Annotated in this window: 103 protein-coding genes, 3 tRNA genes and 1 pseudogene (1 of these 107 running past the window's edge); 49 read left to right on the forward strand and 58 right to left on the reverse strand. The window is 69.8% G+C overall.

Translation table 11 applies throughout. The features are described from left to right. The coding region (locus EDF53_RS06835) for an IS3 family transposase (RefSeq protein ID WP_123292877.1) at positions 1-530 on the forward strand (530 nt) is incomplete at its 5' end. 126 nt (positions 531-656) lie between these two features. Here the strand turns inward: EDF53_RS06835 and EDF53_RS06840 are convergent. The 5 genes from EDF53_RS06840 to EDF53_RS06860 all read right to left on the reverse strand — a co-directional run bounded on the left by EDF53_RS06840 (position 657) and on the right by EDF53_RS06860 (position 6,208). After that, complete coding sequence (locus EDF53_RS06840; protein WP_123292878.1) at positions 657-1,193, reverse strand: MarR family winged helix-turn-helix transcriptional regulator; 537 nt, start codon at positions 1,191-1,193, stop codon at positions 657-659. Between the two features lie 18 nt (positions 1,194-1,211). Beyond that, positions 1,212-1,394, reverse strand: coding sequence for a hypothetical protein (locus EDF53_RS06845; protein WP_123292879.1), 183 nt, complete (start codon positions 1,392-1,394; stop codon positions 1,212-1,214). A gap of 563 nt (positions 1,395-1,957) precedes the next feature. Continuing rightward, positions 1,958-2,593 (reverse strand): hypothetical protein, encoded by a 636-nt coding sequence (locus EDF53_RS18950; RefSeq protein ID WP_148058297.1) that lies wholly within the window; start codon positions 2,591-2,593, stop codon positions 1,958-1,960. Position 2,594: 1 nt separating this feature from the next. Further along, entirely contained in the window at positions 2,595-4,634 is a 2,040-nt protein-coding gene (locus EDF53_RS06855; protein WP_123292881.1) for a primary-amine oxidase, read from the reverse strand. Positions 4,635-4,714: 80 nt separating this feature from the next. Then, positions 4,715-6,208 (reverse strand): APC family permease, encoded by a 1,494-nt coding sequence (locus EDF53_RS06860; RefSeq protein WP_123292882.1) that lies wholly within the window; start codon positions 6,206-6,208, stop codon positions 4,715-4,717. 210 nt (positions 6,209-6,418) lie between these two features. Here EDF53_RS06860 and EDF53_RS06865 point away from each other — a divergent pair, with 210 nt between their 5' ends. Both EDF53_RS06865 and EDF53_RS06870 read left to right on the forward strand, forming a co-directional pair. Further along, a complete protein-coding gene (locus tag EDF53_RS06865) occupies positions 6,419-7,936 on the forward strand; it encodes an APC family permease (RefSeq protein ID WP_123292883.1) in 1,518 nt (505 codons plus the stop codon). Continuing rightward, positions 7,933-8,583 carry a helix-turn-helix domain-containing protein gene (locus tag EDF53_RS06870; protein ID WP_260215234.1) on the forward strand — a complete coding sequence of 217 codons (651 nt, stop codon included), beginning with the start codon at positions 7,933-7,935 and terminating at the stop codon, positions 8,581-8,583. Before EDF53_RS06865 ends, EDF53_RS06870 begins: the two co-directional genes overlap by 4 nt. 13 nt (positions 8,584-8,596) lie before the next feature. Here EDF53_RS06870 and EDF53_RS06875 read toward each other — a convergent pair whose 3' ends face one another. Then, complete coding sequence (locus EDF53_RS06875; protein WP_221181199.1) at positions 8,597-9,439, reverse strand: hypothetical protein; 843 nt, start codon at positions 9,437-9,439, stop codon at positions 8,597-8,599. Further along, positions 9,436-10,188, reverse strand: coding sequence for a helix-turn-helix transcriptional regulator (locus tag EDF53_RS06880; protein ID WP_123292884.1), 753 nt, complete (start codon positions 10,186-10,188; stop codon positions 9,436-9,438). The genes EDF53_RS06875 and EDF53_RS06880 overlap by 4 nt, the downstream gene beginning before the upstream one ends. Positions 10,189-10,296: 108 nt before the next feature. On the opposite strand from EDF53_RS06880, the gene EDF53_RS06885 reads away from it, so the two are divergent. The 3 genes from EDF53_RS06885 to EDF53_RS06895 all read left to right on the forward strand — a co-directional run bounded on the left by EDF53_RS06885 (position 10,297) and on the right by EDF53_RS06895 (position 13,116). Then, positions 10,297-10,983, forward strand: coding sequence for an SDR family NAD(P)-dependent oxidoreductase (locus EDF53_RS06885; RefSeq protein WP_123292885.1), 687 nt, complete (start codon positions 10,297-10,299; stop codon positions 10,981-10,983). 250 nt (positions 10,984-11,233) lie between these two features. Further along, positions 11,234-12,445: a sensor histidine kinase gene (locus tag EDF53_RS06890; RefSeq protein ID WP_123292886.1), complete on the forward strand. Its 1,212-nt coding sequence runs from the start codon at positions 11,234-11,236 to the stop codon at positions 12,443-12,445. Continuing rightward, complete coding sequence (locus EDF53_RS06895; protein WP_123292887.1) at positions 12,442-13,116, forward strand: response regulator transcription factor; 675 nt, start codon at positions 12,442-12,444, stop codon at positions 13,114-13,116. Before EDF53_RS06890 ends, EDF53_RS06895 begins: the two co-directional genes overlap by 4 nt. On the opposite strand, the gene EDF53_RS06900 is transcribed toward EDF53_RS06895, so the two are convergent. From EDF53_RS06900 to EDF53_RS06940, 9 genes and pseudogenes are all read right to left on the reverse strand, one after another. Then, positions 13,113-13,871 (reverse strand): triose-phosphate isomerase family protein, encoded by a 759-nt coding sequence (locus EDF53_RS06900; RefSeq protein WP_123292888.1) that lies wholly within the window; start codon positions 13,869-13,871, stop codon positions 13,113-13,115. The genes EDF53_RS06895 and EDF53_RS06900 overlap by 4 nt on opposite strands. Further along, positions 13,868-15,574, reverse strand: coding sequence for a dihydroxyacetone kinase family protein (locus tag EDF53_RS06905; protein WP_123292889.1), 1,707 nt, complete (start codon positions 15,572-15,574; stop codon positions 13,868-13,870). The genes EDF53_RS06900 and EDF53_RS06905 overlap by 4 nt, the downstream gene beginning before the upstream one ends. Further along, positions 15,571-16,962 carry an MFS transporter gene (locus EDF53_RS06910; protein ID WP_123292890.1) on the reverse strand — a complete coding sequence of 464 codons (1,392 nt, stop codon included), beginning with the start codon at positions 16,960-16,962 and terminating at the stop codon, positions 15,571-15,573. Before EDF53_RS06910 ends, EDF53_RS06905 begins: the two co-directional genes overlap by 4 nt. Before the next feature lie 119 nt (positions 16,963-17,081). After that, a complete protein-coding gene (locus EDF53_RS06915) occupies positions 17,082-17,861 on the reverse strand; it encodes an SDR family NAD(P)-dependent oxidoreductase (RefSeq protein WP_123292891.1) in 780 nt (259 codons plus the stop codon). Between the two features lie 11 nt (positions 17,862-17,872). Next, positions 17,873-18,826 (reverse strand): 3-hydroxyacyl-CoA dehydrogenase family protein, encoded by a 954-nt coding sequence (locus tag EDF53_RS06920; protein ID WP_123292892.1) that lies wholly within the window; start codon positions 18,824-18,826, stop codon positions 17,873-17,875. Continuing rightward, entirely contained in the window at positions 18,823-19,845 is a 1,023-nt protein-coding gene (locus EDF53_RS06925; RefSeq protein WP_123292893.1) for a sugar phosphate isomerase/epimerase, read from the reverse strand. The genes EDF53_RS06920 and EDF53_RS06925 overlap by 4 nt, the downstream gene beginning before the upstream one ends. A 91-nt stretch (positions 19,846-19,936) precedes the next feature. After that, entirely contained in the window at positions 19,937-20,653 is a 717-nt protein-coding gene (locus EDF53_RS06930; protein WP_111083725.1) for a GntR family transcriptional regulator, read from the reverse strand. A 44-nt stretch (positions 20,654-20,697) separates the two neighbouring features. After that, positions 20,698-21,619, reverse strand: a pseudogene (locus EDF53_RS06935) (YhcG family protein). An 84-nt stretch (positions 21,620-21,703) separates the two neighbouring features. Further along, on the reverse strand, positions 21,704-22,681 hold the full coding sequence (locus EDF53_RS06940) for a matrixin family metalloprotease (RefSeq protein ID WP_185020976.1): 978 nt from the start codon (positions 22,679-22,681) through the stop codon (positions 21,704-21,706). A gap of 130 nt (positions 22,682-22,811) precedes the next feature. Here EDF53_RS06940 and EDF53_RS06945 point away from each other — a divergent pair, with 130 nt between their 5' ends. Further along, positions 22,812-23,693: an aminoglycoside phosphotransferase family protein gene (locus EDF53_RS06945; RefSeq protein ID WP_123292895.1), complete on the forward strand. Its 882-nt coding sequence runs from the start codon at positions 22,812-22,814 to the stop codon at positions 23,691-23,693. Positions 23,694-23,713: 20 nt separating this feature from the next. On the opposite strand, the gene EDF53_RS06950 is transcribed toward EDF53_RS06945, so the two are convergent. From EDF53_RS06950 to EDF53_RS06965, 4 genes are all read right to left on the reverse strand, one after another. Further along, positions 23,714-24,631 carry a GNAT family N-acetyltransferase gene (locus tag EDF53_RS06950; protein WP_221181200.1) on the reverse strand — a complete coding sequence of 306 codons (918 nt, stop codon included), beginning with the start codon at positions 24,629-24,631 and terminating at the stop codon, positions 23,714-23,716. A 175-nt stretch (positions 24,632-24,806) separates the two neighbouring features. Then, positions 24,807-26,741 (reverse strand): prolyl oligopeptidase family serine peptidase, encoded by a 1,935-nt coding sequence (locus EDF53_RS06955; protein WP_123292896.1) that lies wholly within the window; start codon positions 26,739-26,741, stop codon positions 24,807-24,809. Continuing rightward, positions 26,741-28,525, reverse strand: coding sequence for an N-acetylglutaminylglutamine amidotransferase (locus EDF53_RS06960; RefSeq protein ID WP_123292897.1), 1,785 nt, complete (start codon positions 28,523-28,525; stop codon positions 26,741-26,743). Before EDF53_RS06960 ends, EDF53_RS06955 begins: the two co-directional genes overlap by 1 nt. Continuing rightward, positions 28,525-31,092: a carboxylate--amine ligase/circularly permuted type 2 ATP-grasp protein gene (locus EDF53_RS06965; protein WP_123292898.1), complete on the reverse strand. Its 2,568-nt coding sequence runs from the start codon at positions 31,090-31,092 to the stop codon at positions 28,525-28,527. Before EDF53_RS06965 ends, EDF53_RS06960 begins: the two co-directional genes overlap by 1 nt. An 86-nt stretch (positions 31,093-31,178) precedes the next feature. On the opposite strand from EDF53_RS06965, the gene EDF53_RS06970 reads away from it, so the two are divergent. Both EDF53_RS06970 and EDF53_RS06975 read left to right on the forward strand, forming a co-directional pair. Beyond that, positions 31,179-31,895, forward strand: coding sequence for an ABC transporter ATP-binding protein (locus EDF53_RS06970; protein WP_123292899.1), 717 nt, complete (start codon positions 31,179-31,181; stop codon positions 31,893-31,895). Continuing rightward, on the forward strand, positions 31,892-33,181 hold the full coding sequence (locus EDF53_RS06975; protein WP_123292900.1) for a hypothetical protein: 1,290 nt from the start codon (positions 31,892-31,894) through the stop codon (positions 33,179-33,181). Before EDF53_RS06970 ends, EDF53_RS06975 begins: the two co-directional genes overlap by 4 nt. Positions 33,182-34,096: 915 nt before the next feature. Here the strand turns inward: EDF53_RS06975 and EDF53_RS06980 are convergent. From EDF53_RS06980 to EDF53_RS07000, 5 genes are read right to left on the reverse strand one after another with little or no spacing between them, the layout of a single operon-like run. Continuing rightward, positions 34,097-34,957 (reverse strand): ABC transporter permease, encoded by an 861-nt coding sequence (locus EDF53_RS06980; protein ID WP_123292901.1) that lies wholly within the window; start codon positions 34,955-34,957, stop codon positions 34,097-34,099. Continuing rightward, on the reverse strand, positions 34,954-35,889 hold the full coding sequence (locus EDF53_RS06985; protein WP_123292902.1) for an ABC transporter permease: 936 nt from the start codon (positions 35,887-35,889) through the stop codon (positions 34,954-34,956). The genes EDF53_RS06980 and EDF53_RS06985 overlap by 4 nt, the downstream gene beginning before the upstream one ends. Then, on the reverse strand, positions 35,886-37,106 hold the full coding sequence (locus EDF53_RS06990; protein WP_165918680.1) for a PotD/PotF family extracellular solute-binding protein: 1,221 nt from the start codon (positions 37,104-37,106) through the stop codon (positions 35,886-35,888). Before EDF53_RS06990 ends, EDF53_RS06985 begins: the two co-directional genes overlap by 4 nt. Further along, positions 37,103-38,290: an ABC transporter ATP-binding protein gene (locus tag EDF53_RS06995; protein WP_123292904.1), complete on the reverse strand. Its 1,188-nt coding sequence runs from the start codon at positions 38,288-38,290 to the stop codon at positions 37,103-37,105. Before EDF53_RS06995 ends, EDF53_RS06990 begins: the two co-directional genes overlap by 4 nt. Positions 38,291-38,321: 31 nt before the next feature. Then, positions 38,322-39,776: a gamma-aminobutyraldehyde dehydrogenase gene (locus EDF53_RS07000; protein WP_123292905.1), complete on the reverse strand. Its 1,455-nt coding sequence runs from the start codon at positions 39,774-39,776 to the stop codon at positions 38,322-38,324. Between the two features lie 133 nt (positions 39,777-39,909). On the opposite strand from EDF53_RS07000, the gene EDF53_RS07005 reads away from it, so the two are divergent. Genes EDF53_RS07005 through EDF53_RS07020 form a run of 4 tightly spaced genes read left to right on the forward strand, consistent with a single transcriptional unit; the run spans position 39,910 to position 44,535 of the window. Beyond that, entirely contained in the window at positions 39,910-40,392 is a 483-nt protein-coding gene (locus EDF53_RS07005) for an Lrp/AsnC family transcriptional regulator (RefSeq protein WP_035809531.1), read from the forward strand. Next, complete coding sequence (locus EDF53_RS07010) at positions 40,389-41,831, forward strand: aspartate aminotransferase family protein (protein ID WP_123292906.1); 1,443 nt, start codon at positions 40,389-40,391, stop codon at positions 41,829-41,831. The genes EDF53_RS07005 and EDF53_RS07010 overlap by 4 nt, the downstream gene beginning before the upstream one ends. Before the next feature lie 2 nt (positions 41,832-41,833). Further along, positions 41,834-43,198 (forward strand): FAD-binding oxidoreductase, encoded by a 1,365-nt coding sequence (locus EDF53_RS07015; protein WP_123292907.1) that lies wholly within the window; start codon positions 41,834-41,836, stop codon positions 43,196-43,198. Then, entirely contained in the window at positions 43,198-44,535 is a 1,338-nt protein-coding gene (locus tag EDF53_RS07020; RefSeq protein ID WP_123292908.1) for an NAD(P)/FAD-dependent oxidoreductase, read from the forward strand. The genes EDF53_RS07015 and EDF53_RS07020 overlap by 1 nt, the downstream gene beginning before the upstream one ends. A 4-nt stretch (positions 44,536-44,539) precedes the next feature. Here the strand turns inward: EDF53_RS07020 and EDF53_RS07025 are convergent, their stop codons facing one another. Both EDF53_RS07025 and EDF53_RS07030 read right to left on the reverse strand, forming a co-directional pair. Then, positions 44,540-46,006, reverse strand: coding sequence for an Abi family protein (locus EDF53_RS07025; protein WP_185020977.1), 1,467 nt, complete (start codon positions 46,004-46,006; stop codon positions 44,540-44,542). 135 nt (positions 46,007-46,141) lie between these two features. Next, positions 46,142-46,594 (reverse strand): hypothetical protein, encoded by a 453-nt coding sequence (locus EDF53_RS07030; RefSeq protein ID WP_123292910.1) that lies wholly within the window; start codon positions 46,592-46,594, stop codon positions 46,142-46,144. A gap of 159 nt (positions 46,595-46,753) precedes the next feature. Between EDF53_RS07030 and EDF53_RS07035 the strand changes: the two genes are divergently transcribed. After that, positions 46,754-47,407 (forward strand): DUF1345 domain-containing protein, encoded by a 654-nt coding sequence (locus EDF53_RS07035; protein ID WP_123293386.1) that lies wholly within the window; start codon positions 46,754-46,756, stop codon positions 47,405-47,407. Here the strand turns inward: EDF53_RS07035 and EDF53_RS07040 are convergent. Next, positions 47,400-48,320: an SDR family oxidoreductase gene (locus EDF53_RS07040; RefSeq protein ID WP_123292911.1), complete on the reverse strand. Its 921-nt coding sequence runs from the start codon at positions 48,318-48,320 to the stop codon at positions 47,400-47,402. The genes EDF53_RS07035 and EDF53_RS07040 overlap by 8 nt on opposite strands. A 124-nt stretch (positions 48,321-48,444) precedes the next feature. Between EDF53_RS07040 and EDF53_RS07045 the strand changes: the two genes are divergently transcribed. Next, entirely contained in the window at positions 48,445-49,287 is an 843-nt protein-coding gene (locus EDF53_RS07045) for a helix-turn-helix transcriptional regulator (protein WP_123292912.1), read from the forward strand. Positions 49,288-49,298: 11 nt separating this feature from the next. Here EDF53_RS07045 and EDF53_RS07050 read toward each other — a convergent pair whose 3' ends face one another. Beyond that, positions 49,299-50,117 (reverse strand): SDR family oxidoreductase, encoded by an 819-nt coding sequence (locus tag EDF53_RS07050; protein WP_123292913.1) that lies wholly within the window; start codon positions 50,115-50,117, stop codon positions 49,299-49,301. Between the two features lie 106 nt (positions 50,118-50,223). Further along, complete coding sequence (locus tag EDF53_RS07055; RefSeq protein ID WP_123292914.1) at positions 50,224-50,664, reverse strand: VOC family protein; 441 nt, start codon at positions 50,662-50,664, stop codon at positions 50,224-50,226. Between the two features lie 251 nt (positions 50,665-50,915). On the opposite strand from EDF53_RS07055, the gene EDF53_RS07060 reads away from it, so the two are divergent. From EDF53_RS07060 to EDF53_RS07075, 4 genes are all read left to right on the forward strand, one after another. Then, complete coding sequence (locus tag EDF53_RS07060) at positions 50,916-51,950, forward strand: nitrilase-related carbon-nitrogen hydrolase (RefSeq protein WP_123292915.1); 1,035 nt, start codon at positions 50,916-50,918, stop codon at positions 51,948-51,950. After that, a complete protein-coding gene (locus tag EDF53_RS07065; protein WP_123292916.1) occupies positions 51,947-53,041 on the forward strand; it encodes an agmatine/peptidylarginine deiminase in 1,095 nt (364 codons plus the stop codon). Before EDF53_RS07060 ends, EDF53_RS07065 begins: the two co-directional genes overlap by 4 nt. Positions 53,042-53,202: 161 nt before the next feature. Next, on the forward strand, positions 53,203-54,624 hold the full coding sequence (locus tag EDF53_RS07070; protein WP_123292917.1) for an APC family permease: 1,422 nt from the start codon (positions 53,203-53,205) through the stop codon (positions 54,622-54,624). Between the two features lie 19 nt (positions 54,625-54,643). After that, positions 54,644-56,008, forward strand: coding sequence for an NAD-dependent succinate-semialdehyde dehydrogenase (locus tag EDF53_RS07075; RefSeq protein WP_123292918.1), 1,365 nt, complete (start codon positions 54,644-54,646; stop codon positions 56,006-56,008). Between the two features lie 85 nt (positions 56,009-56,093). Here EDF53_RS07075 and EDF53_RS07080 read toward each other — a convergent pair whose 3' ends face one another. Beyond that, the gene (locus EDF53_RS07080) at positions 56,094-56,828 is read right to left on the reverse strand and encodes an SDR family NAD(P)-dependent oxidoreductase (RefSeq protein ID WP_123292919.1); all 735 of its coding nucleotides are present in this window, start codon (positions 56,826-56,828) and stop codon (positions 56,094-56,096) included. Positions 56,829-56,905: 77 nt separating this feature from the next. On the opposite strand from EDF53_RS07080, the gene EDF53_RS07085 reads away from it, so the two are divergent. Beyond that, positions 56,906-57,487: a TetR/AcrR family transcriptional regulator gene (locus EDF53_RS07085; protein ID WP_123292920.1), complete on the forward strand. Its 582-nt coding sequence runs from the start codon at positions 56,906-56,908 to the stop codon at positions 57,485-57,487. Between the two features lie 66 nt (positions 57,488-57,553). On the opposite strand, the gene EDF53_RS19280 is transcribed toward EDF53_RS07085, so the two are convergent. The 5 genes from EDF53_RS19280 to gabT all read right to left on the reverse strand — a co-directional run bounded on the left by EDF53_RS19280 (position 57,554) and on the right by gabT (position 63,429). After that, a complete protein-coding gene (locus EDF53_RS19280) occupies positions 57,554-57,715 on the reverse strand; it encodes a hypothetical protein (RefSeq protein WP_159572952.1) in 162 nt (53 codons plus the stop codon). A 17-nt stretch (positions 57,716-57,732) separates the two neighbouring features. Then, on the reverse strand, positions 57,733-59,022 hold the full coding sequence (locus tag EDF53_RS07090) for a PQQ-binding-like beta-propeller repeat protein (RefSeq protein WP_123292921.1): 1,290 nt from the start codon (positions 59,020-59,022) through the stop codon (positions 57,733-57,735). A gap of 152 nt (positions 59,023-59,174) precedes the next feature. Beyond that, entirely contained in the window at positions 59,175-60,542 is a 1,368-nt protein-coding gene (locus EDF53_RS07095; RefSeq protein ID WP_123292922.1) for an NAD(P)/FAD-dependent oxidoreductase, read from the reverse strand. Next, positions 60,539-62,071: an NAD-dependent succinate-semialdehyde dehydrogenase gene (locus tag EDF53_RS07100; RefSeq protein WP_123292923.1), complete on the reverse strand. Its 1,533-nt coding sequence runs from the start codon at positions 62,069-62,071 to the stop codon at positions 60,539-60,541. Before EDF53_RS07100 ends, EDF53_RS07095 begins: the two co-directional genes overlap by 4 nt. After that, the gene (gene gabT, locus EDF53_RS07105; RefSeq protein WP_123292924.1) at positions 62,068-63,429 is read right to left on the reverse strand and encodes a 4-aminobutyrate--2-oxoglutarate transaminase; all 1,362 of its coding nucleotides are present in this window, start codon (positions 63,427-63,429) and stop codon (positions 62,068-62,070) included. The genes EDF53_RS07100 and gabT overlap by 4 nt, the downstream gene beginning before the upstream one ends. A 92-nt stretch (positions 63,430-63,521) precedes the next feature. On the opposite strand from gabT, the gene EDF53_RS07110 reads away from it, so the two are divergent. Both EDF53_RS07110 and EDF53_RS07115 read left to right on the forward strand, forming a co-directional pair. Then, the gene (locus EDF53_RS07110) at positions 63,522-65,057 is read left to right on the forward strand and encodes a PucR family transcriptional regulator (protein ID WP_123292925.1); all 1,536 of its coding nucleotides are present in this window, start codon (positions 63,522-63,524) and stop codon (positions 65,055-65,057) included. 20 nt (positions 65,058-65,077) lie between these two features. Beyond that, on the forward strand, positions 65,078-65,695 hold the full coding sequence (locus EDF53_RS07115; RefSeq protein WP_148058298.1) for a TetR family transcriptional regulator: 618 nt from the start codon (positions 65,078-65,080) through the stop codon (positions 65,693-65,695). On the opposite strand, the gene EDF53_RS07120 is transcribed toward EDF53_RS07115, so the two are convergent. Then, a complete protein-coding gene (locus EDF53_RS07120; protein WP_123292927.1) occupies positions 65,678-66,379 on the reverse strand; it encodes an NUDIX domain-containing protein in 702 nt (233 codons plus the stop codon). The genes EDF53_RS07115 and EDF53_RS07120 overlap by 18 nt on opposite strands. Before the next feature lie 58 nt (positions 66,380-66,437). On the opposite strand from EDF53_RS07120, the gene EDF53_RS07125 reads away from it, so the two are divergent. Continuing rightward, positions 66,438-66,917 (forward strand): hypothetical protein, encoded by a 480-nt coding sequence (locus EDF53_RS07125; RefSeq protein ID WP_148058299.1) that lies wholly within the window; start codon positions 66,438-66,440, stop codon positions 66,915-66,917. An 86-nt stretch (positions 66,918-67,003) separates the two neighbouring features. Here the strand turns inward: EDF53_RS07125 and EDF53_RS07130 are convergent. Further along, positions 67,004-67,090: transfer RNA gene (locus EDF53_RS07130), tRNA-Leu, on the reverse strand. 86 nt (positions 67,091-67,176) lie between these two features. Between EDF53_RS07130 and EDF53_RS07135 the strand changes: the two genes are divergently transcribed. The 7 genes from EDF53_RS07135 to pknB all read left to right on the forward strand — a co-directional run bounded on the left by EDF53_RS07135 (position 67,177) and on the right by pknB (position 76,401). After that, complete coding sequence (locus EDF53_RS07135) at positions 67,177-67,857, forward strand: DUF3662 and FHA domain-containing protein (RefSeq protein ID WP_123292929.1); 681 nt, start codon at positions 67,177-67,179, stop codon at positions 67,855-67,857. Continuing rightward, a complete protein-coding gene (locus tag EDF53_RS07140) occupies positions 67,854-68,405 on the forward strand; it encodes an FHA domain-containing protein (protein WP_123292930.1) in 552 nt (183 codons plus the stop codon). Before EDF53_RS07135 ends, EDF53_RS07140 begins: the two co-directional genes overlap by 4 nt. 6 nt (positions 68,406-68,411) lie before the next feature. After that, entirely contained in the window at positions 68,412-69,770 is a 1,359-nt protein-coding gene (locus EDF53_RS07145; RefSeq protein WP_111083696.1) for a Stp1/IreP family PP2C-type Ser/Thr phosphatase, read from the forward strand. Next, positions 69,767-71,209, forward strand: coding sequence for an FtsW/RodA/SpoVE family cell cycle protein (locus EDF53_RS07150; protein ID WP_123292931.1), 1,443 nt, complete (start codon positions 69,767-69,769; stop codon positions 71,207-71,209). Before EDF53_RS07145 ends, EDF53_RS07150 begins: the two co-directional genes overlap by 4 nt. Further along, complete coding sequence (locus EDF53_RS07155) at positions 71,206-72,660, forward strand: penicillin-binding protein 2 (RefSeq protein WP_111083694.1); 1,455 nt, start codon at positions 71,206-71,208, stop codon at positions 72,658-72,660. Before EDF53_RS07150 ends, EDF53_RS07155 begins: the two co-directional genes overlap by 4 nt. Then, positions 72,657-74,447, forward strand: coding sequence for a serine/threonine-protein kinase (locus EDF53_RS07160; RefSeq protein WP_123292932.1), 1,791 nt, complete (start codon positions 72,657-72,659; stop codon positions 74,445-74,447). The genes EDF53_RS07155 and EDF53_RS07160 overlap by 4 nt, the downstream gene beginning before the upstream one ends. 133 nt (positions 74,448-74,580) lie before the next feature. Further along, on the forward strand, positions 74,581-76,401 hold the full coding sequence (pknB, locus tag EDF53_RS07165; RefSeq protein WP_123292933.1) for a Stk1 family PASTA domain-containing Ser/Thr kinase: 1,821 nt from the start codon (positions 74,581-74,583) through the stop codon (positions 76,399-76,401). 212 nt (positions 76,402-76,613) lie between these two features. Here pknB and EDF53_RS07170 read toward each other — a convergent pair whose 3' ends face one another. Next, a complete protein-coding gene (locus tag EDF53_RS07170; protein WP_123292934.1) occupies positions 76,614-77,258 on the reverse strand; it encodes an aminodeoxychorismate/anthranilate synthase component II in 645 nt (214 codons plus the stop codon). A gap of 81 nt (positions 77,259-77,339) precedes the next feature. On the opposite strand from EDF53_RS07170, the gene EDF53_RS07175 reads away from it, so the two are divergent. Then, entirely contained in the window at positions 77,340-77,594 is a 255-nt protein-coding gene (locus tag EDF53_RS07175; protein ID WP_123292935.1) for a cell division protein CrgA, read from the forward strand. Between the two features lie 513 nt (positions 77,595-78,107). Here EDF53_RS07175 and EDF53_RS07180 read toward each other — a convergent pair. Both EDF53_RS07180 and EDF53_RS07185 read right to left on the reverse strand, forming a co-directional pair. Further along, positions 78,108-78,962, reverse strand: coding sequence for a rhomboid family intramembrane serine protease (locus tag EDF53_RS07180; protein ID WP_123292936.1), 855 nt, complete (start codon positions 78,960-78,962; stop codon positions 78,108-78,110). Positions 78,963-78,969: 7 nt separating this feature from the next. Continuing rightward, the gene (locus tag EDF53_RS07185) at positions 78,970-79,509 is read right to left on the reverse strand and encodes a peptidylprolyl isomerase (protein ID WP_111083688.1); all 540 of its coding nucleotides are present in this window, start codon (positions 79,507-79,509) and stop codon (positions 78,970-78,972) included. Positions 79,510-79,625: 116 nt separating this feature from the next. On the opposite strand from EDF53_RS07185, the gene EDF53_RS07190 reads away from it, so the two are divergent. Then, positions 79,626-80,201 (forward strand): hypothetical protein, encoded by a 576-nt coding sequence (locus EDF53_RS07190; RefSeq protein WP_111083687.1) that lies wholly within the window; start codon positions 79,626-79,628, stop codon positions 80,199-80,201. Between the two features lie 374 nt (positions 80,202-80,575). Here the strand turns inward: EDF53_RS07190 and EDF53_RS07195 are convergent. The 10 genes from EDF53_RS07195 to dnaA form a co-directional block, all read right to left on the reverse strand. Further along, positions 80,576-80,648: transfer RNA gene (locus tag EDF53_RS07195), tRNA-Ala, on the reverse strand. A gap of 55 nt (positions 80,649-80,703) precedes the next feature. Beyond that, positions 80,704-80,780, reverse strand: a tRNA-Ile gene (locus tag EDF53_RS07200). Between the two features lie 75 nt (positions 80,781-80,855). Continuing rightward, positions 80,856-81,263 (reverse strand): DUF3566 domain-containing protein, encoded by a 408-nt coding sequence (locus tag EDF53_RS07205; RefSeq protein WP_027466922.1) that lies wholly within the window; start codon positions 81,261-81,263, stop codon positions 80,856-80,858. Further along, on the reverse strand, positions 81,256-83,913 hold the full coding sequence (gene gyrA / locus EDF53_RS07210) for a DNA gyrase subunit A (RefSeq protein WP_260215236.1): 2,658 nt from the start codon (positions 83,911-83,913) through the stop codon (positions 81,256-81,258). Before gyrA ends, EDF53_RS07205 begins: the two co-directional genes overlap by 8 nt. 134 nt (positions 83,914-84,047) lie before the next feature. Continuing rightward, the gene (gene gyrB / locus EDF53_RS07215) at positions 84,048-86,051 is read right to left on the reverse strand and encodes a DNA topoisomerase (ATP-hydrolyzing) subunit B (RefSeq protein ID WP_123292937.1); all 2,004 of its coding nucleotides are present in this window, start codon (positions 86,049-86,051) and stop codon (positions 84,048-84,050) included. 133 nt (positions 86,052-86,184) lie between these two features. Then, the gene (locus EDF53_RS07220; protein WP_111083686.1) at positions 86,185-86,685 is read right to left on the reverse strand and encodes a DUF721 domain-containing protein; all 501 of its coding nucleotides are present in this window, start codon (positions 86,683-86,685) and stop codon (positions 86,185-86,187) included. After that, a complete protein-coding gene (gene recF / locus EDF53_RS07225) occupies positions 86,685-87,884 on the reverse strand; it encodes a DNA replication/repair protein RecF (RefSeq protein WP_123292938.1) in 1,200 nt (399 codons plus the stop codon). Before recF ends, EDF53_RS07220 begins: the two co-directional genes overlap by 1 nt. Before the next feature lie 31 nt (positions 87,885-87,915). Beyond that, positions 87,916-88,803, reverse strand: a complete 888-nt coding sequence (gene gnd / locus EDF53_RS07230) for a phosphogluconate dehydrogenase (NAD(+)-dependent, decarboxylating) (protein WP_123292939.1) — start codon at positions 88,801-88,803, stop codon at positions 87,916-87,918. A 70-nt stretch (positions 88,804-88,873) separates the two neighbouring features. Further along, positions 88,874-90,019 (reverse strand): DNA polymerase III subunit beta, encoded by a 1,146-nt coding sequence (gene dnaN, locus EDF53_RS07235; RefSeq protein ID WP_111083683.1) that lies wholly within the window; start codon positions 90,017-90,019, stop codon positions 88,874-88,876. Between the two features lie 407 nt (positions 90,020-90,426). Further along, a complete protein-coding gene (dnaA, locus tag EDF53_RS07240) occupies positions 90,427-91,881 on the reverse strand; it encodes a chromosomal replication initiator protein DnaA (protein ID WP_111083682.1) in 1,455 nt (484 codons plus the stop codon). A 517-nt stretch (positions 91,882-92,398) separates the two neighbouring features. Between dnaA and rpmH the strand changes: the two genes are divergently transcribed. The 9 genes from rpmH (at position 92,399) to EDF53_RS07285 (ending at position 97,894) form a co-directional block, all read left to right on the forward strand. Then, positions 92,399-92,536, forward strand: coding sequence for a 50S ribosomal protein L34 (rpmH, locus tag EDF53_RS07245; RefSeq protein WP_022889115.1), 138 nt, complete (start codon positions 92,399-92,401; stop codon positions 92,534-92,536). A 47-nt stretch (positions 92,537-92,583) separates the two neighbouring features. Then, positions 92,584-92,934, forward strand: a complete 351-nt coding sequence (gene rnpA / locus EDF53_RS07250; RefSeq protein WP_123292940.1) for a ribonuclease P protein component — start codon at positions 92,584-92,586, stop codon at positions 92,932-92,934. Further along, positions 92,931-93,311 carry a membrane protein insertion efficiency factor YidD gene (yidD, locus tag EDF53_RS07255; protein WP_185020979.1) on the forward strand — a complete coding sequence of 127 codons (381 nt, stop codon included), beginning with the start codon at positions 92,931-92,933 and terminating at the stop codon, positions 93,309-93,311. The genes rnpA and yidD overlap by 4 nt, the downstream gene beginning before the upstream one ends. Before the next feature lie 8 nt (positions 93,312-93,319). After that, positions 93,320-94,288, forward strand: a complete 969-nt coding sequence (gene yidC / locus EDF53_RS07260) for a membrane protein insertase YidC (RefSeq protein WP_123292941.1) — start codon at positions 93,320-93,322, stop codon at positions 94,286-94,288. After that, positions 94,289-94,789 carry a R3H domain-containing nucleic acid-binding protein gene (locus EDF53_RS07265; protein ID WP_111083678.1) on the forward strand — a complete coding sequence of 167 codons (501 nt, stop codon included), beginning with the start codon at positions 94,289-94,291 and terminating at the stop codon, positions 94,787-94,789. Beyond that, positions 94,786-95,466 (forward strand): 16S rRNA (guanine(527)-N(7))-methyltransferase RsmG, encoded by a 681-nt coding sequence (rsmG, locus tag EDF53_RS07270; RefSeq protein ID WP_123292942.1) that lies wholly within the window; start codon positions 94,786-94,788, stop codon positions 95,464-95,466. Before EDF53_RS07265 ends, rsmG begins: the two co-directional genes overlap by 4 nt. Before the next feature lie 81 nt (positions 95,467-95,547). After that, complete coding sequence (locus EDF53_RS07275; RefSeq protein ID WP_311316834.1) at positions 95,548-96,441, forward strand: ParA family protein; 894 nt, start codon at positions 95,548-95,550, stop codon at positions 96,439-96,441. Next, positions 96,441-97,406, forward strand: a complete 966-nt coding sequence (locus EDF53_RS07280) for a ParB/RepB/Spo0J family partition protein (protein ID WP_123292944.1) — start codon at positions 96,441-96,443, stop codon at positions 97,404-97,406. The genes EDF53_RS07275 and EDF53_RS07280 overlap by 1 nt, the downstream gene beginning before the upstream one ends. Before the next feature lie 179 nt (positions 97,407-97,585). After that, positions 97,586-97,894, forward strand: coding sequence for a helix-turn-helix domain-containing protein (locus tag EDF53_RS07285; RefSeq protein ID WP_123293389.1), 309 nt, complete (start codon positions 97,586-97,588; stop codon positions 97,892-97,894). A 24-nt stretch (positions 97,895-97,918) separates the two neighbouring features. Here EDF53_RS07285 and EDF53_RS07290 read toward each other — a convergent pair whose 3' ends face one another. The 7 genes from EDF53_RS07290 to EDF53_RS19545 form a co-directional block, all read right to left on the reverse strand. Then, positions 97,919-98,506, reverse strand: coding sequence for a ClpP family protease (locus EDF53_RS07290; RefSeq protein ID WP_123292945.1), 588 nt, complete (start codon positions 98,504-98,506; stop codon positions 97,919-97,921). Further along, a complete protein-coding gene (locus tag EDF53_RS07295; protein ID WP_123292946.1) occupies positions 98,503-99,141 on the reverse strand; it encodes a ClpP family protease in 639 nt (212 codons plus the stop codon). The genes EDF53_RS07290 and EDF53_RS07295 overlap by 4 nt, the downstream gene beginning before the upstream one ends. Positions 99,142-99,291: 150 nt before the next feature. Further along, a complete protein-coding gene (locus EDF53_RS07300) occupies positions 99,292-100,254 on the reverse strand; it encodes a D-alanine--D-alanine ligase (RefSeq protein ID WP_123292947.1) in 963 nt (320 codons plus the stop codon). A gap of 60 nt (positions 100,255-100,314) precedes the next feature. Further along, the gene (locus EDF53_RS07305; protein ID WP_123292948.1) at positions 100,315-101,619 is read right to left on the reverse strand and encodes a PLP-dependent aminotransferase family protein; all 1,305 of its coding nucleotides are present in this window, start codon (positions 101,617-101,619) and stop codon (positions 100,315-100,317) included. A gap of 647 nt (positions 101,620-102,266) precedes the next feature. Further along, a complete protein-coding gene (trxA, locus tag EDF53_RS07310; RefSeq protein WP_111124403.1) occupies positions 102,267-102,593 on the reverse strand; it encodes a thioredoxin in 327 nt (108 codons plus the stop codon). Positions 102,594-102,669: 76 nt separating this feature from the next. Next, complete coding sequence (gene trxB, locus EDF53_RS07315) at positions 102,670-103,656, reverse strand: thioredoxin-disulfide reductase (protein ID WP_123292949.1); 987 nt, start codon at positions 103,654-103,656, stop codon at positions 102,670-102,672. 83 nt (positions 103,657-103,739) lie between these two features. Then, entirely contained in the window at positions 103,740-107,864 is a 4,125-nt protein-coding gene (locus EDF53_RS19545; RefSeq protein WP_221181201.1) for a DUF6049 family protein, read from the reverse strand. Positions 107,865-107,974: 110 nt separating this feature from the next. Here EDF53_RS19545 and EDF53_RS07325 point away from each other — a divergent pair, with 110 nt between their 5' ends. The 8 genes from EDF53_RS07325 to EDF53_RS07360 all read left to right on the forward strand — a co-directional run. Continuing rightward, positions 107,975-109,411 (forward strand): CCA tRNA nucleotidyltransferase, encoded by a 1,437-nt coding sequence (locus tag EDF53_RS07325; RefSeq protein WP_123293391.1) that lies wholly within the window; start codon positions 107,975-107,977, stop codon positions 109,409-109,411. A 159-nt stretch (positions 109,412-109,570) separates the two neighbouring features. Then, complete coding sequence (gene rpsF, locus EDF53_RS07330; RefSeq protein ID WP_111083667.1) at positions 109,571-109,954, forward strand: 30S ribosomal protein S6; 384 nt, start codon at positions 109,571-109,573, stop codon at positions 109,952-109,954. A 3-nt stretch (positions 109,955-109,957) separates the two neighbouring features. Beyond that, positions 109,958-110,545 (forward strand): single-stranded DNA-binding protein, encoded by a 588-nt coding sequence (locus EDF53_RS07335; protein ID WP_123292950.1) that lies wholly within the window; start codon positions 109,958-109,960, stop codon positions 110,543-110,545. A 50-nt stretch (positions 110,546-110,595) separates the two neighbouring features. After that, positions 110,596-110,853: a 30S ribosomal protein S18 gene (gene rpsR, locus EDF53_RS07340; protein WP_017887834.1), complete on the forward strand. Its 258-nt coding sequence runs from the start codon at positions 110,596-110,598 to the stop codon at positions 110,851-110,853. Between the two features lie 14 nt (positions 110,854-110,867). Next, positions 110,868-111,320 carry a 50S ribosomal protein L9 gene (gene rplI, locus EDF53_RS07345; RefSeq protein WP_111083665.1) on the forward strand — a complete coding sequence of 151 codons (453 nt, stop codon included), beginning with the start codon at positions 110,868-110,870 and terminating at the stop codon, positions 111,318-111,320. Between the two features lie 642 nt (positions 111,321-111,962). Next, complete coding sequence (gene dnaB, locus EDF53_RS07350) at positions 111,963-113,327, forward strand: replicative DNA helicase (RefSeq protein ID WP_111083664.1); 1,365 nt, start codon at positions 111,963-111,965, stop codon at positions 113,325-113,327. A gap of 58 nt (positions 113,328-113,385) precedes the next feature. After that, on the forward strand, positions 113,386-113,571 hold the full coding sequence (locus tag EDF53_RS07355; protein ID WP_123292951.1) for a hypothetical protein: 186 nt from the start codon (positions 113,386-113,388) through the stop codon (positions 113,569-113,571). Between the two features lie 143 nt (positions 113,572-113,714). After that, positions 113,715-113,897: the 5' portion of a TetR/AcrR family transcriptional regulator gene (locus EDF53_RS07360; RefSeq protein ID WP_123292952.1), read on the forward strand. 432 nt of this gene lie beyond the right edge of the window; the window shows 183 of its 615 coding nt (coding positions 1-183); it begins with the start codon at positions 113,715-113,717; its stop codon lies beyond the right edge, outside the window.

Genomic DNA, 113,897 nt, shown 5'->3' on the forward strand with positions numbered 1-113,897 from the left:
GCAAGGTTGCAGCGAACCTGCTGAACCGGGACTTCACCTCGACAGCGCCGAACCAGAAATGGGTCACGGACGTGACGGAGTTCCGGGTCGGTGAGCACAAGCTCTACCTGTCACCAGTGATGGACCTCTTCGACCGGCAGATCATCGCCTATCGAACCGGAACGTCCCCGACCCTGGAACTCACCCACGGCTCGCTCCGCGACGCACTCCACACCGCACTCGGGGCGGCACCGCTGGTGCACTCGGACCAGGGCATCCACTACCAGCACCGGTCCTGGCGGTCACTGCTGGCAGCTGCCGGCGCGTCCCAGTCGATGTCACGAAAGGGCAACTGCCACGACAACGCGATCATCGAGAACTTCTTCGGCCATCTGAAAGCCGAGATGTTCCACCCAACCCATTTCGACAGCATCACCACGCTCGACACCGCGATCCACGACTACATCACCTGGTGGAACACCGACCGCTCCCAAGCACGACTCGAGGGCATGAGCCCGGTTCAATACCGAGCTCACGCCCTCGCGGCCTAATCTGACTTCACGGTCCAACAAACCGGGACCAGTTCAGATCCGGTACCGCGCCTCCCGTCGACGGGTGCTCGCGTCGCCCGCCTCGGTCGCGTCGCGTCGGCCCGGTTCGCTTCAGCCCCGGGCTCGTCAGTCCTGGTCGTCGACGGTGTACTCGTCGACCGGTGCCGGCTCACCGTCGGCGAGCGCGTCGACGATCCTGGTCAGCGACTCCGCGAGGACGGCGTTGTCGGCGTCGGACAGGTGGTCGAGGACCCCGACCACGGCCTCGTGGAAGCGGGCGTACGAGGCATCGATCTTCTCGGCGGCGAGGTCGGTGGGTTCGAGGACCTGCGCACGACGGTCGGTGGGGTGCGCGGTGCGGACGAGGAGTTCCTTGTCGACGAGCGCGTCCACGAGCTTCGTGACCGAGGCGTTCGACACGGTGAGCATGACGGCGAGGTCCTTGGGGCCCATGGTGCGGCCGTCGCGGTGGGCCTGGAGCATGTACCGGATCGCCAGGGACTCGTTCTTGCTCAGCCCGCTCTCGATGCGTGCGGACTCGATCTGCTGCTCTTCGGCGTGCTGGAGGCGCAGCAGGGCGTCGACGGCGGTCTTCGCTGCCTCGGATCGGGGCTCGTGGGCGTAGAGGTGGACGTGCTCTCGACGGACGACGGTCAACGGCATGTGATCATGCGCTCCTTGCTACGCGGCGGGGACGGTGAAGAAGTCGGCGTACGCCGGCTCGGCGCGACCGGCGAGGAGCGACGGGTCCTCGATGCGGCGCTCGACGTAGGCATCGATGACGGCCGGGTCGGTCAGACCGATGCGGGTGTGGCTGCCGCCGATCCGTGCCGCCCGAGGCATCCCGGAGTACGTGCTGTGCATGTCTGATCCCGCCCTTCTGCGGCCGTTCGTCCCCTGCGGACGCTCGAACTCTTTCACGACGTGAACGTTTTCCGCAACGAACGATTCGCAGACTGTACGTTTCGCGCGCCGAACCGTTCGCTTCGCACATCAGCGCGCGGCGGGGGCCTGCGGTCGAAGACCCTCCGATACGCTGCACATCAGATGCCACTTTCGCCGGGGAGTGCATCCGGGCAAAGTTGAAGCCCACCACCGCAGCAACGGTGGTGGGCTTCGATCAGCTCTCCGAGTGGAAAGCCAGGGAAACAAGTCTTCCCGAGCTGAGCGCTCGGGAGCAAGTGTACGCGGGCACGCTCGCGTACGCATCCCTGGCTCTCCGCTCTTTCGTGTCGGCCGGCTGACACCGAGAGGAGGACTCGATGTCGAAGGACAACGAGTCCGACCGCAGGCGTCAGGTTCCGTGGTTGGGGATCGCGAGCTTGCTCGTGACCGTGGCGCGGTTCTTGTACGACCTGGGGCGGAAGGGCTAGGTGCTCGAGGCATCCCGCGGCGGTTCCATCGTCGCGGGATGCCTTCCGGAGCCGTCAGACCATCGCTGCGGCCATCACCGCCACCGCGATCCCCATGGCGAGCGTCTCGACGACGGGGAGCGCGCGGGTCCGACGCCGGATGCCGTCCCGCACCATGTGGGCGGTGAGCAGCAGGTAGCCGGTGGTCAGGCCGCCGAGGACGACCTGCCACGTGACCGCGACCGCACCGCCGTGTCCGTGCATGCCGACACTCGCCATGCCGGTCATGCCGGGGTCGTGCGCCATGCCGACGCCCAGCGCGCCCATCACCAGCAGACCGAGCGCCGCGTGCAGTCGCCCGAACCGACCGTGCGCCGACGCGACCCGGACCGACGGAGCCGACCCGGGCCTCCCGTCCGAACCGGACGCACCGGACGCACCGGACGCACCGGACGCACCGGACGCACCGGACGCACCGGACGCACTCTGCACCCGGTGCACCGCGGCGACCACGACGGCCAGCAGCGCGAGCACCACGAACCAGAGCACCCCGGGCAGCACGCGCGGACCGAAGGCCCCGTCCACCATCGCGGCCACCATCACCACTGCCGCCACCACGTCGACCGCACGGCCGGGGCGCCACGCCCCGACCGTGCAGCAGGCCCCGGCGGACGCCGGCACGATCGCGGCGAGCCCGAGCAGGTCGGTCACGTCAGTGTCCGTGCCCGTGGTCGTGCTGGTGCTCGGCTGCGTCGTGTGCGGCCCCGACGGCGCCGGAGACGTGGTGCGAGCAGTGCGACCCGGCGGACGCCCCGATGGCCGCCGGCACGTTCAGCGCCGGGTTCCGCGGGAAGAACCCGTACGGCTTGAGCGTGAACTTGGCGTAGTCGACCGGCATGACGGGCCAGTCCTCGGGCCGCGGGAAGTGCGTCGGGCCGAAGGTGTGCCAGAGCACGATGTCCTCGCCGTCGAGCGGTCGGTCCCCCTCGACGTACCGGGCTACCCCGTCGCCGCCGGGGTTCTGGTGCACGAAGTCGCCGGCGGCGAAGCGCTCCGCCGGGTCGTACTGCGTGACGTACAGGTGCTTGCGGGCGAACTCGGCACGGGCGGCGACGGAGGACGAGTCGTCGGCGAGCAGCACCGGGGCGTCCTGCGGGTACAGCACGTAGCCGGTGGGGCGGTCGAGGTGGTTGCGCTCCTCGGTGTTCGAGACGAACCACGTGCGCGCCTTGGACGCGTCGGCGAGACGACCCGACGACGACTCCGACGCGATCCGGGTCACCGACTTCGTGAACGCGTTGCCGTGCTCGTTGCCCGGTCCGACCGGCACCCGCACGGCGTCGACCTCGTCCACGGCGTTCGACAGCCCGTCGACCATCATGTCGAGTCGCGCCGAGAACAGGTGCTGGTGGTACGGGGCACCGAGGCCGGGGGCGACCTCGGAGGCGTAGGGGTAGTCGTCGCCGGACTCCGAGCGCCCCGGGTACGAGCTGGTGAAGAGCACGCCGGTGAGCTTCGCCTCGCACTCGATCGTGCCGTCCAGGTAGAGGTACCAGTAGAAGCCGTAGTCGTAGTTGCCGACGGTGGTGAAGAACGAGATCACCAGGCGGCGGGACCGACGGACCTCCTGCGAGCCGGTGTAGATGTCGCCGTGCTTCCAGAGCGTGCCGAAGTCCTCCTCGTGCATGCAGATGCCGTTGCGGATGGTCTGCGGGTTGCCGAGCTCGTCGGCCAGGACGGCGTCGAAGTACTGGATCTCGCCGACGCAGTCGCAGCCGAGCTCGAGCGAGTTCGCGAACCGACCGAACAGGTACTCGCCGGTGTCGAAGTAGTTCTGCCAGAACCGCACCGGAGACGGGTCGCCGTACGGCACGAGCATCTCGTCGATCGACGCCCGGTACACGATCGGGCGCAGCCGCTCGCCGTCCTGCCACGAGAGCTGGCGGAGCACGAGTCCCTCGCGGGCGTCGAAGCCGACCTGGAACCGCCAGTTCGCCCACTCGACGAACTCGCCGTCGACGCGGAACGACGGCCCCTCGGGCTGGGTGATGACGATCGGCTTGAGGTCGAGCGGTTCGCCCTGCATCGCCGGGTCGTCGAAGTTCCCCGAGGTGGTCGGCACGGGCATGTCCGCCACGTCCACGATCCGCGTGACGGCCCGGTTCGCCGCGTCGACGTACGCCGACAGGCCGTCGACGGGGTGCGCCCACACGTGGTCGGCCGGGTGGTCCTGCTTGAAGGCGAGCACGCGCAGGATGCGCCGACCGACCTCTTCCGGGTAGTCGTAGTACCCGGCGGACAGCGGCACGCACTTGACCTCGTCGGCGGACAGTCCGCGCTTCGCCAGGGCGGCGACCCAGCGCTCGTCCGCGTTCGCGATCTCGCCGACGGCGTCGAACTCCTCGATCAGGACGGGCAGCTGGCCACGGGACCCGTCCAGCACGTCGGTCCGCAGCACCGCGCCGGTGCTGATCGACACGACGCGGTCGGTGGAGCGACCGGTCGCCATGTCGAGCAGCATCACCCGCGCCGTGCGGTCCGGCAGGGGGCCGTCGCCGGCCTGCCACGCCAGGACCTCCTGCTTGTGCGGCTCCTCGAGGCCGACGTAGGCGAAGCGGGTGGTGTCGGTCCAGTCCGGCTGCGCCGTGACGAGGTCGCGGACGGCGGTGAACTCGTCGGGCGTCAGGCTGCCGAGCGGGTGCGCGGTGGTGGTTGCGTCGGTGGTCACGGTGGTCGGGTCGGTGATCGTCATGTGCGTGGTGCTCCTTGCGCGTTGCGTCGTGCGTGGGGTCAGGTCGGTTCGGCCGGGAGGCGCGTGGTGCGCCCGGCGGGTCAGCTCTCGGTGGCGAGACGGTCGAGCATCAGCTCGTAGCGGCTCCGACTGCGGCGTCGCAGCACCACCGCCTGCACCACGCCGATGACGGGGACGACCACGACCAGGCCGGTGAGCACGATGCTCACGACGCCGAAGACGCTCGCGCCCGAGGCGTCGACGTCGCCGACGAGCGTCGGGAAGTTCACCCAGATCAGGACGGCAGCGGCGACGAGCCCGAGGAACCCGAGGACGGGCGCGACGATGGTGTTCCAGACCCGCCGGTCCCCGGGGTTGCGGCGGAAGTACACGATGACGGCGAGGCTCGTCGCGGCCATCAGGATCGCGACGCCCAGGGTGGCGACGCCGGCGAACCAGCTGAACACCTGCAGCACCGGGTCGAGGCCGAGCACCGCGAACAGCACCATCAGCACGGCGGCGGTGACGGTCTGCACCAGGCTCGAGGTGTGCGGCGACGCGTGCTTCCGGTGCACGTCGCCGAGCCGGCCGGGCAGCAGCGACGCGTTCGCCATCGAGTGCTGGTACCGGGTGATCACGTTGTGGAACGACAGGACGCAGGCGAACATGCTCGTCAGCAGCAGCACGTTGAGCACGGCTTCCCCGGCGCTGCCGATGTACTGCGCGGCGGTGGTGAGGATGAGCGACCCCGGGTCCTTCGCGACCTCGGCGAGGATGCCGTCCGGGCCCCACGCCATCACGAGACCCCACGACGCGAGTGTGTAGAAGACACCGATGCCGATCACGGCCGTGTACGTCGCACGGGGGATGGTCCGCTCCGGGTCCTTCGCCTCGTCGCGGAAGATCGCGGTGGCCTCGAACCCGATGAACGCGGCGATGGCGAACATCAGCCCGACGCCGGGCGACCCGGACATGATCTGGGTCGGCTCGAACGGTGCGAGGGACAGGCCGTCGGCCCCGCCGCGGAACACGATCGCGGCGACCAGGACGAGCACGATGCCGACCTCGCCGACGAGCATCACGCCGAGCACCTTGCTCGACAGGTCGATGTGCCGGTAGCCGAGCATCCCGACCAGGGCGACGACGACCAGGGACCAGACGTACCAGGGGATGTCCGGTCCGCCGAGACCCGTGACGGTGACGCCGAGCAGGTACCCGATGTACCCGTGCACGCTGACCTGGATGGTCGTGTACGTCAGGAGCGCCAGCGTGGCGGCTCCCGCGCCGGCCGGACGACCGAGCCCGTGCCCGACGAACGTGAAGAACGCGCCGGGCCGCGGCACGTGCCGGGTCATCGCCGCCAGGCCCACCGAGAAGAGCAGCAGCACGACGGCCGACGCGGCGTACAGCGACGGGAACCCGACGCCGTTGCCGAGCAGCATGCCGAGCGGGGCGGCGCCGCCGACGACGGTGAGCGGTGCGGCGGCCGCGACGACCATGAACACGATCGCGGTGACGCCGAGCGAGCCGCGCATGGTCCGCTGCGGCGCGGGTGCGGCTCCGAGTGACGCGGGGTCCTTCGTGATGCTGGACATCGTGGCCTTCCAGTTCGGGTGGGTGGGGATCGCTGGTGGTGGTGCTGGGTGTGACCACGGTCCCGCGCCGCCGTTGCGGTGCCGTTCCACCGGCGTGAAGCCCTGTCGCCGCCGAATGGGACGTGCTCGTCGGAGGCGTCTCATTTGCGTGAGACGGGGCCGAAACACCACCGAGACACGGGCGCAACGGCGCAGCCCTACGGTTGCCGCATGACCGCGCTCGACCGAGCCATCGCCGACCCGCCACGGGTGCCCGGCGTCGGCACGCGCTCCCCCGTCGACGGGTTGTCGCGGCGGAGCATCGGCCCGGTCGACGTCCTCGCCCAGTCGGTGTCGGCCGTGGCACCGTCCGCCGCCGCGACGACGATCCCGGTCCTCGTCGCGACGGTCGCCGGCCAGGGGGCCACGTGGTCGCTCCTGGCAGCGATGGCGCTGTCGTTCCTGGTCGGGCGGACGGTGAACCAGTTCGTCCGACGCGTCGCCGGCACCGGGTCGCTCTACACCTACGTCTCGCTCGGGCTCGGCCCGGTCGCCGGGGTCGTCGCGGGCGCAGCCCTGCTGCTCGGGTACGGCTTCATCGCGATGTTCTCGCTCACCGGCAGCGGCTACTACCTCGACTACCTGCTGTCCCGCTTCGTGCCGGCCGCCGGCGACGACGCCCTGGTCACGATCGTCGTGGTGCTGGTGATGGGCGCGGCCGTCTTCGCGGTGATCGCGCTCGGGGTCCGGTTGTCGACCCGGCTGACGTTGCTCGTCGAGTCGCTGTCGGTGGCGGTCATCGTGGTCCTGATCGTCGCGCTGGTCGCGCGCCTGCACCCGGCCGACGCCTCCGCCGTCGCCCTCGGGCCGACGCAGCCGGCATCGTTCGCGGTCGGCACCGCCCTCGCCGTGACCGCGTTCGTCGGGTTCGAGAGCGCGTCGGTGCTCGGTGTGGAGGCCCGGCGCCCGTTCCAGGCGATCCCCCGAGCGATCTCGTGGACCGTCCTGGTCGCCGGCGTCCTCTACGTGGTCAGCGCTGCGGCCCAGCAGATGGGGTTCGCCGCCGTGGGCGCCGACCTCGCGTCGAGCGCCTCGCCCGTGAACGAGCTGGCGAACGCCTTCGGCATGCAGTGGATCGGGTGGGCACTCGACCTCGGGATCGCGGCGTCGTTCGCGGCGTGCGCGATCGCCTCGACCACGGCGCTCGTGCGGGTCCTGTTCGCGATGGGCCGCGAGGGGGTCCTGCCCCGGGTGCTCGGTCGGGCGTCGCCGCGCTTCCGGACCCCGTTCGTGGCCGGCGCGGTCGCGTGCGGCGTGCTCACGGTGCTGCCGGTCCTGGGCCTGGCGAGCGGGATCCCGACGTGGACGCTGATGGAGGCCGAGCTCGTCGTCGCCGCCCTCGGGTACATCGCCGCGTACGCCCTGACGTGCTTCGCGGCCCCCGTGTTCCTGCGGCGCATCGGCGAGCTGACGGCGGGGGTCGCGGTGGTCGCCGTCACGACCGGGGTCCTGCTGACCGCCGTACTGCTCACCTACCTCGGGGTCGAGGCCGCGTCGTCCCGTTGGCCGGCCGTCGCCCTCGCCGTCGGGACGGTCGCCGCGGTGGTGGTCGCGTTCCTGGTGGCCACGCGTCGGCGACCCTGGCGGCGGGGTCGGAGCCGCGCCGTGTACGACGTGCCGGTCGAGGCGGACCTGCTGGGGGCCTCCCGTCCGTCCGCCGGAACCGGCCACCAGGCGGAGGTGCGGTGAGCGAACCCGGACTCCGCGCGCGGCAGCCGAAGGCGATCCAGAACGCCCTCGCGGTGCTGGAGGCCGCCGCGCACGCGGGACCGGGTGTCACCGCCCAGCAGATCTCGGACGCCCTCGGGATGCCGCGGGCCACCACCTACCGGCTCATCACGCTGCTCGTCGAGGACGAGTACCTCGTCCGGTTGCCGGACCTGCGCGGTTTCGCCCTCGGCCACAAGGTCGCCGACCTGGCCGGGGTGTCGCCCGCGCCGACGCTCGCTCCGCTGCCCCGGGCCGTGCGGTCGGTGCTCGCCGACGTCCGCTCCGCCGTCCGGGCGGGCGTGCACCTGGCGCGCTACGACGCCGCCGGAGTGCGCGACATCGACGTCGACCCGGACTTCCCGTTGCTCGACGAAGCCGCGCTGCGGGCCACACCCGGGTCGAGTGCGATGGGGCGGTTGCACGCCGAAGGGGGCCTCGGACCGGTCCACCAGGTCGGCGCGTTCACGGCGGGGTTCGGGTGCCTGGCGCTGCCCGTCCGCGGGGAGCGCGGAGAACTCGTGGCGGGGCTGACCCTGTCGGCGCCGGCGGCCCGGGTGTCGTCGCCGGGGGACGCACTGGTGCACCTGCGCCGGGCGGTGACGCGGCTCGAGCCGCTGCTCGGGTGAGGAAGGACCTCGCTCAGGACGCAGCGCAGTCGGCGACGAACGCCATCAGCGGGGTCGCATCGTCCCGCGTGAAGAGGACGTCCAACGCCTGGTTGAACTCGAACTGGCGCACGAACGGGATGCTCACCGCGTCGTACCCCTCCGACATGAGCAGACCCGTCATCATCAGGCGAGCCGTGCGCTTGTTGCCGTCGAAGTAGAACTGCGAGCGCGTCGCCGCCGCGAAGTAGGCGAGCGCACGTTCCCGGGGGTCCTCCAGCGCTCCGACGAACGCACAGATCGATGCGAACCGCTCTTCGAGCTCGTCCTGCGGCACACCGTCGACCACGCCGCCTGACGCCAACCGAACGGCTCCACCGCCACCGACGTCGCCCTCCCCGCGGAAGGCCCCGGACTCGATGGCCTCGTGCACCGCGACGCGGCCGTGCAGGTCGTCCGAGACGACCTTCGACAGCACGAATCCCTGTGACGCGACGAGCGCATCGAGATGCGTGTAGCCGTCGACGAGCGCGAACACCTGGCGCTCGTCCTCGATGGGGTGCCCGCCGACGGTGACACCGTCCAGGAGCGTCCGGACCTCGGGCAGGGTGAAGGTGTTCCCCTCGAGCGCTGCGGCGTTCCACACAAGATCGGGGAGCACGGCGCTGAAGCGGTGGCGCGCACGCGAGGACGACGACCGTCCGATGCGACCGAGGTCGATCCGGGCTGCGTCCCACGACACCCCGGTCGCGGCGAGGGCCTCGTCCGGTGCCGTCCGGACCGATCCGGCGCGCTCCTCGGGTGGGACGGGCGTCGGCCGCGCCGGCCGCTTGACGTACGAGCCAGGGCGGAGGTCCCACGGCTGCTGCGGACTCACCGGCCACCCCGCGCGTACTGCGCCACTGCGCTCCGGGCGGACTCCCCGAGGCCGGCGGCGTCGATGAGGCCCTGGAGTGGGTCGACGAGGTGGACCGCCTCGATCTCGGTCGCGCCGATGAACACGGACGGGTGCGCGGGCACGACGGCGACGTCCACGGCCTCACCTCGTCCGCGGCGGAACGTGTCACCGAGGAGCTGGGCGAACGCGCGGGGATCCTCGGTCCAGACGATCGTCGGCGCGACCATGCCGTCACCGATGCCGAGCGCGTCGAGCGCCGCCCAGCCGGACAGCGCCCACGGCGCGTTCGACGCACGCCCGGCGGACACGAGGCGATCGATGTCCCACGCGTCGGCGGTGAGCAGGACGGTTCCGTCCCGGTTGAGCGGACCGGCCGCAACTCCGGCCTCCGCGATCACGGCAGCAGCGTCCGCGTGCTCCGCAGTCCCGACGAACCGCTCGAGACGTGCGACCCACTCGGACGCGGGGTCGGCCCAGTCGGCCAGGCGGTCATCGCCGAGCCGTGACCGCGCCGCCACCGCTGCGAGGGGATCGCTGAGGACGGAGAGGGTGACGTCGAGGTCGAAGCCCGCCGCGATGGCGAGCTCGCGGAGGTCGTCGACCCGCGGCGACGCGCCACCGAGCATGCGGTAGACCGTCGGCCGGCTCACTCCGGAACGGGCAGCGATCCGGGTCGCACCGAAGCCAGCGGTGCCGCGGAGTTCGGGGATGACCTGGTCGATCTGCACCCCCCGATCGTATCAAGGATGAGACAGTTGCGGTGAGTCGTCTCGAATTCGAGAACACGCGCACTGCGCCCCATGACCTCGGCCCGGTGATCGGCATAGCGTGGGCGCGTGGACCTCGAACTCAAGAACCGTGTCGCACTCGTCGTCGGAGGCAAGGGGTACATCGGTGCCGCCGTCGCCGACCGCCTCCGGGCCGAGGGGGCGACCGTCGTCGTCGCGTCCCGCAGCGCCGACGACTCCGACGACAGCGTGTCGATCGACACCGCCTCGCAGGACTCCGTGGACGCGGGCATCGCCACCGTCCTCGAGCGGCACGGGCGCATCGACGTGCTGGTCGTGACCGCTGCCCCGAGCGCGAGCACCCTCGACCCGGCCCGGAAGTCCGACCCGGAGCAGGTCCTCGACGCGATCGACGGCAAGGCGCTCGGGTTCCTCCGCGTCGCGAACGCCGTGCTCCCCGCCCAGCGCGAGGCCGGGTTCGGCCGCGTGGTCGTCGTGAGCGGGCAGAACGCCTACTTCTCCGGCAACATCACGGCGTCACTCCGGAACACGGCGGTGAGCGTCATCGCGAAGAACCTGGCCGACGACGTGGCGGGCACCGGGGTCACGGTGAACGTCGTCAACCCCGGGACCGTGACGGACACCCCGTCCGCCGAGGTCCGCCCCGGAGGCCCCGGCGACTCGACACCGCAGCAGATCGCCGACCTCATCGCGTTCCTGTCGTCGCCGCTCAACGCGGTGTCCGGCGAGTCCGTCTCGATCGCGCACCGCCAGCGGGGTTCCGTCGTGGTCTGATCCCCGAGTACCGGGTGGTCGCATCTCGCTTCACCCGCAGGGACGAAGCGCTTCGCTCCTGCGCCCGATGCCCCGGCGACTCCGGACCGCGAGTCTGGTGACATGGAGTCCTCGACGAAACACACGATCGCCACGCTGCTGCTCTGCGCCGCGATCGTCGCCACCACCGTCATCGCCCTCGCCGCCATGACCCCGGGCGCGTGACGTCGGTGCACGCCGCCCGGCGCGGGCGGCATGCGATGATCGAGCCGTGACGGACCGGCGCACGTTCATCCGGCCGCTCGCCACCCGTTCGATCGTCGTCGACGTGGCGTGGGCGGTCCTGGCGGCGTTGGTCTTCCTGCTGCCGATCGAGGTCGAGCTCGAGCACGCGAGCTTCTTCGCGGTGCTCGCCGCCGCCGGCGCGATCGCCCTGCGTCGGGTCTCCCCGTCGGCGGCGATGCTGATGGTGGTCGTCCTCGGGATCATCCAGGTGGGCGGCGGCGAGCGCCCGTCGCTCGTCGACCTCGCCATCTTCGTCGTCATCGGCACCGCGGCCGTGGTCGGCACCCGGACCGAGGTCATCCTCTCCGGGGTGCTCGCGCTCGTCGCGGGTGTCGGCGCGACGTTCTACCTCGCCGTCACCGGCTTCCGGTACCTGGTGCTGCTCAACGGCCCCCGCGACCAGGCGTTCCTCGCGATGGCCGCACCGGTCGCCGCGCTCCTCGGGGTGTGGGCGGGCGGGGTCGCCGTCCGGGCCTTCCGGTCGCGCGACCGCGAATCCGTCCGTCGAGCCGACGCCGAAGCTGCCGCGTCGCGCGCCGAGGCCGTCGCCACCGAGGCCGAGGCCACCGCCACCCGCGCCATCGACGTCGCGGAGTCCGAGCGCATCCGCGCGGACATCGCCCGTGACGTGCACGACGTCGTCGGCCACTCGCTCGCGGTGATCATCGCGCAGGCCGACTCGGTGCCGTTCCTGGCCGACGAGGCCCGCATCCGCGAGGTCAGTGCCACCATCGCCAGCACCGCCCGCAGCTCGCTGGTCGAGGTCCGGCAGGTCCTCGGGCACATCGACGGCTCCGGGGAGACGACCGACCCCGGCTCGCTCGAGGAGATCGTGCAGGGCATCCGCGAGGCCGGTGTCGACGTCGACCGTACGGTGCGTGGCGTCCCGGTCCCGCTCCGGCCGGACACCGGTACGGCGGCCCGACGCGTGCTGCAGGAGATGCTGACCAACGCACTCCGGCACGGCGCACCGGGTCTGCCCGTCGTGGTCCGTGAGACCTGGCGGAGCGCCGACGTCGTGCTCGAGGTCGAGAACGTCGTCGGCGACGGCACGACCGGGGGCTCCGGCCGGGGGATCGACGGCATGCACACCCGCCTCACCGCACTCGGCGGGTCGTTCGACGCCGCCGCGCTGGACGACGTGTTCGCCGCACGCGCCCGCATCCCGTTCGACGTCCAAGGGGGACCCGTCCGATGACCGAACCGATCAGGATCCTGCTCACCGACGACCAGGCGCTGTTCCGCGCCGGTCTGCGCGTGGTGCTCGACGCCCAGGACGACATGCACGTGGTGGGCGAGGCCTCCGACGGCGCCGAGGCCCTCGACCGCATCCGGGAGCTCCGGCCCGACGTGATGCTGCTCGACATGCGGATGGCCGGCATGGACGGTGTCGAGACCGTCCGTCAGCTGTTCTCCGGTGCCGTCGAGGGGCCGCTCCCCCGCGTCGTGGTACTCACCACGTTCGGCCTCGACCCCGCCGCCGCGACCGCGATCCGGCTCGGCGCGAGCGGCTTCCTGCTCAAGGACGCCACGCCGACGTTCCTGTTCGCCGCGGTCCGGGCGGTGCACGAGGGCAGCTCCGTCATCGCACCGAACGACCTCGCGCAGTTGTTCGGGGCCGACGTCGCCAGGGCACCGGCTCCGCAGCCGTCCGAGTTCCAGGCGCTGACCGAGCGGGAGCGGGTGGTGTTCGGCTGGGCGTCGCGCGGGCTCTCGAACGCCGAGATCGCGACGAAGGAGTACGTCACCGAGTCGACCGTGAAGACGCAGATCTCGAGCATCCTCGGCAAGCTCTCGCTGCGGGACCGCGTGCAGCTCGTGGTCTACGCGCACGACCACGGGCTGGCGGGCACCCGCGACGGGTCCTAGCCCGCTGCGACCTCGTCGAGGATCGCCTCGACCGCAGCCGGGTCGTGCGCGAACCGACCGAGGAACAACCCGCCGATCCGCCCCTGCCCACGGGTGAGCAGACCGGGCCCGGCGCTGCCCCCGTACAGCACGGTGCTCCCGCGCAGCTCGGGTCGCGTGGCGAGGTGCTGCTCGATCCCCGCGAGCACCGCCACGATGTGGTCGTCCGGCGCCGGTGCGGGCGCACCGATCGCCCACACCGGCTCGTAGGCGACGGTCAGCGCCCCGGCCAGTCCGTCAGCGATGGCCGTCGAGACACCACGGTCGAGCTGCGCGGTCACCTCCGCCACGGCTTCCGCCAACCGGGAGGCCCGGGTCGTCTCCCCGACACAGAGGAGCGGACGCAGGTGGTTGCGGAAGGCCGCGTGCACCTTGGCCGTGACGGTCGCGTCGTCCTCGTGGAACAGGGAGCGTCGTTCGGCGTGCCCGATCTCGACCAGGTCGACCCCGATCTCCCGCAGTTCGGCGCCGGAGACCTCGCCGGTGAACGCTCCTTCGTCGGCCCACGACAGGTCCTGCGCGGCGAGGAGCACCCCCGACCCGGAGAGCACGTCGCGCACGGGTACGAGCGCCGGGAACGTCGGCGCCACGAACAGCGTCGCCGCTCCCGACCGCGTCGCGGGGTGCCGCCGCGCGATCTCCGCGACGGCCGCGGCCCACTCCAGGGTCCGGGCGTGCGAGAAGTACGTCTTCAGCGACACCCCGATGGTGATCACGGTGCGAGGGTCTCCACGATGAGCGCGAACGACACCGCTCCGGGATCCGGTGTGCCGACGGCCTGCTCGGCGTGGGTGCGTGCGCGGCCCATCTTCGGCACGAGCGACGCGGTGGCGTCGGCGGCCTCGCGGGCGGCGCTGACGGCGTCCGTCCAGGCGTCCGCGAGCGACGCTCCCGCGTCGATCCGGGCGCGGAGCACCTCGTCGAACGGCACGAGCGCGTCGACCATGGTCTTGTCGCCGACGGTCGCACCGAACGCGAGGACGGCCTCGGTGGCGGCGTGCACCGCGCTCTGGACCGTGGCGGCCGACGGACGCTCGTCGTCCCCGAGGACGCGACCCAGTGCCTCCAGGGCGGCTCCCCAGATCGCACCGGACGTGCCGCCGGCCTTGTCGGACCAGGCGTCTGCGGCGATCCACAGGACGGAACCGACACCTGCGCCGGCGGTTACGGCTCCCGTGGCTGCGGCGTCTGCGGCGTGCGCGCCGCGCTGCATGCCGATGCCGTGGTCGCCGTCACCCGCGACGGCGTCGATGCGTCCGAGCTCGTCGGCGTGCTCGTCGAGGAGCGCGCGGACGGCGGCGAAGCCGGCCGCAGCCTGCTCGCCGACCGCGCGCGAGCCGTCGCTCGCAGCGCCGATGGCGACTCCTTCGGCATCCGCTTCGACGGTGGAGGGGTCGACGCGTTCCTGCGGGACGGCGCCGCCCTTGCGGTACGCGGGGGTGTCGGCGGGCGCTGCCCAGAGTTCCTCGAGTTCGTCGTCGAGCCAGAACAGGGTGAGCGAGACGCCGGCCATGTCGAAGCTCGTGACGAGTTCGCCGACCTCGGGCTCGACGATGACGACCCCCGCGTCGGCGAGCCGCTGCTGCACCGAGCGGTAGACGACGAAGAGCTCCTCGTACTTGACGCTGCCCAGCCCGTTCAGGATCGGGACGACGCGCGCGCCGTCGGGGGTCACGCTCGCCGGCAGCTCGTCGAGCAGTCGGGTCACCAGCAGCGACGCCAGCTCAGACGCCGTCGGCACGTCGGTCTCGTCGATGCCCCGCTCGCCGTGGATGCCCATGCCGATGGCCATCCGTCCCTCGGGCACCGTGAACAGGGGTTCGTCGGCGCCGGGCAGCGAGCAGCCGGAGAACGCCACGCCGAACGACCGCGTGCGGTCGTTGGCGCGCTCGGCGACGGCCGTGACCTCGTCGAGGCTGCGGCCCTGCTCGGCGGCGGCGCCGGCGACCTTGAAGACGCAGAGGTCGCCCGCGATGCCACGCCGCTCCTGCGGGCGGTCCGCGGGCGCACTCACCACGTCGTCGGTGACGCGAACGGTCCGGACCGGGATGCCGTCGGCCTCGAGCGTGCGGGCCGCGGCGTCGAAGTTCAGGACGTCACCGGCGTAGTTGCCGTAGCTCAGCAGCACGCCACCGCCGTGCTCGGCGGCCCGCGCGACGCCGGCGACCTGCTGGGCGCTGGGACTGGCGAACAGGTTGCCCATCGCGGCACCTGCTGCCAGGCCCGGCCCGACCAGCCCGCCGAACGCGGGGTAGTGGCCCGAGCCGCCACCGATCACGACGGCGACCGTGCCGTCGGGGCTCGTGGTGGCGCGGGCGACGCCGCCGTGCACCTTCCGCACCCATCGTTCGTTCGCGGCGACGAAACCGTCGGTCGCCTCGTCGGCGAAGTCGGCCGGGTCGTTGAACAGTCTGGTCACGCGTTCGTCTCCTTCGACGTCGTGGTGCGGACATGCGAGGTGTCGAGGAGATCATCCGCCTTCGACCCCCGGAAGAACTTCGTGCAGAAGATCATCACGGCCGCGACGAACGCCAGGACCCCGAGCGAGACGATCCCGAACGCACCGCTGTCGGTCGGCACCACCTCGTTGATCGCCGTGCGCATGATCGGGGCGACGAACCCGCCGAGGTTGCCGAGCGAGTTGATCAGGCCGATGCCCGCCGCAGCGGCTGCCCCGGTGAGGAACGCCGTCGGGTACGCCCAGGTGATCGGGCCGACGGCCAGGAAGCTCGCGACCGCCAGCGTGATGAACACGATCCCCAGGATCGGCTGCCCGTTCGCACCGGCCCACGCCGACCCGAGGATCGACAGCCCGGTCGTGATGTAGAACATGGTGCCCCAGCGACGACGGCGACCGACGGAGTCCGCCTTCGAGCCGACCAGGTAGCAGGCGACGAGTCCGACGAGCCACGGGATCGCGGTCACGAGGCCGACCTGCCACCCGACGTCCTGCCCGAGCAGCGAGGAGACCTGCTGCGGCAGGTAGAACGTCGTGCCGTACACGGCGACCTGCAGGCAGAAGTAGATGATCGTGAAGTACCAGACCCGGCCGCTCGCCATGGCCTTCCAGATGCCGGTCGGGCCGTCCGCGCTGCGGGCGGTGTCCTCGCGCGCCATCGCCGCGGTGAGGGACTTCTTCTCGCCCGGTTCGAGCCACTTCGCCTGCTGCGGACTGTTCGTCAGGAACACCAGGGCCGCGATGCCGGCGAGCACCGCGAGGATCCCCTCGCCGAAGAACATGACCTGCCAGCCGTGGAACGGGGTCGCCTGGTCGCCGAAGCTCAGGAGACCGCCGGACAACGGGGCGCCGATCATCTGCGAGAACGGCTGCGCCAGGTAGAAGATCGCGAACATCCGCACGCGCACCTTGTTCGGGAACCACTCCGACAGGTACATGATCACGCCCGGGAACAGCCCCGCCTCGGTCACACCGAGGACGAAGCGCAGGACGATGAACATCGTGTCGTTCGTCGTGAAGGCGAACAGCGCGGCGACGATGCCCCACGTGACCGCGATGCGAGCGAGCCAGAACCGGGCACCGAAGCGCTTGAGCAGCAGGTTCGACGGGATCTCGAAGATCGCGTAGCCGATGAAGAAGATGCCGGCGCCGAGCGCGAAGGCCGCGTCGGAGATGCCGCGGTCGACGCTCAGGGCCTCTTCGGCGAACCCGACGTTGGTGCGGTCGAGGAACGCGACGAAGTACAGGATGACGAGCATCGGCATGAGGTGCTTCGTCGCCTTGCCGATGGCGGACTTGAGGCCGGGGTCGTTCGTCGACCCGAGCGCGGGGGCAGGGGGAAGTGACACGGGTTCGCTCCTTTGCGAGCACGGTGCGGTTTCGGGGCGTCCGGCGGTCGGTTCGGTCGTCCGGACGGGAGGCACGGATCGCGTCGCGCGGACGGCGCGCGATCCGTGGCCGGTCGGCTCTAGTGCATGTACAGGCCGCCGTCGACGTTCAGCGTCTGGCCGGTGACGAACCCAGCGTCCTCGCTGATCAGGTACGCGATCGCCGCGGCGATGTCCCGCGGCGTACCGATGCGCGGCAGCACGCCGTCCGCTGCCATCTCGGTCTTGCGCTCCTCGGTCAGGGTGCCGCCCATGATGTCGGTGTCGATCGGGCCGGGAGCGATCGCGTTGACGGTGACGCCGCGCGGGCCGAGCTCGCGGGCCAGGCCACGGGTCAGGCCGATCACGCCGGCCTTCGCCACCGTGTACGGGGTCTTGCTGAAGGTGCCGCCACCGCGCTGGGCCGAGACCGACGACAGGTTCACGATGCGGCCGTAGCCGTGCTGCACCATCGACTCCGCTGCCCGCAGGCTGGCGAAGTGCACGCCGTCGAGGTTGATCGACAGCACGCGGTGCCACTCCCCCTCGGGCAGGTCGAGGTAGGCGTGCGCGGACGAGACGCCGGCCAGGTTGACGAGGGCGACGACGGGATCGAGTTCGGCCTCGATCGTGTCGAACGCTGCCCGGACCGCGGTCTCGTCGGCGACGTTCGCGCCGACGCCGACCGCACGGACGCCGTGCCGCTCGCGGATCTCGGTGGCGACATGTTCGCTGGCCGTCTGGTCGAGGTCGATGATGCCGATGTCCCAGCCGGCCTCGGCCAGGTGGTGGGCGGTGGCACGACCGATGCCCCGCGGTGATGCCGCTCCGGTGAGGACGGCGGTGCGGGGCTGGTTCTGCGTGTTCGTGTTCGTGTTCATGCTCGTCCCCCTCAGCGGATCGGGGCCGGGCCGAGGTCGTCGAGCAGCTTCTGCATCGCGACGTAGGCCTTGTTGCGGTAGGCGACGAGCTCCGGCGTGCGGTCGGCCGGCACCTCGAGGTACCCGGCGCCGGACTTCGTGCCGAGCTCGCCCGCGTCGACGTGCTGCTGCAGCGACGGCGGGGTGGCGAAGCGCTCGGGCCAGCGGGTCTGCAGCGACTCGAAGCAGAACGCGTAGACGTCGAGGCCGGCCATGTCGGCGATCGCGAACGGGCCGAAGAACGGCAGGCGGAACCCGAACGTGGTCCGCACGATGGTGTCGATGTCGTCGGGGGTGGCGATGCCCTCGTCGGCGATCTTCGTGGCCTCCTCGAACAGCGCGTACTGCAGGCGGTTCAGCACGAACCCGGTCGAGTCCTTCACCCGCGCCGACTGCTTGCCGGTCGCGGCGACGACGGTCTCGCCGACCGCGATCGCGTGCTCGTTCGTGGTCGGGTGCGGGATGAGCTCGACGCCGGGGATGAACGGCGCCGGGTTCGAGAAGTGCACGCCGAGGAACCGCTCCGGGCCGACGACCGCCTCGGCCAGCGACTCGATCAGGATCGTCGAGGTGTTCGAGCCGATGATCGCGTCGGGGCGGGCGGCTTCGCTGATGCGGCGGAGGGTCGCGTGCTTGATCTCGATCTTCTCGGGGACGGCCTCCTCGATGAAGTCGGCCTCCGCGACTGCTTCCTCGATGGAGGCGGCTGCGCTGAGGTGGGCGTCGACGCGTGCCACGGCGTCCGCGGGGAACAGGCCGTCCGCGACGAACTGCTCGGTCTCTGCGATGAGCCGGGCTCGGTTGGACGCGGCGATCTCGGCCGAGACGTCGGCGATCCGGACGGTGTGGCCAGCGAGGGCGAGGACCTGGGCGATCCCGCCGCCCATGTAGCCGGATCCGACGACGGCGATGTCGAGGGTGCTCATCGGGTTGCTCCTTCGGTGCTGGTTGCTGCAGTCGGGGTCGCCGTCGCGTCGAGCTTCGTCGTCGCGAGGACGGATCGGATGTACTGCTGGTTCGTTGCGCAGACGCCGAGGCTGTCCCCGCCGTACTGCTCGGTCATGACGATCCCGCGGAACCCGTCGGCGACAGCGTCGCGCAGGACCTGGCGGTAGTTGATGAGGCCCGTCTCCATGGTGCTCGGCGCGCTCGTCGCCCAGCTGCCGTCGCCGGCCTCGTCACGCGTGTAGTTCTTCACGTGCAGGTAGTTCGTGTGCGGCATGGTCTTCGCGAAGAGCTCCCGCCAGTCCTCGATCGGCCGGTGGAGGCGGATGAGGTTGGCGACGTCCGCGTTCAGGCCGACGTTGTCGAGCCCGATGTCCTCGACCAGTCGCACGGCGCTGTCGGCGGTGCCGAGGTAGGTGTCCTCGTACAGCTCGAGGGCCATCGGCAGTCCGACGGAGGCAGCGTGCTCACCGAGCTCCCGCAGGCGCTTGACCGCCGCGTTCCAGACCTCGGGGTCGTCCGGGTCCTTCGGGCCCTGCGCGGTCCAGAACCACAGCGCGCGCTTCTGGGCCTCGTTGAACGGCTGGTGCAGGCCCGTCGAGAACACCTGCATGCCCCACTCGGCCGCCGCGTCGATGGTGCGGTGGGCGTAGGCGAGGTTGTCCTCCTCGTGCCCGGGCTGGATGACGCTCTTGCGCTGCAGGTGCACCGAGGGGATCCCGATGCCGTGCGCCTTCGCGACGGCGAACAGCTCGTCGCGGCGGGAGCGCTCGAGGTCCGCGGGGCGGATGTGGCTGTCGGCGAGTTCGGCGAGCGAGAACCCGGCGGCTGCGATCTGTGCGAACACGTCGTCCCACACCTCGGCCGGGGCATCGTGGAACGCGGTGCCGTCTCGAGTGACCTGGGCGAAGCCGTGCAGACAGGCGGCGATCGGCCAGGTGTCCGACGTCCAGGTGGTGGGGTCCCAATCCTGTTCGACCCAGTCCTGCGGTGTGCTCACGGAATGCTCCTTCGCATGTCGGGGTTCGGCGGTGAACCTCTTTCCTATAGGAAAGATACTCGCACCTCGACAGAGCGCAACCCCTGCGGGATCAGCTCGTGTGCGAAGCGTCCTCGCGCGACCGGAGCCGGACGGCGTCGATGTGGTGCCGCATCGCCGCGACCGCTTCAGCCGGCCCGACCGCGAGGGCATCGACCACCGCTCGGTGCTCGTGCACGGCGCGGTCGGTGTCGTCCCCGCCACCCTCGACGATCTGCCGCATACGGTGCACCCGCGTCGTGATGATCTCGGACATCTCCTCGAGGAACGGGTTCCGCGTGGCATCGAAGATCAGCTGGTGGAACTGCCAGTCGCTGCGGAAGAAGCGGGCCATGAGTTCCTCCGAAGCCTCAGCCGCACCGACCGCCGCGACCTCGTCGGCCACCGCAGCCTGCTCGTCGAGCGCCGTGCCGAGCCGCTCCCGCAGGGCGTCGACGTCACCGCGCGCAGCGAGCTCGACGGCACCGCTCTCCACGATGAGCCGGGCGTCGAACAGCGCCTCGAGTTGGTCGCCAGCCAGGGGTGGGGAGACCCGGTACCCCTTGTTCGCCTCTCGGGTGACGAGGCCGGTGCGTTCGAGCTGCACGAGGGCTTCGCGCACCGGGGTCGGGGAGACGCCGAGGGTGCGGGCGAGCCCGTCGATCGACAGTCGCATGCCGGGTTCGACGTCGTGGCCCATCAGGACCTCGAGCACCCGGTCGTAGACGCGGTCACGCAGGCCGAGCTGCGTGATGCGCTCCGTCCCGAAGCCGGGCATGGTCGTGGACATGGGTCGATCCTAGAGAATCCACGAATTCGACAGCTCGGCCCTGATCAGTTGACGGCAGAATCGGAGAGCATCCCCGTCAGGTCGTCCTCCGAGGGCAGTGCCGCACGAAGCGTCGATGGAAGGAGGTCGTACCGAGCGACGCCGACCGGGGCTCCGTGCCCGCTGAGGGCGTACCGCACGACCGGGTCGTTCTTGTCAGCCACGAGCAGGAGCCCAACGGTGCCCGAGTGCTGTTGGCGCCGGAGCCGGTCGTCGACCGGGGACACGTAGAACGACAGCTGGCCGAGGTGTTCGGGGTTGAACTTGCCGCCCGACGAACGAAGACCCAGTGCCGAGCTCCCGGAGCGTGTCGATGATGCGGTCGACGAGCCGCTCCTCGAGCTGTCGCTCCGTTGCACCTGCGTCGAGCGCCAAGAAGTCGAGCACGTACGGATCGCGCGTGATCTGCTGCGCCAGATCGGAGTCAGCCTCGTCGAGGACACGGTCGAAGTTGGTCAGTGCTGAGGTGAATCGCTCGTGGGCGTTCGTCGCGACGTGGTGCTCGAGGACGTTCCGGGACCAACCGTGCTCGAGCGCTTGCGCCGCGTACCAGTCACGGCGCTCTCGGCCGTCGAGGCGACCGAGCAACACCGTGATGTGACCCCACGGAAGTTGTGCAACAGGCTGTTGCACGACATCCGGACCAGGCCACGCTGCCGCGAAACTGCGCATGTAGAACACGTTCCGCCGTGAGAAGCCCTTCATCTCAGGAAAGGCGGTCCGGAGATCACGCGCCAACTGGTCCACGAGCCCACTCCCCCACCCTGCGGTTTGCTGGCGGTCGAGAATCATTGCGCCGATCTGCCAGTAGAGGCGGACCAGCTCTGTGTTGACACGGCGCTGCGCCGTGAACCTGGCGGATTGGACGCGCTTCTTCAGCGCATCGAGCGTTGCCGCGTAATTCTCGGGCAGGGCAGGTTGGGTCATCGCGAACGACCGTAGCCAGTGCGCGCGGTCAGCGGGCCCGTCCAGCTGATCCTGTGGACAGATCGACGACGCCGTCGCGTCCGCTCAGTACAGCACCGCGATCCCCCGCAGATCGCCGAGCCCGAGCGTCCGCTGCGCTGTGTCGCACACCGTGGACGACGGCTTCATCACGAGCCCCGACTTCTGCGCCGTGTGCCCGAGCCCGTACGAGTGCCCCCACTCGTGCGTCGCGATGCCGCGCAGGTCGAACCGGTTGCCCGAGCAGGTGCTGGTCGATGCCCACCGGTGGCTCGTCGAGTACCGCTGGTCGGTCTCGAATGCGACCCCGCCCGTGAAGGACCAGATGCACGTCAGCGCCAGGGTCTTCGACGGCAGCTTGCCCCACCCGACGACGCTCGTCCGGTTCGAGGTCCCGCAGCCACCATCGGCGGTGACCGCAGGCTTCTGCGTCGCGGTGCCGAGGTACTCCTGGGCCGCCGTCGACTGGACCGTCTCACCGCACGCCGTGATCGTGCCGGTCCAGGCCTCGGCACCGCGCTGGATCGCTGCGACGTTCGACACCTTCGACCCCGTCGGGTTGTACCGCCACTGGACGGTGGACTCCCAGTGCGCGCCGGTCAGCACGTACGCCTTGCTCCCGCAGCTCGCGGACGTCGTGGCGCCGCTGTGCGAGACGGTGCCACGGATCGTCGCTCCGAGCGTGCGGCGCTGCTGGGCTGCGCGTTCCTGCCGGACGGCGGTGGGCGATCCGGCCCACACCTCGTCGACCTGCACGGCGATGCCCGCGGCACCACGGTTCGCGATCACCACGTCACCGGGGTCGGTGTCCCCTTCGGCGACCGGGGCAGCGGTGAGCGTGACGCCGGCTGCGGGTACCGCGAAGGTCCGGCCGTCCTCGAGTGCGACCGCGCCGGAGCTGACGCGACACCCGGACGCCAGGTCGTGGATCGAGATGCTGCTCCCCTGGCAGCTTGGCGCTCCCGCGATTCCCGGTGCGGCGACGACCGCCGTCAGGGCGAGCCCGAGTGCGACCGCGGCTGCGGCCTTCGACGACGTGCGCACAGCGCCTCCTTGATCACGCCGCACCCGCACCCCGGTGGCGGACGGCTGCATCAGTGTCCGAGGGTGCGGAAGGGTCGACAAGCCCCCAGAACGGCCGCGGTGCGCAGAGCGGACCGGGTAACGTGCCGCCATGCACTGGGGCGACACCGGACTCGACGACCACCAGATGGCGTTCGTGCTCCGCACGCTCCCCGACGCGGTCTTCGTGGCGGACGACTCGTGGGGTCTGCTCGACACGAGGGTCCTGCACGTCGTCGACGGCGACGACAGCTACACCGTGAAGGCCTCGGGCCAGGACAACACCCACTTTCCCCGCGAACTCGACGCGCACCGGACCGTGACCGACGACCTGTGCGCCGCCGGGGACACCGGTGCCCTCGTGGCCGCGGACGAACAGCACCGGGTCCTGGTCCTCGAGCGCGTCCCCGGTCACCTCGCCCTCGGGACCCCGGACGAGCACGCCCCCGACGTCCACCGGCAGGCCGGCGCAGTCCTCCGGCGTCTGCACGACCACGGCACCCGGCACGACCCGACGTTCCTGCTGCACGAACAGGCGAAGGCCCTCCGCGCGCTCGATGCCCCGCACCGGATCTCGGCAGACGTCGTCGCCCGGACCCGCGCGGCACTCGAGATGCTCCCCACCGACCACCCGGACGAGCCCCTGGTCCCGACCCACGGCGACTTCCACCCGCGCAACTGGATCGTCGACGACGAAGGCGACGGCCACGGCCACGGCCACGGCAGGCTCCGCGTCATCGACTTCGGCCGCTTCGGCTGGCGCCCGGCCGCCTTCGACCTCACCCGCCTCGCGGTGCTGCACTGGCAGGACGATCCGGCCCTCGAAGCGGCGTTCTTCGACGGCTACGGCGACGATCCGCGCGAGTCGGACGCTTGGCGCTGGCTGCAACTCCGCGAGGCCGTCGGCACCGCGACCTGGGCCTACGCCGTCGGTGACGAGGGCTTCGAGGCCCAGGGCCACGACATGCTCCGGCGCGCCCTCACCGCCTTCTGACGGTCAGGAACGAGCCCAGCTCACGGCACCCGCACGAACCGCGGCGCCCCGCGATCCCGCAGCCGGAACCCGAGGTGCTGGTACAACCCGATCGCCCCGGTGTTCCCGGCAGCCGCGTGCATCAGGGGTGTCTCCCCACGCTCGCGGATGCCGTGCGCGACGGCGAGCACCAGCCGCCGCCCGAACCCCTGCCCCCGGTACGCCTCGTCCGTGCACACCGCGCTGATCTCGGTCCACCCCGGCGGGTGCAACCGCTCCCCCGCCATCGCGACGAGTCGCCCGTCGCGCCGGATGCCCAGGTACGTGCCGAGCTCGATGGTGCGCGGCAGGAACGGCCCCGGCTTCGTCCGCTCCACCAGGGCGGTCATCTCCGGCACGTCGTCGGCTGTCAGCACGATGGCTTCGTCGTCGGGCGCCCCCTCGATCGCCTCGCCGGTGAGCTGCACGCCCCCGGCGCCCTCGACGAGCTCCCACCCCGACGGCAGGACGGCAGCCGCACCGACGCCGAGCATCCCGCCCGACCCGAGCAGCGCCCGGACGTCCTCCCAGTCCTGCGCAGTGGGTTGCGCGGGGATCCCTGTCCACACCGACACGTCGGTCTGGTACCGGACGATCTCGCCACGCCGCTCGGCGAACCGTGCGTGGTGGCTGTTCAGCGCGGCCATGGCGGGCGCGTCGAGCATCCGCGTCGGGGTGCCGTCGGCGGCGATCGTCAGGTCGAGGGTCCGGAGCGCTTCGCCGCGGGCATCACCAGCACGGAACCCGAGGTCCTCGATCCGCCGACGGTCGCCGTCCGCCCATCCGGCGGTGTCCGCGACGACCCCGGAGGCGTAGTGGTTCGTGGCGCGTTGGACGACCTGCTCGACGTCCGCTGCCGAGGTCACGAGGACCTCTCCCGGTCGGGGCAGCGCGGTCGAGGTCGGCGCAGTCGTCGTCATCCCACCATTCTCTGCCCGCGGCGAGCGCCGCCGGCGCATCGTTGCACCCGGTGACACCGTGGTGCGGCTCGCACGGTGCGAGGGGGCTCACGGGCCGTGCGAGGTTCCGTGCTCGGTGCGAGCGCACGTGCACCGCACGGAGTATGGAACCTCGCACCAGACCGAGCGCCCCGCCTCACCCCAGCCGCGACGCCACGAACTCCACCATCCGCACCACCAGAAGCGCCCGCGACGACGCCCGTCGGTACTCGTGCCCTTCACCCGCGAGCTCCAGGTACTCGACGTCGTGCGCCCGCTCCCGCAGCGCCGCGACCACCTGGTGCGCCTCGCCGATGGGGACGTTCGTGTCGAGCTCACCGTGCACGACGAGCAACGGCGCCGTGACGTCGTCGATCGCCCGCATCGGCGACAGGGCCGCGAGCAGCGCTTCGTCGTCGACGGGGTGCCCGTACTTCGTCGCGGCGGCAGAGGCGATCCACGGTTCGGTGTCCCGGTAGAACGTGGCGAAGTCGCTCATCCCGCACACGGCGACCCCGGCCGCGAACACGTCGGGCGTGAACGCCAACGACGCGAGGGTCGCGTACCCGCCGTAGGAGCGGCCCTCGACGGCCACCCGGGAGCGGTCGGCGTACCCGTTCGACACCAGGAACCGTGCGCAGTCCACGACGTCGGCGAGTGCGTTCCAGCGCAGGGCCAGGTCGTCTGCGTGCACGAACTCGTGTCCGTACCCGGACGAACCGCGGATGTTCGGGGCGAGGACGGTCACGCCCGCTGCGGCGAGCGCCTGGTGCTGCGGTGAGAACGTGGGTCGCTCCTGCGACTCCGGTCCGCCGTGCAGGTGGACGAGCGCTGCGCGCGGGCCGGGAGGAACGTCCCGCGTCACGTCATCGGCATCCGCCACCGCCGCGGCCGGCTCCACCGCCCGGTACAGCCAGGCGGTCAGCTCCAGTCCGTCACGGGCGGTGAACCGCTCGAGCGTCGGCTCGACCAGCTGCAGGTCCGGCAGCGCGGGGACGTCGGAGACCCGGCTCCAGGTGAGCGCGTTCGTGTCGAGCCGCCAGAGTTCTCGCGGTCGGGTCGGTCCCTCGACGGCGAGCAGCACGCTCCGGCCGTCACGGCTGAGCACCGGGTCGGTGACGACGTACCCGGGCAGGTCGGGCACCGCGGTGCGCGAGGCGTCGTGGGTGTTGATGAGGTCGAGTTCGCTGCGCCCGTCGACGTTCCAGACGAGCAGCAGCGTGCGGCCGGCGTCGTCGGCGTCGAGGTACTCGAGTTCGGCGTCGGCGCGCTCGATGATCCGTCGGGGAGTGCCGCGCCAGCCGTGTGGTCCGACCGGCTGCGCGACGAGTCCGCGGCGGGGCAGTCCGGCCTCGGTGGCGACGTAGGCGACGAGGGGGCTGGTCTCGCTTGCGGGCGAGGGCCGCAGGAACGCGATCTCGGCGGACCCGTCGGGGTCGTCGGCGAACAGGGCGTGGCTCTCGTCGGTCAGCCGGTCGACGACGACCACGAACTCCTGCCCACGCTGCCCGTCACTGAGCACGACGAGGCGTTCCTCCACCGACAGGTCGAGGATGTGGATGAGTTCGCCGACGGCCAGGTCGTCGCGGTCGCCGGACACCGGGTCGACCAGGTACGAGCGGGCCGGCTGGTCGGCTTCGGTCGAGGGCAGCGTGATGACGACCCGGTGCCCGCTGCGGCTCCACGGGCCGAGTTCCGCGTGCTGGTACCGCGAACCGGCGATCTGTGCGGCGTCGGTGCCGTCCGGCCGGACCACCCAGACCTGCTGCTTCACGCCACCGTCGGTCGCGATCGCCACGGCGAGCCACTCCCCGTCGGACGACCACGACACCCGGGTCACGGGGTCGTCGGACAGCGCGATCCGGACCGGTTCCGGCAGTTCGCCGTCGACGACGACGTCCTGCACGAACACCTCGGGCGTGCCGTGCCGGTCGGACACGAACGCCACGCGCCGGGCGTTCCGGGTCATCGTGGGGCCCCACGACCCCCAGGCGGCGGCGAGCCGCTCACCCAGGTCGGCCGCGGCCCTGGTGGTGACCGAGGGACGGACGTCGGCCGACGACGCGACGCTCGCCGCGCCTCCCGGCCGCATCACCGCACCCCCTGCTGCTGCAGCCACATCTCGATCAGGCCGAGCTGCCAGAGCGCGTTCGCGCCGATCTCGGTCCGCGTGCTGTTCGGGTCCTGGAGCATCCGCTCGACCGTACCCGGGTCGAACAGGCCGCGCTCACGTGCCTCCGGCGCGTGCAGTGCCGCGCGCACCCGCTCCAGGTACGGGCCCTCGAGCTGCCGGATCGCGGGCACCGGGAACGACCCCTTGCTGCGGTCGATGACACTGTCGGGGACGATGCCGCGCGACGCCCGCTTCATGACGCCCTTGCCGCCGTCCGACAGCTTGAGCGCGGGCGGGATCGCACCGGCGAGCTCGACGAACTCGTGGTCCAGGAACGGCACGCGGGCCTCGAGGCCCCACGCCATCGTCATGTTGTCGACGCGCTTGACCGGGTCGTCGACGAGCATCGTCATCGTGTCGCTGCGGAGCGCAGCATCCACGCTCGTCTCCGCGCCCGGAACCGCGAACGCAGCGTCCACGAACGCCGACGGGGTGTCGTCGTCGCTCTTCCAGCGCCCCCCGAGCAGCCCCTGCAGCGCGGGCCAGCGACGGTCCATGAACACGGAGCGGTAGGCCTCCGCCGCCTGGTCACGGGGGACGTCGGCGAGCGGCGGGTACCAGTCGTAGCCGGCGAGCACCTCGTCGGCACCCTGGCCGGACTGCACGACCTTGACGTGCTGCGAGACCTCCTGCGACAGCAGGTAGAACGCGACGCAGTCGTGGCTGACCATCGGCTCACTCATGGCGGCGACCGCACCGTCGATGCCGTCGAGCAGGCGCGTCGAGGGGATGTGGATGCGGTGGTGGTCGGTGCCGAAGTGCTTCGCGACCTGGTCCGAGTACTCGAACTCGTCGCCGGACTCACCGCCAGCGGCCTCGAAGCCGATGCTGAACGTGGCGAGGTCCTGCTGCCCGGCCTCGGCGAGCAGTCCGACGACCAGGGACGAGTCGATGCCGCCGGACAGCAGCACGCCGACGGGGACGTCGGCCACCATGCGGCGCTCGACCGCGGTGCGGAGCGACCCGATGAACGCCTGCTCCCAGTCCTGGTCGGTCCAGTCGGCCCTGGCGGGGTCGCGTTCGAACCGCGGCTCCCAGTACACGGTGTCGCGGGACGTACCGTCGCGCTCGATCACCCGGACGGTGGCGGGCGGGAGCTTGCCGACACCGGACAGGATCGTGCGGGGTGCCGGCACGATCGAGTGGAAGCTCATGTAGGACGCGAAGGCGACGGGGTCGATGGACGTGTCGATGCCGCCACCGGCCAGCACCGCAGGCAGGGAGCTTGCGAACCGCAGCCCGCCTGGTACCTGTGCCACGTACAACGGCTTGATGCCGAGCCGGTCCCGCGCGAGGACGAGTCGGCCGCTGGCGTGCTCCCAGATCGCGATGGCGAACATGCCGATCAGGTGCTCGACGAAGGCCGTGCCCCACTCGGCGTAGGCGACGGCGATGACCTCGGTGTCCGACGTCGAGAAGAACTCGTGCCCCCTGCCGCGCAGCTCGTCACGCAGCTGCGCGTAGTTGTAGACCATGCCGTTGTACGCGATCGTCAGTCCGGCCCGGGGCAGCACCATCGGCTGCGCGCCGGCGGTGGACAGGTCGACGATCGACAGCCGTCGGTGCCCGAGCGCGATCGGCCCGCGTGCCCACAGCCCGTCACCGTCGGGGCCGCGGTGCACCATGCACCCGGTCATCCGCGCCACCGCCCCGACGTCCGGGGCCGTGCCGTCGAACCGGATCTCGCCCGCGAGTCCACACATCAGCGCTCTCCCTCGACCGCCGCCTTCGCGGCGGATCCCACGATCCACGTGTCCTTGGCCCCGCCGCCGCGCGACGAGTTCACGACCATGCTGCCCTCGGGCGCGACCCGGGTCAGCGCGACGTCGGCGAGGTGCGCGTCGTCCGCGCCGGTGCCGGTCAGGTAGACGAACGCGCGCAGGTCGACGTGCCGTGGGTCGAGGCCCGCGGGTCCGATGGTCGGGTGCGACGACAGCTGCACCACTTCCTGCCCGACCCAACCAGCAGGGTCCGCGGCGATCTCACGCCGTCGCTCGGCGACCTCCGGGGCACTCGCGCTCGGCCCGATCAGGACCCCGCGTCCGCCTTCGCCGTCGACCGGCTTCGTCACGAGTTCGCCGACCCGGTCGAGCACGGACAGCCGCTCGCCCTCGATGCTCGTGCGGTACGTCGGCACCGACTCGAGCAGCGGCTTCTCGTCCAGGTAGTACCAGATCAGGTCCGGCACGTTGACGTACATCGCCTTGTCGTCGACCAAGGCGTTGCCCGGGGCGTTCGACAGGTGGACGTGTCCGGCCTCGGCGACGTCGAGGATGCGGGCGCCCAGCTCCGGCGCGTGGTCCGCGGTCAGGGCCCGCACGTCGCGGTCGATCCGCAGGTACAGCCCGTCGAGCACGTCGCCGGTCGTCGCGTCGACCACGCGTCCGTCACGGACGTCCAGGTCAGACCCGGCCAGGAGGCGCAGCCCGGCTCCGTCGGCCAGCCTGCGGTGCTCGAACCACGCGCCGGCGGCGGGGCCGTCGCTGACGAGTGCGAGCACCGGGTCCGGGTTGCCGGTCACCGCGGTCGCGTTCGCGCGGAGGGTCTCACGCAGGCGGTCGGTCACGCCGTGCGGGTCCCGCAACAGCGCCGGACGGGGCGCGTCGGGCACGACGGCGTCCATGAGCTCGCGGAGTGCGATGCCGTACGCCACCCCGGAGGGCGAGCGCACGTTGTCCTCGAGCACCCGCCAGCCACCGAACTCGTTCCGGACCAGGTCGAAGCCGAGCACGGGCGCGCGCACCGCGTGACCGGGCAGGCGCGAAGCGTCGGGGTCCCAGCCGTTCGCGCCGACGAACTGGTGCTCGTCCATCACCCCGTCGGCCACGATCCGCCGCTCGCCGTACACGTCGCGCAGGAACAGCTCGATCGCCCGTGCGCGCTGCCCGAGGCCGCGCTCCAGCTGCGACCACTCGTACGCGCTGATCGTCCGCGGCACCAGGTCGCACCCGAACGCCTGCACGCCGCCGTCCACGACGAAGCCGACCTCGTGCTCGCGGGCCCAGGCGTCGCGTGCGGCGCAGTGCTCGTTCGTCGTGTCGGCGTCCCAGGCGGTGAAGTACGTCGCCAGGTCGCGGAACGCCGGACGGGGGCGGGCACCGGGGCCGACCGCTTCGTCGCCGGCGCGCACGCGGTACCCGGGGACCGCGACCGCCGGGTCCTCGTCACGTCCGGACGGCGTGCCGGCGGTGTCCTCGACCACCAGGGCGACGACGTCGTCGAGCTCCCCGCGCTCGGCGTACGCGGTGCGCTGTCGATCGGTGGAGTTGCCGCGGGCCAGGGTCGCCTCGAGCAGGTCCGTGACGGTGCCCCAGTCGCCGAGCTCCTCGAGTTCCGGGCGCAGGCGGGACACCAGTTGCCGGACGGCGACCTCGGCGGGCAGGCGGTCCGGGTGCTGCCCGAGGCCGAGCAGTTCGCCGCTCAGCCCCGTGCGCGCCGCCTGCCACATCGCCGCACGGTGCAGGGGTTCGCTGCGTGGGTGCCACTCGGCGCCGGACTCGACGGCGACCTCGGCCTTCCGCACCGCGGCCCGGAACAGGCCGGCGATCAGGACCGCGTCGTCGACGATCGGGGTGGCGTCGCAGACCCGGAGCTCGAGCGTCGGAGCGTGCGACGACGGCCGCACGTCGAAGTACGCCATCTTCTTGTCGGCGATCACCCCCGACGCGATCAGGTCGTCGAGCACCTTGTCGTACTCCGCCGCGTTCGACACCCGCCCGAAGCTGCCGGCCGACGGCCACCGCTGCCAGATGATGCTGCGGAACGACGAGTACCCGGTGTCCTGCCCGTTCCAGAACGGACTCGACGCGCTCAGGGCCAGTAGCACCGGCAGCACCGGCGCGACCCGTTGGGCGATCTGCACCGCCAGGTCGCGGTCGCTCACACCGACGTGCACCTGCAGGCCGCAGATGAGCTGCTCGTCGACGAGCATCCGGTACTGCTCCTGCATCCGGCCGTAGCGCCCGCCGCTGGTCAGTTCGAAGTCGGCGTACTCGGACCGCGGCGCCGTCCCGACCGACGCGATGGTGACCCCCGCCGGTGCGATCGCGGCGCTGAGCTCCCGGCGCAGGTCGACGATCACCCGCCGCAGGTCGTCGAGGGTGCGCACCACGGGGGTGTTCGTCTCGATGGTCGTGCGCTGCAGTTCCGCGCCGAAGCGGTCGGCGGGCAGCTTGGGCAGAAGGCGCGGGGCCTTCGCGGAAAGTCGGCCGGACTCGAGGTCGATGAGGTGCAGCTCTTCCTCGGCGCCGAGCGTCAGCTCTGCACTCATGGCTGGAACCTACGCGCGGCGGCTGTGGCGCGCGCCGCGGCACACCGCCCGACGCATGCTCGTAACATATGTCATATATTGGATCGATGACTGCACTCATCGAGTCCACGGCGCTGACGCGTCGGTTCCCCAGTTCCGCAGGCCGTGACGTGACCGTCCTCGACGACGTCACCTTGACCATAGGCCGCGGCGAACTCGTCACGATCGTCGGGCCCAGCGGCTCCGGCAAGTCGACGCTCCTCCAGTGCCTGTCCGGACTGGACGCCCCGACCGCCGGCACCGTGCGCATCGACGGCACCGACCTCGGCACCCTTCGCGGCGATGCCCTCGCGGCGTTCCGCCGAGACCACCTCGGGTTCGTGTTCCAGTCGTACAACCTCATCCCGGCGCTGACGGCGTTCGAGAACGTGGCGCTGCCTCTCCGGCTGTCGACCGGATCCGTCGATCGCGCCGTCGTCCGGAACGCCCTCGACGCGGTGGGACTGACGGCGGTCGCCCGGCACCGTCCCGGACAGCTCTCCGGTGGACAGCAACAGCGCGTCGCGATCGCCCGCACCATCGTCACGGCACCGGACGTCGTGTTCGCCGACGAGCCGACCGGCGCCCTCGACTCCGAGTCCGGTGCCCGTGTGCTCGAACTCCTGCGGGCAGCTGCCGTCGGGCGACGCTCCGTGGTGATGGTCACGCACGACCTCGAGGCCGCGGCGCTCGGCGACCGAGTGCTCGTGCTGCGCGATGGTCGACTGCACCGCGAGCTCGTGGCGCCGTCCGTGACCGACGTCCTCGCGGCGGTGTCCCGGTGATCACGCGACTCGTCCTGGCCGAGGTCCTCCGGGCCTGGCGACTCTGGACCTCGACGTTCGTCGTCATGGTCCTCGCAGCCGTCGTCGCGCTCGTCTGCGCGGGCGACGTCTCGACCGCTGCGGGGATCGCCGACCGGGCGGACGCCGACGCCCTCCGCAACCACGCGCTGGTGTTCGGCGCCATGAACGCCATCGTCGTCATCGGGGCGCTCAACGTCCTCGTGACGTTCTCGATCCGGATCCAGCGCCGGAACCACGCGCTCTGGCAGTTCGGTGGCATCGGCCCGGCGCTGATCCGACGCGTGGTCTTCGCGCAGGCCGCGACGGTGTCACTGGCCGCGTTCGCCGTGGCCCTCGCGGTGATGCCCCTCACGCTGCAGTCCCTGATGGCCTTCCTCTCCGCCCCGATGCGGAGCACGGGCAGCCCGGCCCTGGAACCCCGACTCGGCGTGCCCGAGGGGCTCATCGCCTTCGCAGCCTTCGAGCTCACGGTGCTGCTGAGTGCGATCGGTGCCGCGCGGGCCGCCTCGAGCACTCCGGCGCTGTTCGCCGTCCGTGAGCCCGAGCTCGAACCACCGCGACCGAGCGTCGGCCGCAAGGTGATCGTGTGGGTGTCCGGCGGGGTCGCCATTGCGCTGTACGCCCTCAACCTCATGGGCGAGCGCGGGATCTCGATGGTCTTCCTCGTGCCGGTCATGGTCTGCGTGATCGCCGTGGCACCGTGGCTCTGCCGAGTGCTGGTCTCCGGGTGGACCGCGGCACTGCCAGGGTCACCCGCCGCGTGGTTCCTCGCGCGCGAGTCACTGCGGTTCCACCTCACGCGCAGCCACTCCGCGATCGCCTTGCTCGCCGTGGCGATGCTGCTCGGGTCGCTCACCGGCTTGGCGGGCGTGTGGGACTCCCCCGCGTACTACCTCGGCGGCCTCGCGATCTTCGGCGGGCCGGTGCTCATCGTCCTCTTCACCGGCGCTGCCACCGTCGTGATGACCACGCTCAGCCGACGACGCGACGTGGCCCTGCTCGTCGTGACCGGCGGCACGTTCCGGACGGCGCTCGTCGCGGCGGTCCTCGAGGCCGTCGCCGTCGTGGTCACGGCTCTCCTCATCGCGCTTCCGTTGGCGTTGGCGAGTGGGCCCGCCGCACTGACGACCTGGACGGACCCGCTCCGGCCACTGCCGTTCGTGGTCGCGATCGGGCTCGTCATCATGGTCGTCGCGACGGTCTCGCCAGTGCTGCAGGCCCGGCGTCGAGCGCTCGGCCCGCAGCTCGTGGACACGGCGGTCTGAGCCACTTCCCGCGACTGAAATACCACATAGGGTGGGAGCGGGTCGCACACCGCCGGGTGTTGGCCCGGGCAAAGTCGAAGCCCACCACCGCTGCAACGGTGATGGGCTTCGAGTTGCTCTCCGAGTGGAAAGCCGGGACGGGCAAGAGCCGTTCCCGAGTCTGATCGCTCGGGTCCAGTGTAATCGAGCTCCGGCCCGACCGCACGCCCGTCCCGGTCTACCGCTCCTCGTGTCCGCCGGCGCTGACACCGGAGGTGGTCTCGATGTCCAACGACACCGATCCCAAGCCCAGGCGTCAGGTGTTCTGGCTGGGGGTCGCGGGCTTGCTCGTGAACCTCACCAGACTCCTGGTCGACCTGGTCCGGAAGGAGTGAGACAAGGACGCCCCGCATCGGTTCCGACCGGTGCGGGGCGTTCTGACGCGTCCGCACCGTGCGCACCTCGTCGCCTCGTGCGAGGTTGCACACTCCGTGCGCCGCTACAAGCACGCACCAAGTGGTCAACCTCGCACCAGCCCGCGAAAGCCGCACCGTGCTGTGGACGCACACCACCCGCCGGACGGGAGGCACGGCGCCAGCCCGCCTCGCGCCTCCCGTCCGCACCTCTTCACTCCGTGCGAGGTTCCACGCACCGTGCCCGGTTACAAGCGCGCACCAAGCGGTCAACCCCGCACCAGTCCGCGGAAGCCGCACCGTGCTGTGGACGCACACCACCCGCCGGACGGGAGGCACCACGCCAGCCCGCCACGCGCCTCCCGCCCGCACCGTGCGCACCTCGCCACCCCGTGCGAGGTTCCGTGCTCGGTGCGAGGCGCGCGGGCTCGCACGGAGTACGGAACCTCGCACCAGCCGACGCACCGCGCACCGTGCGGGCCGTGCGGGCCGTGCGGGCCGTGCGGGCCGTGCGGGCCGGCGCCTACCCGCGCGTCCGGGCCAGGCGCCGGTTCAGCGCACCGTTCAGCAGCGCCACGAGCAGCCCCACGGCGAACACGAGCGTCCCGAAGCACAGCACCTGCGGCGGCATCCCGGCCTTCGCGGCGCCGTACACGAACAGCGGGAACGTCACCGCGGGCCCGGCGACGAACGAGGTGATGACGTAGTCGTCGATCGACATCGCGAGCGCCAGCAGCCCGGCCGCGAGCATGCCCGGCGCGAGCAACGGCAGCGTCACGAGCCGGAAGGCCTGGAACGGCGTCGCACCGAGGTCGCTCGCGGCCTCTTCGAGCACCCGCGACGTGCCGGAGATCCGAGCGCGGAGCACCACCACGACGTACGCGACGTCGAACGCCACGTGGGTGATGAGCACGGTCAGGAACCCGGTGCCGAGGCCCACCGACAAGAAGAACGACAGCGACGCCGAGCCGACAACGATCGAGGGCGCCGCGATGTCCGCGAAGACGACGGCGTTCACGGCACCGCGGCCGGGGAACCGGTACCGCTCGAGCGCCAGGGCCAGCGGCAGCCCGATCGCGACCGAGATGATCGCGGCCAGGAACGCGACGACGACCGAGGTGACGAACGCGGCTCCGAGCCCGGACACGTTGACCAGGTTCGCGTACCAGTACGTCGTGAAGCCGTTCCACGCGAACGACAGCCGGTTCGTCGGGGCGTCGTTGAACGAGTACACGATCATGTAGACGATCGGGACGAGTGTGATCGCGATGGTGACCCAGTAGACGATCGCGAGCCAGGGCCCGCGACGGTTCACGCCGTGGCGGTGGACGACGGGCGACGAGGTGGTCGCGGTGGACGGACGAGACGGTGCGACGGCGGTCATACGAGGTCCTCGAGGTCGTCGGTGCCGGAGACGCGGGCGTAGATGAACAGGATGATGCCGAGCACGACCATGAGCACGGTCGACAGTGCCGCGGCGACGTTGTACTGCTGGTTGCCGGAGTACGCGTCCTGGATCGCCTGGCCGATCGTGTACGTGTTCGTGCCGCCGAGCAGCGCCGAGTTCACCGGGTCGCCGACGCTGTCGATGAACACGAGCAGGACGCCGGCGAAGATGCCCGAGCGGGACAGCGGCAGGGTGGTGTGCCAGAACGCCCGGAACTTGCCGGCGTACAGGTCGTTGGCGGCCTCGCCGAGTCGCGGGTCGATGCGTTCGAGCGCGGCGTAGATCGGCAGCACCATGAACGCCAGGTCGTTGTAGGCGTCGCCGAAGATCACCGCGCCGCCGGTACCGAGGATGTGGAAGTCCTTGCCGGCCAGGCCGATCGCCTGCAGGAAGGTGACGACCGGACCCTGCGACGCGAGCACGAACGCCCACATGTCGGTACGGATGATGAACGACACCAGGAAGCTCACGAACACGAGCATGAGCAGCGGGTTCTTCCACCGCAGTGAGACCCGGAACGCGATGAAGTACGCCACCGGGTACCCGACGATGATGGTCACGACCGTGGCGGCGGCGCCGTACCAGAGGGACCGGAGCAGGAACGTCAGGTAGGGCACCTGCGGGTCGATGAACAGCGAGCCGTAGATCCCCCAGTTCCACGTGAAGGTGTACCCGTCGTCCGGGTTGCCCGACATGAGCGAGACGATGAGCCCCGACACGAGCGGGATGACGAAGAACACGCAGAGGTACGCGGTCCCCACGAGCGCGAGCAGGAAGGGCGTGCTGCGACGGCGCCCCCGACGGACCGGTGCCGGACCAGCACCCGGTGTCGGTGCGGCACCCGGGCCGGCGACCCCGACGGCGGTCACGACTGCACCACCGCGTTGAAGATGCCGTTCCACTCCGAGTACTCGTCGTAGTTCTCGAACACCCGGAACTCGTGCGACCGGTCCAGCACGTCGGAGTCCGGGAACACCAGCGGACTGTCCGCCACCGTCGCGTCGTCGAGCTCGTCACGGACGTAGGCCTCGGCGCTGGGGACCGGGCAGACGTAGTTGACCCAGTCCTCGACGATGCCCGCGATCTTCGGCGTGTAGTAGAAGTCCATCCACTCGAGGGCGGCCACCGGGTTCGCTGCCTGCCGGGGGATCATGAGGTTGTCGTGCCACATCATCTGGCCCTCCTCCGGCGTGACGAACTTCAGGTCCTCGAACCCGGACTGCTGCGCCTGGAAGACGTCGCCGGACCAGGCCTGGGTGATCCAGGTGTCGCCGTTCTCGAGCTTGTTGATGTAGCTCTGGTCGTAGAAGCCGGTCACGCTCGGGCGCAGTTTCCGCAACCACGCCTGCGCTTTCCGCCAGTCCGCCGGGGTCGACGTCTCCGGGGCGATGCCGTTCGCGAGCAGCCCGAGGGAACCGAGCTCGGTGTTGTCGCTCATCAGCCCGACGCGGCCCGCGAACGCCGGGTCGAGCAGGTCCTGGAACGACGTGATCTCGCGGTCGATGTACTTCGGGTTGTAGGCGATCCCGGTGAAGCCGGTCTGCCAGACGACGGAGTGCTTGTTGCCGGGGTCGTACGTCGGGTCCTTCACCGAGTCACCCGCGTTCGCCGCGAAGTTCGGCAGCCGCGAGTGGTCGAGCTCGCACACGAAGCCGTTCTTGATCATCTGGGTCAGCTCGAACCCGTTGGTCATCACGACCAGGTCGTAGCCGGTGGCACCCTGCGCCCGCAGGATCGGCGAGACGGTCGCGTAGAACGTCGCGTTGTCCTGGATCACCGCCTGGTAGTCGACGCTGATGCCGGTGGCCTTCTGGAACAGCGCGAGCGACTCGGACTTGCCGTGGTCGGAGTCGATGTAGAGCGGCCAGTTCGCGAAGTTCAGCTGCTTCGTCGCCTTGGCGTCCTTCCAGAACGCGGTCCAGTCGACGGCGTTCTCGGCGCCGGAGGCGGCTGAGCCCTTGATGCTGCACCCCGTGAGCAGCGCCGCGAGCGCGGCGGCTCCTCCGCCGGCGAGCAGGCCGCGTCGGCTGACGCGCGCGGACGTCAGTCCGCGCAGCAGGTCCGGGCCGGGTCCCCCGCCGGTCACGCGAGCGATCCTGCCGTGGCGGGTGCGGACTGGAGGCCCGTGGCGGCGTGGGTGGTGACGGTCTGGTCGGACGCGGGGTGCGCCTCCAGGCCGAATCCGTGGTCGACGCCCCACGTGAGCCATACCTCGGTGCCGGTCGCGATCCGCGGTCCGCCCTTCGAGTTCTGCGCGAAGACGGAGACGCGGCCGGCGCCGGGGACGTCCACCAGGTACTGCGTGCTGACCCCGGAGAACGAGACGTCGACCACGCGGCCGGGGCCGAGGATGTTGCGGCCGGCTTCGGGGGTGGGCTCCGAGGTGCGGATCTTGAGCTTCTCGGGGCGGACGCCGACGACGACGCTGCCCGAGGTCCGGACGGCGCGGTCGGCCGGGACGGCGATGGTGCCCGCCGGGGTCGCGACCACGAGCAGCGGGCCGTCGGTGCCGCGGACCTCGCCCTCGAGCAGGTTCGACTGGCCGAGGAAGTTCGCGACGAACGCGGTCCGGGGCAGCTCGTACAGGTCCTGGGGGCTGCCCATCTGCTCGATCCGGCCGCCGTTCATGACGGCGACCGTGTCGGCCATCGTCATCGCTTCTTCCTGGTCGTGGGTGACGTGCAGGAAGGTGAGCCCGACCTCGGCCTGGATCGTCTTGAGTTCGAGCTGCATCTGGTGCCGGAGCTTCAGGTCCAGCGCGCCGAGGGGCTCGTCGAGCAGGAGCAGGGCCGGCCGGTTCACGATCGCGCGGGCCAGGGCGACGCGTTGCTGCATGCCGCCGGACAGGGAAGCGGGGCGCTTGTCGGCCGAGGCGTCGAGCTCGACCAGGTGCAGGGCCTCGCGCGCCTTCGTCATCGGGTCCGGGATCCGTCGCCGCTTCAGGCCGAACGCGACGTTGTCGAGCACGCTCATGTGCGGGAACAGCGCGTAGTTCTGGAACACCGTGTTGACGGGCCGCTGGTACGGCTTCGTGTCGGTGACGTCCTCGCCGCCGATCGTGATGGTGCCGCTCGTGGGCTCCTCGAGCCCGGCGACCAGTCGCAGGGTCGTGGTCTTGCCGCAGCCGGAGGGGCCGAGCAGGGCGAAGAACGAGCCGGCCGGCACCGTCAGGTCCAGCGCGTCGACCGCGGTGTGGCCGGGGAACGACTTGGTGATCTGCTCGAGTCGGAGATCGGCTCCGGATTCGGCGAACGTGCCGGTCATTGCCATGGTGCCTCCTGCTGCTTCGGAAGGATCGGGGTCAGCCGATGTAGGACATGACGTGCTTGATGCGGGTGTAGTCGTCGAACCCGTACTGGGACAGGTCCTTGCCGTAGCCGGAGTGCTTGAAGCCGCCGTGCGGCATCTCGGCGACGATCGGGATGTGGGTGTTGATCCACACGCACCCGAAGTCCAGGTCACGGGCGAAGCGCATCGCCCGCGAGTGGTCGGTCGTCCACACCGAGCTCGCGAGCCCGTACTCGACGTCGTTCGCGGCGCGCAGTGCGTCGTCCTCGGTCGTGAAGCGCTGCACGGTCTGCACGGGGCCGAAGACCTCCTGCTGCACGATGCGGTCGGTCTGGCGCAGGCCGGACACGATCGTGGCCTGGTGGAAGTAGCCGACGTCGCCCTGCCGCCCGCCGCCGAGCTCGATCGTGGCGTGGTCGGGGAGGGTGTCGACGAAGGACCGGACCTGGGCGAGCTGGTTCGCGTTGTTCACCGGGCCGAAGTACGGGGTGGCCGTGTCGGCGCCGGTGGTCGCGGTCGCACGTGCTTCCTCGGCGAGGGCCGCCACGAACTCGTCGTGGATGCCGTCCTGCACGAGCACCCGGGTGGCGGCGGTGCAGTCCTGCCCGGCGTTGAAGAACCCCGCGGCGACGATGCCGGCGACGGCGGACGGGATGTCGGCGTCGTCGAACACGATCACCGGGGCCTTGCCGCCGAGCTCGAGGTGGGTGCGCTTCAGGTCCCCGGCGGCGGCGCGGGCGACCTCCGTGCCGGCGCGGACGGACCCGGTGATGGACACGAGCTGTGGAGTGGGGTGGTCGATCATCGCGGCGCCGGTGGTGCGGTCGCCGACGACGACGTTGAGCACGCCGGGCGGCAGGAACTCGGCGGCGACCTCGGCGAGCAGCAGGGTGGAGAGCGGGGTGGTGTCGCTCGGCTTGAGCACGGTGGTGTTCCCCGCGGCGAGCGCCGGGGCGAACTTCCACACCGCCATGTTGAGCGGGTAGTTCCACGGGGTGACCTGGGCGACGACGCCGATGGGCTCGCGCCGGACGAACGAGGTGTGGTCGGCCATGTACTCGCCGGCGCTGCGGCCCTCGAGGTTGCGGGCGGCTCCGGCGAAGAAGCGGATCTGGTCGACGGACAGCAGGATCTCGTCCTCGACCAGGGTGGCCCGGGGCTTGCCGGTGTCGAGGGACTCGAGGTCGGCGAACTCCGATGCCCGCTGCTCCATGGCGTCCGCGATCCGGAACAGCGCGAGCTGCCGTTCGCCGGGGGTCGTGCGGCGCCAGGTCGCGAAGGCGGTGCTCGCGCTGGTGAAGGCCGCGTCGACGTCGGCGGCCGTGGACACGGGGGACGTGCCGTAGACCTGCTCGGTGGTGGGGTCGACCAGGTCGAACCGGGTGTCCGCGCCCGACTCGACGAACGACCCACCGACGAAGTTGCGCACCTCGTGCGTCGTGGTCACCGTTTCCGTCGTGTCCAGCATGGCGGTGATCCTGACACGGATTCCGGCGGCGCGGAAGACGGATTCGGAGGTTGTGGAGAACCGTAACAACGGAAATCGTCGCGAAACACGGTGTTCACAACGGAATCCCTTGCGCGCTCCGAGCCTCGCTGCCATGCTGTCCGGCATGGCGGCAGCACCACGACGTCCGGGACCGATCGACGACACCTCGAAGCGGATCATCGAACAACTCCAGGCGGACGGCCGCCGTCCGTACGGCGAGATCGGCAAGGCCGTCGGTCTCAGCGAGGCGGCGGTCCGGCAACGAGTCCAGAAGCTCACCGAGACCGGCGTCATGCAGATCGTCGCAGTCACCGACCCGATGCAGCTCGGCTTCCACCGGCAGGCGATGATCGGCATCCGGGTCAGCGGCGACACCCGAACAGTCGCCGATGCCCTCGAACAGCTGCCGGCGGTCGACTACCTCGTCATGACCGCCGGCAGCTTCGACCTGATGGTCGAGGTCGTCTGCGAGGACGACGACGACCTGATCGAACTGCTCAACGGCACGATCCGGGCCATCCCGGGCGTCGCCGGCACCGAGACCTTCGTCTACCTGCAACTCCGCAAACAGCTCTACGACTGGGGAACGCGATGACCATCTCAGACCAGACGACCGGACAGCCCACGCGGCTCCACTCCTACGACCCGTTCGCCCCGGTCGACGACGCCGACCTGCAGCGGAAGTCCCGGGACCATCTGTGGATGCACTTCGCCCGGCACGGTGCGAACCAGGCCGGTGCCGACGTGCCGATCATGGTGCGCGGCGAGGGCCACCACGTCTACGACAGCCACGGCAAGGGCTACATCGACGGGCTCTCCGGCCTGTTCGTCGTCGCCGCCGGCCACGGGCGGAAGCGCCTGGCCGAGATGGCCGCGAAGCAGGCGGAGACGCTGAGCTTCTTCCCGATCTGGTCCTACGCGCACCCGGCGGCCATCGAGCTCGCCGACCGCCTGGCCGAGCACGCCCCCGGTGACCTCAACAAGGTCTTCTACTCGACCGGTGGCGGCGAAGCGGTGGAGACCGCCTTCAAGCTCGCGAAGTACTACTGGAAGCTCCAGGGCAAGCCCATGAAGCACAAGGTCATCTCGCGCGCGGTCGCCTACCACGGCACCCCGCAGGGTGCCCTGGCGATCACCGGCATCCCGGCGATGAAGCAGATGTTCGAGCCCCTGACGCCCGGTGGCTTCCGGGTGCCGAACACGAACTACTACCGCGCCGAGGAGATGGGCTTCCCGGGCGGCACCGAGGAGCAGTTCGGCTTCTGGGCGGCCGAACGCATCCGCGAGATGATCGAGTTCGAGGGCCCCGACACCGTCGCGGCGGTGTTCCTCGAGCCGGTGCAGAACTCCGGCGGCTGCTTCACCCCGCCGCCCGGGTACTTCCAGCGGGTGCGCGAGATCTGTGACGAGTACGACGTCCTGCTCGTCTCCGACGAGGTGATCTGCGCCTTCGGCCGGATCGGCACCATGTTCGCCTGCGACACCTACGACTTCGTGCCGGACATGATCACGTGCGCGAAGGCGATGACCTCGGGCTACTCCCCCATCGGCGCGACCATCATCAGCGACAAGCTCTTCGAGCCGTTCTCCAAGGGCGACACGACCTTCTACCACGGGTACACGTTCGGCGGGCACCCGGTGTCGGCCGCCGTCGCGATGGAGAACCTCGACATCTTCGAGGAAGAGGGCCTGCTCGCGAACGTGCGGCAGAACGCCCCGCTGTTCAAGGCCGAGCTCGACACCCTGAAGGACCTGCCGATCGTCGGTGACGTCCGCGGTGACGGCTACTTCTACGGCATCGAGCTCGTCAAGGACAAGGCCACCAAGACGACCTTCGACGACGACGAGTCCGAGCGGCTGCTGCGCGGGTTCCTGTCGAAGGCGCTGTTCGACGCCGGCCTGTACTGCCGGGCCGACGACCGTGGCGACCCGGTCGTGCAGCTCGCTCCGCCGCTGACCATCGGGCAGCCGGAGTTCCGCGAGATCACCTCGATCCTGCGGAGCGTCCTGTCCGAGGCCTCGTCGAAGATCTGACCGTGAGCGGCTACCGGGGCGTCTCGTTCTGGCTCGACCAGCTCGCGTCCACCGGACGCGACGACCTGGCGCCCCGGCCGCCGCTCGACGGCGACACGACCGCGGACGTCGCGATCGTCGGCGGTGGACTGACGGGTCTCTGGACGGCCTGGTACCTGCACCAGGCCGACCCGGGCCTCCAGATCGTCGTCCTGGAACGCGAGATCGCCGGGTTCGGCGCCTCCGGTCGCAACGGGGGCTGGTGCTCGGCGCTGTTCCCGCGATCCGCCGAGTCCGTCGCGCGCGAGCACGGCCGCGACGCCGCACTCGCGCTGCGCGCAGCGATGCGCGACACCGTTGACGAGGTCGGCCGCGCAGCGGCCGAAGCCGGGGTCGACTGCGACTACGTGAAGGGCGGCACCGTCCTCTACGCGCGCTCCGCCGTGCAGGAACGCGCGGCGCACGACGAGGTCGCCTCGTCGGCCGAGTGGGGCGACGCCATGACCTGGCGCGCGGCACGGCCCGGCGACGCCGCCGGATCGGCGGGGGTCGCGTGGACCCCGGACTGCGCGCGGGTGCAGCCCGCAGCACTGGTGCGTGGCCTGGCGGCTGCCCTGGAGGCCCGGGGCGTCCGGATCGCGGAGCACACGCCCGCCTCGTCGTGGGACCACGGGCGTGTGGTCACGTCGCGGGGGACCGTCACGGCCGGCGCGGTCGTCATCGCGGTCGAGGGGTACGGCGCACAGCTCGAACAGACGAAGCGGCGGATCCTGCCGCTCTACTCGCTCATGATCGCGACCGCTCCGCTGCCCGCGGCGGTGTGGGACCGCATCGGCCTGGAGCACGGGCAGACGTTTTCCGACTACCGGCACCTGCTCGTGTACGGGCAGCGCACGGCGGACGACCGACTGGCGTTCGGCGGACGCGGAGCCCGCTACCACTGGGGGTCCGCGATCACCCCCGGCTACGACCGGGTGCCACGCGTCTTCGAGCACCTGCGGAAGTCCCTGGTGGAGTTGTTCCCCGCCGTCACCGACGCCCCGATCACCCACACGTGGGGCGGCCCGCTCGGGGTGCCGCGCGACTGGTGCGCGTCCGTCACCTGGGACGGGCACGTCGGCACCGCCGGCGGCTACGTCGGTGACGGACTCTCCACGACGAACCTGGCCGGGCGGACGCTCGCCGACCTCGTGCGTGGGGTCGCGTCGCCGCTCACCGCACTGCCGTGGGTGAACCACCGCTCGCCCGACTGGGAGCCCGAGCCGCTCCGGTTCCTCGGGGCGAACGCCGGACTCGTGGCGACCGACCTGGCCGACCGCGAAGAAGCCCTGACCGGACGGCCGAGCCTGGCGGCGCGGCTGATGGCACCCCTGACAGGAGGCCACTGATGGCTGCACTCGATGCCGACGTCGTCGTGGTGGGGGCCGGGGTCGCCGGGCTCGCCGCTGCCCGGGCGCTCGCCCTCGACGGCCAGCGGGTCGTCGTGCTCGAGGCCCGCGACCGGGTCGGCGGCCGCACCTGGACCGACACCGCGCTCGGCGTGCCCGTCGACCTCGGCGCCTCGTGGATCCACGGCGTCGACAACAACCCGCTCTGGGCCCTGGCGCCCCGGTTCGGCATCGAGACCGTCGAGTTCACCGTCGGGAGCTTCCAGTTCGACGGCCGGCCGATCGCGTGGCACGGCCCCTCCGGCGCGCCGCTGTCCGAGGCCTCGGCCTCGGCGTTCGTCGCGGACCTGCACACCGTCGACGCCGCCCTGGACACCGTCGTCGCACACGCTCCACCGCCCTCGACGTACGCGGCCGCCGTCGACACCGTGCTGCGGTCCCTGCAGTGGCAGGGCGACCGGGCCGCGCGGGTCCGCGAGTACATGGCGCACCGCTCCGAGGACCTCTGCGGCGCACCCGTGACCGTCCTCGACGCCCGCGGCCTCGAAGAGGAACACGTCCCCGGCGACGAGGTGGTCTTCCCCGGCGGCTACGCGCAGTACGCCGCCGCCCTGGCCGAGGGGCTCGACGTCCGGCTGTCCGCGGTCGTGCGGTCGGTGACGCAGTCCGCGACGGGTGTCGTGGTCGGACTCGCGGACGGTTCGTCGGTCACGGCGGACGACGTCGTCGTGACCGTCCCGCTCGGGGTGCTGCAGGCCGGCGACGTGACCTTCGACCCACCGCTCGCCGAGACGGTCACCGGTGCGATGGGCCGACTCGGGATGGGCGTCTACGACAAGGTGTTCCTGCGGTTCCCGGAGCGGTTCTGGGGCGAGTCGTGGGTGGTCCGCCAGCAGGGGTCGGCCGGTGTCGACTGGCACTCCTGGTACGACATGTCCCGCGTGACCGGAGCGCCCGTGCTGGCCGCCCTGGTCGGCGGGACCGGGGCCCGGCGCCTCGAGACCCTGCCGGACGCCATGATCGTGGAAGAGGGCATCGGCGGCCTGCGGCGGATGTTCGGCCCGTCGGTCCCCGAACCCGAGGCGTTCCGCATCACCCGGTGGGCCGACGACCCGTTCGCACGCGGCTCCTACTCGTACCTGCACGTCGGGGCGTCACCGGACGACCACGACCTGCTCGGCGCGCCGTCCGGCCGGGTGCAGCTCGCCGGCGAGGCCACGTGGGGCGACGACCCGGCGACCGTGCACGGCGCGCTGCTGTCCGGACTGCGGGCGGCCGGGCGGTTGCTCGGCTCCGAGGTCGAGCCGCTCGTGCTCGCGACGCCCGTCAGGGGCTGATCTGTCAGCCGAGGAGGTCAGTCTCCGGCAGCGGGGGCAGCAACGAGTCGAGCAGCGCGTTCGTCAACGACCCGGCTTCCAGCGCACGGCGTGGGGAGTCGGAGCCGAGCACAGCCTGCTGCACGCTCCACCACTGCAGGGCATCCCACCGCTGCTGCTCTGTCCCGTCGCCACCCTGCAACAGGCGGCGGTTGGCGTTGATGACGACGGGGAAGAGGTCACCAGTCTCGTCGTTGAACTGGAATGCGGGGTACCGGTGCGCCTGCGCGCCCGGCACTGCGAGTACGGCACCCTGCTTCCGGTAGTAGCCGAGCCGGCTCCGCTGCTTCGATTGAGACTCCTTGTGCCAGAGCCGAGCTGCCGCATCGACTGGGTACAGCAAGTCGATCCCTCGCAGAGCTTCTGCCCGCTCGAGTAGGACGCGGTCTCTCGCGTAGTCGGGCTGCCACACTCGTTCGGCTTCCCACCCCTGCGGGAATCCCATTCCACGCAACTTCTCGGCGCTGTCACCGGCGAACGACTCGATCAGGTCACGGAGCCCATCGCGTGTCTCGTTCGAGCCGTCGATGCGCACGAGGAAGTACGCGAGGACGACGAGTGTGCCGTAGACACGGCTCGACGGACGCGAGACCGGCGTCGTCCCGCTGATCTCGTCTGCCTGCTCTCGGAGGTGAGCCAGCTCAGGAGCGCCCTCAGGCACGGCGAGGGGAGCGGTCAGGTTCCGGTTCCACAACCGGGCATGGTGCGCCGCGGTGTTGCGGACCTGTCGCAGGTGCTCGAGCCAGTTGCTCAGGGCAGCTGCGTCCCCGTTGCCGTCGGGGAGGTACAGGTCGAAGTCGATTGCGATCTGTTGTCGGTGCCGCTGGCTCATACCGCCGAACAGCCTGTTGAGCGTGCCGAAGGACATGACCTCCGTTGCCGCCCAAACCGGCAACGGTCTCCCGTAGGTAGCCTCGAAGTGCGGCATGAAAGTCTCGTTCGACAGCTCCTCGGCGCGAGCCTGCTTCCGAAGCCACGACTGGTGGTCGCTTTCAATGTGATCGCAGGCGCTCGTACAGTTCGGCCCGCTGCAACTGCGGTTCCTCGATCGAGTCCAATCTGAGCTCAACGCTGAAGGATCGGTATGGGTGAACGGTCCCGTTCGTCCCAGGAGGTGCCCGATCCGAAATCGGAGAGCGACCTCGACCCGTGACAGCGCGAGGAGAACCGCGGCTCGCAGCGCTTCATCGAACCGATAGCTCGCGATGACGTCGGCCAGACTCGAGCCTGCAACGAAGTCGGACGGGCGCGCCTCATCCTCTGCGCTTGCAGGAACGCGAAAGGGATACCAGTACCCGGAGAGTCGGTAGTACCCGATCGACGCCAGGGCGTTGAGCGCGGTCGTCTTGTCTCCGATCTGAAGACCGCGTCGCTCGATGAGCTCCAGCTGGTCCTCGACGGACAGGAACGGCTTCGCGTAGGTGCTCGTCACACCGTCATCGTAAAGAAAACTGGCCGCCTCCCCTTGTCGGGAATGACGGCCAGTCGTGATGCCGCAACGATACCCCGACGGCCCGCCATTGTCACCCCCTCAGGCGACGTCGTGCTGCACCGCGGTGGGAACCCTTCAGTCGAACGCGGGGGTGTCGACCGAGCACGTCACGGGCTCACCCGCGGCCGCGGTCTCCGTGGCGATCTCGCGCTTGCCGTCGAGCAGGATCCGGCAGGTCGCCGTCGCGCCCCGCGCCGGGGTCGCCCGGACCGAGGCGCGCTGCTCGGCGAGGACGATCGACTCGTGCTTCCAGGTACCCGTCTCCTGCGAACCCGTCTTCTGCGTGCCCGTCTCCTGCGTGCCGAGCCGGTGCACCTCCGGGGCGTCGCCGCGCTTCTCGGCACCCTCGACGCGGACGTCGGTCAGTTCCGACCCGGCCGGCCCGTCGACCTGCACCTGGTACGTGACGGCCCAGGCGTCGCCGGTCTGCTGCTGGATGAAGGAGCAGCCGGTCGCGGTGAGGGCCAGGCCCCCGGCGAGGACGGCTGCTGCCACGAGACGGACGGGGCGGTGGATGCGTTCGGTCATGGCTCCAGCCTCGACCGGTGGCGATCCGGTGTCGTCCGCCGCTCGGTGCGCCGTCGTGCACCTCCGGGGCGACCCCGCGTCCGTCGAGCGGTGGACACGACGGACCGACGCGCCGCCGCGGGTCACCTCCGCGCCCGGCCGGTGCGCGACACTCACACCGTGACCCCGACCAGGACCCGCCACCGCCACGAACACCGCGCGCCGGTGGCGATCGCCGTCCTGGTGAACCTCGGGCTCAGCCTGTTCCTGCCGAGCGAGGTGCTGTTCTTCCCGTCGTGGGTGGTCCCGGTCCTCGGCGTCCTGCTGCTGATCCCGCTCGTCGTCTTCAACCCGCGACGACTGACCCGCGAGACGACCTGGTCGCGGTGGGTGTCCTTCTCGTTGGCGATCCTGCTCACCGTCGCGAACCAGCTGACCGTGGTCCGGACGATCGAGGTGCTCCTCGGTGGCCAGGCCGACGGCGGTGCCGTGCTGCTCACCGCCCTGCAGGTGTGGGTGAGCACGATCATCGCGTTCGGGCTCGTGTACTGGGAGCTCGACCGGGGCGGGCCGGTGGCTCGTCGTCGTCCCGAGCTGTGGACGAGTGACGAGGCCGACTTCCAGTTCCCCCAGGAGACCGACCCGAAGACCGCCGCGTGGCGTCCGGTCTACCTCGACTACCTCTACGTCGCGATGACGAACATGGTGGCGTTCAGCCCGACCGACACCATGCCGATGACCGTGCGCGCGAAGATGATCATGGCCTACCAGGCACTCGGCGGGTTCATCCTGCTGGCCCTGGTCATCTCGCGCGCGGTCAACATCATCAGCTGACCAGCGCCTCGGACGCATCCCAGAGCCGTGCGGCGTCCTCGGTCCGTAGCATCGGGGCCCACGGCGCCCGACGTCCGGCCGGGCCCCCGAGCTGCCCGATGCCGCTCGGCCCGGCGAACCCGCCGTCGAGGTCCGGAGCCGTGGCCGCGAGCAGGGCCGGCTCCGCTGCCGTGGCCGGCGTCCCCACGAGCAGCCCACGCGCCGACAGCCACCGGATCACCCGGACCTGCGGGGTGTCGACGCCACGGCCGATCTCGGAGCGGGCGGCGAGCAGGCTCGTCGGGGCGACGCCCGGGTGGCTGACCGCACTCGTAACACCCCACCCGCCGGAGCGACTCCTCCGACCGAGTTCGAGAGCGAAGAGGGCGCACGCGAGCTTCGACTGCGCGTACGCCCGCATGCCGTCGTAGTCCCGCTCGGACTGCAGGTCGTCCCAACGGATCGACGCACGCCGCGCCGCCACGCTCGTCTGCATCACGACCCGGCCCCTCGCTGCGCGGAGCAGGGGCAGCACTCCGCGGACCAGCGCCACGTGGCCGAGGTGGTTCGTGCCGAACTGCAGCTCGAAGCCGTCCTCGGTGGTCCCGCGTTCCGGCGGTGTCATCACGCCGGCGTTCCCCACGAGCACGTCGATCGGCGTGCCGTCGGACCGCAACCGGTCGCCGAGCGCCGCGATCGACGTGAGCGAGGACAGGTCGAGGTCCTCGAGGACGACGGACGCCGCCGGGTGCCGCTCGCTGATCCGAGCCGCCGCCGTCGCCCCCTTGCCGCGGTTCCGCACGGGCATGACGACCTCGGCTCCGGCTCCGGCGAACCGGGCGGCGATCTCCAGACCGATGCCGTCGCTCGCGCCGGTCACCAGGACCCTCCGACCCGTGAGCTCCGGGAGGGGCAGCTGTTCGGTCCGTGCCATGGTTCGCCTCTTTCGTCGTGAACGCCGGGGACGACGCTCAGGACGATGGTCCCCGCCCTCCGCATCCGCAACCACGGCCCGACGATCCGTGGATACGCCGTCGTGTCCGGGAGAGGATGGGGCCGTGATCGACCGAGCATCCCTGGCGGGCTTCCTCCGCGGGCGTCGCGCTGCACTCCAGCCCGAGGACGTCGGCCTCGCGCGCGGGCAACGGCGTCGCACGACCGGACTGCGCCGCGAGGAAGCGGCGCTGCTGAGCAATATGTCCGTCGACTACTACGCGCGATTGGAGCGGGAGCGCGGCCCGCAGCCGTCCGACCAGATGCTCGCGTCCATCGCGCAGCGACTGCGGCTCACGATCGCCGAGCGCGACCACCTCTTCCGCCTCGCCGGACACGAGCCACCAGCGGCCGCCTCCGGAGGGGACCACGTCAGCCCGGGGATGATGCGCATCTTCGACCGGCTGGCCGACAGCCCCGCCGAGATCGTCACCGAGCTGGGCGAGACACTGCAACAGACGCCGCTCGCCGTCGAGCTGACCGGTGATGCGCGCGGCCGCCGGGGCGACGACCGGAGCATCGGCTACCGGTGGTTCGCCGACCCCGGGTCCCGCGACGTGCACCCGATCGAGGACCACGCGTTCCTGTCGCGGATGTACGCCTCGGGGCTCCGGGGCGTCCTCGCACGCCGAGGCCCTGGATCCCGCGCAGCGCGCCTGGCTGAACACCTGCTCGGGACGAGTGCGGAGTTCCGCGACGTCTGGGCACGTCACGAGGTCGGCGTGCGACCCCGTGACGTGAAGCGGTACCGCCACCCGGAGGTCGGCCTGCTCACGCTGCAGTGTCAGGTGCTGAACGACCCCGAGAGTTCCCGGACGCTGTTGGTCCACACCGCGGAGCCCGGCAGCGAGAGCGCGGAGCGGCTCCGGCTGCTGTCCGTGATCGGCGCGACGAGCACGCGGCTCTGAACGCTGGGCCGTCAGGCGCCGTGTGCCTCCTCCGACACCGGCTGCCACTCGCGCCAGGTCGCCAGGCGGGACTCGTAGTCCTGCTCGGCGATGCCGAGCGGCGCCTTGCCGAAGAAGACGCGCAGGGGCGGCTGCTCGGCGTCGACGACCTTCAGGATCGCCGAGCGGGTCGCCTCGGGCTTGCCGGGGTCGGCGGCCGACGGGCGCTTCGACGCGGCCTCGCGGACGTCGGCGTACGCGGCGATCTCGTCGCTCTTCTTCGACGACGGCCCGGACCAGTCGGTCGAGAAGCCGCCCGGCTCGATGAGCGTCACTTGGATGCCGAAGCCGGCGACCTCCTGCGACAGGGACTGCGACAGCCCCTCGAGCGCCCATTTGGACGCGTGGTAGGCGCCGACCGTCGGGAACGCGCTGATCCCGCCGATGCTCGACACCTGGATGACGTGCCCGGAGCCCTGCTCCCGCATGATCGGCAGCGCGGCCTGGGTCACCCAGAGCGCTCCGAACAGGTTCGTCTCGAGCTGGGCGCGGACCTCGTCCTCGGTGAGTTCCTCGACCATGCCGAAGTGGCCGTAGCCGGCGTTGTTCACGACGACGTCGAGCGAGCCGAAGTGCTCCGCCGCGCGCTGCACGGCCGCGAAGTCGGCGGCACGGTCGGTCACGTCGAGCTGCAGTCCGAGGAACGTGTCCGGGTACTGGTCGACGAGTGCTTGCACGTCGTCGGTGTCGCGGGCCGTGCCGGCGACGGAGTCTCCACGTTCGAGGGCGGCTTCCGCCCACTCGCGGCCGAAGCCCTTCGACGCTCCGGTGATGAACCAGGTCTTGCTCATGCTGTCTCCTCCTGAGATCTGACGCGATCAGGCAACGCTCCCCGCTTCCGTGGCACCTGGAGGTCCGGGTGACGGACGCGGCAAGCGGACACCAGCGGACCGCGACTCAGGGTCGAGGTGCCGCGAACTCCAGGTTGACGTCGTCGGGGTCCTGCACGGACAGGATCACCAGGCCGAACGGCGGCAGGTCGGTGACGTCGCCGTGCTCGATGCCGGCGGCGTCCAGCCGCTCGACGGCGGCGTGCAGGTCGTCGACGGACCCGACGCGAAACGACACGTGGTCGAGGCCGACTCGGTCGGGATCGAACCGGTCCTCGGCGGGGGCGACCGGTCGCAGGCCGAGCGTCTGCCCGCAGAACGTGAACGAGCACCCGCCGTAGGTCCGCCACGGGTCGTCGTGGATCGTCGGGTCGTCGATCTGGTCGCTGAAGTCACTGCCGGGCGACATGCCGAACAGCTGCTCGTAGAAGGCCTTGCTCCGGCGGATGTCGGTGACCGTGAGGCGCACGTGCGAGAAGCCGAGCGGCGTGACGATGGGTTCGCTCATCACCCCACCCAACTCTCGAACGTTCCGAGCCCCGGATCCGCCACCGGACGAACAGAAAACCCCCCGGCTGAGCGAGGGGTTCTCGAGGTAAGCACGTCAGTCCAAGCCTGACGCTCGTGACCACAACGGTATGACCTCAGTGCCGCACGGTCAATCCGTCGCCCCCGTCTCGTCAGCCCTGCGCGGCTTGTTCCGGAGTGTGACCGCACACAGCACTTGCGCTCATTGACCATGCGATCAACAATGGCGGGATGGACGTCGTCATCGCTCCCCCGCACCCGTCTCCCCTGCACCAGGACACCGGCACCCCCCGCCGCTCGACCCGCGTCGCCCTCGTGCAGGTGCGTTGGCTCGAAGACCCCGCTGCCCACCGAGCACAACTCGCCGACGGCATCGCCACCGCCGCGGCCAACGGCGCCGCGGCGGTGTTCCTGCCCGAGCTCACCCTGCGCCGCTACCCCGGCGACACTCCGGCCAGTGGTGTCCCGAAGGACCTCGCCGAGTCGCTCGAGGACGGCCCGACGGTCACCTTCACCCGCGCACAGGCGATCGAGCACGGGGTGTTCGTCCACGCCTCGCTGTACGAGCGCCCTGCCGACGACGACCAGCCCGACGACCCCCGCGGCTACAACACCGCCGTCCTCGTCGCCCCCGACGGCACCCTGGTCGGCCGGACCCGCAAGACCCACATCCCGATCAGCGCCGGCTACTACGAGGACACGTACTTCCGCCCGGGCACGGACGACGACGCCTTCCCGGTGTACGAGCCGGCGGGTCTCGGCGCACGCGTCGGACTGCCGACGTGCTGGGACGAGTGGTTCCCCGAGGTGGCCCGGTCCTACGGCCTCGCCGGGTCCGAGGTCCTGGTGTACCCGACGGCGATCGGCTCCGAGCCGACGTTCCCGGACTTCGACACCGCTCCGATCTGGCGGCAGGTCATCGTCGCGAACGGCATCACCGCCGGCCAGTTCATGGTCGTCCCGAACCGCTGGGGCGACGAGGGCGACATCACCTTCTACGGGTCGTCCTTCATCTCGGACCCGTTCGGCCGCGTCCTCGCCGAGGCACCGCGTGACGCCGACGCGGTGCTCGTGGCGGACCTCGACCTCGAAGCCCGGACGGAGTGGCTCCGACTGTTCCCCTTCTACGTGACCCGTCGCCCCGACCTCTACGCGGGGCTCGTCGCCCCGGTCGACGAGGACCGCCACGCGTACGGCGCACGCGATGCGATCGACGCGGCCATCGGGGTGGCGGCGACCGACGCCGGACCGGAGGTGCGCGCATGACGTGGGTGATGCCTCCCGAGACGGCTCCGCAGGAACGCACCTGGATGGCGTTCCCGCGCCCCGGCCTGACGCTCGGTGACGACGCGGCGAGCGCCGAGGCGGCGCGACGGACGTGGGCGACCACCGCCAACACGATCAGCGAGCACCAGCCCGTCACGATCGTCGTGGACCCGGTCGCGCGAGCCGACGCTCGTCGCCTGCTGTCGACCGCGGTCGAGGTGCTCGAAGCGCCCCTCGACGACTTCTGGATGCGCGACATCGGGCCGACGTTCGTCGTCGACGACGTGACCGGCGAGCTCGGCGCCGTGGACTGGGTCTTCAACGGCTGGGGCGCGAACTCCTGGTCGACGTGGACCCGAGACGCCGAGGTCGCCGCCACGGTCGCGGCCTCCGCCGGTGCACGGCGGATCCCGTCGCTGCTCGTGAACGAGGGCGGGGCGATCCACGTCGACGGCACGGGCACGGTCCTGGTGACGGAGACCGTGCAGCTCGATCCGCGACGGAACCCGTACGCCGACCGTGAGCGTGTCGAACTCGAGCTGGCCCGGACGATCGGCGCGACGGACGTGGTCTGGCTGCCCCGCGGCCTGACCCGTGACTACGACGGGTTCGGGACCCGGGGCCACGTCGACATGGTCGCGACGTTCGCGGGCGCGCCGAGCGGCACCAGCGACATCAGCGCCACCACCGCCTCAAGCGCCTCAAGCGCCACCAGCGCGTCCAGCGCCACCACGACGTCCCGCACCGTCCTGCTGCACGCGCAGCCCGACGCCGGCCACCCGGACCACCTGGTGATGCCGCAGATCCGTCGGGCGCTCGAGCAGGCCACGGACGCGACCATCGTCGAACTGCCGGCCCCGTCGACCCTGACCGACGACGACGGCCCGGTCGACTGGAACTACGTCAACCACGTGGTGGTGAACGGCGCCGTGATCGCCTGCGCGTTCGGTGACGCCGTTGCCGACGACCGCGCCCGCGGCATCCTCGCCGACGTGTACCCGGGTCGTCAGGTGCGTTCGATCGACGCTCGTCAGGTCTTCGAGCGCGGCGGCGGGCTGCACTGCATCACGCAGCAACAGCCAGCGGTCTGAGCCATCGCCGCGGTGTACAGCGGCTGCCCGACTCCTGTACACCGCGGCCGGTCCGCCCAGCACTCGCACATCGGTATGTTGCTCCGAACCAGTCCGGGCGACGCTGCCCAGCCCAGCTCCGGCGCTGCCCGTCCCCCGACCCAGCAGGGAAGTCAACGCACATGGCATCACCGACCGCGGTCCCCGCACCGACAGCTCCGGCACCACCTGCGCGCGGCGGTTCCCTGAAGCGGAGCCTCGGACTCTGGGCGATCGTCGGCCTGGGCCTCGGCTACATGACCCCGACGGTGGTGTTCGACACCTTCGGCATCGTCTCCGGGCAGACCGACGGCGCCGTGCCGAGCGCGTACCTGATCGCGCTGGTCATCATGGCCCTGACGGCGATCAGCTACGGGAAGATGGTCCGGGTCTACCCGGCGGCCGGTTCGGCCTACACGTACGTGCGGGAGTCGATGCACCCGAACCTCGGGTTCATGGTCGGCTGGGCGTCCCTGCTCGACTACCTGCTGCTGCCGATGGTGAACGCCCTGATCATCCGGCTCTACCTGGAGCAGGTGTTCCCGGCACTGCCGTCGTGGGTGACGGTCGTCGTCTACACGGTGTTCGTGACGACGGTGATCTGCCTGTCGATGCGTGGCACGTCGAACCTCAACATGGTGCTGCTCATCGGCGCGATCCTGGCGATGATCGCGTTCGTGGTCTTCACCGTCATCGAACTCGTCCACGGTGCCGGCGCCGGCACGATCGCGAGCACCGAGCCGTTCGTGCACGACGGTGTGACGATGTCCGCCCTGCTCACCGGTGCGACGGTGGTCTGCTTCTCGTTCATCGGCTTCGACGCCGTGACGATGTACACGGAAGAGGCGAAGTCGATCCGGATCATGCCGAAGGCGATCATGCTGACGGTGCTGCTCGGCGGCGCGATCTTCCTGGTGTCCGCGTACTTCGCGCAGCTGCGGTTCCCGACGAACACCCCGTTCGGCGAGTTCACCGACGACCCGCTGCCCCAGATCGGCCTGCTCGTCGGTGGCCCGGTGTTCCAGGCGGTCCTGGTGTCGGCCGGGTTCGTCGCCGCGCTGGCGTCGGGGCTCGCGTCGCACGCGAGCGTCGCCCGCATGCTCATGGTGATGGGTCGGAACAACGTCCTGCCGAAGCGGGTGTTCGGCTACGTCAACCCGCGCACGCACACCCCGGTGTTCAACGTGGTCTTCGTCGGCGCGGTCACGCTGCTCGCGATGAGCTTCTCGCTCGACACCATCTCGTCGTACATCAACTTCGGCGCCCTCGTCGCCTTCACCTTCGTCAACGCGAGCGTCATCGTGCACTTCGCCGTCCGGCAGGGCCGCCGCCACACCGCGGGTGACCGGTGGAAGTACATCGTCCTGCCCGGGCTCGCGATGGTCCTGACGGGTGTGCTCTGGTCGCAGCTCCACGCCGACGCACTGATCGCTGGAGGAGTGTGGGCCGCGATCGGCTTCGCCTACCTGCTCGTCATCACGAAGGGCTTCCGGGTGCTGCCGAAGAGCTTCGACGAGAACCAGCCGGTCACCGGCGTCAACAAGCAGCTGACCGACCAGGCCTGACCCACCACGAGAGGACGCCATGTACGCCGTCACCGACCCCACCACGGGCACGACCCTCGAGACGTTCCCGACCATCACCGACGACGAGCTGCGCGCCGCCGTCACCACCGCCCACCAGACCCACGGCGAGTGGGGCCGCACCAGCACCGTCGCCGACCGCGCGGCCCTGCTCCACCGCGTCGCGGACCTGTACCGGGAGCGCCACGCCGACCTCGCCGCCACGATCGTGCGCGAGATGGCGAAGCCGATCGACCAGGCCGAGGGCGAGGTGGACTTCTGCGCCGACATCTACGACTACTACGCCGACCACGCCGAGGAGTTCCTCGCCGACCAGCCGATCACACTGGCCGACGGCTCCGAGGGCAGCGCCTTCATCCGGAAGTCGTCGATCGGCGTCCTGCTCGGCATCATGCCGTGGAACTTCCCCGCCTACCAGATCGCCCGGTTCGCCGGCCCGAACCTGCTCATCGGCAACACGGTCCTGCTCAAGCACGCACCGCAGTGTCCCGAGTCGGCCCTGGCGATCGAGCGGATCTTCCACGACGCCGGGTTCCCCGAGGGCGCGTACACGAACGTCTTCGCGACGAACGACCAGGCCGCAGACGTCATCGCCGACCCGCGCGTGCAGGGCGTCTCGCTGACCGGGTCCGCCCGCGCCGGTGCCGCCGTCGCCGAGATCGCCGGCCGGAACCTCACGAAGGTCGTGCTCGAGCTCGGTGGGTCGGACCCCTTCATCGTGCTGTCCACCGACGACCTCGACTCGGTCGTCGAGTCGGCGGTCACCACTCGCCTCGAGGGCAACGGACAGGTCTGCAACGCCCCGAAGCGCTTCCTGGTCGTGGACGGCCTGTACGACGACTTCCTGGCGAAGTTCACGACGGCCATGTCGGCGGTTTCGCCGACGGACCCGTCCGTGCCCGGTGCCGAGCTCGGCCCGTTGTCGTCCCCGACCGCCGCGGACCGGCTGCAGGAGCAGCTCGCGTCCGCCGTCGCGCAGGGTGCGACCGTCGTCACCGGTGGTGACCGCCAGGGCAACGCCTTCGTGCCGACGATCCTGACCGACGTCACGCCGGACAACGACGCCTACCGCGAGGAGTTCTTCGGCCCCGTCGCCGCCGTGTACCGGGTCGCCGACGAGGACGCCGCCGTCGCACTCGCCAACGACACCCCGTACGGCCTCGGCTCGTACCTGTTCACGACCGACTCCGACCAGGCACTCCGCGTCGCGGATCGGCTCGAGGCCGGCATGGTCTACGTCAACATCGTCGGCGCGGACAGCCCCGAACTGCCGTTCGGCGGCGTCAAGGCGAGCGGCTTCGGCCGCGAGCTCGGCCCCCTGGGGGCCGACGAGTTCGTCAACAAGAAGCTGATCCGCATCGGCTGACGGACGCTCTCGACTCGGCTCCACGACGGACGGGAGGCCCGTGGCGGATCCGCCACGGGCCTCCCGTCCGTCTGGTGGTGCGGTCTCAGACCGCGATCCGCCCGCCGTCGACCGGCAGAACCGCGCCGTGCACGAACGACGCGGCGTCCGACGCCAGGAAGACGATCGCCTCGGCGATCTCGTTCGCGGTCCCCGGTCGTCCAGCGGGGCCACCGGCGGCGAGCGCGTCGAGGCTCTCGCCCATCGCCGCGGTCCCCTCGGTGCGGGTCGGGCCGGGGCTGACCGCGTTCACACGGACCCCGGCCGGCCCGAACTCGGCGGCCCACGACTTGGTCAGCAGGACGAGCGCGGCCTTGCTCGCCCCGTAGAGGCCCATCCCCGCGGTGCCGAACTCCGCGACCATCGTGGTGACGTTCACGATCGCTCCCTCGCCCCGTTCGGCCATGGCGGGTGCGAGTGCGGCGACGAGGAAGTACGGCGCCTTCACGTTGATGTCGAACACCTCGTCGAAACCGTCCGTGCTGGTCTCCGCAGTCGGTCCGAAGGGGAAGACACCGGCGCTGTTCACCAGCACGTCGACGTGGCCGCCGCCGAGTTCGAGCGCTCGGGCGGCCAGGTCCTTCGCGCTCGTCTCGTCGCGGAGCTCCGCCGCGACGAAGTCGGCGGTCCCGCCTGCGCTGCGGATGCCCTGGACGACGGATTCACCGCGATCGGTGCTGCGGCCGGAGACGATGATGTGCATCCCGCGGGCGGCGAGGAGTTCGGCAGTGGCGCGGCCGATGCCGCTGGTGGCGCCGGTGATGAGGGCGGTCTTGGGCATTGTGGAGATCCTATCTGAACAGATCAGTTCGGTTTGATGCTGGTAACTGTACAGATCGGTGCGGTAAAGTCAACGTCATGTCCGAGCAGCCCGCACCGAGGACCCGTCGCCGTCCCGCGTACGAACGTGCCGTCGCGACGGCGGACCGACTGTTCTACGAACGGGGCATCCGTGCGGTGGGCGTCGACCAGGTCGCAGCCGAGGCCGACATCTCGAAGGCCAGCCTCTACACGCACTTCCGGACCAAGGACGACCTGGTCGTCGGGTACCTGCAGGGGCGGAGTCGTGCCTGGCAGGAGCACGTCTCCGCCGAACTCCCAGGGCGCGCGTCATCCGCCAGAGGGCGGATCGCAGCGGTGTTCGACATGCTCGGCGAGTGGTTCGACGAGCCCGGGTACCGCGGCTGCCCGTTCATCAACGCCGAGGCGGAGTACGGGGACGACCGCCCGACGCACGCGATCACCCTCGAACACCGTGACTGGGTGCGCGGCCTCTTCCGAACGCTGCTCACCGAAGCAGGTGTTGCGGACGTGGACTGGTCAGCGCTCCAGCTGTGCGTCCTCTACGACGGTGCCATGGCGAGCGCCCAGGCCGATCCGTCGCGGCCGTGGGCCGTGGCGGCGCGCTCCGCCGCCGAGCGGCTCGTCGCCCTGGACTGACGGGACCACGGACAGGAGGCCCGGGGCGGTCTCGCCACGGGCCTCCTGTCCGATCTCGGGTCGCCGCTACTGCTGCGGGTCGGCGGGCTCGCCGCCGGAGTCCGTGTCACTGTCCTGCGCGGGGTCCTTCGTCGCGTCGCCCGTGGGTGACCCGTCCGGCAGGTCCTCGGTGTACTGCGCTTCGGCCTCGCTGGGGTCGCTGGATCCGTTCGCCGTCGTGTCGCTCATGGCCGGGACGGTACGCGTCACCGGCTGGGGACGTACGACTGGACACCGCACCCTGTCGACACGAACAGACGGTGCTGCGCCACGACGAGGTTGCCGGTGCCACCGCCTGCGGAGCAGGCGTCGACGATCGAGTTGCGCACGGCTCCGGTCCGCTCGTCGACGGCGAGGATCCCTGTGGGGCTGCCCGAGTCCGCCGTGTGGGCGAGCCACACGATCCCGTTCGCGACGACCGGCGCGGCGCTGGCTTCCGAGGGCGCCTGACCTGATCCGCCGACGAGGGGCAGTGCGCGCGTCCAGAGCACCTTCCCGGACGTCAGGTCGAATGCCCGCAGGGTCGCGGGCACTGCCGGGGTGCCGGACGCGCCGCCCGTGGCGGGGACGGCCGCCGTACCGGTCGTGGTCGCGAACCCGACCCTCCCGTCGAAGGCCCACGAGGTCGCCGACGGCGGCAGGGTCCGGACGATCCGGCCTGTCTTCGCTCCGAACACCGTGGTGACCGTGCCCGGTGTGTACAAGAGCCCCTCGTGGAGCGACGGCATCGACCCGTTGACGTTCGCGGAGTACCCGTAGCCACCGGCCGGGTACCTCGTCGCCCACACCTGCTTCCCCCTCGTGTCGAACGCCTGCACGCCTCCATCGCCGGCCAGGTACAGCCGCCCGCCGGAGATCAGCGTCTGGCCGTGTTCACCGAACCGCATCCCGAGGTCGAACGCCGGCTTCCCGGTAGCGGCCGACAGCACGCTCGATGAGCGGGCGACCAGCCCGGAACCGACGCTCTCGCGTTGGTCCGCCGAGATGCCCTGCTGCGCCGACCAGAGCACCCCGCCGGTCCGCGCCGACAGGGCGTCCACCCGCGATCCCCCGGTGTCGGGGAGGTCGTGCAGCACGAACACCTTGCCGTCGGTGACGGTCGCCGAGAAGGCGAGGTGGTAGCGCTTGCGCCACTGCAACGCTCCGGTCGTGGTCAGGTACGCCGAGACGTAGGAACACTGGTACCCGGTCTCGTCCACGATCGTGAAGGTCTTGGTGACGCTGATGGTCGATGCGGTCATCCCGTTGCTCTGCGGGCAGGTCGGAGGAGCGTTGCGCCAGCTGCGGGCGACGGCGGCCGGGAGCGTCTCGGTGAGTTGAGCGTTCTGGTTCGTGCCGTCGATGCCGGTGCCGATGGCTGTGGTTCCGGTGGACGGGTACGGGAGGTGTGTCGGCACGATGGACGTGCCGTCGGCGGACGCCGTGGCGGGCGCGACGAGGAGACTCACGAGCAGCCCGACGGTGGACAGCGCGATCAGGTAGATGCGACGGTGCATGATCCGCAACGTAGGCCCGGCTGGCACGGCCGGTCCGCCCGTGGACCGCGACGTGCGGGGTCACGCAAGCGATGGTGCGGTCTGGACGCGACGGCGGACGGGAGGCACCGTGCTGGCTCGCACCGCGCCTCCCGTCCCTCGTCGGTGTGGGACTACCGAACCGCCGGTTGCGGGACCACGGCCAGGATCTCTGCCGCGACCTCGCGCCCGATCCGCACCGCACCGTCGACGTGCTGGTACCCCTGCCCGGCCAGGTCGCTCGACGCGAACCGGATCGGACCGACGGCTGCACGCTGGTCGGCGCCGTAGCGGACGAGCCCGCCCAGGTCGAAGCTCGCCGCGTAGGCGCCGCGGGTCCACTCCTCGGTGCCCCAGTCGCTCTCGTAGTACACGACCGGGCGCCGGGCCTCGTCACCGTAGTAGTGGGCGAGTGACGCGAGCACGCGGGCCTTCCGTTCCTCGGCCGACAGCGCGAACAGGTCGTCGGCGTGCTGGTCGGAGACGAACCCGACGAGCGTGCCCTGCTCCGAGCCGTGCTCGGTGTTGTCGTACGCCTCGTGCACGACCTCGTACGGGCTGAACGCGGTGCCGGAGAGCCCGGCGCCGCGCCAGAACGGCCGGTCGTAGACGGCGTGCACCTTGATGACGAAGCCCATCGACAGGTGCTGGTGCAGCTGGTGCTGGCGACGGGGCAGCGGGGGTTCGTACGAGATCCGCGAGTACAGGGGCGGCGGCACGGCGACGAGCGCCTGCCGAGCGTGGACCTCGAGGCCGCCGTCGGTGAACGCGACGACCCCGTCGTCGGTCCAGCGCAGGGTGCGCACCGGCGCGTTCAGGTGCACGGCGTCACCGAGGCGCTCCGCGAGGCGTTCGGACACCTGCTGCATGCCGCCGACGACGCGCTTGTCCAGGATGAAGTCGGCGTCGACCAGGTTCGTGAAGCTCCCGGCAGAGGCAGCCATCAGCAGGGCCTGCAGTGCCGAGAACGCGTGTGCCGGCTTCGTGAGCATGGCGCCCGCGATGAACAGTTCGACGTTGTCGGTGGCGACGCGGTCGTCGCTCAGCGTGTGGAGCCAGGCGCGGAAGGAGACCTCGTCGAGTGCCGCCGCGTGCGGGGACTCCCACGGACGCGCGGGGTCGACCGCTGCGACGTACTCGTCGACGACCGTCACGAGTCGCTCGATCTCGTTCGCCGTCGCCTCGGGCAGCGGGAAGATGTCGCCGGTGTACTCGGTGCGGGTGCCCTCGGCGTCGACGTAGACGCTGGAGCCCTCGCGGTACCGGTCGTACGTGTCGAGTCCGAGTTCGTCGAGGGTCTCGAGCAGTGCGGTCTGGTCGGGCGAGACCCACTGGCCACCGATCTCGAGGGTGACCCCCTCGATGTCGTTCGTCCAGGTGCGGCCCCCCACGCGGTCGCGCGCCTCGAGCACCGTGACGGTCAGTCCCGCGGCGCGCAGGCGGTTCGCGGCGGTCAGGCCGGTGACACCGGCTCCGATGACGACGACGTCGCTCTCGATCATCGTGCTGCTCCTTCGGTGGTGGTGCTCCGGAACGGGTCCGGGGTCAGCGTGTACATGGTCTCGAGGTACTCGGCGATGCCCTCGCCGCCGCCCTCGCGGCCGAGGCCGGACTGCTTCACCCCGCCGAACGGGGCCGACGCGTTCGAGACGACCCCGGTGTTGAGTCCGAGCATGCCGGTCTCGAGCCGCTCCATCAGGCGCTGGCCGCGGGCCGGGTCCTCGGTGAACGCGTAGCCGACCAGACCGTACTCGGTGTCGTTGGCGGCGGCCACGGCCTCGTCCTCGGTCCGGAAGGTCCGGATCGCCAGGACGGGTCCGAAGATCTCGTCGCGGAGCAGGTCGCTGCCGGACTGCACGTCGGTCAGGACCGTGGGCGCGTAGAAGGTGCCGGGGCCGTCGACCGGGTGTCCGCCGGTGCGGAGCGTCGCCCCGCGGTCGAGCGCGTCGGTGACCAGGCGGTGCGCCTTGTCGACGGCGCGGTCGTCGATGAGCGGTCCGATGGCGACGCCGTCCTCGGTGCCGCGTCCGACGCGCATGGCCTCGACACGTTCGGTGACCCGGCGCGTGAACTCGTCGACGACGTCCTCGTGCACCAGGAACCGGTTCGCGGCGGTGCAGGCCTGCCCGGTGTTGCGGAACTTGGCGGCGAGCGCGCCCTCCACGGCCAGGTCGAGGTCGGCGTCGGCGAACACCAGGAACGGGGCGTTGCCGCCGAGCTCCATGCTCGTCCGGAGCACGTTCTGCGCCGCCTGGGCGAGCAGCGTGCGTCCGACCGGCGTCGAGCCCGTGAACGACAGCTTCCGGAGCCGGGGGTCGGCGATCACCGGCGCGGAGACGTCGGCCGCCCGCGTGGTCTGCACCACGTTGACCACCCCGGCGGGCAGACCGACCTCGCGCAGCAGGTCGACGAACAGCAGGGTCGTGAGTGGCGTGAGCTCGGCTGGCTTCACGACGACGGTGCACCCGGCGGCGAGCGCCGGTGCGATCTTCCGGGTCGCCATCGCCAGCGGGAAGTTCCACGGCGTGATGAGGAACGCGGGGCCGACGGGCTTGTGCGAGACGGTGGCACGGCCGGTGCCCTCCGGGTTGGTGCCGTACGAGCCGCCGATCCGGACCGCTTCCTCCGAGAACCAGCGCAGGAACTCCCCGCCGTACGCGACCTCGCCGCGGGCCTCGGCGAGCGGCTTGCCCATCTCGAGCGTCATGAGCAGCGCGAACTCCTCGCGCCGTTCCTGCAGCAGGTCGAACGCGCGACGGAGCAGCTCGGCGCGGTGCCGCGGCGGTGTGCTCGCCCAGCCCGACTTGGCTGCTTCCGCGGCGTCGAGGGCTCGGACACCGTCCTCGGGGGTTGCGTCGGCGATGTCGAGCAGCCTCTCGCCGGTGGCGGGGTCGACGACGGCGAAGGTCCGGCCGTCGGCCGACGGCTGCCATGCGCCGTCGACCAGGAGGCCCGTGGGGACGCGAGCGAGCAGCTCGCGTTCGGCGTCGGTGCGGTCGGCCGCAGGGGCGGTGGTGGTGCCGGTGGTCATGCTGTTGCGAGTCCTTCCAGGACGACGTCGAGTCCCTCGTGGAGCAGGGCGTCGTCGATCGACAGTGGGGGCAGGAACCGGACGACGTTGCCGTACGTGCCGGCGGTCAGCGCGATGACGCCGTGCTCGAACGCGGACCGCACCACCTTCCCGGTCAGTGCGGCGTCCGGTTCTCCGGTGGCGGGATCCACGAGTTCCATCGCGACCATCGCGCCGCGTCCGCGGACGTCACCGATCCGCGGGTCGGTCGTCTGCGCGGCACGGAGTCGTCCGAGCAGCACGTCCCCGATCTCGCGGGCTCGGTCGATCAGCCCGTCGTGCTCGAACGCGTCGATCGCGGCGAGGGCGGCGGCACAGGCGATCGGGTTGCCGCCGTAGGTGCCGCCGAGCCCGCCGACGTGCGCGGAGTCCATGATCTCGGCGCGCCCGGTCACGGCGGACAGGGGCAGACCGCCGGCCATGCCCTTCGCGGTCGTGACGACGTCCGGCACGATCCCCTCGTGCTCGCTCGCGAACATCGACCCGGTGCGTGCGAAGCCGGTCTGCACCTCGTCGGCGATGAGCACGACGCCGTTCGCCGTGGTCCACTCGGACAGGGCGGCGAGGAACCCGGGCGCGGGGACGACGAAGCCGCCCTCCCCCTGGATCGGCTCGATGAGCAGCGCCGCGGTGTTCGCCGCGCCGACCTGCTTCTCGATCTGGCTGATCGCGCGCTTCGCCGCCTCGGGCCCGGAGAGCCCGTCGTGGAACGGGTACGACATCGGCACCCGGTAGACCTCGGGCGCGAACGGGCCGAAGCCGTCCTTGTAGGGCTGGTTCTTCGCGGTGAGCGCCATCGTGAGGTTCGTGCGGCCGTGGTACGCGTGGTCGAACACCACGACGGCCTGCCGACCGGTGTGCTTGCGCGCGATCTTCACGGCGTTCTCGACGGCCTCGGCGCCGGAGTTGAACAGCGCCGTGCGCTTCTCGTGGTCACCGGGGGTCAGCCGGTTGAGTGCCTCGGCGACCGCGACGTACCCGTCGTAGGCGGCGATGGTGAAGCACGTGTGGGTGAAGGCAGCGACCTGCTCGGTGACCGCGGCGACGACGGCGGGGTGCGCGTTGCCGACGCTGGTCACGGCGATCCCGGACCCCAGGTCGACGAACGAGTTGTCGTCCGCGTCCACGACGACCCCGCCACCGGCTGCGACGACGGCGATCGGCACGGCGACCCCGACCCCGGCCGCGACGGCTCCGGCCTTCCGCGCCATGAGCTCGCGTGACCGGGGGCCGGGGACGGCCGTGACGAGCCGTCGTTCCTGGGGCAGCGAGGGGCCGCCGGTGGGCGCACTGATCGAGGGTGCTGCGGTGGAGGACATGCGGCGATGGTAGGAGCCTGCGGTGACCACGGTGGCTGTCCACCGTGTACATCGAGCACCGGTCCGATCGCCCCGGTGGATAAGGTGCTCCCATGCCCGCGACGCTGCGTTCCCTGTTGCACCGTGCCGACCTCCGCCTCCGCCCGCTGACCGACGCGGACACGGGCGCCCTCGACACCCCGCTGTCGTGGCTGCACAGCTCCGACCTCGAGGACCCGACGCCGTTCCTGGCCGACGGGCAGGGACTGCTGACCACGGGCACCCAGTTCGGCGCCGAGGCCGAGGTCCCGGAGGACATCGCCGGCCCCTACGTCCGCCGACTCGTCGAGCGGGGCGTCGTCGCACTCGGGTTCGGCACCGAGGTCGTCCGCGCCGGCACCCCGGACGCCCTCGTCGCCGCCTGTTCGCAGTACGGACTCCCCTTGTTCGAGGTGCCCTACGAGACCTCGTTCATCGCGGTCGCGCAGGCGAACGCCGAAGCGGTCGCCCGTGACGCGAACGCCCGGAACGCCTGGGCCCTCGCCGCACAGCGGGCGATCTCGCTCGCAGCGATGCGCCCGGACGGGCTCGGGGCCACGATCGCCGAGCTCTCCGGGCAGCTCGACGGCTGGGTCGGGCTCTTCGACGTGTCGGGACGGCTCGACCGCGGGCACCCGACGGACGGCGTGCCCGCGCAGGACCTCGAGCTGCTCCGGACCGAGGCGCTGCGCCTGCTGCGCGCGGGACAGCGGGCGAGCCTGCCGGTGACGACCGAGCACCACACCGGGTTCACGCTGCAGACCCTCGGCAGCGGAGGCCACCTGAGCGGCGTGCTCGCGATCGCGAACGGCGGTGCGCTCGACCGCGCCGGTCGTGAGGTGGTGACGTCCGTCATCGCCCTCGCCGGACTCGCGCTGCAGCAGAACCGTGAGCTGGCCCGGGCTCGCGGGCTCCTGCGCACCGGCCTGCTCACCATGCTCTCGGTCGGCGATCCGGAGGTGGTCCAGTCGACGTCGCGCGAGGTGTGGGGCCCCCTGCCCGCCGAACCCGTCCGGATCGCGGCCCTCGACGTCGACGACCACGACCTCGACACCGTCGTCGACCTGCTCGAACTGTGGGTGCAGGACCGGCCCGGACAGCTCTTCTTCGCCGTCGACGACGCCCTCTTCCTGTGCGTGAGCGCCGACGGCACCGCGATCGTCGAGGAACTGGTCGGGCGCTTCGACCTGCGGGCCGGCCTGTCGGACGGTGCCGCGTACCGGTCGTTCGGCCGCGCTCGCACCGAGGCCGTGCAGGCCCTGGACCGTCGGCGCGAAGGACGACCGGGCACCACCGAGTTCGGCGACCTCGCCCGGGAGGGCGTCCTCGCACACCTGGCCCACGTGGACGTCGACGCCGGCGCCGTCGCCCGCGCGTTCCTCGCTCCCCTGCTCGAACACGACCGGTCGGCGGGCACCGAGCTCACCCGCACCGTCCGCGCCTGGCTCGAGCAGAACTGCGAGTACGACCGCGCCGCCCAGGTGCTCGGCATCCACCGCCACACCGCACGCTCCCGGGTCGAGCACGCCGGCCGACTCCTGGACCGCGACCTCTCCGTCTTCGCGACCCGTGCCGACCTGTGGGCGGCGTTCGTCGTCGAAGGCGCGTGACCCGCGGATACGGTGGGACGATGCCGTCGACACCGGCCCGCCGGCGCCTCAGCCCGGCCGAACGCGGATCCCAGATCGCGGCGGCCGCCGTCGACCTGGCGCGCGCCGAGGGCCTCGCGGCGGTGACGCTCCGCGGGGTCGCCGCCGTGATCGGGGTCGCGCCGTCGCTCGTCGCCCACTACCGCCCGAGCATGGAGGACCTGGTCGGCGAGACGTTCCGCACAGTCGCGACAGCCGAGGTCGCCGAGGTCCGCGCGATCGTCGGCGCTGCGCCCGACCCCGTCTCCGGCCTCCGCACCCTGCTCGGCTGCATGGCCGATCCCGCGCGCGACGACGTCGCCACCCTGTGGGCCGACGCGTGGAGCATCGGCCGCACGAACGCGGCGCTGGCGACCGCGGCACGAGACGTCATGGACGACTGGCAGCTCCTCGCGACCACGGTCGTCGTCGACGGGGTGCGCGCGGGCGTGCTGCGGACCGACGACCCGGACGGCGTGGGACGCCTGCTCTTCGCGCTCGTCGACGCCACCAACGGGTACGCCCTGGTCGACTACCTCGACCGCCCGACCCGCGAGGGCCTGGTCCGCACGACGATCGCCCGAGCGGTGGGCCTGGACGGCTCAGCCCTGTCGGGGTGACACCCGCCGCGGTGCCACTGACCGCAGTGCCACCCACTGCAGCAGCATGATCGTCTTGCCGTCGGCGATCCGGCCGTCCTCGACCATCGCGAGGGCCTCGTCGAGTGCCAGCTCGAGCACCTCGATGTCCTCGCCCTCGTCCTCGACCCCGCCGCCCGCCTCGACCCGGTCCGCCGGTGTGTACGCACCGACGTAGAAGTGGACACGTTCGGTGACCGAACCGGGGCTCATGAAGACGTCGCCGACGCGCACCAGCTCACCCAGCCGGATGCCGAGCTCCTCGGCGGCCTCGCGGCGGACGGCGGTCTCGGGGTCGTCCTCGTCGAGCAGCCCCGCCGCCGCCTCGATGAGCATGCCGTCCGGGTGCCCGTTCACGTACGCCGGCCACCGGAACTGCCGCGTGAGCAGGACCGTGCGGCGCTCGGCGTCGTACGGCAGCACGGTGGCGCCGTTCCCGCGGTCGTAGGTCTCCCGCTGCTGCCGGTCCCACCGGCCGTCCCGGCGCCGGACGTCGAGCGTGGTGCGACGGAGCACGTGCCAGCCGTCCGACACGACCTCGACGTCCCGCACGACGACGTCGGGGTTGCGGTCGAGGTCACGGCCGACGGCGTCGAGTCCGGTCCGCCCACGGGCATCGGGGACGTCGACACCGGGACGAGGGGCTGCTGCACGATCATCGGTCACCTGGTCACGCTAGCGGGGCGGCTGCTCGTACGACCTGCCCGCCCGGTACCGTGCAGCCATGACCAGGACACCGTTCACCCGTCGCCCGGACCGACCGCAGGTGGTCACCGTGTCGTTCGTGCTCTGGCTCGTCTGGGTCGCGGTCTGCCTGGTGGCGACCGTCCTGCAGTTCGTGGCGGGCACGGGCGGCAACGCCCTCGGCACGGTCCTGACGGTGCTCGTCGCCATCGTGGTCTGGGGACTCGTCGGGTGGGCGGTCGTCCGCACGGCCGCCGGGTCGCGGGTGGCACGCATCGTGCTGGTCGTCGTCGCCGCGGCCCGTGCGGTGCTCAGCCTCACGAGCGGCGAGCTCGGACTCCTGACGATCGCGCTGTCGGTCGTCGCCGCGGTCCTCCTCTTCCTGCCCAGCGCGCGCCCGTTCTTCGCACCGAGCGGTGCGGGAAGAACCGACCACGGGTTCTCCGGACCCGGCGTGTCGGGGTCGAGCCGTGCCTCCTGGCCGGATCCCGACCACGCGACGGACGCCGATCGGACCTGATCCGCCCACCGGCGACGGCCGCCCCGGTAGGACCTGGGGGAACACGAAAGGCCCCGGATTCCTCCGGGGCCTTTCGCTGTTTCGCCTGGTGCGCGAGGGGGGACTTGAACCCCCACGCCGTTTCCAGCACACGGACCTGAACCGTGCGCGTCTACCAATTCCGCCACTCGCGCCAGCCCCAAAACACTACCACGCACAGACTGCCCCCTGCGCCAACCACTACCATGCAGTGGTTGACGACCGACGACTCTGGAGACACATGGGCCTGCTGGACAACTTCGAGCGAGGGCTGGAGCGCGCCGTGAACGGCGCGTTCGCGAAGACCTTCCGCTCCGGTGTGCAGCCGGTCGAGATCTCCAGCGCCCTGCGCCGCGAGCTCGACACGAAGGCCGCCGTGGTGTCGCGAGAGCGCATCCTGGTGCCGAACGAGTTCACCGTGCGCCTCGCACCGCCGGACTTCACGCGCATGAACGACGTCGGTCGTCCGCTCATCGACGAACTCACGCAGATGGCCCACCAGCACGCCGTCGCGCAGAACTACTCGTTCTCCGGACCGGTCACCATCCGGCTGCAGCAGGACGGCACCCTGTCGACCGGCATCCTGCAGATCGACTCCACCACGGTGCAGCGCGACGTGGCCTGGATCGCCGTGCTCGACATCGGCTCGCAGCGCCACCGCCTGCAGCGCGGGCGCACCGTGATCGGCCGCGGCAGCGACGCCGACATCACCATCGCGGACACCGGGACGAGCCGGAAGCACGTCGAGGTCCTGTGGGACGGCAAGCACGCCCAGGCCACGGATCTGGGCTCGACGAACGGCTCGAAGCTGAACGGACAGCACTTCCAACAGGCGATCGTGGAGCCGGACTCCACCATCGAGATCGGTCGTACCCGTATGGTGTTCCGGGTGATCCCGGAGAACGACGGAGGTGCTCGATGACCACAGGCCTGACCCTGCTCGTCCTGCGCTTCGCGTTCCTCGCGGTGCTCTGGCTGTTCGTCTTCGTGATCGTCTTCGCCCTGCGCAGTGATCTCTTCGGCCAGCGCGTGCGCACGATCCCCACGGATTCCAAGTCGGCTCCCTCCGGCCCGACGACCCCGACGATCCCCGCAGCGGCGGCGCCGGCAGCGGCCTCGGGTGGTGCGTTCACCGACCTCATCGGGCAACCCACGGCGGCGACGCAGTCGCCCTCGCCGGCAGCGGTGCGCCTCGTGATCACCGAGGGTGCGCGTGAGGGCATGGAGATGCCGCTCGGCGGCGGGCCGATCACGATCGGCCGCTCCAGCGAGTCCAACGTCGTGATCCGCGACGACTACACCTCGACCAACCACGCCCGGCTCGACCTGCGCGCCGACGGCTGGCTCCTCACCGACCTCGAGTCCACGAACGGCACCTTCGTCAACGGTCAGAAGGTGAGCGCTCCCCTGATCGTCACGGAGCGCACGCCGATCACGATCGGGACGACGACGTTCGAGCTGCGGCGGTAACCCGGCATGACCGCTCGCACGTTGAGCGCCGCTGTGTCCCACGTGGGCCGCATCCGCGCGAACAACCAGGACTCCGGCTACGCCGGGGCGCACCTGTTCGCGGTCGCGGACGGCATGGGTGGGCACGCCGGCGGCGACGTCGCCTCGGCGATCGCGATCCGGCGCATCAGGGAGGTGGACCGCGAGTTCCCCTCGGCCCACGACGCCGAGTTCGCGCTGCAGTCGGCCCTGATCGCCGCGAACCAGCTCATCACCGAGACGGTCTTCGAGCACCAGGAACTCACCGGCATGGGCACCACGGTGTCCGCGATGATCCGGGTCGGCGAGCAGATCGCGATCGCGCACATCGGTGACTCGCGCATCTACCGCCACCGCGACGGCGAGCTGCAGCAGATCACGTCGGACCACACCTTCGTGCAGCGCCTGGTCGACAGCGGCCGGATCACCCCGGAGGAAGCCGCGGTCCACCCCCGTCGCTCGGTGCTCATGCGGGTGCTCGGCGACGTCGATGCCGCACCCGAGGTCGACACCGCGATCATGGACATCCAGCCGGGCGACCGCTGGCTGCTGTGCTCCGATGGCCTGTCGTCGTACCTGGCCGAAGAGCGCATCCGGCACGCCCTGGCGTCGAACATGGACGCCAACCAGGTCACGCAGCGCCTGGTCAAGGAGACCCTCGACCACGGCGCCCCCGACAACGTCACCGTCGTCGTCATGGACGTCACCGCGGACGAGGTCGACGACGACGACGACGCGGCCACCACCGTCGGGTCCGCGGCTGCTCCCCTGACCTTCGAGGCCTCGACCGGTCGCAAGCCGATCCGCCTCCCCACGATCCTGCTGCACCCGCTCAAGGTCACCACCGCCCCCGAGGACTCGCACTTCGAGCCCGAGTCCGACCAGTTCTTCGCGGAGCTCATCGCCGAGGACCGCCGACGCCGCATCCGACGTCGGGTCTCGTGGACGGTCGCGCTCGTGGTGGCGGTCGCTGCCCTGGTCGGGGCCGTGTTCCTCGGCTGGCGGATCACCCAGGACCACTACTACGTCGGCACCGACCGCGGCACGGTCGCCATCTACAAGGGCGTCCAGCAGTCGATCGGACCACTGGCGCTGTCGGACGTCTACGAGGACACCGACATCACCGTGTCGATGCTGCCGGACTACACCCGCGAGAACGTCCGCTCGACGATCAACGCGCAGTCGCTCGACGACGCGCGGGACATCGTCGACCGACTGCGGAAGGCCGCCGAGACCGGGCAGGACCAAGCCGGTACCGGCGGTGACGGCGGATCCACCTCGTCACCCTCGCCGTCACCGACCCGGTCGTCGACGCCCTCCCCGTCCCCGACCCGGGGCTCGCGATGAGCAACGCCACCGCCCAGTCGTTCACGCAGGCGATCACGATCAAGCTCCGTGAACCCGCACGTGCTCGGAACCTCGAGCTCGTGCTGCTCGTCATCGCCTGCGGCATCTGCGCCGGCGCGATGGTGCTCGTGCAGCTCGGCACCAAGGGGCGACTGTTCGACACCTCGGTGCTGTGGGTCGGCGGGGGCATCCTCGGGCTGGGGCTCGTGATGCACGTCGTGCTGCGGGTCGTCGCCAAGAACGCCGACCCGTTCGTCCTGCCGATCGCACTCGTCCTGAACGGCATCGGCATCGCGGAGATCTACCGCATCGACGTCCACAACGGCCTGACCGGCTGGGACGCCATCGGTGTGAAGCAGATCGTCTGGACGATGCTCGCGATGGTCCTGGCGATCATCACGCTGCTGGTCGTCCGGAACCACCGGTTCCTGCAGCGCTACCGCTACATCTTCATGTTCCTGACGATCGCGCTGCTCCTGCTGCCGATGCTCCCCGGCATCGGCTACGCACCCGGCGGAGCACGGGTCTGGATCCGCGTCGGACCGTTCTCGTTCCAGCCGGGCGAACTCGCGAAGATCACCATGGCGCTCTTCTTCGCCGGGTACCTCGTCACCGCGCGCGACTCGCTGTCGATCGTCGGCAAGAGATTCCTCGGCATGACGTTCCCGCGTGCCCGCGACCTCGGCCCGATCCTGGTGATGTGGGGCGCCGCGATGGCGGTCCTCGTCTTCCAGCGCGACCTCGGCACGGCGCTGCTGTACTTCGGCCTGTTCCTCGTGATGATCTACGTCGCGACCGCGCGCATCAGCTGGGTGGCCATCGGCCTCGTGCTGTTCGTCGGCGGCGCCCTCGTCGCGCAGAGCGTCCTCGAGTACGTGCACGGCCGGTTCGAGCAGTGGCTCGACCCGTTCAACCAAGAGGTCTTCAGCCGCGACACCCAGGCGAGCTACCAGCTGGTGCAGGGACTGTTCGGCTTCGCGAACGGCGGCATCACCGGCACCGGCCTCGGCCAGGGGCGCCCATACATCACGCCCGTCGCCAACGCGGACTACATCATCGCCTCGCTCGGCGAGGAGCTCGGCCTGATCGGCGTCTTCGCGATCCTGGCGCTCTTCATCGTGCTGGCCTCGCGCGGCATCCGCGTCGGGTTCATGGCGCAGGACGACTTCGGCAAGCTGCTCGGCGTCGGCTTCGGCTTCGTGATCGCCCTGCAGGTGTTCGTCGTCGTCGGTGGCATCACCCGCGTGATCCCGGTGACCGGCCTGACCACGCCGTTCATGGCTGCGGGTGGTTCCTCGCTCATCGCCAACTGGATCATCGCCGCGATGCTGCTGCGACTCACCGATTCCATCCCAGCCGAACAACGCGTCCAGCAGGGTGCGATCCCCGCCGCGAGCGGGCGGTCCGCGCGCGCGACCAGGAAGGAGCGTCGTCGATGAACCGACAGCTCCGCGGTGTCTCGACCGTCATCGTGCTCATGTTCGTCGCACTCTTCGTGTCGACGACCTCGATCCAGTTCTTCTCGGCGGACACGCTCCGCGCCGACTCCCGCAACTCCCGCACCATCTTGGACAGTTACTCGACCAAGCGCGGTGCGATCCTCGTCGACGGCAGCCCGATCGCCGAGTCGACCCCCGTGGACGACCAGTACGAGTACCAGCGCAAGTACACGAACGGCGACCTGTACTCGGCGGTCACCGGGTACTTCACGATCGGCCAGGGCAACACCGGCATCGAGAGCGCGGAGAACACCGTGCTCTCCGGCAACTCCGACGCCTCGTTCTTCCAGAACCTCAACTCGATCCTCACCGGCCAGGACGTCCAGGGCGACAACGTCAACCTGACGATCGACCCCGCCGTGCAGCAGGCCGCGTACGACGCCCTCGGCACGAACAGCGGCGCCGTCGTGGCCATTCAGCCGAAGACCGGCAAGATCCTCGCGATGGTCTCGAAGCCGAGCTACGACCCGAACACCCTCACCTCGCACGACACCGCGAAGGTCAAGGAGCAGTACGACGCCCTGCTCGGCGCCTCGTCGTCCCCGCTGCAGAACCGCGCGATCGGCGGCGACCTGTACACGCCCGGGTCCGTCTTCAAGCTCGTCGTGGCATCGGCGGCGCTCGAGGGCGGCAAGTACAACCTCGACTCGACGTTCCCGAACCCGTCGCGCCTACAGCTCCCCGGCACGAGCTCGTACATCAACAACGCCGAGGGTGGCACGTGCGGCGGCGGCGACAAGGTCAAGCTCCGCACGGCCATCCAGTACTCGTGCAACATCCCGTTCGCCGAGCTCGGACAGAAGCTCGGGTACGACGCGATCAAGAGCATGGCCGACAAGTACGGCTTCGGTGACGCCATCGAGGTCCCGATGTCCGCGACCGCCAGCCAGTACCCCGAGGTCGACTCCACCGCGCAGCTCATGCTCAGCGCGTTCGGCCAGGCGAGCGTCCGGGTGTCCCCGCTGCAGATGGCCATGGTGTCGGCCGGCATCGCGAACGGCGGCAAGGTCATGCAGCCCTCGCTCGTCGACTCGATCACCACGAGCGACCTGAAGACGGTCGAGTCCTTCTCCCCGAGGCAGTACAGTGATCCGCTGTCCTCCTCCGAGTCCGCTGACCTCACCGAGGCCATGCAGAGCGTCGTGAACGCCGGGACCGGAACGAATGCCAAGATCGACGGTGTCGACGTCGCAGGGAAGACGGGCACGGCCGAGGGCGGAACAGGCGATCCCTACACCCTCTGGTTCACCGGGTTCGCGCCCGCGAAGGACCCGGAGGTCGCCGTGGCGGTCGTCGTCGGAGACGGCGGCGGGCTCGGCCAGTCGGGAGTCGGCAACACAGTCGCGGCCCCGGTCGCGAAGAAAGTCATGGAGGCGGTGCTGAACAAATGAGACCCACCAGCGGACTCACCTTCGGTGGGCGGTACCAGCTCTCGTCCCGGGTCGCCATCGGCGGCATGGGAGAGGTGTGGCAGGCCACCGACCTCGTCATCGGCCGAACCGTCGCACTCAAGATCCTCAAGGACGAGTACCTCGGCGACCCCGGGTTCCTCGAGCGCTTCCGCGCCGAGGCCCGCCACGCTGCGCTCGTCAACCACGAGGGCATCGCCAACGTCTTCGACTACGGCGAAGAGGACGGCAGCGCCTACCTCGTGATGGAGCTCGTCCCCGGCGAAGCGCTCTCGACCATGATCGAGCGCGAGCACACGCTGCCGGTCGACAAGGTCCTGGACATCGTCGCGCAGACCGCGAACGCCCTGCAGGCCGCGCACGCGGTCGGTCTCGTGCACCGCGACATCAAGCCCGGCAACCTGCTCATCACGCCGGACGGCCGCGTCAAGATCACCGACTTCGGCATCGCACGCATCGCCGACCAGGTCCCGCTCACCGCGACCGGCCAGGTCATGGGCACCGTGCAGTACCTCTCGCCCGAGCAGGCGAGCGGGCACCCGGCGTCGCCGTCGACCGACATCTACTCGCTCGGGATCGTCGCGTACGAAGCCCTGGCGGGTCGTCGTCCCTTCACGGGCGAGTCGCAGGTCGCGATCGCGATGGCGCACATCAACGAGCAGCCGCCGGCGTTGCCCGGGGACATCCCCGAGCCCGTCGCCGCCCTCGTGATCTCGTGCATCGCGAAGAAGCCCGCCGATCGTCCCGCCACCGCCGCCAACCTGGCGCGCGCCGCACAGGCACTCCGTCGCGGTGACGTCGCAGCGGCCACCGTCGCTGTCCCCGCCATCGCGCAGGGCGGCACCGTCGCGTTCAACCCGCCGCAGGGTCAGGGCAACGACGCTGCCACCGCGCTGCTCGGCACCCAGTCCGGTGCGGCCGCCGGTGGACCCGTCGGACCGCGCTCCCCGGCGACGGACGAGCCCGAGGAACCGAAGAAGAAGCGCGCCTGGATCTGGTGGGTCGTCGGCATCGTCGTGGTACTCGCGATCGCCGGTGTCGTCGGAGCGTTCGCGCTGAACGGTGCGGCCGACCCGGACCCGACCCCCTCGAACTCCGCGTCGAGGACCCCGCGTCCGACGACGACACCGTCCGAAACCCCGTCCCAGACGCCGGTCGACACCCGCGTGACGGTGTCGGCAGCCGACTACACGGGCCAGAACGCCGAGCAGGTCGCGAACCAGCTCCGCGGTCGGGGCCTGGTCGCCGAGGTCGTCGCCGGTTCGAACGCGACGTCCTCCGACCAGGTCGGCACCGTCGAGTCGCTCAGCCCCGAGGGCAGCCTCGAGCAGGGTACGACGGTGACGATCAAGGCGTTCGGCGACGTGCTGACCGCCGAGGCACCCGAGCGTGCGACCGGTGGATCCGTGAGCGACTCCGGCCGCGTCACGTTCAGCTGGCCGTCCTACGACCAGTGCCCCGCCGGGTACTCCGACGTGAGCTACACGTACACGATCGACAACGGCACGGTTCCGTCGAACGGCAGCAGCTCGGGCTCGACCTCCGGCACGGCGGTCACCGTCGCGGCCGCGCAGTCCGGCACGGTGACCCTGTCGTACAAGGTGACGTGCAAGTCGCCGCAGTCCGGCACCGCGGTCGTCTCCGACTCGTCGCCCGGGGCGCAGGTCACCTGGACCGAGCCCACCGACGAAGAGACCACGCCGGTTGACGGCACTGACCCGAGCGAAGGAACGAACCCGAGCCAGGGCGGCCCGCAGGACAACGGCTGAACGACCCCCGGACGGGGACTGTCGACACCGTTCGGTAACGGTTCGGTCGACCCCTCCCTGACCAGCGTCTCACCAGGTGGTGCTGCCGTACACTAGCCCGGACGGACAGACGGAGGAGTACGTGCCAGAAGGTGTGACCGCGGGGATCACCCTCCTCGCCAACCGTTACGAGATCGGTGATGTCATCGGCCGAGGCGGCATGGCAACCGTGCACCTCGGCAACGACACCCGTCTCGGTCGCAAGGTCGCGGTGAAGCTCCTGAAGCCGAGCCTGGCCAACGACCCGGCGTTCCGCACCCGGTTCCGGCAGGAAGCCCAGGCCGCTGCTCGCATGGCGCACCCCACGGTCGTCCGCGTGTACGACGCCGGCGAAGAGACCGTGACCGAGACCTCGGGCGCCGAGGTGCAGGTCCCCTTCATCGTGATGGAGTACGTCGAGGGCCGCCCGCTCTCCGACATCATCGCCGAGGGCGCCGTCGCTCCGGCCGAGGCCGTCCGCATCACCGAGGGCATCCTCACCGCGCTCGAGTACTCCCACCGCGCCGGCGTCGTGCACCGCGACATCAAGCCCGCCAACGTCATGGTCACGCACAGCGGCCAGGTCAAGGTCATGGACTTCGGCATCGCCCGAGCCATCACCGACACCTCCGCCACGGTCGCGCAGACCACGTCGATCCTCGGCACTGCGTCGTACTTCTCGCCGGAGCAGGCCCGTGGCGAGACCGTCGACGCCCGTACGGACATCTACTCCACCGGTGTCGTGCTGTTCGAGCTGCTCACCGGCCGTGCGCCCTTCCTCGGTGACACCCCGGTGGCGGTGGCCTACCAGCACGTCAGCGAGCAGCCCGTCGCCCCGTCGTCGATCACACCAGAGGTGTCCCCGGCACTCGATGCCGTGACCCTGCACGCCCTGGTCAAGGACCGCACGCGCCGCTTCCAGAACGCCGCCGAGTTCCGCTCAGACCTGCAGCAGGCCGCTGCGGGCCGAGTTCCGGCATCCACCAAGAAGATCCAGCAGAACGCGGCGAACGACGCCTCGACGGTGCTGTTCGGGGTCGACCCGCGCACCACGTCGAACCCCGCCGCGGCGTTCCGCGAGCTCGACGACGACACCGCGGAGCACCGCCCGCAGCGCACGCAGAACCGTCCGCCGGTGGCGTGGATCTGGGTCGGCATCCTGCTGACGGTCGCGGTCATCGTCGGGGTCGTGTTCTTCGTCGCGAACCTGCAGCCGGGCAAACCGCCGGTGTCGTCGTCCGTGAGCGTGCCGAACGTCACCGGGTCGACCTTCAGCGCCGCGTCCACCGCGCTCGAGAAGAAGGACCTGACGGCAGTCAAGGTCGAGGAGAACTCCGACTCGGTCGACAAGGGGACGGTCATCCGCACCGACCCGGGCTCCGGCATCAACGTGGGCCGGAAGTCCAGCGTCAACGTGGTCGTCTCCCTCGGCCCCGAGCGGGTCCCGGTCCCCGAGCTGAACGGGCAGTCCCAGGCAGCGGCACAGCAGGCACTGGACGATGCCGGCTTCCGCGTCGGCGCGATCAGTTCCGACTACTCGTCCGAAGTGCCAGAGGGCACCGTGATGAGTTCCGACCCCGAGTCCGGTTCGCTCCACACCAAGGGCATCGTGATCAACCTCACGGTGTCCAACGGCAAGGTGCAGCTGCCGAACGTCACCAACCAGCAGTTCTCCGAGGCGAAGGCGTCGCTCGAGCAGCTCGGCCTCACCGTCACGCCGTCGCCGTCGTACTCGTGCACGGGTGGCCTCGTGACACAGCAGGACACCCCGCAGGGCGATGTCGCCCAGGGCAGTGCCGTCGCCCTGACCTACTGCGCCGCGTCGAGCCAGCCGACCCACGCCCCGTCGTCCGACAACGGGAACGACAAGGGCGACAACGGGGACACCGGTGGAGACAACGGGGACACCGGCGGCGACAACGGCGACGGTCGCTGACCGTCCCGATCAGGAACGACGCCACCGCGGCCGTCGCGCCGACCACACGCACACTCGTGTGGCCTGACGGACCGGTGACGGGCCTCCCGTCGGCACGCTGACGGCCAGGAGGCCCGGCGCACCCCCGCCACGCGTCCGCGGGCCCGTCAGGTCGTCGCGTCCACTGCTCCATGCGCGTCGAGGCACGACGCCGTCGAGTGCGCTCTGACGAGTCAGCCGCGGTGCGTCGCGATGAGCGGGCCGAGGCCGTCGGCGCGCTCGGCGGCCCCGGAGAGACCGGTGGTCTCGAGCCAGTTGCCGACCATCCGGTAGCCACCCTCGGTCAGGACCGACTCGGGGTGGAACTGCACCCCGTACAGCAGGTGGTCGCGGTGCTGGACACCCATGATGACGCCGCCGCCGGTCCGGGCCGTGACGGTGAGTTCGTCGGGCACCGTGCCGTCGACGATCGCGAGGGAGTGGTACCGCGTCGCCGTGAACGGGTGCGGAACGCCCGCGAAGAGCGTGCTGTCGTCGTGGTCGACCTGCGAGGTCTTGCCGTGCATGAGTTCGTCGGCGTGCGTGACCGTGGCGCCGAGGGCTTCTGCGATCGCCTGGTGACCGAGGCAGACCCCGAGCAGCGGGGTGCCGGACGCGATCGCCGCGTGCACCGTGGGGATCGAGACACCGGCGTCGGCCGGGGTCCCCGGGCCGGGCGAGAGCAGGATGCCGTCGTAGTCGGCGATGCGGTCCGCGATCTCCGACTCGGGGAAGGCGTCGTTGCGCACCACGTCCGTCTCGGCTCCGAGCTGCTGGACGTACCCGTTCAGCGTGTAGACGAAGCTGTCGTAGTTGTCGACGACGAGGATCCTGGTCATGGCGGTTCACCGTACTCGTGGGGGATGTGTGCAGCGGTCTGCGGGCCAATCCACACACGTGGTCACGGTAGGATACCGGCCATGGCCAGTGACAAGGACCGCACCAAGCCCGCCCGGAGGACCCGAGCCGACTCGGTCGACACCGCGGGGGACGCCCCGAACCCGGTGTGGTTCAAGCCGGTCATGTTCGGCTTCATGCTCATCGGCCTCGTCTGGGTGATCGTCTTCTACATCTCGAACGCGACCCTGCCGGTGCCGAGCCTCGGCTCGTGGAACATCCTGGTCGGCTTCGGCATCATGTTCATCGGCTTCCTCATGACCACCCGCTGGCGCTGATCCGCAGCTTCGAGACACTCCGACGCCCGTCGCACCACTTGGTGCGGCGGGCGTTGTCGTTCTCCACAGGACTTGCTGCCCCTGGTCCCCAGATCATCGAGGATCCGGGTGGTTCTCCACACTTCTCCACACTCTCCACATCGTCATCCACACCCCGACCCCGGAGTTATCCACAGCTGAGTCCACAATGGGGATAATCACACGCGTGTAACTCACCGGTTTCTCCACACCTGTGGATAACTCTGCGGACGCCTTGTGGACGGTGGACCGGAGGCCCGTGGCGGCTTGGCACCGTGGCTCCCGTCCGCCGTTCGGTCGCGGAAGCCACGAACGTGCGGCTGGCTGCGCCGTCCTGTCTGCGAAAGCGTCAGACGTCGCCGAAAGGTCGGCGGCAGACTGTCGCTTCCGCGGGAGACTGACCGCTCGACGGGATGGGCGCAGGGATGTCTCGGAACGACGAACGCCCCGCCGCTGATGCGACGGGGCGTTCGGTGGACGTGTGTCCGGGTCGGGTCAGCCGATGGTGACCGCGTACCCGACAGCGGTGAGGACGATGCCCACCAACGCGGTGGCGACGAGCAGGCCGATCTGCAGCGGCCGCTGCCGGATGTTCCGGGTCTTGGCGAACACGAAACCCACCAGGAAGCCGCCGATGATGCCACCGACGTGCGCCTGCCACGAGATGTTCGTCCCCGGGAGGAACCCGACGACCAGGTTGAGGCCCATGATCACGAGGAGCTGCACTGCGTTCTGCCCGAGGCTCCGCTGCAGCACGAAGAACGCCGCGAAGAGACCGAAGATCGCACCGGACGCCCCGACCACCCAGGTACCGGGAGCGAGGAACGTGACGAGCATCGAACCGAAGATCCCCGTGATGAAGTACAGCGCGACGAATCGCCAGGCACCGAGCATGTTCTCGAGCATCCGGCCGAAGATCCACAGTGCCCACATGTTGAACACGATGTGGAGGATGCCCGAGTGGACGAAGAGCACGGTCACGACTCGCCACGGTTGCGTGGGCAGCAGCAGCGAGTTGTAGGCGAGCAGGCTGGTGAAGAAGCCACCACTGACCTGGTCCAGCAGCCAGATGGCGACCGTGATCGCCACGATGACGACCGTCGCCTTCTGGTCGAGCATCGCGAAACGCCGTCGCGCGACCGTCAGCCCACTGGGGGCTCCGGACGCGCGACGGTTCGCTGCGAACTGTGCGCGCTGTTCACGCACGCACTCCGGGCAGTGCACCCCGACTGCCGCCGGCGTCTGGCACTCCGGGCAGATCGTCCGCCCACAGCGCTGGCAGAGCACGAAGCTCTGCCGGTCCGGATGCCGGTAGCAGGTGTTGTTCGGGTTGTACGCCTGGTCGGTCACGTGAGGATCAGACGCCTTCGACGTCGATGCTCTGGATGACCACGTCCTCGACGGGCTTGTCACGGCCGTCGGTGGGGACACCCTCGATGGCGTCGACCACGGCACGCGACTCGTCGTCGGCGACCTCACCGAAGATGGTGTGCTTGCCCTGCAGCCACGGCGTCGCCACCGTGGTGATGAAGAACTGCGAGCCGTTGGTGCCACGGCCGCCCTGGATGCCGGCGTTGGCCATGGCGAAGATGTAGGGGTTCTGGAACGTGAGCTCGGGGGAGATCTCGTCGTCGAAGCGGTAGCCCGGGCCGCCGATGCCCTGGCCGAGCGGGTCGCCGCCCTGGATCATGAAGTCCTTGATGATGCGGTGGAAGACGACGCCGTCGTAGAGCTTGTCGGTGGAGACCTTGCCCGTACCCGGGTGGGTCCACTCCTGCTTGCCCGTGGCGAGGTCGACGAAGTTCTTGACGGTCTTCGGTGCGTGGTTGCCGAACAGGTTGACGCGGATGTCGCCCTTGTTGGTGTGGATCGTTGCGACAGCGGTGTGCAGAGACATGTTCCGATTCTCGCATGTACCGGCTGCGTACGGACCGGACCCACAGGTGAGGCTCCGTGACCTGTCAGGGACTCTGGTGGCAGGATGGGGTCACGCCGATCCGATGGAGGTACCAGATGACGACGATCGAGATCCCGCGCAAGCGTCGGAAGCAGATCAAGAAGCTCAAGGGCCAGACCGCCTCGCTCCTCGGAGAGCAGCGCAAGGTCCTCGAGCACGCGAACGCGATCCTGGCGGAAGCCCGGTCGAACGCAGCCGACGCAGCCCGCAAGGACATCGCCCCTCGTGTGCAGAACGCGATCGACAACGGGATCCGTCCCGCGGTCGCGACCGGGGTCCACGCTGCGACGTCCGCAGCACAGAACGCTTCGCACAAGTTCCAGTCCGAGGTCATCCCCGGACTGGTGTCGACCGCTGGCTCCGTGCTGAGTGTGACCGACCTCGCGAAGGACCCCCGGGTCAAGAAGATCGTGAAGAACGCCCAGAAGAAGGGCAAGAAGGCCAAGAAGGCTGCTGTGAAGTACGTGCCGTCACAGCAGAAGAAGGGCATCGGCTTCGGTGGTGTCGCACTCATCATCGTCGGCGTCGTCGCCGTTGCTGGTGCTGCGTACGCCGCGTACCAGACGCTCCGCGCCGACGACGACCTGTGGGTTGCCGACGACGCTGACACGGCGGAGAAGCCTGCCGCCTGACCTCCACGGTTCGTACGAAGGGCCCCGGCACTCCGCCGGGGCCCTTCGTCGTTCCCGGGTGCTGGCTGCGACCAGGCGCCCACTGGCCGGCCGGCCGACGCCGAGGTTCCACGACATGCCGCACGCCACCCGCCGAGGTTCCACGGACGTCCCCAGCCGCGCCCGAGATGCCGAGATTTCGGAACCTCGGCGCCGCGAGACCTCGGTGCACCGGCACCTGCCCGGACCGAGCACGCACGACGACGACGACGAACGCACGATGTCGCACGGAGACGGCCATCGCGGAGCGGCCCGTGCCGAAGGCACGAGACGAGCACGGCGGAACGATCCGGCGGAGGAAGGAACGACCGCAGCAGGGTCATCCCGGAGTGGAGTGGAGCCTGGGAGAATCGAACTCCCGACATCCTGCTTGCAAAGCAGGCGCTCTACCAACTGAGCTAAGGCCCCGGGTGCCACCGAGGTGATCGGCGACGGGATGGAATTGTCGTGTGTTCCGAAGAACTGGTGGGGCTACAAGGACTTGAACCTTGGACCTCTTCGTTATCAGCGAAGCGCTCTAACCGCCTGAGCTATAGCCCCTCAGACCGGATGAAAGCCTACCCCACGGATCTCGCAGAACGAAATCGAGCGGTCGGCTCACCCGGCCCGGGTGTGTCAGTTGTTCGTGAAGCCGACGAGCAAGCCGCCGGTGATGCGAACACTGAGGTTGTAGAGCACGCTCACGATGGCGCCGAGCACGGTGCCGACGACCACGTTGAGGATGCCCACGACGATGGAGAACCCGAGCACCTGACCCAGTGAGAACTGGTCCATGATCGAGTAACTGTTCTGACCGGTGACGTCCTTCAACAAGGCGTCCACCTGCGTGAACACGCCCGTCTGGTTGAGGATGACCCACACCAGCGCCGTGGCGACCACGATCACGATGCTGCCGGCCAGGGCGATGAGGAAGCTGAGCTTCACCATCGACCAGAAGTCGACGTAGACCAGCCGCAGCCGCACTTGGCGGGTGCCGACGGGTCGCTTCGCCTTCTTCTGGAGCTTCTCGGCGACACTACTCATTGCTTGACTGGTCCTCTCCGGCCTCGTCCGCGACGGGCTCGGTGTCGATGGGACCAGTGGAGTCCGGGGCCGCTTCGGAAGGGCTGACCGTCTCCACCGGGCCCGCTGGCTCGATCTCGGCGTCGTCCTGGTCGACCAGGTTCCGCTCGGTGTTCTGGGCCACTGCGATGATCTTGTCGTTCGCCGCGAACCTGGCGAAGACGACACCCATGGTGTCGCGACCCTTGGCAGGGACCTCGGCCACGGCAGACCTTACCACCTTGCCCGATTGCAGCACGACGAGCACTTCGTCGTCCTCACCGACGATGAGAGCACCCACAAGGTCGCCTCGGTCGGTCGCCAACTTGGCCACCTTGATGCCGAGACCACCGCGTCCCTGGATGCGGTACTGGTCGACGGCGGTGCGCTTGGCGTACCCGCCCTCGGTCATCACCCAGACGAAACCGTCGTCCGCCACCACGCGTGCGGCCAGGAGCGAGTCGCCGTCGCGGAAGGACATGCCCTTCACGCCGGAGGTCGACCGACCCATCGGCCGCAGGGTGTCGTTCGTCGCGGTGAAGCGGAGCGACATGCCCTGTCGTGAGACGAGCAGCAGGTCGTCGTGCTCGTCGACGAGCAGCGCCTGTCGGAGCTTGTCGCCGTCGCGCAGGTTGATCGCGATGATGCCACCGGTGCGGTTGGTGTCGTACTCGGTGAGCGCGGTCTTCTTCACCAGCCCGTGCTCGGTCGCGAGGACGAGGTACTGCGCGACCTCGTAGTCCCGGATGTCGAGCACCTGCTGGATCTGCTCGTCCGGCTGCATCGCGAGCAGGTTCGCCACGTGCTGGCCCTTGGCGTCGCGGCCGGCTTCCTGCAGCTCGTACGCCTTGGCGCGGTAGACCCGGCCCTGGTCGGTGAGGAACAGCAGCCAGTGGTGCGTCGTCGTGACGAAGAAGTGCTCGACGATGTCGTCCGCGCGGAGCTGGGCGCCACGGACACCACGGCCACCGCGGTGCTGCGAGCGGTACTGGTCGCTGCGCGTGCGCTTGACGTACCCGCCACGCGTGATGGTGACGACCATCTCCTCTTCGGGGATGAGGTCTTCCATCGACATGTCGCCGTCGTAGCCGAGCATGATCTCGGTGCGGCGGTCGTCGCCGAAGCGGTCGACGATCTCCTCGAGCTCGTCGCGGATGATCGTGCGCTGCCGGGTCTCCGACGCCAGGATGTCCTGGAAGTCGGCGATCTTGCGCTCGAGCTCTTCGGCCTCGTCGTGGATCTTCTGGCGCTCGAGGGCGGCCAGTCGACGGAGCTGGAGTTCGAGGATCGCGCGCGCCTGGATCTCGTCGACGGACAGCAGGTCCATCAGGCCGGAGCGGGCCTCTTCGACGTCGGGCGACCGACGGATGAGCGCGATGACCTCGTCGAGAGCGTCGAGCGCTGCGAGGTAGCCGCGCAGGATGTGCGCGCGCTTCTCGGCCTCGCGCAGGCGGAACTGGGTGCGGCGGACGATGACGTCGACCTGGTGCGCGACCCACGCCGAGATGAACCCGTCGAGCGGCAGGGTCCGCGGGACACCGTCGACGATCGCGAGCATGTTCGCGCCGAAGTTCTCCTGCAGCTGCGTGTGCTTGTACAGGTTGTTCAGCACGACCTTGGCCACGGCGTCGCGCTTGAGCACGATCACCAGGCGCTGGCCGGTGCGACCCGAGGTCTCGTCGCGGATGTCCGCGACGCCGGCGAGCTTGCCGTCCTTGACCAGGTCGGCGATCTTGATCGCGAGGTTGTCCGGGTTGACCTGGTACGGCAGCTCGGTGACGACGAGGCAGGTGCGACCCTGGATCTCCTCGACGTTGACGACGGCGCGCATCGTGATCGAACCACGACCGGTGAGGTAGGCGTCCTGGATGCCCTTGGTGCCCAGGATCTGCGCACCGGTCGGGAAGTCCGGCCCCTTGATGCGCTGCATGAGCGCGGCGAGGAGCTCTTCGCGCGTCGCCTCGGGGTTGTCGAGGGCCCACTTCGCGCCCTCGGCCACCTCGCGCAGGTTGTGCGGCGGGATGTTCGTCGCCATGCCGACCGCGATGCCGACCGAGCCGTTGACGAGCAGGTTCGGGAACCGTGCCGGCAGGATCGCGGGCTCCTGGGTCCGACCGTCGTAGTTGTCCTGGAAGTCGACGGTGTCCTCGTCGATGTCCCGGACCATCTCCATGGCGAGCGGCGCCATCTTGGTCTCGGTGTACCGCGGGGCTGCTGCGCCGTCGTTGCCCGGCGAGCCGAAGTTGCCCTGGCCGAGTGCGAGCGGGTAACGCAGCGACCACGGCTGCACCAGACGGACCAGCGCGTCGTAGATCGCCGAGTCACCGTGCGGGTGGAACTGCCCCATGACGTCACCGACGACGCGGGAGCACTTCGAGAACGCGCGGTCCGGACGGTAGCCGCCGTCGAACATCGCGTAGATCACGCGGCGGTGCACCGGCTTCAGGCCGTCGCGGACCTCGGGCAGCGCGCGGCCGACGATTACCGACATCGCGTAGTCGAGGTAGGAACGCTGCATCTCGAGCTGCAGGTCGACCTGCGAGATGCGGTCACCGGAGACGACGATGTCCCCGCTGTCGCCGTGGACGATCTCGGGCTGCTCGTCGGGGGCGTTCTCGTTGTCGTCAGCCATTGGCTTGCGTTACCTTTCTGACGGCCGGGAGGCCGTGGTGACGTTCGTCGCGGTGGACGCGACCACAAGTGGTCCGGACCAGAGCACGCGGCTGGCACCGCGCCTCCAGGCCAGGGTCGAGATGTCGAGTCTGTTCAGATGTCCAAGAAGCGGACGTCCTTGGCGTTCTGCTGGATGAACTGGCGACGTGCGTCGACGTCTTCACCCATCAGCGTCGAGAAGGTGCTGTCCACCGCGGCGGCGTCCTCGAGCGTGACCTGCAGGAGCGTGCGGGTGTCCGGGTTCATCGTGGTGTCCCAGAGCTCCTTGTAGTCCATCTCGCCGAGGCCCTTGTAGCGCTGGATGCCGTTGTCCTTCGGGATCCGCTTGCCGGCGGCGATGCCCGACTGCATCAGGGCGTCGCGCTCCCGGTCGCTGAACACGTACTCGTGTGCGGCGTTCGACCACTTGAGGCGGTACAGCGGCGGCTGCGCGAGGTACACGTAACCGCGCTCGATGAGCGGCCGCATGTAGCGGAACAGCAGGGTCAGCAGCAGCGTGGTGATGTGCTGGCCGTCGACGTCGGCATCGGCCATCAGCACGATCTTGTGGTACCGGGCCTTGTCCGGGTCGAAGTCCTCACCGATGCCGGCGCCGAACGCCGTGATCATCGACTGGATCTCCTGGTTGGCGAGCGCGCGGTCGAGCCGCGCCTTCTCGACGTTCAGGATCTTGCCGCGCAGGGGCAGGATCGCCTGGGTCATCGGGTTGCGGCCTTGCACGGCGGAACCGCCGGCGGAGTCGCCCTCGACCATGAAGATCTCCGACAGGGTCGGGTCCTTCGACTGGCAGTCCTTCAGCTTGCCGGGCATGCCACCCGACTCGAGCAGCCCCTTGCGACGCGTGGTCTCGCGGGCCTTGCGGGCGGCGAGCCGCGCCTGCGACGCCTGGATCGCCTTGCGGACGACGTCGCGGGCCTGGGTCGGGTTGCTTTCGAACCAGTGCGTGAGCTCGGCGCCGACGACGCGCTGCACGAAGCCCTTCGCCTCGGTGTTGCCGAGCTTCGTCTTCGTCTGGCCCTCGAACTGCGGTTCGCCGAGCTTCACGGAGATGACGGCCGTCAACCCTTCACGGATGTCGTCACCCGTCAGGTTGTCGTCCTTCTCCTTGATGATCTTCGTCTCGCGCGCGTACTTGTTCACCAGGTACGTCAGCGCCGCGCGGAAGCCCTCTTCGTGGGTGCCGCCCTCGTGCGTGTTGATCGTGTTCGCGAAGGTGTGGACGCTCTCCTGGTACGAGGTGTTCCACTGCATCGCGACCTCGAGCGCGATCTTGCGCTCGGTGTCCTCGGACTCGAAGCCGATGACGTCCGGGTGGACGAGGTCGGCCTTCTTCTGCGCGTTGATGTACTCGACGTAGTCGGCGAGACCGCGCTCGTACATGAAGGAGTCGTTCCGCGCCTCTTCCCCTTCTTCCGGGGTGCGCTCGTCGCGCAGGTTGATCCGCAGCCCCTTGTTGAGGAAGGCCATCTGCTGGAACCGGGTGCGCAGGGTCTCGTAGTCGAAGACGACGGTCTCGAAGATCTCGGCGTTCGGCCAGAAGGTGATCGTGGTGCCGTGCTCGTCGGACGGTTCGTCCTTGGTGAGCGGTGCGACCGGGACGCCGTCGGTGTAGCTCTGGCGCCAGACGTGGCCCTGCTGTCGGACCTCGACGTCGAGCTCGGAGCTCAGCGCGTTCACGACGGAGGAACCGACACCGTGCAGACCACCGGACACCGCGTACGCGCCGCCGCCGAACTTGCCGCCGGCGTGCAGGACGGTCAGGACGACCTGGACGGTCGAGACGCCCTCGGCCGCGTGGATGCCGACCGGGATGCCCCGGCCGTTGTCGACCACGCGGACACCGCCGTCTTCACGGATGGTGACGTCGATGGTGTCGCAGTACCCGGCGAGGGCTTCGTCGACGGAGTTGTCGACGATCTCCTGGACCAGGTGGTGCAGACCGCGGGGCCCCGTCGAACCGATGTACATACCGGGACGCTTGCGGACCGCCTCGAGCCCCTCGAGCACCTGAATCTGGTCTGCTCCGTAGGACGGTTCGCTCTGCGGGGTCTCCGCGTCGAGCGGGTTCTGCGGGTCGTCTTCAGATTCTGATGCCATGTCGAGCGTGCTCCTGCCTGCGCGCGGAACGCCCGCGCACTGCACCTCCCAGTCTACCGCAGAGGCCCCTCTTTCGAGGGCTCATCCGGCCCACAGGCGGGCTTTTTTGGCACCACAGGATGATTTCGTCGGCTCAACCGTAGGTGTCGCGAGGACCGCGCCCCTGGACCGTCCTGGGGCCGCGTTTCCAGGTGGGGACGTCCGGCCCCGAAACCCGGATCGACTCGACCCCGGCTTCCGGGTGCCGCTCGGCGATGGTCGTCGTGACGCTGGCACGCATGAGACGGAGCTGGGTCGCCCAGGCCGTCGAGTCACACCGGATGACCAGCGCACCGTCGTCGATGGTGACCGGGGTGGAGTGCTTCGCGAGTTCCTCACCGACGACGCTCGGCCAGTCCACGAACAGCTCAGAGCGGGCCAGGGGTTCGGTCCACCCGAGCTCGTTGGCCAGGGATCCGACCACGTCACCGAGCCCACGGGGTTCGCGGCCGCGGCCGTACGGGACGGTGTCGGCGTCGAACTCGCGGGAGCGACGGCGGCGGGCGTCCACCCCGCGCTTCGACGGGTCGCCGAAGACGGCGCGGAGGTGCCGGTACAGCCGCGACGGCTCGGTCGGCTTCCACGGGCGGGGCATCAGGCGTCGGCTTCCGGCGGGGTCGCGTCGGTGTCGTCGGTCACGATCGTGCCCGCCTCGATCCGCACCGTGTGCGCGGCCAGCTGGGAGGGGACGTCGCCGAACACCGCGGCCGTGATGAGGACCTGCTCGTAGTCGGCCACGGCGTTCCCGAGGCGTTCGCGCCGGGATTCGTCGAGTTCGGCGAACACGTCGTCGAGGATGATGATCGGGTCACCGAGGTTCGACTCCGCCCGCAGGATCGACGCGCTCGCCAGCTGGATCGCGAGCGCGAACGACCAGGACTCCCCGTGACTGGCGTACCCGCGGGCAGGTAACCCGTTGAGCTGGAACAGTACGTCGTCCCGGTGCGGCCCGACCAGGGTCAACCCGCGGTCGAGTTCGTCACGACGACGCCGCTCGAGGGCAGCCGCGAACGCCTCGGCTGCGGCGGTCACGCTCACCGGCTCGTCGGGGGTGCCGAGGACCGGGTCCGTCGCGGCGGCGGCCTCCGGGTCACCGCCACGGATCGAGAGCACACCGGCGATCGAGGCATCGTGGTCCTCGCCCGCGACGGTGGCGTACGCCTCGGCGACGAACGGTGCGAGCCGGCGGGTCAGGTGGTCGCGCGCGGCGACGATCTCGGCACCGAGTCCGACGAGGCGGTCGTCCCAGACGTCGAGCGTCGACAGGGCGTTGGCCTTGGCGCCGGTGGCACGGGCCGACTTGAGCAGGGTGTTCCGCTGGCGGAGTGTGCGGTCGTAGTCGGCCAGCACCCCTTGCATCCGCGGTGCGATCTGGCCGAGCAGCTCGTCGAGCATGCGTCGCCGACCGGCCGGTTCGCCACGGACCAGGGCGAGGTCCTCGGGAGCGAAGAGGACGGAGGTGCAGTAGCGCGGGAGTTCACGCGGCTTGATCGCCGACCGGTTCACCTGCGCACGGTTCGCTCCGGTGCGGTTGATCTGCACCTCGGCGAGGATGCTGCGGTCCTCGTGCGCCAGGCGGGCCCGGACGATCGCGGCGTCGCAGCCCTGACGGACGAGCGCGGCATCCGTCGGGACCCGGTGGGAACCGAGTGTCGACAGGTACCCGATGGCCTCGACCAGGTTGGTCTTGCCCTGCCCGTTCCGGCCGACGAACAGGTTCGGCCCGCGTGCGAGGTCGACGTCCGCCTCCCGGTAGTTCCGGAAGTCGGTGAGTTGGAGATGGTCGACGTGCACGCGGGCCGAGTCCGGGTTTCCCCGGGTGGTCCTAGGACTTCTTGACGGCGTGACCGCCGAACTGGTTGCGGAGCGCCGCGACGGCCTTCATCGTCGGGGACGCGCTGCCCTGACGCGAGACGAAGCGCGCGAAGATCGACGCCGACAGCGCCGGCATCGGAACGGCGAGCTCGATGCCCTCTTCCAGCGTCCAGCGTCCCTCGCCCGAGTCCTCGACGTAGCCCTCGAGCTCGTCGAGCTTCGGGTCTTCGTTCAGGGCCAGGACCATGAGGTCGAGCAGCCAGGAACGGACGACCGTTCCGCGCTGCCACCCGGCGAACACGGCGGGGACGTCGGTGATCAGGTCCTTGGCCTCGAGGAGCTCGTAGCCCTCGCCGTAGGCCTGCATGATCGCGTACTCGATGCCGTTGTGGACCATCTTGGCGTAGTGCCCCGCGCCGATCGGACCGGCGTGCGAGAAGCCCTCTTCGCGCGGGCCCTCGGGGCGCAGTGCGTCGAAGACCGGCATGGCGAACTCGACGTCCTTGACGTCACCGCCGACCATCAGGCCGTAGCCGTTGTCCTTGCCCCACACGCCGCCGGAGACACCGGCGTCCATGTAGCGGATGCCGCGCGCACCGAGCTGCTCGGCGTGCGTGGTGTCGTCGAGCCACTTCGAGTTGCCACCGTCGATGACGAGGTCGCCCTCGTTCAGGACGCCGGCGAGCTCGGTGATGACGTCGTCGGTGATCTTGCCGTGCGGCACCATCACCCAGACGAGTCGCTGACCCTCGGGCAGGGCGCCCGCCAGGTCTGCGAGGCTCGCGACGTCGGAGACGGCGGGGTTCGCGTCGTAACCGGTGACCTCGATCCCTGCGTTGCGGAGACGGGCACGCATGTTGTTGCCCATGCGACCAAGGCCGACAAGACCGATGTGCATGATTTCCTCTTCTGTTTCGTCGTCGCGCTGCGTCCGCGGGTGGTGCGTCAGCGCAGTGTTCCTGTTGCGCCTATCGCAGCAGCAGGTTGGGCTGCAGCAGGTACCGGTATCCATCGGTCGCGGCAGCCTCTTGCGAAGTCTGGCCGGTGATCAGCACCGGGCCCGGCTTGTTGGGGTTCTCCGTCTTGGTGAAGGAGATGCGGACGAACTCGGAGTGCACCGCGTTCAGTCCGTCGAGGAGGAAGGCGGGCTTCAGCGAGACCACCGTTTCCTCTCCGGTCAGCAACGCACTGATCGACTCTGACGCCTGCGCTTGTTCGGATCCGATCGCCTCGAGCGTGAGCCCGTCGACCGTGAAGGAGAACCGGAGCGCTGCTTCGCGCTCCAGGACGAGTGAGACCCGTCGGACGGCTTCGACCAGCTCAGCGGTGTTGATCACCGCGTGGTCGTTGACGTTCTCGGGGAAGAGCCGGCGGACCGGCGGGTAGTTGCCCTTGATCAGCAGCGAGGTGACGGTCTTGTCGTCGGCGTGGAACGCGATGAGCTCACGGTCCGAGTTGCCGCTGATCGAGACCGAGACGGTGGACGCCGACCCGAAGGTGCGACCGACCTCCTGCAGCGTGCGGGCGGGGACGAGGGCGTGCAGCGGGTCCGAGCCGACACGGCCGGAGTCCCACGCGATGGTGCGGACGGCCACGCGGTACCGGTCCGTGGCGATGAGCGACAGGTCGTTGTCACCGACCTCGAGCTGGACACCGGTGATGACGGGGGTGACGTCGTCGCGGCTGGCGGCGACGGCGACCTGCGAAACGGCCTCGGAGAAGGCATCGCCGGGGATGACACCGGTCTGCGGACCGATCTCGGGCAGCGTCGGGTACTCCTCGACCGGCATGGACAGCAGCGTGAAGTGCGCCGATCCGCAGGAGACCGAGATCTTGGAGTCCTCGGTCGTGAAGGTCACCGGGGCGTTCGGCAGTCGGCTCGCGATGTCGTTCAGCAGGCGACCGCTGACCAGGACCGTGCCCGGGTCGTCGATCTGTGCCGAGATGGACGTCTGCGCCGAGACCTCGTAGTCGAACGACGAGAGCGTCAGACGATCGCCGTCGGCGTGGATCAGGACGCCCGACAAGATCGGGAGGGTCGTGCGCTGTGGGAGGAGTTTCACCGCGAAGGAGACGGCTTCGGAGAAGACGTCCCGGTTGACCTCGAACTTCACAGCTGGAACCCCTGTCGATCGGCTTGGACTGTCCGGCCGCCCCATTCTGGCACAGGCGGACGTGGGCCGGATTTCTTGTCATCCCGCCGTCCACAAGGTTGTCCCGCGGAGATGGATCGTTAACCAGGAGTAATGGTGTTAACGCCTGTGCACACTGTGGATAACCCTGTGCATGCCGCTCGGCTGTAGGGAACTACACCGTTGTGACTTGTGGGCGGGCTGTGGGCGACGTCGGGATGAATGAATCTCATCTATCCACTTCCATCCCCAGTTTCCACAGGAGGCCCCCTCGCTGTGAACAACCGGGCGGCGTGTCCTCCACAGTTATCCACAGGCTATCCACACTGTGAGAACTCCGGCCCATGGAACCGTCTCAGATGGTGGATGCGCCCGGAGACGTACCGATCTCAGCGGTAGCGGCGGTCCTGTTTGATGCGGCTCGTGAGCTCGGTGACCTGGTTGTAGATCGACCGCCGCTCCTTCATGAGCTCGGTGATCTTCTTGTTCGCGTACATGACCGTGGTGTGGTCGCGGTTGCCGAACAGCTGCCCGATCTTCGGGAGCGACAGGCTCGTGAGCTCGCGGCACAGGTACATCGCGATCTGTCGCGCGGTGGCGATCGCCTGCGAACGGGATGACCCGTACAGGTCGTCGACGGAGAGCTTGAAGTACTCGGCGGTGTGGTTGATGATGTCCGTCGGCGCGACGACGTTGTCCTCGTCGAGGGTGATCAGGTCCTTGAGGACGGTCTGCACCAGGGCCATGTCGACGGCCGTCCGGTTCAGGCTCGCGAACGCCGTGACGCGGATGAGCGTCCCCTCGAGCTCCCGGATGTTGCTCGACACCTTCGAGGCCATGAACTCGAGGATGTCGTCCGGCACCTGCAGGTGGTCGGACTGCGCCTTCTTGCGGAGGATCGCGATGCGCGTCTCGAGCTCGGGCGCCTGGACGTCCGTGATCAGACCCCACTCGAAGCGCGACCGCATGCGGTCCTCGAAGCCGGTCAGGTGCTTCGGTGCGACGTCGGACGTGATGACGACCTGCTTGTTGTGGTCGTGCAGCGTGTTGAACGTGTGGAAGAACGCCTCCTGCGTGGAGTCCTTCCCCTGCAGGAACTGGATGTCGTCGATCAGCAGGATGTCGATGTCGCGGTAGCGCTGCTGGAACTGGTTCGAGCGGTTGTTCGCGATCGAGTTGATGAAGTCGTTGGTGAACTCCTCGCTCGACACGTACCGGACGCGGATCCCCGGGTAGAGGCTCTCGGCGTAGTGCCCGATGGCGTGGAGCAGGTGGGTCTTGCCCAGCCCGGAGTCGCCGTAGATGAAGAGCGGGTTGTAGGCCTTCGCCGGAGCCTCGGCCACCGCGACCGCTGCGGCGTGGGCGAAGCGGTTCGACGAGCCGATGACGAAGTTGTCGAAGTTGTACTTCGGGTTCAGCCGCGACTCCGGCCGGCCGCTCGTGCCCGGGGAGTCGATCTGGCTCGGGACGAAGGGCGCCTCGATGTACTGGCGGGGTGCAGCGCTCTGCTCCACTGCTTCCTGGACGGGCTCGGCGTACTCCGGCACGTTCGGGTCGACGCGCGGCTCGGACGCCATGTCCGGGTTCACCGTGATGGCGAAGTTCGCGACCGAGTCGTCACCGATGCGGGCGACGGCCTCGGTGATCGGGATGCGGATCCGCTGCTCGAGCATGCCGCGGGTCAGGTCGTTGGGGACCTCGAGGTACAGGGTGCCGGCGAGGACGCCCTTCGGTTCGACCAGGTTGAGGAACCCGTGGAGCTGCGGCGTGATGCGGGGGTCTTCGCTGAGGATTCCGAGTACGGATGACCAGAGGTCCTCGACGGGGTCGGCCGGCATCGTCATGTCGCGCTCGTCTCCAGGTGTGTGTCGTGCGTTCGGTGCCGGACCGGGGTGCGTCCTGCTGGGTCGGACGTGCCGGAGTGCCGCGGGGTGTGGCGCTCAGCGGACCGTGTCGTGCGCCGGCGGTTCGTCGGGGTCTCGGGGGCTTCGTCGACGCCTCGTACCGCGCGTGTTCCCACAGGGTTGTCCACAGTGTTGTCCACGACCGCCCGGATCCGTCGGACAGGAGTACTTCCCTGTCGTACCGGGGCGCGGGGCCGATCGATGACCCCACTGTAAAGGACCGGGCCGGGTGGCACCGAACGGAAGTTGTCCCCAATGTGGAGAATGGACCGCAGCGGTGTCCTCGACGCCTCCGGCACCGAGGCCGGCCCGATCGGCGTTTGACCTGCTCGCTGCTGTCACGTACCGTTAACCAGTTGACTGCGGCCGATTGGTCGCGCCCATCTGCGTCGTTCGACACCGAGCGATGACACATACATACGTGACGGCTCGCCGCGAGCAGCCGTGTGGAGAGATCATGAGCAAGCGCACCTTCCAGCCGAACAACCGTCGCCGCGCCAAGAAGCACGGCTTCCGCCTCCGCATGCGGACGCGTGCCGGCCGCGCCATCCTGTCGGCGCGTCGCGCCAAGGGCCGCACCGAGCTCTCGGCCTGATCAGGCTCACCGCCTGATCCGGTCCTCGGTCTGACCCCGGCATCGCAGTGTTGGCCAGCGCCAACCGCATCGTCCGCGGGGACGACTACCGGAACGTCGTGCGTCGTGGTCGCAAGAGCGCCACGGCGCACGTCGTTGTGTCCGTGGTCCGTCGCTCGACGGACCCTGCCGGACCGTCGCGGTTCGGGTTCATCGTCGCGAAGACGGTGGGCAACGCCGTGACCCGGAACCTGATCAGGCGGCGGCTCAAGGCGATCGCGCACGGCATCCTCGCCGACTCCCCCGTGGGGTACGACGTGGTGGTGCGCGCACTGCCAGCCGCATCGCAGGCCGGATGGCCTACCCTGCTCGAAGACGTCGTGCGCTCCTTCGCGCGCGGGGTGGAGAAGGCAGCATGAACCGCACCCTGTTGACCCGGCTCGCCTGGGTCGTCGCGTTGCTCCCACGCAACGCGTGCGTCGTCGTGCTCCGCGCCTACCGTGCAGTGATCTCCCCGTTGTACGGCAACGTCTGCCGGTACCACCCGTCGTGCTCCCGGTACGCCCTCGAAGCGATCCAGCAGTACGGCGTCGTCCGCGGATCCGCGATGGGCGCCTGGCGCATCGCTCGCTGCAACCCCTGGGCTGCAGGCGGGATCGACGACGTCACGGAACGTCGTCGCCCGTTCGTCGTCAACCGGTTCGGGTTCGTCCTCGCGCCGATCCCGCAGCAGCCGCACCCCGCGGTCGGAACGGCCCGGCCGGTCCTGCTCCCCCAGCGCACTCGAAAGGCGTAGCCGTCCCCATGGACATCATCGGTACGATCCTCTGGCCGCTCAAATGGGTGGTCTCCGCCATCCTCGTCGGCTTCCACTGGATCTTCGAGAGCATCGGCATGGACCCGGGCGCGGGTATCACCTGGGTCCTCTCCATCATCTTCCTGACCTTCGTGGTCCGCGCCGCGCTGATCCCGATCTTCGTGCGGCAGATCAAGTCGCAGCGCCGCATGCTCGAGGTCGCGCCGCAGCTGAAGAAGATCCAGGACAAGTACAAGGGCAAGAAGGACCAGTTCTCGCGTGAGGCCATGAGCCGCGAGACCATGGCCCTGTACAAGGAGACGGGCACCAACCCGCTGAGCTCCTGCCTGCCGCTGCTGCTGCAGATGCCGATCTTCTTCTCGCTGTACTCGGTGCTGCACGAAGCCCAGATCAACAAGACGGGCATCGGCCTGCTGACGAACGACCTCGCGGCGTCGTTCGGCAACGCGGCCCTGTTCGGTGCTCCCCTGCACGAGACGTTCACCAACGCCTCCGGGTGGGAAGTCCGTGCGATCGCCGGCTTCATGATCGTCGTCATGACCGCGTCGCAGTTCATCACGCAGCTGCAGCTCGTCGCCAAGAACATGTCGCCGGAGACCAAGGCCTCGCCGATGTACCGCCAGCAGAAGATGATGCTGTACATCCTCCCGCTGGTCTTCGTGATCTCGGGTCTGAGCTTCCCCCTCGGCGTCATGTTCTACTGGCTCGCCTCGAACGTCTGGACGATGGCGCAGCAGTACTTCGTCATCCGCAGCATGCCGACGCCTGGTTCCGAGGCGGCCCTGGCACGTGAGGCGCGTCTGGCCAAGAAGGCCCAGCGTCGCGGCATCGCCAACCCGGTCCTCGCCGAGGCCGGTGCCGGTGCTGGCGCCGCCGAGATCGAGGCCGTGCGCGTCACCACCCAGCGTTCGCAGCCGGTCGGCAAGCAGCGCTCGAAGAAGAACGGGAAGAAGTAAGTGACCGAGCAGGACACCGCCGCAGCCGTCGACACCACCGAGGTCCCGGACGAGGACGCCCGTGACGAGGCCGACATCGCTGCGGACTACATCGAGGAACTCCTCGACATCTGCGACCTCGACGGGGACATCGAGATCGAGGAGCGCGCCGGTCGCGTCTACCTGTCGGTCACCGACGACGGCGAGGCGCTCCGCGTCCTCTCGAAGCCGGACACGGTCACGGCCCTGCAGGAACTCACCCGCATCGCCGTCCAGGCCGAGACGGGCGAGTTCAGCCGGCTCATCCTCGACGTGGGCGGCTCCCGTGACGCTCGTGCCGACGAGCTGCAGCGACTGGTCGACACCGCCGTCGAGCGCATCGAAGCCGGATCGTCCTCCGCAGCACTCCCCCCGATGTCGTCGTACGAGCGCAAGCTGGTCCACGACCTCGTCGCTGAGAAGGGCTTCCACTCGGAGTCCGAGGGTGAGGGTCGGGACCGCCACACGGTCGTCACCCGATGACGGACGAGTCGGTGTCAGCCGACACCGCTCCCGTGCTTTCGGACGCTGCTCCGGTGCTCGAGGCTGAGCCTGCGGTTGCGTCCGTGCTCTTCGGCGATCAGATCGAGACGGCTCGGTCGTTCACGAACGAGCTGGCTCGCCGAGGCGAGGAGCTGGGCCTGATCGGCCCGCTTGAGTTGCCTCGACTGTGGACGCGACACATCCTCAACTCTGCCTTGCTGGCGCCCCTCCTGGAGGCCCGTGGTCGGGTCGCCGACGTCGGCTCGGGTGCGGGATTGCCTGGTCTCGTGCTCGCGATCGCCCGTCCGGACGTGCACTTCACGCTCATCGAGCCGATGGAGCGCCGCGTGGACTGGCTCACCAGTGAGTCGAGCCGGCTCGGCCTGTCGAACGTGACGGTGGTCCGCGGCCGCGCCGAGGACGTCTCCGACGGCATCGTGGTCGACCAGGTCACTGCGCGTGCCGTCAGTGCGTTGTCGAAGCTCATCCCGATGACGGTTCCACTCGTCCGCTCGGGCGGGCAGCTCATCCTGATGAAGGGTGCGCGAGTCGACGACGAGATCGAGAAGGCTCGCAAGGTCATCCTGCGCCAGCACCTCTCGGACGTCGAGGTCCTCGAGCTCGGGGACGGTGTGGTCGCAGAGACCACGCGGGTCTTCCGGGCTACAGTTGACTGACCCTGCGGCTTGGATCGGGACGACTGATCTCTTGCTGCTCCACGTTTCACGTGAAACATCGAACCGGGGAAGAGGCACTCGTTGAGCTCATCGACCGATTACGACGCGTCGACTCCGCTTGCTCGCGAGATCGCCGACCTGAACCGCCGACGCCGGGCGATCGCGACGCAGCAGTTCCCATTGCCCTCGAAGACGCGGATCATCACCGTGTCGAACCAGAAGGGTGGCGTCGGGAAGACCACGACGACCGTCAACTTGGCTGCTGGCCTCGCGCACGGTGGCGCACGGGTGCTCGTGATCGACCTCGATCCGCAGGGCAATGCGTCGACGGCCTTGGGCGTCGACCACCAGGCTGAGGTCGCGAGCATCTATGACGTCATCGTCGACGAGGCCGCAATGGCCGACACCGTGCAGCAGTCGCCCGAGTCCGACACCCTCTGGTGCGTCCCAGCGACGATCCACCTCGCGGGCGCTGAGATCGAGCTCGTCTCCTTGGTCGCTCGAGAACAACGCCTCCGTACGGCGCTCGATCTGTACCTCCAGTCGCTGGACGAGCCGTACCACTACGTCTTCATCGACTGCCCGCCGTCGCTCGGTCTCCTCACGATCAACGCGTTCGTGGCGGCGCAGGAAGTCCTGATCCCGATCCAGTGCGAGTACTACGCGCTCGAGGGACTCAGCCAGCTGCTGCGCAACATCGAGCTCATCGAGCGGCACCTCAACCCGAACCTCCGGGTCTCGACGATCCTGCTCACCATGTACGACGGTCGGACCAACCTGGCGAACCAGGTGGCGAACGACGTCCGCGAGCACTTCGGTGATCAGGTGTTGAAGGCGATGATCCCCCGGTCCGTCCGGGTGAGTGAAGCGCCGAGTTACGGACAGAGCGTCGTCGCGTACGACGTGAACTCCACCGGGTCGCTCTCCTACTTGGAAGCGGCCGCCGAGATCGCAGCACGAGGAGCGCAAGACTGATGGCACCCAAGCGAACTGGACTCGGCCGCGGCATCGGCGCGCTCATCCCGACTGCGACGGACCAGCAGGACCGCCCAGTGGACGTGTTCTTCCCGACTGGTGGGTCGCCGGCGTCGGCACCCACCGCGGACGAGCTCGTCGCCGTTCCGGGAGCCCGACTCGCGAACCTCAACCCGCTGGACGTGATCCCGAACGGGCAGCAGCCGCGCAAGGAGTTCCGCGAAGAGGAGTTGCAGGAGCTCGTCCACTCCATCCGTGAGATCGGCGTGCTGCAGCCCATCGTGGTCCGTCCAATCCCCGGGGCTGCGGGGACGGAGCCGCAGTATGAGCTGATCATGGGTGAGCGGCGCCTCCGCGCCACCAAGGAACTGGGGCTCACGACCATCCCGGCGATCGTCAAGGAGACGCCGGACGACGCGATGCTCCGGGACGCCCTGCTCGAGAACCTGCACCGGGCGCAGCTCAACCCGCTCGAAGAGGCTTCGGCGTACCAGCAGCTCCTGGCGGACTTCGGGATCACGCAGGAACAGCTCGGCCAGCGGATCGGCCGCTCCCGTCCGCAGATCACCAACACCATCCGTCTGCTGCGGCTCCCCTCCCCCGTGCAGCGTCGGGTCGCTGCCGGCGTGCTGTCGGCCGGTCACGCACGCGCGATCCTTGCTGCCCCGGACGCGGAGGCGATGGAGTACCTCGCTGAGAAGATCGTCAACGAGGACCTGTCGGTGCGCGCTGCCGAAGCGATCGCGCAGCAGTTGGCGACGAAGACCCCTCCGAAGACGACGCCGCAGCCCTCCAAGAACCAGGCGCACTTCAACGATCTTGCTGAGCGCATCGGGGACCGGCTGAACACACGGGTCAAGATCGCCGTCGGTGCCCGGAAGAGCTCCGTGACGATCGACTTCGCGAACGGCGACGACCTCAATCGCATCCTGTCGGAGCTGGGGATCAGCGACGTGTCGTCCTGACGGCTTGTCAATGGCGCTATGCGCCCCGTAGCGGGCCTCGCATGCCTGGTGTGGGTGCCCAGAGCAGCGAGGGGTCGTTCGGCCCGACACGGGGCGCGTAGCCGCTCCGCTGGCTCGAGTTCACGAGCAGCGAACGGGAAGCCCGTACGTTTCACGTGGAACACTGCCAGGCTCGCATCATGAGATCCCGCAATCCCGAGCCGCTCTGGCGTGATGTCGTCGGTCAAGAACTCCGCGCTCGTCGCCGCGTCCGCGGGGACACCCTGCAGGATGTCGCCCGTCGCGCAGGGGTGTCGCCGCAGTACTTGTCGGAGATGGAACGGGGGCGGAAGGAGCCTTCGAGCGAGATGTTGGCAGCAGTGGCCGGCGCGCTCGAGAGCTCCTTGCTGGACTTGACGGCGGCGGCAGCAGAACAGCTCCGCGAGCGAGCACGTTCCGCAGGTACTGGTGGCGAACAAGTGCGGAGCGCGTTCGTCCTCGCTGCGTGAGGCGTCAACGGTCAGCGCCGTCCGTCAGCGTCGAGTGATCACGTGGTCCGCGAGACCGTACTGTCGGGCCTGTTGGGCCGTGAAGACGCGATCGTGATCCGTGTCGGCTCGGAGTTGGTCGACACTCTGGCCGCTGTGCTCGGCGAGCAGGCACTCGATCTCGGCCCGGATCCGAACGACCTCGTCCGCCTGCAGGATGAGCTCGGGAATGGCCCCCTGTCCCTGCGCCGCGGGTTGGTGGAGCACGACCCGAGCATGCGGCAGGGCCGACCGCTTTCCTTCGGCGCCCGCGGCGAGCAGGACGGCTCCGACACCGATTGCCTGCCCAACACAGGTGGTCGCGACGGCGGGGCGGATGAACCGCATGGTGTCGTAGACGGCGAGCATGGCACTCGGATCGCCGCCGTCGCAGTTGACGTAGAGCTGCACGTCCGAGTCCGGGTTGTCCGACTCGAGGAAGAGGAGTTGCGCGATGAGGGCATTGGCGACGCCAGCATCGATCGCGGTCCCGATGTAGATGATCCGCTCGGTGAGGAGGTGCGAGTAGACGTCCAAGACTCGGTCGCCGCGAGCGTCACGCGCGATGACGTTCGGGATCGTGTACGTGCTCATCGGTCTCCCTCCCCTGCGGCAGGCCCGCCGAAGCCTGTCATCGTGGAACGCGGCTGCTGGGGCCGGATCACCGAGAAGTCGTCGACGATCAGGTCGACGAACCCGTAGTCGAGGGCCTCCCGCGCGGAGTACCAGTGGTCGTGCAGCGAGTCCTCGAAGATGCGGTCGACCGTCTGTCCGGTGTCCGCTGCGATGAGTCCGAGCACGGTGTCGCGGGTGTCACGGAGGTGGTCTGCCTGTAGCGCCACGTCCACCGCACTCCCCCCGATCCCTGCGGATCCCTGGTGCATCAGGATCCGGCTGTGCGGCAGCGCTCGTCGCTTGCCAGGGGTACCCGAGGACAGCAGGAACTGCCCCGCACTGCAGGCGATCCCGAATGCGAGCGTGCTGACGCCGTTGGGGATCACCCGCATGAGGTCCCGGAGTGCGAGCATTGCCGGAACTGATCCTCCGGGCGAATGGATCCAGAGCGCGATGTCGTTCCAGGGGTCCGACGTCGCGAGCTGTACCAACTGCGTCATCAAGACCGTGCCGTTGTCATCGTCGAGGGCGCCGTCGAGTACGAGCACGCGTTGGTCGAAGAGGGCACGCCGGTACTCGGTCGTGAAGGCTGCGGGGGGTGGTGAATCGGTCATGCGTCCACCGTGCGCCCACAGATGACCCGAGGCACCCGTTGCTGCTCAGAGCGGATCAGCTCTCAGCAGCGAACCACGAGTGCGACGTTCCACGTGGAACATCGACTCTCACGCACTCCGATGTTCCACGTGGAACGTCGATCTTGCGGATCAGGCGTGGTGGTCGCGGATCGCCTGCTCGGCGAGCTCGGCGTACGTCCACCCGAGATCGAACCCCGATGCGGAGAGAGCCTGCGGCAGCAGGGATGTCTCGGTCAGACCCGGGAGCACGTTGGCTTCGAGGAACCACGGCGTTCCGGCGCCGTCGATGATGAGGTCCACACGGGACAGGTGGCGGAGGCCGAGGGCTGTGTGCGCCGCGACAGCGGCATCAGCTGCAGCGGTCGCGAACTCGTCAGACAGTCGGGCGGGGGTGTAGAACGTCGTCTCCCCCGCGTTGTACCGCGCCTCGAAGCCGTAGATGCCGTTCCGCGGAACGATCTCCACCGCGGAGAGCGCCACCGGCCCGTCGCCCGTGTCGATGATGCCGACCGCGACCTCGGTGCCGCGGATGAGCTGCTCGACCACGACGTCGTCGCAGTACGTGTAAGCCGTGACCATGGCACGCGGCAGGTCGTTGACGTCATCGACGAGGGTCACTCCCTGCGCGCTGCCGCCACGCGCCGGCTTCACGGCGAGCGGGACCGGGTGCTCCCCCGCGATGGCCTCGAGCACCCCGACGGCGCCGAGCTCGCGGAACACGTCGTGGGACAGCGTGACGGAGCGAGGGGTGCGGACGCCCGCCCGCGCGACCAGCGCTGACGCCGTGGGCTTGTCCCATGCCAACCGGGCCGACGTGGAACGTGAGCCGACGAACGGGATGTCCACCGCCTCCAGGATGCCCCGCAGGGCCCCGTCTTCACCGGAGGCGCCGTGCAGAGCCGGCCACACGACGTCCGGGCGGGACTCGGCGAGAGCCGGCAGCAGCAGCGCGTCGGCGTCGCGGAGATCAACCTGCCAGCCGTACCCGGTCAGCGAGTCGGCGACGCGCCGACCGGAGCGCAGGGAGACGTCACGCTCGTGCGAGATCCCTCCGGCGACGACGACGACGTGACGACGAGTGAGCTCAGCCATGGGGATCCTCCGGTGTGGAACGACGGTGCTGGTGGGCCACGCACCGCGGAAAAGTGCTGATCAGGAGATGTTCGGCGGCGGCGCGCTGACCGAGGACGTCTCGCGGACGACGCTGTTCGGCCGAGTCGTCGGACCGAACGTCTCGATCAGCTCGAGCTCGTCGTTGACGACGTTGGCGAGCCGCTTCACGCCGACGCGGATCTGCTCGGGGGTCGGGTAGCAGAACGACAGGCGGATGTGCCCGCCGCCACGACCGTCGGCGTAGAAGGCCGTCCCCGGCGTGTAGGCGACGAGCTCCTTCACGGCGCGCGGCAGCATGCCCTTCGAGTCGAGGGACTCGGGGAGCGTCAGCCAGACGAAGAAGCCACCGTTCGGCTTCGTCCAGGACAGGTCCGGCAGGAACTCCCCCAGGGCGGACAGCATGGCGTCACGGCGCTCCGCGTAGATGCCCCGGAAGGTGTCGACCTGACCCTTCCAGTCCGCGGCGCCGAGGTAGGCGTTCACGACGTACTGCCCGAAGGAGTTCGGGGCGAGGACGGCGGACTCGTTGGCGAGCACGAGCTTCTCGCGGATGGCGTGCGGTGCGAGCGCCCAGCCGACGCGGAAACCGGGTGCGAGGGTCTTCGAGAAGGACCCCAGGTACACGACGCCCTCTTCGTCGATGGAACGGATCGCCTGCGGTGCCGGCTCGTCGAACCAGAGGAGTCCGTAGGGGTTGTCCTCGAGCACCAGGATGTTGTTCGACCGGCAGATGTCGAGCACCTCGATGCGGCGCTCCCGGCTCATGGTGACGCCGGCCGGGTTGTGGAAGTTGGGGATCGTGTAGAGGAACTTGATCCGCTTGCCCTGCGTGCGGAGGTTCGCGATCGCCTCACGTAGTGCCTCGGGCACCAGCCCGAGCTCGTCGGTCGTCACGTGGACGGTCTCGGCCTGGTACGACCGGAACACACCGATCGCGCCGACGTAGGACGGGGACTCGGCGAGGACGACGTCGCCCGGATCGATGAAGAGCCGCGTGACGAGGTCGAGCGCGTGCTGCGAGCCCGTCGTCACGACGACGTCCTCGGCACTGGCACGGATGCCCTCGAGGCTCATGACGTCCACGATGTGCTCACGGAGGGACCGCAGACCCTGTCCGCCGCCGTACTGCAGCGCCATGGCCGCGTGCTCGTTCATGACGCGGTCCAGGGAGCCCGTGACGAGCTCCCTCGGCAGCGCGGAGACGAACGGCATGCCGCCAGCCAGCGAGACCACCTCGGGGCGCGAGGCGACGGCGAACAGGGCTCGGACCTCGGAGGCGCTCAGCCCGGCGGTGCGCTGGGCGTAGGAGTCGTACCAGGGGTCGAGGCTGTTGCCGTTCGTCATACCGTGCTCCGATCAGTGAGACATTCCCGCCACACTACGACATCGACCCCGGAAACCCGGGCTCCGCGGCGGGGGCCGATCCGCAACGGGTGGCATGCGAACGCCCCGCCGGCGCCTGCTGAGCAGGACGAGGACGGGGCGTTCGGTGGTGCTGCCGGTCAGCAGCGCTGCCAGGAAGTGGTCGGGCGAATCGCTCCGTACATTGACCACGTCTGCCCGGGTGAGAGCGTCTTGCAGCTCGACCAAGAGCCGGGCCAGCCGGGGCCAAACACCTTGACTCGTTGTGACGAGCTGAAACAGTTCTTGAGCGAGAACCAGTAGGTGGTGCTGATCGGCGACCAGTTGCTGCCCTTTTTGAAGACGATCTGCTGGGCGCCGCCACAGGGGCCGACAGGCGCCCGAGGCGAAGCTGTTGCTTGCTCACTAGCGGTTGCGCTGGCCGGTGCAGCCAGTGCGCCCCCAAACACAAGTCCTGCCAACGTCACACATACTGCAAAACGATTCATGCTGCCTCTTTCCGCACCCCCGTGGTGCTCATCGACAATCTACTGAACGTTGAAATACCACCAAAGCTTTGCCAAAAGTTGCCACACGAAAACGCCCCCGACACGAGATGTGACGGGGGCGTTCGGTGGTGCGGGTGCGACCTACACGAGGAACTCGGCGAGGTCGGCCTCGAGCGCGGGCTTCGGCTTGGCGCCGATGACGGTCTTGACGACCTCGCCGCCCTTGAAGACCTTCATCGCCGGGATCGACGTGATCTGGTAGTTCATGGCCGACTGGGGGTTGTCGTCCACGTTGAGCTTCACGATCTCGATCTTGCCGGCGTGCTCTTCGGCGATCTGGTCGAGGATCGGCGAGACGGCGCGACACGGGCCGCACCACTCGGCCCAGAAGTCGACGAGGATCGTCTTGTCGGACTTGAGGACCTCGTCCGAGAAGGTGGCGTCGGTGACAGCCTTTGCGTTGGACATGGGTGTCCTTTCGTGAGAAGTCGGTACTGGGTGTGGAACCGCGGACGGGCCCCCGGCATTCCGGGGGCCGTACGGGTCAGGCGGAGATGGTGACCGGCTCGACCGGGGTCTCGCCCGCAGCAGCGTCGGTCAGCGTGTCCTCGAGGTCGGCGAGGTACTTCTCGGCGTCGAGCGCAGCGACCGCACCGGAACCGGCGGCCGTGATGGCCTGGCGGTAGGTGTGGTCGAGCACGTCGCCCGCGACGAAGACCCCGGGGACGCCGACGGCCTTGGACGTGCGGCCCTCGACGGCGATGGTGCCCTCGGGAGCGAGCTCGAGCTGACCGTGCACGAGGTGCACGCGGGGGTCGTTGCCGATCGCGATGAACAGACCGTCGAGGGCGAGTTCGCTCTCGGTGCCGTCCACGGTGTCCTTGAGGGTCACGCCGGTCACTGCGGAGTCACCCTGGATGCCGATGACCTCCTTGTTCCACGCGAACTCGATCTTCGGGTCGTTCTGGGCGCGGTCCTGCATGATCTTCGACGCGCGGAGGGTGTCCTTGCGGTGGATCACGGTCACCTTGTCGGCGAAGCGGGTGAGGAACGTCGCTTCTTCCATCGCGGAGTCGCCACCGCCGACCACGGCGATGTTCTTCTGGCGGAAGAAGAAGCCGTCGCAGGTCGCGCACCACGAGACACCGTGGCCCGAGAGGCGCTCTTCGTCGGCGATGCCGAGGTGGCGGTACGCCGAACCGGTCGCGTAGATGACCGCGAGGGCTTCGTAGGTCTCGCCGGAGCCGACGGTGACCTTCTTCACGTCGCCGGTGAGGTCGACGGAGACGGCGTCGTCGTACAGGACCTCAGCGCCGAACTTCTCGGCCTGCTCCTGCATCTTGATCATGAGGTCGGGACCCTGGATCCCCTCGGGGAAGCCCGGGAAGTTCTCGACCTCGGTCGTCTTGGTGAGTTCCCCGCCCGTCTCGACGCTGGACGCGACGATGAGCGGCTTGAGCTCTGCGCGCGCGGCGTAGATGCCGGCGGTGAACCCGGCCGGACCGGAACCGATGATGATGAGCTGGCGCATGCCTGACTGCCCTTCCGTTGCGTGCTGACCGGGTCAACACATGGTACCGGCGCGGCATTCCGCGACGTCCGGGAAGCGTGCGGTCAGCGACCGAGCTTGCTCTTCACCATGCCGACGGCGTTCTTGATCTCGCCGTTCTTCGCGACGACGAGCGCCCCGAAGTACACGAGGACCATGACGGCGCCGGTCAGGACGATGGTGATGAGTGCACCGGTGCGGTCGGACATCGCGAACCCGGCTGCGGAGAACGCCCCGAAGAAGTTCACGACCAGCAGGCCGACCACGCCGGCGATCAGCGCAGCGATGACGAACTGCACGTGCGAGCGGGTCACGACCGGTCCTTCGATGCTGCCGAGCTTGCGACGCACCAGGACGAGCGCGACGATCGTCTGCGCGGTGCCGGCGAGCGTCGTGCAGGCGGCCACACCGATGCCGATCACGGAGGTCGGGAACGTCGACACCGCGAGGGCACCGATGACGAACAGGACGGACTGGATGCACTGCATCAGGAACGGGGTCCGGTGGTCGTGCATGGCCCAGAACACGCGCTGGATGATGAACAACATGCTGAACAGCACCAGGCCCGGCATGTAGGCGACCAGGACGGCACCGACCTGCAGGGCGCTCTCGAACGTGCCCTCGTAGAGCCGGCCGAACGGCACCGCGACGACGACCAGCGCCACGGACGCGAAGACCGTGAAGAGTCCGACGATGCGCAGGGACAGCGACAGGTTCCGTCGGACTGATGCCAGGTCGCCGCGTGCAGCATCGTGGCTCATCCGGGTGAAGTACGCCGTCGCGATGGAGACCGTGATGATCGAGTGCGGCAGCATGAAGATGAGCCACGCGTTGCCGAGCACCGCGTTGCCGGGTCCGTCGCCCTGACCCTTCCACGCGACCGCGGACTGCACGATGCCGGCGACCTGGGTCACCAGGATCATCGCGAAGAGCCAGCCGGCAGCGGTTCCCGTCGACTTCAGGCCGACGCCGCGCCACCGGAAGTCCGGCCGGAAGGACAGCCCTGCTCGCCGCCAGAACAGCGGGAGGAACGCCGCCTGGGCGAACACACCGAACGAGGCGCTGCCGGCGAGGAGCGCGATCTTCGCCGGGGTCCAATCGTCGAGGGCGCTGCCGCTCGTGCCGTACAGGGCGATGAACACCACGAGCCCGGCGATCGCGATGACGTTGTTGAGCAGCGGTGCCCAGGTGAACGGACCGAACACCTGCTTGGCGTTGAGGACCTCACCGAGCAGCGAGTACATCGCGTAGAACAGGATCTGCGGCAGGCACCAGAACGCGAAGGCGATGGCGAGGTCGGTCGCAGCGGGACTCCGGGTGTCCGAGGACGTCGTGTACAGGCGGACCAGGAGCGGCGCCAGTGCCGTCGCGACGATCGTGATGACGATGAAGACCGACCCGCCGAGCGTCACGATCTTGTTGACGTACGCCTGTCCGCCGTCCGTGCCGTTCTTCATGGCGCGGACGATCTGCGGGATGAGCACGGCCGACAGCAGGCCACCCGCGATGAGCGCGTAGATGTTGTTCGGCAGCTGGTTCGCGACGGCGAACGCGTTCGCCGAGGGGCTCTTGTTCTGCCCGATGGCGTACGCGAGCACGAAGGTCTTCGCGAAGCCGAGGATCCGGCTCACCATCGTCCCCGCTGCGAGCATCGCACTCGCCCGCCCCAGGCTGCGCTCCGCGACCGGTTCCGCGTCGACGTCGGGCTGGGGCTGGGTGGCGCTGATGGTCGGCTCCTCGGGGTCGCGGGCGTCCGCGACGCGGCTGGTACGGGCGTCGGACGGGAGGCCCGGCTCGGCCCCGGCACGGGCGATCGCGTCCTGCAGGCGGTCGCCACCAGGAGCCGCGACAGCGGCCGTGCCGGAGCCGGCCACGGCGAACGCGGTGGGTGCCTCGGCGCGGTGATCCGGGCCTCCCGGTCCGGCGACCGATCCCGTGGACGGAGCAGCCGCGCCGGGCGCACCCGGCTGCACGGCGAGCGGGCGGTTGGGGTCGTCGTCGTCCTCGTCGTCGAGTTCGCCGTTGCGACGACGGATGCGCTTCCGGATGCTGCGGAAGATCCCGAAGCCGAAGATCGCGATCAGGGCGACCGCTGCGGCGGCGGTGATGACCGTCTCCCACTGCGCCTGGACGTTGAGTTCGACGGTGGCCGGCTGCGCGATGGCGACGCCGGTCGGGCTCGACAGGGACATCGTCAGCTCGACCTTGCCGTTCGCGACGGACTGCACGGGGACGGTCGCTCGGGTCGAGGAGTCCGGTTGGATCTCGACGACGATGTCGTTGCGGACGATCCGGAGCGCGGAGTTCGACGGCTGGACGGCCAGGTGCACCGTCACCGGGTAGTCCGAGCTGTTGCGGATGGACACCGGCAGCGAGGACCGGTCGCCGAGCAGGGTCAGGCTGCTCGAGTCGACGATCCCGACCTCGGTGGTCTGCTTCGCCCAGGCTGCGGTGCGGACGTCGACCGCGGCCTGGAGCCCGTCGTCGTCCCCGCGCCACGCGTTCGAGGCGATGGCGAGCAGCCGGAGGCGTGCGGGAGCCGTCAGTGCAGCGGGGGTGTCGAGGATGGTGGCGAACGCGGAGAGCCCCTGTTCGCCCTGTACCAGGCGCTTCAGCTGCGCGATGCGGTCGGCCCCGGTGGATGCACTGTTGAGCGTGAGCGACCCCGCGGTGGCGTCCGACGCGGTGGAGAGGTCAGCCGGTGCCACCCAGGCGGTGCTCTCGAGGGCGTCGAGTGTCTGGCTGAGGCGCGTGGAGTCCGACGGCCAGTCGCGACCGAGGGTGAGCAGGATCGGCCCGGTCGTGCCGCCGTCGCGCGCCGAGGTGGCGAGCGTCGCGGTGAGCTCGGACATCGCCGACGACCAGCTCTGGCGGTCCGGTGCGGTCGCGGCGTCGCGCAGCAGGGACGACATCGACTGGTCCGACACGAGGACGTGGTCGTCGCCGATCTTCTCCGACGCCGAGACCGTGGCGTTCGCGCCGGCGGAGGTGTTCCCGCTCGACACGATGGTGGTGTCCTTGTCGGCCCGCTGCAGTGCCGTGAGGTCGGCCGCGGTCACGGTGCCGTCCGCCGGCCACGCGATGGAGTCCATCGAGTACGGGAAGTCCAGCAGCTGCTCGGTCGTCGGCAGCGTCTCCGTGGTGTCGCCCGAGCCGGCGTCGGTGGTGGCGTCGTCGCTCGGGGACGCGGTGCTGCTCGGGGTCGTCGTCTGCCCGGGCGTCGCGGTCGGGGTCGGTGCGGGGGTCTCAGCGCCGGGGAAGTTCTCGGTCTTCACGGACTGGTCGAGCGAGATCGGGGCGAGGATGCCGTCCGACCCGGCCTGGCGCAGCCCGGTGACGTCGGCGTCGGCGTAGGACAACGCGAAGGTCTCGTTGCGCAGGGACTCGAGGCGCTGGAGCCACGCGGTCGCAGCGGACGGCGCGTTCTCTCCGAGGATCCGGATCGAGGCGATGATGCGGGGGTCGACCGCGACGGCGACGTTGTGGTCCTCGGCGGCGTCGAGCTGCTGGGTGAGGGTGCCGTCCACCGAGGTCGCGGCGGCGAGGACGGCCGCGCTGAGGATGCCGTCCGTGGACTTCGGGACCGTCACCGGCATCGCGACGGAGACGCTGACCGGCACCTGCTCGAAGTCCGGGTACCAGGTGATCGCGGAGCGGGCGACGGCGAAGGTCTCACCGGCCGTGTACTCCGCCGCGATGCGCCGCGCACCGAACGAGGAGTACCCGCCGAGTGCCACGTTGCCCGAGACGATCTCGACCGAGTCGATGGTGACCGATCGGTGCGCCGGGACCTCCGGGATGTCCACGGAGTCCATCGGGGCGCCGAGGTAACCGGTCGTGGTGGTGTCGGCAAGCCAGTCGGCGAGGACGTCCCGCGTGCTCACGGAGCGGAAGATGTCGAACTCCGCGGTACCGGCGGGCAGCGCGGCGTCGGTGTCGTTCGTGACGGTCACCGAGAGGGTGAGGTCCTGGTCGCGCTGGACGATCCCACGGTGCGCGGGGGCGACCGAGATCGTGGCCTTGCCCGCATCGGCAGCAGCCGGATCGGCGAGGTGGGTCTTGGCCGACGACACCGTCGCAGCATCGGCGTGCGGGGCGCTGACGGGCGCGACGACCAGGCCGAGCGCGACGAGGGTCGACGCGGCTGCGGCGAGCGTGGTGCGGAGGATGTGCATACGGAAGCGGGCCACGGGGTCGGTTCGGGCCGAGCACGAGTGTATGAGGCGTGACCATGAACAGGTCCCGTGCGCGCGGGGTTGTGGAGAACTCGGGGCCTCGATCTGGGAGGATGAGCACCGTCATGCAGTCCGTTGCCCAGGCCGTCGAACGACTCGACGCACTCGCCACCACCGAGCCCGTCGACCTCCTCGCTCGGGCCTTCGCCGACGCCGGACACGAGCTGGCCTTGGTCGGCGGACCCGTGCGGGACGCCTTCCTCGGTCGTCCCGTCACCGACCTCGACTTCACGACGAGCGCTCGTCCGGACGACATCCTGCGCATCGTCGAACCGATCGCGAGCGCCACGTGGGACGTCGGCCGCCAGTTCGGCACCATCGCCGCTCTGGTCCGCGGCGAGCAGGTCGAGATCACCACCTACCGCAGCGACGTGTACGACGGCGAGACCCGCAAGCCCGAGGTCGCGTTCGGCGACACCATCGAGGACGACCTGCTCCGCCGCGACTTCACCGTCAACGCGATGGCGCTCCGGCTCCCGGCGCGCGAGCTCGTCGACGTGCACGGCGGCGTCGAGGACCTGCTGGCCGCACGACTCCGCACCCCGCAGGCCGCCGTGGTGTCGTTCCGCGACGACCCGCTCCGGATGATGCGGGCAGCGCGGTTCACCTCGCAGCTCGGGTTCACCGTCGACGACGACGTCCGTGCCGCCATGCAGGACCTCGTCGACTCCATCGACATCGTGTCCGCCGAGCGGGTGCGCGACGAACTCGTCAAGCTGCTCGGCACGGGCGACCCCGTGCCGGGCATCCGCCTGCTCGTGGACACCGGGCTGGCGCAGCGGTTCCTGCCAGAGCTGCCCGAGATGCAGCTCGAGATCGACGAGCACCACCACCACAAGGACGTCTACGAGCACTCTCTGACCGTGCTCGAACAGGCGATCGGCTACGAGGCCGAGCGGCACGCGGGCGACCCCCCGGACACCGTGCTGCGGCTCGCGGCGCTGCTGCACGACATCGGCAAGCCCGCCACCCGCAAGCTCGAGCCGGGCGGCGCCGTCAGCTTCCACCACCACGACCTGGTCGGCTCGAAGCTCGCGAAGAAGCGGCTCCGGGCCCTGCGCTTCGACAACGACACCATCGCCGCGGTCGCACGGTTGATCGAACTGCACCTGCGGTTCTTCGGGTACACCGACGGTGCCTGGACCGACTCGGCCGTCCGGCGCTACGTCCGCGACGCCGGCCCGCAGCTCGAACGGCTGCACGAGCTCACCCGCTCGGACGTCACCACCCGGAACCGTCGCAAGGCCGATCGCCTGGCGTTCGCGTACGACGACCTCGAGGAGCGGATCCGCGTCCTGGCCGACCAAGAGGAGCTGGACTCGATCCGGCCCGACCTGACCGGCGACGACATCATGCGGATCCTCGACATCCCGCCGGGGCGTGCCGTGGGCGAGGCCTACCGCTTCCTCCTCGAGGCGCGGATGGACGACGGGCCGCTCGGCGCCGACGCTGCCGAGGCGCGCCTGCGCGACTGGTGGGCCGCTCGGGACGCGACCGCCTGACGGACGCGACGGTTCTCCACAGACCGGTGGCGCGCCTCCAGGCCGTCGGGTAGTCTGTGCAGGTTGCCCGGCGCGTGTCTGCGCGCTGTGGCACATGCATCAACCCTCCTGCCCCGGGAACTGCCCGGGGCCGCTGAGACCAGAGGAGGTGGGTTCCGCATGCACCAGTACGAACTGATGGCGATCCTCGACCCCGAGATCGATGAGCGCACCGTCGCTCCCAGCCTGGACAAGTTCCTCGCTGTCATCCGCAACGACGGTGGCACCGTCGACAACGTGGACGTCTGGGGCCGTCGCCGGCTCGCTTACGAGATCGCCAAGAAGTCCGAGGGCATCTACGCCGTCGTCGACTTCACGTCCTCGCCCGAGGCCGCCAAGGAGCTCGACCGTCAGCTCGGTCTCTCCGAGGCCGTGCTCCGCACGAAGGTCCTCCGCGCCGAAGAGGGCATCGCGCAGGTCGCTGCCCAGAAGCAGCGCGACGAGGCACGCGCAGCCCGCAAGGCTGCCAACGCCTCCGCAACCGCGACCGCGAGCGCCGAGTAACCCGTGGCCGGCGAAACCGTCATCACGGTGGTGGGCAACCTCACCGCGGACCCCGAGCTGCGGTACACGCAGAACGGGCTCGCAGTGGCGAACTTCACCATCGCCTCCACGCCTCGCACGTTCGACCGTCAGGCGAACGAGTGGAAGGACGGCGACGCGCTGTTCCTCCGCGCGAGTGTGTGGCGGGAGTTCGCCGAGCACGTGGCGGGGTCGCTGACGAAGGGCTCGCGCGTCATCGCGCAGGGTCGTCTGCGTCAGCGTTCCTACCAGGACCGTGAGGGTCAGCAGCGCACGAGCATCGAGCTCGAGGTCGACGAGATCGGCCCGTCGCTCCGGTACGCGACCGCACAGATCACCCGCGCAGCGGGTGGCGGCGGCGGTCGTGGCCAGGTCGGCGGCGGCAACGGCGGCGGTCAGCAGGGCGGCGGCAACGGCGGCTGGAACAACAACGGTGGCGGCAACGCCCCCGCTGGTGGCCAGTCGGACGAGCCGTGGTCCCCGCAGGGTGGCCAGCAGGGCGGCGGCAACGCACAGTCGAACGACGTGTGGAGCACCCCCGGCGGCAACTTCGACGACGAGACCCCGTTCTGATCCTCCTGGTTCCGACGGACACACAACTTTTCTTCTAAGGACAAATCACTATGGCTGGAAAGAGCACCGGCGACCGCCGGAAGCCTCGCGGCAAGGGCGGCAAGAACGCCGCTCCCGCGAAGTCGATCAAGGTCGGCGTCATCGACTACAAGGACGTTGCGACCCTTCGCAAGTTCATCTCGGAGCGTGGGAAGATCCGCGCCCGTCGCATCACCGGCGTCTCCGTCCAGGAGCAGCGCCTCATCGCCCGTGCCGTGAAGAACGCCCGTGAGATGGCGCTCCTCCCCTACGCCGGCTCCGGCCGCTGATCGGAGGTCGACACATGTCGAAGCTCATCCTCACCCACGAGGTCTCCGGCCTCGGTTCCGCTGGTGACGTCGTCGACGTCAAGAACGGCTACGCCCGCAACTACCTCATCCCCCAGGGCTTCGCTGTCGCGTGGTCCAAGGGCGGCGAGAAGCAGGTCGAGTCGATCCGTGCCGCGCGCACCGCGCGTGAGCTCGCCACCATCGAAGAGGCACAGGACCTCAAGATGAAGCTCGAGAACGCGACCATCTCCCTGGCGGTCAAGGCCGGCAAGGACGGTCGTCTGTTCGGCTCCGTCCGTCCGGGCGACGTCGCTGACGCCGTCCAGGCGCAGGGCGTCGGCTCGCTCGACAAGCGCAAGGTCGAGGTCCCCGCGACCATCAAGACCGTCGGTGACCACGAGGCCACCGTGCGTCTGCGCGAGGACATCACTGCCGTGATCTCGCTCAAGGTCGTCGCTGCCAAGTAGCACTGACGTTTCGCTCCACGACGGGCGGGTCTCCTTCGGGAGGCCCGCCCGTCGTTGCGTTGGCGAGGTGTGGGGCGGGGCGCGGGGCGTGCGGGGTTCACTTGGTGAGCAGAAAAGGTCGGGTCCCGATCCCCCACTCGACATCTTCTGCTCACCATCAACGCACGGTCGTCCAGAACGGCCGGGAGGCCCGGCTCGGCTTGCACGGGCGGGCTCGGCTTGGCTGGCTGGTTACCTCTCAGGCACGGCCCGGCTTGCTGGGAACGGCCCGAGAACACTTCCCACAGGTGGGGTGCTTGTCAAGTCGTTTTACACAGCAGAAACGTGTCAAATCAGAACCTTCAAGGCGTACTTGAACCCCACTTTTCCACACATGGTGTGAACCGGAAAACCCCAGGTCAAGTGGTCGAAAGTGTGTTCCCATGGCTCTGTTTCCACAGGCTCGTCCACAGTTCTCCACACAGCATTCCGGCGTGTTCCGCAATCCCTCCACAGAGTTATCCACAGGGCCGTTTGTTGGGGATAACTCTGCGGCCGTAGCTTGGCCCAGCGACTGGGGGATGTCGGTCGCTGGGGGTAGAAAGTCGTTGCAGGTGTCGGACCACGGTGTCCAGCCCTGCGTCGTTCAACAGAGGAGAGAGTGTGTCGATCGCGCATCTTGAGCCCGCACCGCAGGAGTACGCGGAGCGCGGCATGGAACGCACCCCGCCGCACGACCTGTTGGCCGAACAGTCGACCATCGGCGGCATGCTCCTGTCGAAGGACGCCGTCGCCGACGTCATCGAGACCGCTCGTGGCGTGGACTTCTACGTCCCCAAGCACGAGGTCATCTTCGACGCGATCCTCTCGCTCTACTCGCACGGCGAGCCCACCGACGTCATCGCCGTCACCGACGAGCTGACCAAGACCGGTCTGCTGTCCCGCGGTGGTGGCGCCGAGTACCTGCACAGCGTGACGAGCATGGTGCCGACCGCGGCCAACGCGGGGTACTACGCCGGGATCGTCGCCGAGAAGGCCGTCCTCCGTCGCCTCGTCGACGCCGGCACCCGCATCGTGCAGATGGGCTACGCGTCCGAGGGCGAGGTCACCGACCTCGTCAACAGCGCGCAGGCCGAGGTCTACAACGTCGCTGGTGGCGTGCAGACCGAGGACTACGTCCCCCTGACCGACGCCATCTCCGCCGCCCTCGACGAGATCGAGGCCGCCAAGGGCCGTGACGGCCAGATGACCGGCGTGCCGACCGGGTTCGCGCAGCTCGACGGCCTGACGAACGGCTTCCACCCCGGACAGCTGATCATCGTCGCCGCTCGACCCGCCCTCGGTAAGTCGACGCTCGCGCTCGACCTGTGCCGCGCCGCCGCGATCAAGCACGACCAGACCGCCGCGTTCTTCTCGCTCGAGATGGGTCGCGCCGAGATTGCCATGCGTCTGCTGTCCGCCGAGACCAGCGTGCCGCTGCAGAACATGCGCAAGGGCACCGTCGACTCCCGCGACTGGACCACCATCGCGCAGACCCGCGGGCGCATCAACGACGCCCCGTTCTTCATCGACGACTCCCCCAACATGACGCTGGTCGAGATCCGCGCCAAGTGCCGTCGACTCAAGCAGCAGCACAACCTCAAGCTCGTCGTCATCGACTACCTGCAGCTGATGACCTCGGGCAAGAAGGTCGAGAGCCGCCAGCAAGAGGTCTCCGAGTTCTCACGTGCGCTGAAGCTCATGGCGAAGGAGCTCCAGGTCCCCGTCATCGCGCTGTCCCAGCTGAACCGTGGCCCCGAGCAGCGTGCCGACAAGAAGCCGGCGATCTCCGACCTGCGTGAGTCCGGGTCAATCGAGCAGGACGCCGACATGGTCATCCTGCTGCACCGCGAGTCGGCGTACGAGAAGGACAACCCCCGGCAGGGTGAGGCGGACCTGATCGTGGCGAAGCACCGCAACGGTCCGACGGACACCATCACCGTGGCGTTCCACGGGATGTTCTCGCGGTTCGTGGACATGCCGCAGTAGGGCGGGTGCCGCCCGCCAGCTGGCAAGAGTGCCAGCCAGTGCGAGTAAGGACGGTCTGATGTCTCCTCGCAGCTACAAGATCACCCTCGCCGTCCTCGGCGTGGCCAGCCTCTTGCTCGTCCCGTTCCTCGCGCAAGGGATGCTGCCGGCAACCGTCGGCACGGTTGCCCTCGTCGCGGTCGTCGTCTGGGTGCTCTACGGCGTCGTGAACTCCAAGTTCACGCAGCGCTCCAGCCACAAGTAGGCACGTCGCACCACAGAACGACCCTCAGCCGGTTGGCCGAGGGTCGTTCTGCTGTGGACCGGGGTGCTGGGGCGAACCCATCCCACGCTGAGAGTTCACCGCCGACTTGGCCACATGGCCAAGTTCGGCGTTACGGTCGGACCATGACCCTCCAGCAAGAGCACCGCAGCGTCGAGGAACGGCGCGAGCAGCTCGTCGATGCCGCGATCGCCGTCCTGCGCGACGGCGGCATCAGCGCCGTGACCACCCGCGCGGTCACCGCCCGCGCCGGCCTGCCGCACGGCGCCTTCCACTACTGCTTCGCATCGAAGGCGCCGCTCTTCCGC

This window comes from Curtobacterium sp. PhB78 (assembly GCF_003751685.1).
In the GTDB taxonomy this organism is placed as follows: domain Bacteria; phylum Actinomycetota; class Actinomycetes; order Actinomycetales; family Microbacteriaceae; genus Curtobacterium.

Bases quoted from the DNA above. Each gene is read 5' to 3' on its own strand.
- EDF53_RS07170 (WP_123292934.1), bottom strand. From the start codon at position 77,258: ATGACCAGGATCCTCGTCGTCGACAACTACGACAGCTTCGTCTACACG.
- EDF53_RS07050 (WP_123292913.1), bottom strand. From the start codon at position 50,117: ATGAGCAAGACCTGGTTCATCACCGGAGCGTCGAAGGGCTTCGGCCGC.
- EDF53_RS07065 (WP_123292916.1), top strand. From the start codon at position 51,947: ATGACGTGGGTGATGCCTCCCGAGACGGCTCCGCAGGAACGCACCTGG.
- yidD (WP_185020979.1), top strand. From the start codon at position 92,931: ATGAACCGCACCCTGTTGACCCGGCTCGCCTGGGTCGTCGCGTTGCTC.
- EDF53_RS07305 (WP_123292948.1), bottom strand. From the start codon at position 101,619: ATGACGAACGGCAACAGCCTCGACCCCTGGTACGACTCCTACGCCCAG.
- EDF53_RS07000 (WP_123292905.1), bottom strand. From the start codon at position 39,776: ATGCTGGACACGACGGAAACGGTGACCACGACGCACGAGGTGCGCAAC.
- EDF53_RS07005 (WP_035809531.1), top strand. From the start codon at position 39,910: ATGCTGTCCGGCATGGCGGCAGCACCACGACGTCCGGGACCGATCGAC.
- EDF53_RS07030 (WP_123292910.1), bottom strand. From the start codon at position 46,594: ATGACCGAACGCATCCACCGCCCCGTCCGTCTCGTGGCAGCAGCCGTC.
- EDF53_RS07020 (WP_123292908.1), top strand. From the start codon at position 43,198: ATGGCTGCACTCGATGCCGACGTCGTCGTGGTGGGGGCCGGGGTCGCC.
- EDF53_RS07135 (WP_123292929.1), top strand. From the start codon at position 67,177: ATGGGCCTGCTGGACAACTTCGAGCGAGGGCTGGAGCGCGCCGTGAAC.
- EDF53_RS07040 (WP_123292911.1), bottom strand. From the start codon at position 48,320: ATGGCACGGACCGAACAGCTGCCCCTCCCGGAGCTCACGGGTCGGAGG.
- trxB (WP_123292949.1), bottom strand. From the start codon at position 103,656: ATGCGCCAGCTCATCATCATCGGTTCCGGTCCGGCCGGGTTCACCGCC.
- rsmG (WP_123292942.1), top strand. From the start codon at position 94,786: ATGACGGACGAGTCGGTGTCAGCCGACACCGCTCCCGTGCTTTCGGAC.
- EDF53_RS07090 (WP_123292921.1), bottom strand. From the start codon at position 59,022: ATGCACCGTCGCATCTACCTGATCGCGCTGTCCACCGTCGGGCTGCTC.
- EDF53_RS07095 (WP_123292922.1), bottom strand. From the start codon at position 60,542: ATGATCGAGAGCGACGTCGTCGTCATCGGAGCCGGTGTCACCGGCCTG.
- EDF53_RS06965 (WP_123292898.1), bottom strand. From the start codon at position 31,092: ATGAGTGCAGAGCTGACGCTCGGCGCCGAGGAAGAGCTGCACCTCATC.
- EDF53_RS07325 (WP_123293391.1), top strand. From the start codon at position 107,975: ATGCAGTCCGTTGCCCAGGCCGTCGAACGACTCGACGCACTCGCCACC.
- EDF53_RS07280 (WP_123292944.1), top strand. From the start codon at position 96,441: ATGGCACCCAAGCGAACTGGACTCGGCCGCGGCATCGGCGCGCTCATC.
- gabT (WP_123292924.1), bottom strand. From the start codon at position 63,429: ATGTCCTCCACCGCAGCACCCTCGATCAGTGCGCCCACCGGCGGCCCC.
- EDF53_RS06930 (WP_111083725.1), bottom strand. From the start codon at position 20,653: ATGTCCACGACCATGCCCGGCTTCGGGACGGAGCGCATCACGCAGCTC.
- EDF53_RS06950 (WP_221181200.1), bottom strand. From the start codon at position 24,631: ATGACGACGACTGCGCCGACCTCGACCGCGCTGCCCCGACCGGGAGAG.
- EDF53_RS07085 (WP_123292920.1), top strand. From the start codon at position 56,906: ATGTCCGAGCAGCCCGCACCGAGGACCCGTCGCCGTCCCGCGTACGAA.
- EDF53_RS07220 (WP_111083686.1), bottom strand. From the start codon at position 86,685: ATGCCCCGCCCGTGGAAGCCGACCGAGCCGTCGCGGCTGTACCGGCAC.
- EDF53_RS07060 (WP_123292915.1), top strand. From the start codon at position 50,916: ATGGACGTCGTCATCGCTCCCCCGCACCCGTCTCCCCTGCACCAGGAC.
- yidC (WP_123292941.1), top strand. From the start codon at position 93,320: ATGGACATCATCGGTACGATCCTCTGGCCGCTCAAATGGGTGGTCTCC.
- EDF53_RS07110 (WP_123292925.1), top strand. From the start codon at position 63,522: ATGCCCGCGACGCTGCGTTCCCTGTTGCACCGTGCCGACCTCCGCCTC.
- EDF53_RS07205 (WP_027466922.1), bottom strand. From the start codon at position 81,263: ATGAGTAGTGTCGCCGAGAAGCTCCAGAAGAAGGCGAAGCGACCCGTC.
- EDF53_RS07300 (WP_123292947.1), bottom strand. From the start codon at position 100,254: ATGGCTGAGCTCACTCGTCGTCACGTCGTCGTCGTCGCCGGAGGGATC.
- EDF53_RS07145 (WP_111083696.1), top strand. From the start codon at position 68,412: ATGACCGCTCGCACGTTGAGCGCCGCTGTGTCCCACGTGGGCCGCATC.
- EDF53_RS07355 (WP_123292951.1), top strand. From the start codon at position 113,386: ATGTCTCCTCGCAGCTACAAGATCACCCTCGCCGTCCTCGGCGTGGCC.
- EDF53_RS06970 (WP_123292899.1), top strand. From the start codon at position 31,179: ATGACTGCACTCATCGAGTCCACGGCGCTGACGCGTCGGTTCCCCAGT.
- dnaA (WP_111083682.1), bottom strand. From the start codon at position 91,881: ATGACGATGCCGGCCGACCCCGTCGAGGACCTCTGGTCATCCGTACTC.
- EDF53_RS06865 (WP_123292883.1), top strand. From the start codon at position 6,419: ATGACCGCGCTCGACCGAGCCATCGCCGACCCGCCACGGGTGCCCGGC.
- EDF53_RS07080 (WP_123292919.1), bottom strand. From the start codon at position 56,828: ATGCCCAAGACCGCCCTCATCACCGGCGCCACCAGCGGCATCGGCCGC.
- gnd (WP_123292939.1), bottom strand. From the start codon at position 88,803: ATGCACATCGGTCTTGTCGGCCTTGGTCGCATGGGCAACAACATGCGT.
- EDF53_RS06860 (WP_123292882.1), bottom strand. From the start codon at position 6,208: ATGTCCAGCATCACGAAGGACCCCGCGTCACTCGGAGCCGCACCCGCG.
- EDF53_RS07285 (WP_123293389.1), top strand. From the start codon at position 97,586: ATGAGATCCCGCAATCCCGAGCCGCTCTGGCGTGATGTCGTCGGTCAA.
- gyrB (WP_123292937.1), bottom strand. From the start codon at position 86,051: ATGGCATCAGAATCTGAAGACGACCCGCAGAACCCGCTCGACGCGGAG.
- EDF53_RS07115 (WP_148058298.1), top strand. From the start codon at position 65,078: ATGCCGTCGACACCGGCCCGCCGGCGCCTCAGCCCGGCCGAACGCGGA.
- EDF53_RS07075 (WP_123292918.1), top strand. From the start codon at position 54,644: ATGTACGCCGTCACCGACCCCACCACGGGCACGACCCTCGAGACGTTC.
- EDF53_RS06960 (WP_123292897.1), bottom strand. From the start codon at position 28,525: ATGTGTGGACTCGCGGGCGAGATCCGGTTCGACGGCACGGCCCCGGAC.
- EDF53_RS06995 (WP_123292904.1), bottom strand. From the start codon at position 38,290: ATGGCAATGACCGGCACGTTCGCCGAATCCGGAGCCGATCTCCGACTC.
- EDF53_RS06840 (WP_123292878.1), bottom strand. From the start codon at position 1,193: ATGCCGTTGACCGTCGTCCGTCGAGAGCACGTCCACCTCTACGCCCAC.
- EDF53_RS06955 (WP_123292896.1), bottom strand. From the start codon at position 26,741: ATGCGGCCGGGAGGCGCGGCGAGCGTCGCGTCGTCGGCCGACGTCCGT.
- EDF53_RS07190 (WP_111083687.1), top strand. From the start codon at position 79,626: ATGACGACGATCGAGATCCCGCGCAAGCGTCGGAAGCAGATCAAGAAG.
- EDF53_RS07150 (WP_123292931.1), top strand. From the start codon at position 69,767: ATGAGCAACGCCACCGCCCAGTCGTTCACGCAGGCGATCACGATCAAG.
- EDF53_RS07185 (WP_111083688.1), bottom strand. From the start codon at position 79,509: ATGTCTCTGCACACCGCTGTCGCAACGATCCACACCAACAAGGGCGAC.
- rplI (WP_111083665.1), top strand. From the start codon at position 110,868: ATGTCGAAGCTCATCCTCACCCACGAGGTCTCCGGCCTCGGTTCCGCT.
- EDF53_RS07160 (WP_123292932.1), top strand. From the start codon at position 72,657: ATGAGACCCACCAGCGGACTCACCTTCGGTGGGCGGTACCAGCTCTCG.
- EDF53_RS07100 (WP_123292923.1), bottom strand. From the start codon at position 62,071: ATGACCACCGGCACCACCACCGCCCCTGCGGCCGACCGCACCGACGCC.
- rpmH (WP_022889115.1), top strand. From the start codon at position 92,399: ATGAGCAAGCGCACCTTCCAGCCGAACAACCGTCGCCGCGCCAAGAAG.
- EDF53_RS07155 (WP_111083694.1), top strand. From the start codon at position 71,206: ATGAACCGACAGCTCCGCGGTGTCTCGACCGTCATCGTGCTCATGTTC.
- EDF53_RS06980 (WP_123292901.1), bottom strand. From the start codon at position 34,957: ATGACCGCCGTCGCACCGTCTCGTCCGTCCACCGCGACCACCTCGTCG.
- EDF53_RS07295 (WP_123292946.1), bottom strand. From the start codon at position 99,141: ATGACCGATTCACCACCCCCCGCAGCCTTCACGACCGAGTACCGGCGT.
- EDF53_RS07290 (WP_123292945.1), bottom strand. From the start codon at position 98,506: ATGAGCACGTACACGATCCCGAACGTCATCGCGCGTGACGCTCGCGGC.
- EDF53_RS07070 (WP_123292917.1), top strand. From the start codon at position 53,203: ATGGCATCACCGACCGCGGTCCCCGCACCGACAGCTCCGGCACCACCT.
- EDF53_RS06895 (WP_123292887.1), top strand. From the start codon at position 12,442: ATGACCGAACCGATCAGGATCCTGCTCACCGACGACCAGGCGCTGTTC.
- trxA (WP_111124403.1), bottom strand. From the start codon at position 102,593: ATGTCCAACGCAAAGGCTGTCACCGACGCCACCTTCTCGGACGAGGTC.
- EDF53_RS06945 (WP_123292895.1), top strand. From the start codon at position 22,812: ATGCACTGGGGCGACACCGGACTCGACGACCACCAGATGGCGTTCGTG.
- EDF53_RS06855 (WP_123292881.1), bottom strand. From the start codon at position 4,634: ATGACGATCACCGACCCGACCACCGTGACCACCGACGCAACCACCACC.
- EDF53_RS06845 (WP_123292879.1), bottom strand. From the start codon at position 1,394: ATGCACAGCACGTACTCCGGGATGCCTCGGGCGGCACGGATCGGCGGC.
- EDF53_RS06915 (WP_123292891.1), bottom strand. From the start codon at position 17,861: ATGAACACGAACACGAACACGCAGAACCAGCCCCGCACCGCCGTCCTC.
- EDF53_RS06920 (WP_123292892.1), bottom strand. From the start codon at position 18,826: ATGAGCACCCTCGACATCGCCGTCGTCGGATCCGGCTACATGGGCGGC.
- gyrA (WP_260215236.1), bottom strand. From the start codon at position 83,913: ATGGCTGACGACAACGAGAACGCCCCCGACGAGCAGCCCGAGATCGTC.
- EDF53_RS07055 (WP_123292914.1), bottom strand. From the start codon at position 50,664: ATGAGCGAACCCATCGTCACGCCGCTCGGCTTCTCGCACGTGCGCCTC.
- EDF53_RS07125 (WP_148058299.1), top strand. From the start codon at position 66,438: ATGACCAGGACACCGTTCACCCGTCGCCCGGACCGACCGCAGGTGGTC.
- EDF53_RS19280 (WP_159572952.1), bottom strand. From the start codon at position 57,715: ATGAGCGACACGACGGCGAACGGATCCAGCGACCCCAGCGAGGCCGAA.
- rpsF (WP_111083667.1), top strand. From the start codon at position 109,571: ATGCACCAGTACGAACTGATGGCGATCCTCGACCCCGAGATCGATGAG.
- rpsR (WP_017887834.1), top strand. From the start codon at position 110,596: ATGGCTGGAAAGAGCACCGGCGACCGCCGGAAGCCTCGCGGCAAGGGC.
- EDF53_RS07010 (WP_123292906.1), top strand. From the start codon at position 40,389: ATGACCATCTCAGACCAGACGACCGGACAGCCCACGCGGCTCCACTCC.
- EDF53_RS07175 (WP_123292935.1), top strand. From the start codon at position 77,340: ATGGCCAGTGACAAGGACCGCACCAAGCCCGCCCGGAGGACCCGAGCC.
- EDF53_RS07140 (WP_123292930.1), top strand. From the start codon at position 67,854: ATGACCACAGGCCTGACCCTGCTCGTCCTGCGCTTCGCGTTCCTCGCG.